Annotated in this window: 87 protein-coding genes, 10 tRNA genes, 12 rRNA genes and 1 riboswitch (1 of these 110 only partly in view); of the genes, 31 read left to right on the top strand and 78 right to left on the bottom strand. The window is 45.5% G+C overall.

What is annotated here, in order from left to right; genetic code table 11:
- The first annotated feature begins 217 nt into the window (after positions 1-217).
- The 7 genes from acs (at position 218) to fis (ending at position 7,328) form a co-directional block, all read left to right on the top strand.
- Entirely contained in the window at positions 218-2,167 is a 1,950-nt protein-coding gene (acs, locus tag M4S28_RS00270; protein ID WP_017108601.1) for an acetate--CoA ligase, read from the top strand.
- 323 nt (positions 2,168-2,490) lie between these two features.
- Positions 2,491-2,940 (top strand): type II 3-dehydroquinate dehydratase, encoded by a 450-nt coding sequence (gene aroQ / locus M4S28_RS00275; RefSeq protein ID WP_004729735.1) that lies wholly within the window; start codon positions 2,491-2,493, stop codon positions 2,938-2,940.
- 74 nt (positions 2,941-3,014) lie between these two features.
- Complete coding sequence (gene accB / locus M4S28_RS00280; protein ID WP_249632122.1) at positions 3,015-3,464, top strand: acetyl-CoA carboxylase biotin carboxyl carrier protein; 450 nt, start codon at positions 3,015-3,017, stop codon at positions 3,462-3,464.
- A gap of 15 nt (positions 3,465-3,479) precedes the next feature.
- The gene (gene accC / locus M4S28_RS00285; RefSeq protein ID WP_004729738.1) at positions 3,480-4,823 is read left to right on the top strand and encodes an acetyl-CoA carboxylase biotin carboxylase subunit; all 1,344 of its coding nucleotides are present in this window, start codon (positions 3,480-3,482) and stop codon (positions 4,821-4,823) included.
- Between the two features lie 188 nt (positions 4,824-5,011).
- Positions 5,012-5,899, top strand: a complete 888-nt coding sequence (gene prmA, locus M4S28_RS00290) for a 50S ribosomal protein L11 methyltransferase (RefSeq protein ID WP_017083825.1) — start codon at positions 5,012-5,014, stop codon at positions 5,897-5,899.
- Between the two features lie 140 nt (positions 5,900-6,039).
- Entirely contained in the window at positions 6,040-7,008 is a 969-nt protein-coding gene (dusB, locus tag M4S28_RS00295; RefSeq protein WP_102500064.1) for a tRNA dihydrouridine synthase DusB, read from the top strand.
- A 23-nt stretch (positions 7,009-7,031) separates the two neighbouring features.
- Positions 7,032-7,328 (top strand): DNA-binding transcriptional regulator Fis, encoded by a 297-nt coding sequence (gene fis, locus M4S28_RS00300; protein ID WP_004729744.1) that lies wholly within the window; start codon positions 7,032-7,034, stop codon positions 7,326-7,328.
- A 90-nt stretch (positions 7,329-7,418) separates the two neighbouring features.
- Here fis and zntR read toward each other — a convergent pair whose 3' ends face one another.
- On the bottom strand, positions 7,419-7,859 hold the full coding sequence (gene zntR / locus M4S28_RS00305; protein ID WP_249632123.1) for a Zn(2+)-responsive transcriptional regulator: 441 nt from the start codon (positions 7,857-7,859) through the stop codon (positions 7,419-7,421).
- A gap of 325 nt (positions 7,860-8,184) precedes the next feature.
- On the opposite strand from zntR, the gene purH reads away from it, so the two are divergent.
- Positions 8,185-9,777: a bifunctional phosphoribosylaminoimidazolecarboxamide formyltransferase/IMP cyclohydrolase gene (gene purH, locus M4S28_RS00310; RefSeq protein WP_017077568.1), complete on the top strand. Its 1,593-nt coding sequence runs from the start codon at positions 8,185-8,187 to the stop codon at positions 9,775-9,777.
- Between the two features lie 283 nt (positions 9,778-10,060).
- The gene (gene purD / locus M4S28_RS00315; protein ID WP_151408209.1) at positions 10,061-11,350 is read left to right on the top strand and encodes a phosphoribosylamine--glycine ligase; all 1,290 of its coding nucleotides are present in this window, start codon (positions 10,061-10,063) and stop codon (positions 11,348-11,350) included.
- 184 nt (positions 11,351-11,534) lie between these two features.
- On the opposite strand, the gene M4S28_RS00320 is transcribed toward purD, so the two are convergent.
- Both M4S28_RS00320 and hupA read right to left on the bottom strand, forming a co-directional pair.
- Positions 11,535-12,233, bottom strand: coding sequence for a DUF1481 domain-containing protein (locus M4S28_RS00320; protein ID WP_249632124.1), 699 nt, complete (start codon positions 12,231-12,233; stop codon positions 11,535-11,537).
- Between the two features lie 47 nt (positions 12,234-12,280).
- The gene (gene hupA, locus M4S28_RS00325) at positions 12,281-12,553 is read right to left on the bottom strand and encodes a nucleoid-associated protein HU-alpha (RefSeq protein ID WP_004729753.1); all 273 of its coding nucleotides are present in this window, start codon (positions 12,551-12,553) and stop codon (positions 12,281-12,283) included.
- Between the two features lie 270 nt (positions 12,554-12,823).
- Between hupA and M4S28_RS00330 the strand changes: the two genes are divergently transcribed.
- Complete coding sequence (locus tag M4S28_RS00330) at positions 12,824-13,975, top strand: CNNM domain-containing protein (RefSeq protein WP_017077566.1); 1,152 nt, start codon at positions 12,824-12,826, stop codon at positions 13,973-13,975.
- A gap of 80 nt (positions 13,976-14,055) precedes the next feature.
- Here M4S28_RS00330 and M4S28_RS00335 read toward each other — a convergent pair whose 3' ends face one another.
- Positions 14,056-14,643 carry a YjaG family protein gene (locus M4S28_RS00335; RefSeq protein ID WP_004729756.1) on the bottom strand — a complete coding sequence of 196 codons (588 nt, stop codon included), beginning with the start codon at positions 14,641-14,643 and terminating at the stop codon, positions 14,056-14,058.
- A gap of 71 nt (positions 14,644-14,714) precedes the next feature.
- Between M4S28_RS00335 and M4S28_RS00340 the strand changes: the two genes are divergently transcribed.
- Complete coding sequence (locus tag M4S28_RS00340; RefSeq protein ID WP_249632125.1) at positions 14,715-15,641, top strand: D-2-hydroxyacid dehydrogenase; 927 nt, start codon at positions 14,715-14,717, stop codon at positions 15,639-15,641.
- The gene (locus tag M4S28_RS00345) at positions 15,641-16,234 is read left to right on the top strand and encodes a uracil-DNA glycosylase family protein (RefSeq protein WP_108152524.1); all 594 of its coding nucleotides are present in this window, start codon (positions 15,641-15,643) and stop codon (positions 16,232-16,234) included. The genes M4S28_RS00340 and M4S28_RS00345 overlap by 1 nt, the downstream gene beginning before the upstream one ends.
- A 108-nt stretch (positions 16,235-16,342) precedes the next feature.
- On the opposite strand, the gene hemE is transcribed toward M4S28_RS00345, so the two are convergent.
- Together hemE and nudC are read right to left on the bottom strand one after the other, a co-directional pair.
- Positions 16,343-17,410 carry a uroporphyrinogen decarboxylase gene (gene hemE, locus M4S28_RS00350; RefSeq protein ID WP_004729761.1) on the bottom strand — a complete coding sequence of 356 codons (1,068 nt, stop codon included), beginning with the start codon at positions 17,408-17,410 and terminating at the stop codon, positions 16,343-16,345.
- A gap of 299 nt (positions 17,411-17,709) precedes the next feature.
- Positions 17,710-18,519, bottom strand: coding sequence for an NAD(+) diphosphatase (nudC, locus tag M4S28_RS00355; protein ID WP_061023624.1), 810 nt, complete (start codon positions 18,517-18,519; stop codon positions 17,710-17,712).
- A 164-nt stretch (positions 18,520-18,683) separates the two neighbouring features.
- On the opposite strand from nudC, the gene M4S28_RS00360 reads away from it, so the two are divergent.
- Positions 18,684-19,181, top strand: coding sequence for an Rsd/AlgQ family anti-sigma factor (locus tag M4S28_RS00360; RefSeq protein WP_017083833.1), 498 nt, complete (start codon positions 18,684-18,686; stop codon positions 19,179-19,181).
- A 345-nt stretch (positions 19,182-19,526) separates the two neighbouring features.
- On the opposite strand, the gene rpoC is transcribed toward M4S28_RS00360, so the two are convergent.
- From rpoC to M4S28_RS00425, 13 genes are all read right to left on the bottom strand, one after another.
- The gene (rpoC, locus tag M4S28_RS00365; protein WP_004729767.1) at positions 19,527-23,729 is read right to left on the bottom strand and encodes a DNA-directed RNA polymerase subunit beta'; all 4,203 of its coding nucleotides are present in this window, start codon (positions 23,727-23,729) and stop codon (positions 19,527-19,529) included.
- Positions 23,730-23,819: 90 nt separating this feature from the next.
- A complete protein-coding gene (rpoB, locus tag M4S28_RS00370; protein WP_029222057.1) occupies positions 23,820-27,848 on the bottom strand; it encodes a DNA-directed RNA polymerase subunit beta in 4,029 nt (1,342 codons plus the stop codon).
- A 235-nt stretch (positions 27,849-28,083) separates the two neighbouring features.
- The gene (gene rplL, locus M4S28_RS00375) at positions 28,084-28,449 is read right to left on the bottom strand and encodes a 50S ribosomal protein L7/L12 (RefSeq protein WP_054548256.1); all 366 of its coding nucleotides are present in this window, start codon (positions 28,447-28,449) and stop codon (positions 28,084-28,086) included.
- 57 nt (positions 28,450-28,506) lie between these two features.
- The gene (gene rplJ / locus M4S28_RS00380; protein ID WP_017077558.1) at positions 28,507-29,001 is read right to left on the bottom strand and encodes a 50S ribosomal protein L10; all 495 of its coding nucleotides are present in this window, start codon (positions 28,999-29,001) and stop codon (positions 28,507-28,509) included.
- Between the two features lie 244 nt (positions 29,002-29,245).
- On the bottom strand, positions 29,246-29,950 hold the full coding sequence (gene rplA / locus M4S28_RS00385) for a 50S ribosomal protein L1 (protein ID WP_017077557.1): 705 nt from the start codon (positions 29,948-29,950) through the stop codon (positions 29,246-29,248).
- A 4-nt stretch (positions 29,951-29,954) separates the two neighbouring features.
- Positions 29,955-30,383, bottom strand: a complete 429-nt coding sequence (gene rplK, locus M4S28_RS00390) for a 50S ribosomal protein L11 (RefSeq protein ID WP_010435555.1) — start codon at positions 30,381-30,383, stop codon at positions 29,955-29,957.
- A 212-nt stretch (positions 30,384-30,595) separates the two neighbouring features.
- Positions 30,596-31,144, bottom strand: coding sequence for a transcription termination/antitermination protein NusG (gene nusG / locus M4S28_RS00395; RefSeq protein WP_012605006.1), 549 nt, complete (start codon positions 31,142-31,144; stop codon positions 30,596-30,598).
- A 13-nt stretch (positions 31,145-31,157) separates the two neighbouring features.
- Complete coding sequence (gene secE / locus M4S28_RS00400) at positions 31,158-31,535, bottom strand: preprotein translocase subunit SecE (RefSeq protein WP_017073785.1); 378 nt, start codon at positions 31,533-31,535, stop codon at positions 31,158-31,160.
- Between the two features lie 223 nt (positions 31,536-31,758).
- Entirely contained in the window at positions 31,759-32,943 is a 1,185-nt protein-coding gene (gene tuf, locus M4S28_RS00405) for an elongation factor Tu (protein ID WP_012604914.1), read from the bottom strand.
- A 95-nt stretch (positions 32,944-33,038) separates the two neighbouring features.
- Positions 33,039-33,114: transfer RNA gene (locus M4S28_RS00410), tRNA-Thr, on the bottom strand.
- 14 nt (positions 33,115-33,128) lie between these two features.
- Positions 33,129-33,203 (bottom strand) — tRNA-Gly (locus tag M4S28_RS00415).
- Positions 33,204-33,241: 38 nt separating this feature from the next.
- A tRNA-Tyr gene (locus tag M4S28_RS00420) sits at positions 33,242-33,326 on the bottom strand.
- Between the two features lie 45 nt (positions 33,327-33,371).
- A tRNA-Thr gene (locus M4S28_RS00425) sits at positions 33,372-33,447 on the bottom strand.
- Between the two features lie 210 nt (positions 33,448-33,657).
- Between M4S28_RS00425 and coaA the strand changes: the two genes are divergently transcribed.
- Entirely contained in the window at positions 33,658-34,581 is a 924-nt protein-coding gene (gene coaA / locus M4S28_RS00430) for a type I pantothenate kinase (protein WP_249632126.1), read from the top strand.
- 7 nt (positions 34,582-34,588) lie between these two features.
- Here the strand turns inward: coaA and birA are convergent, their stop codons facing one another.
- Together birA and murB are read right to left on the bottom strand one after the other, a co-directional pair.
- Entirely contained in the window at positions 34,589-35,554 is a 966-nt protein-coding gene (gene birA / locus M4S28_RS00435; protein WP_249632127.1) for a bifunctional biotin--[acetyl-CoA-carboxylase] ligase/biotin operon repressor BirA, read from the bottom strand.
- On the bottom strand, positions 35,551-36,597 hold the full coding sequence (murB, locus tag M4S28_RS00440; protein ID WP_029405772.1) for a UDP-N-acetylmuramate dehydrogenase: 1,047 nt from the start codon (positions 36,595-36,597) through the stop codon (positions 35,551-35,553). Before murB ends, birA begins: the two co-directional genes overlap by 4 nt.
- A 66-nt stretch (positions 36,598-36,663) precedes the next feature.
- Between murB and M4S28_RS00445 the strand changes: the two genes are divergently transcribed.
- Complete coding sequence (locus tag M4S28_RS00445) at positions 36,664-37,095, top strand: GNAT family N-acetyltransferase (RefSeq protein ID WP_017086923.1); 432 nt, start codon at positions 36,664-36,666, stop codon at positions 37,093-37,095.
- 91 nt (positions 37,096-37,186) lie between these two features.
- Positions 37,187-38,527, top strand: a complete 1,341-nt coding sequence (gene pssA / locus M4S28_RS00450; RefSeq protein WP_249632128.1) for a CDP-diacylglycerol--serine O-phosphatidyltransferase — start codon at positions 37,187-37,189, stop codon at positions 38,525-38,527.
- A 579-nt stretch (positions 38,528-39,106) separates the two neighbouring features.
- Here pssA and M4S28_RS00455 read toward each other — a convergent pair.
- From M4S28_RS00455 to M4S28_RS00540, 18 genes are all read right to left on the bottom strand, one after another.
- Positions 39,107-39,183: transfer RNA gene (locus M4S28_RS00455), tRNA-Asp, on the bottom strand.
- A gap of 67 nt (positions 39,184-39,250) precedes the next feature.
- Positions 39,251-39,366, bottom strand: a 5S ribosomal RNA gene (gene rrf, locus M4S28_RS00460).
- 97 nt (positions 39,367-39,463) lie between these two features.
- Positions 39,464-42,357 (bottom strand): 23S ribosomal RNA (locus tag M4S28_RS00465).
- Between the two features lie 391 nt (positions 42,358-42,748).
- Positions 42,749-42,824, bottom strand: a tRNA-Val gene (locus M4S28_RS00470).
- Between the two features lie 32 nt (positions 42,825-42,856).
- Positions 42,857-42,932 (bottom strand) — tRNA-Lys (locus M4S28_RS00475).
- 2 nt (positions 42,933-42,934) lie between these two features.
- Positions 42,935-43,010: transfer RNA gene (locus tag M4S28_RS00480), tRNA-Glu, on the bottom strand.
- A gap of 122 nt (positions 43,011-43,132) precedes the next feature.
- A 16S ribosomal RNA gene (locus M4S28_RS00485) occupies positions 43,133-44,687 on the bottom strand.
- 425 nt (positions 44,688-45,112) lie between these two features.
- Positions 45,113-45,228, bottom strand: a 5S ribosomal RNA gene (gene rrf, locus M4S28_RS00490).
- Positions 45,229-45,325: 97 nt separating this feature from the next.
- Positions 45,326-48,219, bottom strand: a 23S ribosomal RNA gene (locus M4S28_RS00495).
- Between the two features lie 300 nt (positions 48,220-48,519).
- Positions 48,520-48,595: transfer RNA gene (locus M4S28_RS00500), tRNA-Ala, on the bottom strand.
- Positions 48,596-48,616: 21 nt separating this feature from the next.
- A tRNA-Ile gene (locus tag M4S28_RS00505) sits at positions 48,617-48,693 on the bottom strand.
- Positions 48,694-48,760: 67 nt separating this feature from the next.
- Positions 48,761-50,315: ribosomal RNA gene (locus M4S28_RS00510) — 16S ribosomal RNA — on the bottom strand.
- Positions 50,316-50,747: 432 nt separating this feature from the next.
- Positions 50,748-50,863 (bottom strand): 5S ribosomal RNA (gene rrf, locus M4S28_RS00515).
- Positions 50,864-50,960: 97 nt separating this feature from the next.
- Positions 50,961-53,853, bottom strand: a 23S ribosomal RNA gene (locus M4S28_RS00520).
- Between the two features lie 389 nt (positions 53,854-54,242).
- A 16S ribosomal RNA gene (locus M4S28_RS00525) occupies positions 54,243-55,797 on the bottom strand.
- A gap of 412 nt (positions 55,798-56,209) precedes the next feature.
- Positions 56,210-56,325 (bottom strand): 5S ribosomal RNA (gene rrf, locus M4S28_RS00530).
- A 97-nt stretch (positions 56,326-56,422) separates the two neighbouring features.
- Positions 56,423-59,316: ribosomal RNA gene (locus tag M4S28_RS00535) — 23S ribosomal RNA — on the bottom strand.
- A 355-nt stretch (positions 59,317-59,671) separates the two neighbouring features.
- Positions 59,672-61,226 (bottom strand): 16S ribosomal RNA (locus M4S28_RS00540).
- Together the 16S, 23S and 5S rRNA genes with 6 tRNA genes alongside form the textbook arrangement of a ribosomal RNA operon.
- Before the next feature lie 639 nt (positions 61,227-61,865).
- Between M4S28_RS00540 and M4S28_RS00545 the strand changes: the two genes are divergently transcribed.
- A complete protein-coding gene (locus tag M4S28_RS00545) occupies positions 61,866-62,318 on the top strand; it encodes an RNA recognition motif domain-containing protein (protein WP_249632129.1) in 453 nt (150 codons plus the stop codon).
- Here the strand turns inward: M4S28_RS00545 and murI are convergent.
- Genes murI through M4S28_RS00560 form a run of 3 tightly spaced genes read right to left on the bottom strand, consistent with a single transcriptional unit; the run spans position 62,281 to position 65,682 of the window.
- A complete protein-coding gene (gene murI, locus M4S28_RS00550) occupies positions 62,281-63,087 on the bottom strand; it encodes a glutamate racemase (RefSeq protein WP_249632694.1) in 807 nt (268 codons plus the stop codon). The two genes, M4S28_RS00545 and murI, sit on opposite strands and share 38 nt — an antisense overlap.
- A 60-nt stretch (positions 63,088-63,147) precedes the next feature.
- Positions 63,148-63,813 carry a Dph6-related ATP pyrophosphatase gene (locus tag M4S28_RS00555; protein WP_102533702.1) on the bottom strand — a complete coding sequence of 222 codons (666 nt, stop codon included), beginning with the start codon at positions 63,811-63,813 and terminating at the stop codon, positions 63,148-63,150.
- Positions 63,814-63,861: 48 nt separating this feature from the next.
- On the bottom strand, positions 63,862-65,682 hold the full coding sequence (locus tag M4S28_RS00560) for a TonB-dependent receptor domain-containing protein (protein ID WP_102444726.1): 1,821 nt from the start codon (positions 65,680-65,682) through the stop codon (positions 63,862-63,864).
- A 40-nt stretch (positions 65,683-65,722) separates the two neighbouring features.
- A riboswitch (cobalamin riboswitch) is annotated at positions 65,723-65,926 on the bottom strand.
- Between the two features lie 155 nt (positions 65,927-66,081).
- Between M4S28_RS00560 and trmA the strand changes: the two genes are divergently transcribed.
- Entirely contained in the window at positions 66,082-67,191 is a 1,110-nt protein-coding gene (gene trmA / locus M4S28_RS00565; protein WP_004736694.1) for a tRNA (uridine(54)-C5)-methyltransferase TrmA, read from the top strand.
- Positions 67,192-67,283: 92 nt separating this feature from the next.
- Here trmA and M4S28_RS00570 read toward each other — a convergent pair whose 3' ends face one another.
- Genes M4S28_RS00570 through M4S28_RS00580 form a run of 3 tightly spaced genes read right to left on the bottom strand, consistent with a single transcriptional unit; the run spans position 67,284 to position 68,484 of the window.
- Positions 67,284-67,655: a YijD family membrane protein gene (locus tag M4S28_RS00570; protein WP_004736696.1), complete on the bottom strand. Its 372-nt coding sequence runs from the start codon at positions 67,653-67,655 to the stop codon at positions 67,284-67,286.
- The gene (gene fabR, locus M4S28_RS00575) at positions 67,655-68,296 is read right to left on the bottom strand and encodes an HTH-type transcriptional repressor FabR (RefSeq protein ID WP_004736697.1); all 642 of its coding nucleotides are present in this window, start codon (positions 68,294-68,296) and stop codon (positions 67,655-67,657) included. The genes M4S28_RS00570 and fabR overlap by 1 nt, the downstream gene beginning before the upstream one ends.
- A complete protein-coding gene (locus tag M4S28_RS00580; RefSeq protein WP_004736698.1) occupies positions 68,293-68,484 on the bottom strand; it encodes a hypothetical protein in 192 nt (63 codons plus the stop codon). The genes fabR and M4S28_RS00580 overlap by 4 nt, the downstream gene beginning before the upstream one ends.
- 139 nt (positions 68,485-68,623) lie before the next feature.
- Here M4S28_RS00580 and sthA point away from each other — a divergent pair, with 139 nt between their 5' ends.
- Complete coding sequence (sthA, locus tag M4S28_RS00585) at positions 68,624-70,024, top strand: Si-specific NAD(P)(+) transhydrogenase (protein WP_004736699.1); 1,401 nt, start codon at positions 68,624-68,626, stop codon at positions 70,022-70,024.
- 194 nt (positions 70,025-70,218) lie between these two features.
- Here sthA and dinF read toward each other — a convergent pair whose 3' ends face one another.
- From dinF to M4S28_RS00605, 4 genes are all read right to left on the bottom strand, one after another.
- Positions 70,219-71,574, bottom strand: coding sequence for an MATE family efflux transporter DinF (gene dinF, locus M4S28_RS00590; protein ID WP_249632130.1), 1,356 nt, complete (start codon positions 71,572-71,574; stop codon positions 70,219-70,221).
- A gap of 117 nt (positions 71,575-71,691) precedes the next feature.
- On the bottom strand, positions 71,692-72,570 hold the full coding sequence (locus M4S28_RS00595; RefSeq protein WP_249632131.1) for a class I SAM-dependent methyltransferase: 879 nt from the start codon (positions 72,568-72,570) through the stop codon (positions 71,692-71,694).
- Positions 72,571-72,667: 97 nt separating this feature from the next.
- A complete protein-coding gene (gene lexA / locus M4S28_RS00600; RefSeq protein WP_004736702.1) occupies positions 72,668-73,288 on the bottom strand; it encodes a transcriptional repressor LexA in 621 nt (206 codons plus the stop codon).
- Between the two features lie 94 nt (positions 73,289-73,382).
- Complete coding sequence (locus M4S28_RS00605) at positions 73,383-73,745, bottom strand: diacylglycerol kinase (RefSeq protein WP_004736703.1); 363 nt, start codon at positions 73,743-73,745, stop codon at positions 73,383-73,385.
- Between the two features lie 220 nt (positions 73,746-73,965).
- Between M4S28_RS00605 and plsB the strand changes: the two genes are divergently transcribed.
- Entirely contained in the window at positions 73,966-76,389 is a 2,424-nt protein-coding gene (gene plsB, locus M4S28_RS00610; protein ID WP_004736704.1) for a glycerol-3-phosphate 1-O-acyltransferase PlsB, read from the top strand.
- Positions 76,390-76,492: 103 nt separating this feature from the next.
- Here plsB and ubiA read toward each other — a convergent pair whose 3' ends face one another.
- Positions 76,493-77,347: a 4-hydroxybenzoate octaprenyltransferase gene (gene ubiA / locus M4S28_RS00615; protein ID WP_004736705.1), complete on the bottom strand. Its 855-nt coding sequence runs from the start codon at positions 77,345-77,347 to the stop codon at positions 76,493-76,495.
- Positions 77,348-77,890, bottom strand: a complete 543-nt coding sequence (locus tag M4S28_RS00620; protein WP_004736706.1) for a chorismate lyase — start codon at positions 77,888-77,890, stop codon at positions 77,348-77,350.
- A gap of 162 nt (positions 77,891-78,052) precedes the next feature.
- Between M4S28_RS00620 and M4S28_RS00625 the strand changes: the two genes are divergently transcribed.
- Positions 78,053-78,460, top strand: a complete 408-nt coding sequence (locus M4S28_RS00625) for a flagellar basal body-associated protein FliL (protein WP_004736708.1) — start codon at positions 78,053-78,055, stop codon at positions 78,458-78,460.
- 88 nt (positions 78,461-78,548) lie between these two features.
- Here M4S28_RS00625 and glpG read toward each other — a convergent pair whose 3' ends face one another.
- The 6 genes from glpG to ftsY form a co-directional block, all read right to left on the bottom strand.
- Entirely contained in the window at positions 78,549-79,394 is an 846-nt protein-coding gene (glpG, locus tag M4S28_RS00630; protein WP_004736710.1) for a rhomboid family intramembrane serine protease GlpG, read from the bottom strand.
- 58 nt (positions 79,395-79,452) lie between these two features.
- Complete coding sequence (gene glpE / locus M4S28_RS00635) at positions 79,453-79,773, bottom strand: thiosulfate sulfurtransferase GlpE (RefSeq protein ID WP_004736711.1); 321 nt, start codon at positions 79,771-79,773, stop codon at positions 79,453-79,455.
- 436 nt (positions 79,774-80,209) lie between these two features.
- Positions 80,210-81,067: an RNA polymerase sigma factor RpoH gene (gene rpoH, locus M4S28_RS00640; protein ID WP_048613055.1), complete on the bottom strand. Its 858-nt coding sequence runs from the start codon at positions 81,065-81,067 to the stop codon at positions 80,210-80,212.
- 177 nt (positions 81,068-81,244) lie between these two features.
- A complete protein-coding gene (gene ftsX, locus M4S28_RS00645; RefSeq protein ID WP_004736584.1) occupies positions 81,245-82,213 on the bottom strand; it encodes a permease-like cell division protein FtsX in 969 nt (322 codons plus the stop codon).
- Positions 82,200-82,877 carry a cell division ATP-binding protein FtsE gene (gene ftsE, locus M4S28_RS00650; protein ID WP_004736585.1) on the bottom strand — a complete coding sequence of 226 codons (678 nt, stop codon included), beginning with the start codon at positions 82,875-82,877 and terminating at the stop codon, positions 82,200-82,202. The genes ftsX and ftsE overlap by 14 nt, the downstream gene beginning before the upstream one ends.
- Before the next feature lie 77 nt (positions 82,878-82,954).
- Complete coding sequence (gene ftsY, locus M4S28_RS00655; protein WP_249632132.1) at positions 82,955-84,232, bottom strand: signal recognition particle-docking protein FtsY; 1,278 nt, start codon at positions 84,230-84,232, stop codon at positions 82,955-82,957.
- Positions 84,233-84,462: 230 nt separating this feature from the next.
- Here ftsY and rsmD point away from each other — a divergent pair, with 230 nt between their 5' ends.
- Both rsmD and M4S28_RS00665 read left to right on the top strand, forming a co-directional pair.
- Positions 84,463-85,065, top strand: a complete 603-nt coding sequence (rsmD, locus tag M4S28_RS00660; protein ID WP_016796095.1) for a 16S rRNA (guanine(966)-N(2))-methyltransferase RsmD — start codon at positions 84,463-84,465, stop codon at positions 85,063-85,065.
- A 10-nt stretch (positions 85,066-85,075) separates the two neighbouring features.
- The gene (locus M4S28_RS00665; protein WP_004736590.1) at positions 85,076-85,342 is read left to right on the top strand and encodes a DUF1145 domain-containing protein; all 267 of its coding nucleotides are present in this window, start codon (positions 85,076-85,078) and stop codon (positions 85,340-85,342) included.
- Between the two features lie 117 nt (positions 85,343-85,459).
- On the opposite strand, the gene M4S28_RS00670 is transcribed toward M4S28_RS00665, so the two are convergent.
- The 4 genes from M4S28_RS00670 to M4S28_RS00685 form a co-directional block, all read right to left on the bottom strand.
- Positions 85,460-86,044: a YhgN family NAAT transporter gene (locus M4S28_RS00670; RefSeq protein WP_009848232.1), complete on the bottom strand. Its 585-nt coding sequence runs from the start codon at positions 86,042-86,044 to the stop codon at positions 85,460-85,462.
- Between the two features lie 223 nt (positions 86,045-86,267).
- Positions 86,268-86,504, bottom strand: coding sequence for a YecH family metal-binding protein (locus M4S28_RS00675; RefSeq protein WP_017061034.1), 237 nt, complete (start codon positions 86,502-86,504; stop codon positions 86,268-86,270).
- A gap of 90 nt (positions 86,505-86,594) precedes the next feature.
- Positions 86,595-87,215 carry a lysoplasmalogenase gene (locus tag M4S28_RS00680; RefSeq protein ID WP_029405933.1) on the bottom strand — a complete coding sequence of 207 codons (621 nt, stop codon included), beginning with the start codon at positions 87,213-87,215 and terminating at the stop codon, positions 86,595-86,597.
- Positions 87,216-88,151: 936 nt separating this feature from the next.
- Positions 88,152-88,526, bottom strand: a complete 375-nt coding sequence (locus M4S28_RS00685; RefSeq protein ID WP_249632133.1) for a DUF4145 domain-containing protein — start codon at positions 88,524-88,526, stop codon at positions 88,152-88,154.
- A 244-nt stretch (positions 88,527-88,770) separates the two neighbouring features.
- Between M4S28_RS00685 and M4S28_RS00690 the strand changes: the two genes are divergently transcribed.
- Complete coding sequence (locus M4S28_RS00690) at positions 88,771-89,100, top strand: DUF2500 domain-containing protein (protein WP_004736596.1); 330 nt, start codon at positions 88,771-88,773, stop codon at positions 89,098-89,100.
- A gap of 60 nt (positions 89,101-89,160) precedes the next feature.
- On the opposite strand, the gene M4S28_RS00695 is transcribed toward M4S28_RS00690, so the two are convergent.
- The 7 genes from M4S28_RS00695 to rhtB all read right to left on the bottom strand — a co-directional run bounded on the left by M4S28_RS00695 (position 89,161) and on the right by rhtB (position 95,518).
- Positions 89,161-90,174, bottom strand: coding sequence for an acyltransferase (locus M4S28_RS00695; protein ID WP_249632134.1), 1,014 nt, complete (start codon positions 90,172-90,174; stop codon positions 89,161-89,163).
- Positions 90,175-90,297: 123 nt separating this feature from the next.
- Positions 90,298-91,518: an organoarsenical effux MFS transporter ArsJ gene (gene arsJ / locus M4S28_RS00700; protein ID WP_249632135.1), complete on the bottom strand. Its 1,221-nt coding sequence runs from the start codon at positions 91,516-91,518 to the stop codon at positions 90,298-90,300.
- A 101-nt stretch (positions 91,519-91,619) separates the two neighbouring features.
- Positions 91,620-92,129, bottom strand: a complete 510-nt coding sequence (locus M4S28_RS00705; RefSeq protein ID WP_249632136.1) for a cyclin-dependent kinase inhibitor 3 family protein — start codon at positions 92,127-92,129, stop codon at positions 91,620-91,622.
- Between the two features lie 23 nt (positions 92,130-92,152).
- Positions 92,153-93,154, bottom strand: a complete 1,002-nt coding sequence (locus M4S28_RS00710; protein ID WP_249632137.1) for an ArsJ-associated glyceraldehyde-3-phosphate dehydrogenase — start codon at positions 93,152-93,154, stop codon at positions 92,153-92,155.
- 41 nt (positions 93,155-93,195) lie between these two features.
- Positions 93,196-93,537 (bottom strand): metalloregulator ArsR/SmtB family transcription factor, encoded by a 342-nt coding sequence (locus M4S28_RS00715; protein ID WP_010438748.1) that lies wholly within the window; start codon positions 93,535-93,537, stop codon positions 93,196-93,198.
- 99 nt (positions 93,538-93,636) lie between these two features.
- Entirely contained in the window at positions 93,637-94,857 is a 1,221-nt protein-coding gene (locus M4S28_RS00720; RefSeq protein WP_249632138.1) for an EAL and HDOD domain-containing protein, read from the bottom strand.
- 43 nt (positions 94,858-94,900) lie between these two features.
- Complete coding sequence (gene rhtB / locus M4S28_RS00725; RefSeq protein ID WP_004736604.1) at positions 94,901-95,518, bottom strand: homoserine/homoserine lactone efflux protein; 618 nt, start codon at positions 95,516-95,518, stop codon at positions 94,901-94,903.
- A gap of 81 nt (positions 95,519-95,599) precedes the next feature.
- On the opposite strand from rhtB, the gene M4S28_RS00730 reads away from it, so the two are divergent.
- A complete protein-coding gene (locus M4S28_RS00730; RefSeq protein WP_017083178.1) occupies positions 95,600-96,580 on the top strand; it encodes an alpha/beta fold hydrolase in 981 nt (326 codons plus the stop codon).
- 191 nt (positions 96,581-96,771) lie between these two features.
- Positions 96,772-97,599 (top strand): Cof-type HAD-IIB family hydrolase, encoded by an 828-nt coding sequence (locus tag M4S28_RS00735; RefSeq protein WP_108094230.1) that lies wholly within the window; start codon positions 96,772-96,774, stop codon positions 97,597-97,599.
- Between the two features lie 87 nt (positions 97,600-97,686).
- Here M4S28_RS00735 and M4S28_RS00740 read toward each other — a convergent pair whose 3' ends face one another.
- Positions 97,687-98,154 (bottom strand): EVE domain-containing protein, encoded by a 468-nt coding sequence (locus tag M4S28_RS00740; protein WP_249632139.1) that lies wholly within the window; start codon positions 98,152-98,154, stop codon positions 97,687-97,689.
- A 39-nt stretch (positions 98,155-98,193) separates the two neighbouring features.
- On the opposite strand from M4S28_RS00740, the gene M4S28_RS00745 reads away from it, so the two are divergent.
- Positions 98,194-99,738 carry a COG3650 family protein gene (locus M4S28_RS00745; RefSeq protein WP_249632140.1) on the top strand — a complete coding sequence of 515 codons (1,545 nt, stop codon included), beginning with the start codon at positions 98,194-98,196 and terminating at the stop codon, positions 99,736-99,738.
- Between the two features lie 2 nt (positions 99,739-99,740).
- The gene (locus tag M4S28_RS00750; protein ID WP_061025678.1) at positions 99,741-100,337 is read left to right on the top strand and encodes a tRNA-uridine aminocarboxypropyltransferase; all 597 of its coding nucleotides are present in this window, start codon (positions 99,741-99,743) and stop codon (positions 100,335-100,337) included.
- Between the two features lie 155 nt (positions 100,338-100,492).
- Here M4S28_RS00750 and M4S28_RS00755 read toward each other — a convergent pair whose 3' ends face one another.
- The 8 genes from M4S28_RS00755 to lptM all read right to left on the bottom strand — a co-directional run bounded on the left by M4S28_RS00755 (position 100,493) and on the right by lptM (position 110,465).
- Entirely contained in the window at positions 100,493-102,973 is a 2,481-nt protein-coding gene (locus tag M4S28_RS00755) for a bifunctional diguanylate cyclase/phosphodiesterase (RefSeq protein ID WP_249632695.1), read from the bottom strand.
- Positions 102,974-103,165: 192 nt separating this feature from the next.
- On the bottom strand, positions 103,166-105,664 hold the full coding sequence (locus M4S28_RS00760; RefSeq protein WP_249632141.1) for a bifunctional diguanylate cyclase/phosphodiesterase: 2,499 nt from the start codon (positions 105,662-105,664) through the stop codon (positions 103,166-103,168).
- A 170-nt stretch (positions 105,665-105,834) separates the two neighbouring features.
- Positions 105,835-106,551: a 5-amino-6-(5-phospho-D-ribitylamino)uracil phosphatase YigB gene (gene yigB / locus M4S28_RS00765; RefSeq protein ID WP_102464213.1), complete on the bottom strand. Its 717-nt coding sequence runs from the start codon at positions 106,549-106,551 to the stop codon at positions 105,835-105,837.
- Between the two features lie 15 nt (positions 106,552-106,566).
- Complete coding sequence (gene xerC, locus M4S28_RS00770) at positions 106,567-107,499, bottom strand: tyrosine recombinase XerC (RefSeq protein ID WP_076678522.1); 933 nt, start codon at positions 107,497-107,499, stop codon at positions 106,567-106,569.
- Complete coding sequence (locus M4S28_RS00775) at positions 107,468-108,166, bottom strand: DUF484 family protein (RefSeq protein WP_249632142.1); 699 nt, start codon at positions 108,164-108,166, stop codon at positions 107,468-107,470. The genes xerC and M4S28_RS00775 overlap by 32 nt, the downstream gene beginning before the upstream one ends.
- Before the next feature lie 44 nt (positions 108,167-108,210).
- Positions 108,211-109,041: a diaminopimelate epimerase gene (gene dapF, locus M4S28_RS00780; protein WP_004736615.1), complete on the bottom strand. Its 831-nt coding sequence runs from the start codon at positions 109,039-109,041 to the stop codon at positions 108,211-108,213.
- Positions 109,042-109,052: 11 nt separating this feature from the next.
- Positions 109,053-110,306, bottom strand: a complete 1,254-nt coding sequence (gene lysA, locus M4S28_RS00785) for a diaminopimelate decarboxylase (protein ID WP_076678520.1) — start codon at positions 110,304-110,306, stop codon at positions 109,053-109,055.
- A gap of 42 nt (positions 110,307-110,348) precedes the next feature.
- The gene (gene lptM / locus M4S28_RS26580) at positions 110,349-110,465 is read right to left on the bottom strand and encodes an LPS translocon maturation chaperone LptM (protein ID WP_407830041.1); all 117 of its coding nucleotides are present in this window, start codon (positions 110,463-110,465) and stop codon (positions 110,349-110,351) included.
- A 75-nt stretch (positions 110,466-110,540) separates the two neighbouring features.
- On the opposite strand from lptM, the gene cyaY reads away from it, so the two are divergent.
- A complete protein-coding gene (cyaY, locus tag M4S28_RS00795; RefSeq protein WP_249632144.1) occupies positions 110,541-110,855 on the top strand; it encodes an iron donor protein CyaY in 315 nt (104 codons plus the stop codon).
- A 68-nt stretch (positions 110,856-110,923) separates the two neighbouring features.
- Here cyaY and M4S28_RS00800 read toward each other — a convergent pair whose 3' ends face one another.
- On the bottom strand, positions 110,924-113,452 hold the full coding sequence (locus M4S28_RS00800) for a class I adenylate cyclase (protein WP_076678517.1): 2,529 nt from the start codon (positions 113,450-113,452) through the stop codon (positions 110,924-110,926).
- A 344-nt stretch (positions 113,453-113,796) separates the two neighbouring features.
- On the opposite strand from M4S28_RS00800, the gene hemC reads away from it, so the two are divergent.
- Positions 113,797-114,732, top strand: coding sequence for a hydroxymethylbilane synthase (gene hemC, locus M4S28_RS00805; RefSeq protein WP_249632145.1), 936 nt, complete (start codon positions 113,797-113,799; stop codon positions 114,730-114,732).
- Between the two features lie 5 nt (positions 114,733-114,737).
- Positions 114,738-115,343: the 5' portion of a uroporphyrinogen-III synthase gene (locus M4S28_RS00810; protein ID WP_054542664.1), read on the top strand. Its footprint extends 123 nt past the window's final position; 606 of the gene's 729 nt are visible here — the first part of the coding sequence; it begins with the start codon at positions 114,738-114,740; its stop codon lies beyond the right edge, outside the window.

The raw sequence follows: 115,343 nt of genomic DNA on the forward strand, positions 1-115,343 counted from the left end.
TCAACCTTTGCCTCTCGACATAGAGAGCAACATCGCAAAAATGAACTTAACTCGCTATTTTGTAAGTGAAAAGCGGCGTCTCATCCTAAAGTCTAATTGTGGAAATCACCGTCCTAGCCGAGAGTGATAGCACAACGACGGTCCTGTAAAAGACTTAGAAACTGAACACAAAGGAAGTTGCCAGTTCATTAAGAATGTTGGCACAAGGAGAGATGCAATGAGTGAAGCCCACGTTTATCCGGTAAAAGAAAATATTAAATCAACCACGCACGCGGATAATGACACTTACCTAGCCATGTACCAGCAATCTGTTTCTGACCCTGAAGGCTTTTGGGGTGAACACGGAAAAATCGTTGATTGGATTAAACCTTTCACACAGGTAAAAAACACCTCTTTCGACCCTGGCCACATTGATATTCGTTGGTTTGAAGATGGTACGCTTAACGTTTCGGCTAACTGTATCGACCGCCACCTTGCTGAGCGCGGTGATGAAGTCGCTATCATCTGGGAAGGCGATGACCCAGCGGATGACAAAACTCTAACTTTTAATGAACTACATAAAGAAGTGTGCCTGTTTTCAAATGCTCTAAAAGAGCAAGGTGTACGCAAAGGCGATGTGGTTTGTTTATACATGCCGATGGTGCCAGAAGCTGCTGTTGCCATGCTGGCATGTACCCGTATCGGTGCGGTTCACACTGTGGTATTTGGCGGTTTCTCACCAGAAGCACTGTCTGGTCGTATTATCGATTCAAATTCTAAAGTCGTAATCACTGCCGATGAAGGCGTGCGTGGCGGTCGTGCTGTTCCATTGAAGAAGAATGTCGATGAAGCACTGACTAACCCTGAAGTGAAGAACATCGAGAAGGTTGTGGTATTCAAACGTACTGGCGGCGATGTTGCGTGGCACGAACACCGTGATGTGTGGTGGCATGATGCTATCGCAAACGTATCGGCAGATTGCCCACCAGAAGAGATGAATGCAGAAGATCCGCTATTCATCCTTTATACGTCAGGCTCAACAGGTAAACCTAAGGGTGTTATGCACACCACAGGTGGCTACCTAGTTTATGCAGCCATGACCTTCAAATACGTATTCGATTACCAAGAAGGGGAAACCTTCTGGTGTACTGCGGATGTGGGCTGGATTACCGGTCACACTTACCTTGTTTACGGTCCGCTTGCCAATGGTGCGAAAACCATCCTGTTTGAAGGCGTGCCGAATTACCCGAATACAAGCCGCATGAGTGAAGTAGTCGATAAGCATCAAGTGAATATTCTTTATACTGCACCAACAGCGATTCGTGCTTTGATGGCGAAAGGCAATGAAGCGGTTGAAGGGACTTCTCGTGATAGCCTAAGAGTCATGGGCTCTGTAGGCGAACCAATTAACCCTGAGGCGTGGGAGTGGTACTACAAAACAATTGGTAATGAGCAGTCTCCGATTGTAGATACATGGTGGCAAACAGAAACGGGCGGTATCTTAATCGCACCACTACCGGGCGCAACAGACCTAAAACCGGGCTCAGCGACACGTCCATTCTTCGGTGTGCAACCCGCACTTGTCGACAACATGGGCAACATCATTGAGGGTGCAACAGACGGCAACCTTGTAATTCTTGACTCTTGGCCGGGACAAATGCGTACCGTTCACGGCGATCATGACCGTTTTGAGCAGACTTACTTCTCAACCTTTAAAGGCATGTACTTTACTAGTGATGGTGCTCGCCGTGATGAAGACGGTTACTACTGGATTACTGGTCGTGTCGATGATGTGTTGAACGTATCAGGTCACCGTATGGGTACCGCTGAGATTGAATCGGCTCTAGTGGCGTTCGATAAGATTGCTGAGGCAGCGATTGTCGGTATTCCTCATGATATTAAAGGCCAAGCCATTTACGCTTACATCACGTTGAATGATGGTGAATTCCCAACCGCAGAACTTCATAAAGAAGTGAAAGACTGGGTACGTAAAGAGATTGGTCCAATCGCAACACCAGACGTGCTGCATTGGACAGATTCTTTACCGAAAACTCGTTCAGGTAAAATCATGCGTCGTATCCTACGTAAGATTGCCACAGGCGATACTGGCAACCTAGGCGATACGTCGACACTGGCCGACCCAAGTGTGGTTGATAAGCTGATTGCAGAGAAAGCTGAACTGGCATAAGCAACCCGTCACATTAGCTAATCACTGTTTAAAACAGACCATAACGAAACCGTCACCTATGTGGCGGTTTTTTTATGGCCGATCTTGATCTCAAATATCTTCGATAAAATTAAAGCAATCGTGTTTTTTTGTTAAGTTGATAACAATTCCATGCTGCACTTATAGGAGATTAGACCAGTAAATTGCTGCGATTTGCGCTGAATTAGCTATAATCTGGTTCTAATTTTTAAATTTGGGTTTTTCTTACTGGAAATTAACCCCAAATTTTCAATAAAATGGCAACATTCACATTCGTAAACACGATAAAGGAAGATAGCCCCACAATGTCTACAAAGTTTCGCATTCTAGTTTTAAATGGCCCAAACCTTAACCTGTTAGGCCTTAGAGAGCCTGCACACTACGGTTCTCAAACACTTGACCAGATTATTAGCTCATTGACCGAGCAAGCGAAAACACAAGATGTTGAGCTGTCTCACTTACAGTCAAATCGTGAGTATGAACTGATTGAAGCTATCCATAGTGCTTATCAAAATGTTGATTTCATTATTATCAACCCAGCGGCCTTTACACATACCAGTGTGGCGTTGCGTGATGCACTACTTGGTGTTGCTATCCCATTTATTGAGGTTCACCTATCGAATGTTCACGCACGTGAACCATTCCGTCACCACTCTTACCTATCTGATAAAGCAGAAGGTGTGATTTGTGGCTTAGGTGCCCAAGGTTATCAATTTGCTTTGACGGCTGCGCTCAACAAGCTCAACGCAAAGTAAATAAAAACAACGAACTATTACTAACCTACTCAGTCAAAGAGTAAGTTCAATCAACAGATAAAGAGAAAGAAACAATGGATATTCGCAAAATCAAAAAGCTAATCGAATTGGTTGAAGAGTCTGGTATTTCTGAGCTAGAAATCTCTGAAGGTGAAGAGTCAGTACGAATCAGTCGTAACAGCCCTATATCTGCAGCACCGATTCAATATGCAGCGGCTCCAGCTCCTGTAGCGGCAGCACCTGCGGCGGCACCTGTAGCAGCAGAAGCAGCAGCTCCTGCAGTTCCAGCTGGTCACCAAGTTCTTTCTCCAATGGTTGGTACTTTCTACGGCGCTCCAAGCCCAGATGCAAAACCATTCGTTAAGGTTGGTCAATCTGTAACTGCTGGCGAAACGCTATGTATCGTTGAAGCAATGAAAATGATGAACCAAATCGAAGCTGATAAATCTGGTGTTGTAACGGCTATCCTAGTTGAAGACGGTCAACCAGTAGAATTCGACCAAGCTCTAGTAATTATCGAATAATAGAGAGCACTCATTATGTTAGATAAATTAGTAATCGCGAACCGTGGTGAAATTGCACTGCGTATTCTGCGAGCATGTAAAGAGCTTGGCATCAAAACGGTAGCGGTTCACTCAACAGCTGACCGCGATCTTAAGCACGTACTGCTTGCTGACGAAACCATTTGTATCGGTCCAGCTCGTGGTATCGATAGCTACCTAAACATCCCTCGTATCATCAGCGCAGCTGAAGTTACAGGTGCAGTAGCTGTTCACCCTGGCTACGGCTTCCTATCTGAAAATGCAGATTTTGCAGAACAGGTAGAGCGCAGTGGTTTTATCTTCGTTGGCCCTAAAGCTGAAACCATTCGCATGATGGGTGACAAAGTGTCAGCTATCACGTCAATGAAGAAAGCTGGCGTACCTTGTGTACCGGGTTCTGACGGCCCTCTTGATGATGATGAAGTGAAAAACAAAGCGCACGCTAAGCGCATTGGTTTCCCTGTAATCATCAAGGCATCTGGCGGCGGCGGCGGTCGTGGTATGCGTGTTGTTCGTACTGAAAAAGAACTAACAGAAGCTATCGCAATGACTCGTGCTGAAGCAAAAGCATGTTTCAATAACGACATGGTTTACATGGAAAAATTCCTAGAAAACCCACGTCACATTGAAGTACAAGTGCTTGCAGATGGTCAAGGCAATGCTATCCACCTAGGTGAGCGTGACTGTTCAATGCAGCGTCGTCACCAGAAAGTTGTGGAAGAAGCGCCAGCACCGGGTATCACTGAAGAGATGCGTAAGTACATCGGTGACCGTTGTACTCGTGCATGTCTTGAGATTGGTTACCGCGGCGCAGGTACATTTGAATTCCTATACGAGAACGGTGAGTTCTACTTCATCGAAATGAACACTCGTATCCAGGTTGAGCACACGATTACTGAAATGGTAACGGGTATCGACCTAGTGAAAGAGCAACTTCGCATTGCTGCTGGTCAGCCTCTATCATTCACACAGGATGATATTAAGCTGCGCGGCCACTCAATCGAATGTCGTATCAACGCGGAAGATCCAGTTCGTTTCTTACCATCTCCAGGTAAGATCACGCGCTTCCATGCTCCAGGTGGTATGGGTGTTCGTTGGGAATCTCACATCTATACTGGCTACACAGTACCACCACACTACGATTCAATGATCGGCAAGCTGATCACTTACGGTGAGAACCGTGACGTAGCGATTGCACGTATGAAGAACGCACTAGCAGAAATGATTGTTGAAGGTATCAACGTCAATACTGAGCTGCAATTAGCGATTATGAACGACGAAAACTTCCAACACGGTGGTGCAAACATCCACTATCTTGAGAAGAAGCTTGGTCTACAATAGAAGCTAGCCTTCCGTAATGAGTTCTCTATAGAACACTAAAAAATGCTCACTTCGGTGAGCATTTTTGTTTTTAGTGCTCCGGAAAAGGCAAGCTAAAATCCCCATGATAATGCGTGGGGTTTTGATGAATTTGCTCATATTTTCTGCTAGACTCCCCATCCAATTTTTCTCATATAGAAGATGCAGCCATGCCTTGGATTCAAATCAAGCTTAATGCGACCAATGAAAATGCCGAACAAATCGGCGACATGTTAATGGAAGAGACTGGTGCTCTTTCCGTAACTTTCCTGGATGCACAAGATACTCCTGTATTTGAGCCTCTGCCGGGTGAAACTCGCCTTTGGGGTGATACTGACATTCTCGCGCTTTACGACGCTGAGACTGATACTGGTGTCGTTCTAGCGCAGATTAAAGCAAGCAACATGTTCCCTGCAGACTTTGCTCATAAAGTAGAGCAAATTGAAGACAAGGATTGGGAACGTGAATGGATGGACAACTTCCACCCAATGAAGTTTGGTGAGCGTTTATGGATCTGCCCTAGCTGGCGCGATATCCCTGAACCTGACGCTGTAAACGTAATGCTGGATCCCGGTCTTGCATTTGGTACAGGTACTCACCCGACAACGGCATTGTGTCTTGAGTGGCTTGAAGGCTTAGACCTTACAGGCAAAACCGTGATCGATTTCGGTTGTGGTTCAGGCATCCTAGCGATCGCTGCGATCAAACTTGGCGCGGCAAAAGTTATCGGGATCGACATTGATCCTCAAGCCCTGCTTGCATCAAAAGACAACGCACAACGCAATGGCGTGGCAGAGCAACTAGAAGTCTTCTTACCACAAGATCAACCGGAAGGTTTACTTGCTGACGTTGTTGTTGCCAACATCCTTGCAGGCCCATTACGCGACCTTTCTGGCATCATTAAAGGCCTAGTTAAGCCAAATGGTGTACTTGCGATGTCGGGTGTTTTAGATACACAAGCGGAAGATGTTGCGACTTATTATCGTGATGAGCTTCACATTGATCCGATCATTGAACAACAAGAATGGTGTCGAATCTCAGGTCAGAAGCAAGGCTAGGTAAGACTTTGAGCGCTAATTGACTGAAATTTAAACAAATTACAAAAACAAATTGTAAATGCTCAAATATTAGTCTTTTCACGCAGCGAAAAAATGCGTAAAATGCGCGCCCTTGCTGGTACAGAACTGTGATGACATTTTTGAAAATCGGAAATTATCAACTTAAGAACAATCTAATCGTCGCTCCTATGGCTGGCGTAACGGATAGACCATTCCGTGAGTTGTGTCTTCGTTACGGTGCGGGGATGGCAGTCAGTGAAATGATGTCCTCCAATCCTAAAGTTTGGAAAACGTCAAAATCTCAGCAGCGTATGGTACATGAAGGCGAATCGGGCATTCGTTCAGTACAAATCGCTGGTGCAGATCCACAGCTTATGGCCGAGGCTGCTCAATTCAATGTTGCTAACGGTGCGCAAATCATCGATATCAATATGGGTTGCCCAGCCAAAAAAGTGAATAAGAAGCTTGCGGGCTCAGCCCTACTTCAGCATCCAGAACTCATTGAAGATATTCTGAAGGCTGTGGTAAATGCTGTCGACGTTCCAGTAACGTTGAAAACGCGCACAGGCTGGGATACAGACAATAGAAACTGTGTCCAAATCGCGAAAATAGCCGAAGACTGCGGCATACAAGCTCTTGCCCTTCACGGGAGAACTCGCGCTTGTATGTACAAAGGTGAGGCAGAATACAAACACATTAAAGCAGCGAAACAAGCAGTATCTATTCCGGTTATCGCTAACGGTGATATCGATAGTCCGGAAAAAGCGAAGTTTGTGCTGGAGTACACCGGTGCTGATGCTTTAATGATAGGTCGACCTGCCCAAGGACGCCCTTGGATTTTTAACGAAATCCTACACTATTTGGAAAACGGCACCACGATGGACCCGCTCCCGATTTCGGAAGTGAAAGACATCATGCTTGGTCATGTGAACGCTCTACATGAGTTTTATGGCGAGTTTTTAGGCCCCCGAATTGCTCGTAAGCATGTGGGTTGGTACCTAAAAGAACATGAACAAGCGAGTGAGTTTCGCCGTACCTTCAACGCATTCGAAGCAGGTGATCTGCAGCTTGAAGCGCTAGAAGGTTTTTTTGATAACGTTGCACCATAATTACGAGAAGAGCTAGACCGAATATGTTCGAACAAAATCTGACTTCAGAAGCATTGACAGTAACTACAGTTACATCACAAGACCAAATCACGCAGAAACCACTACGTGACTCAGTTAAAGCATCATTGAAAAATTACCTTGCTCAATTAAACGGTCAAGAAGTCAGCGAGTTATACGAATTAGTATTAGCTGAAGTTGAACAGCCACTACTAGACACTATCATGCAGTACACTCGCGGTAACCAAACTCGCGCAGCAACCATGATGGGTATTAACCGCGGTACTCTTCGCAAGAAACTTAAAAAATACGGCATGAACTAATCGTTCTTTCGTAATTTATTGAATGGAAAGCCAAGCTCATTTTTTGAGTTTGGCTTTTTTTTGGCTTGTCGAACCGTAATAGATGGCTGATTACTCTCCAGTGCGACAGCAGCGCTCTTTATCAACGTTTGCTGAATCCAAGGCTGCCAGAATAGAACAATGGCTTGCATCGTCGTCTACGTGGCCACAACACGCATCATTGATCTTTTTAAGTGCAGTGCGAATCTTGGTTAACTCGGTAATCTTCTCATCGATCATCTCTAGTTTTGCTGAGGTAATTGATTTCACTTCGGCGCAACTGTGCTGTGTGGCTTCGAGACGAATCTCAAGCAATTCTTTAATCTCGTCCAGACTCAGTCCCAACGCTTTAGATTTGAGAATAAACGTCACCTGTTTCTGGTTATTTTCATCATATAGGCGATAACCCGACTCACTGCGACTGGCTGGCGCGATCAGGTTATTCTTCTCATAAAATCGTAAGGTATCGGTTGTCACACCGCATCGTTTCGCTAATTCACCGATCTGAAACATGTTTTTTCCTACTGTTCCGTCCATTCCACAATTAACCTTATCGTTACTTTTTAGGCTGAAATGGCACTTTTCATAATTAATTTTGAGATGCCAAACGATTGCGCGAGCTTTTTTGTAATAAATTAGTTAGAATCTGCGCCATCAAATTTGGAGTTGGTTATCTTATAGCTTAATCATAAGACTAACCCAAAAGGTCTTTACCAAAACTGGCCAATATTTTATCTCTTACTGGTATCTAAGATAATCCACGCTAAGAAGATAGAAACAAGTTCTTTTTTGGCAAATATCTTTATTTTAACCCCATGAATTTGAGGAAGATGGAAGCATGAATAACGCTCGTCCAATTCGCCGCGCTCTCATCAGCGTATCAGACAAAACTGGTATCGTTGAATTTGCACAAGCTCTTGCTAACCGTGGTGTAGATATCCTATCTACCGGTGGCACTGCTCGCCTGCTTGCTGAAAAAGGCATCTCTGTTACAGAAGTATCTGACTACACTGGTTTCCCAGAAATGATGGATGGCCGTGTTAAGACTCTGCACCCAAAAGTTCATGGTGGTGTTCTAGGCCGTCGTGGCCAAGATGATGACGTGATGGAAACTCACGGTATCAACCCTATCGATATGGTTGTTGTAAACCTATACCCATTCGCAGAAACCGTTGCTAAAGAAGGTTGTACCCTTGCTGACGCTGTTGAGAATATCGACATCGGTGGTCCTACAATGGTTCGCTCTGCAGCGAAAAACCACAAAGACGTAACGATCGTTGTAAACGCACACGACTACGAGCGCGTTGTCACTGAAATGGACGCTAACGAGCAATCTCTAACTCTAGAGACTCGCTTCGACCTCGCTATTGCGGCATTTGAGCACACGGCTTCTTACGACGGCATGATCGCTAACTACTTCGGCACTATGGTTCCTAGCTACGGCGCGAACAAGGAAGGCGATGAAGAGAGCAAATTCCCTCGCACGTTCAACCAGCAGTTCGAGAAGAAGCAAGACATGCGCTACGGTGAAAACAGCCACCAAGCAGCAGCTTTCTACGTTGAAGCAAACCCTGAAGAGGCATCAGTTTCTACAGCTCGCCAAATCCAAGGCAAAGCGCTTTCTTACAACAACATCGCTGACACTGACGCAGCACTTGAATGTGTGAAAGAGTTCGACCAGCCAGCATGTGTAATTGTTAAGCACGCTAACCCATGTGGTGTTGCACTGGGTGAAGACATCCTAGAAGCCTACGACCGTGCATTCAAAACAGACCCAACGTCTGCATTTGGCGGCATCATTGCTTTCAACCGTGAGCTAGACGCTGCAACAGCAACAGCTATCACTGAGCGTCAATTTGTTGAGGTTATCATTGCACCGTCTGTTTCTGCTGAAGCAGTAGCAATCGTAGCAGCTAAGAAAAACCTTCGCCTACTTGAGTGTGGTGAGTGGACAACGAAGACAACTGGTTTTGACGTGAAACGCGTTAACGGCGGCCTGCTAGTTCAAGACCGCGACCAAGGCATGGTTTCTGAAGACGACCTAAAAGTAGTTTCTAAGCGTCAACCAACGGCTGAAGAGCTAAAAGATGCTCTATTCTGCTGGAAAGTAGCGAAGTACGTTAAATCTAACGCGATCGTTTACTCTAAGGGTGACATGACGGTTGGTGTGGGCGCTGGCCAAATGAGCCGCGTTTACTCTGCGAAAATCGCAGGCATCAAAGCTGCAGACGAAGGTCTACAGGTTGAAGGTTGTGTGATGGCATCAGATGCATTCTTCCCATTCCGTGACGGTATCGACGCGGCAGCAGAAGCTGGCATCAAGTGTGTTATCCAACCGGGCGGCTCTATGCGTGATGACGAAGTTATCGCTGCAGCAGACGAACACGGCATGGCGATGATCTTTACGGGCATGCGTCACTTCCGCCACTAATTTCCTCCTCGTATTTGGCACTGTGGCGTCGTTAGCTGCTTTCGCCCACCCCGGTCACATAGCGGACTATGCTCCCGGGGATGGGCTCAATTGCTGCCTAGCCACATCACCAACTACTTTGAGCAAAACTTATAATTTTGTTTTTTTAAATATTCCGATATTTGAAATACGTAGAGCAAGTCAGTGACTTTAGTTCAAGGAAAACACGCGGAGCTTATGACCATAAGTGAGCATGTTTGACACAGAAATAAAGGCTCTGAAGCAGCTATAAGGATTTTAAAACATGAATGTATTGATTATCGGTGCCGGCGGTCGTGAGCATGCACTTGGTTGGAAAGCGGCACAAAACCCAAACGTTGAAACAGTATTCATTGCTCCAGGCAACGCAGGCACTGCACTTGAGCCGAAACTAGAGAACGTAAACATCGGCGTTGAAGACATCGCTGGTTTAGTCACGTTTGCTCAAGATAAAAAAATCGAACTGACTATCGTGGGCCCTGAAGCACCATTGGTTATCGGTGTGGTTGATGCATTCCGTGAAGTTGGCCTACCAATCTTTGGCCCAACTCAAGCGGCAGCACAGCTTGAAGGCTCTAAAGCATTCACCAAAGACTTCCTAGCTCGTCATGATATCCCAACAGGTTACTACTCAAACTTCACTGAGATTGAGCCCGCTATCGCTTACGTTCGCGAGCAAGGTGCTCCAATCGTAGTGAAAGCTGACGGTCTTGCCGCGGGTAAAGGCGTTATCGTTGCGATGACCCTTGAAGAAGCAGAAGACGCAATCAAAGACATGCTAGCGGGCAACGCCTTTGGCGAAGCAGGCAGCCGCGTTGTTATCGAAGAGTTCCTCGAAGGCGAAGAAGCAAGCTTCATCGTAATGGTTGACGGCTCTAGCGTGCTTCCTATGGCCACCAGCCAAGATCACAAACGTGTGGGCGACAAAGACACTGGTCCTAACACCGGTGGCATGGGTGCTTACTCTCCTGCGCCGGTTGTAACTCCAGAAATCCACAACCGTATCCTTGAGGAAGTTATCTACCCAACGGTACGTGGTATGGACGCAGAAGGCGCACCTTACACAGGTTTCCTTTACGCTGGCCTAATGATCGATGCTGACGGCACACCTAAAGTTATCGAATACAACTGCCGCTTCGGCGACCCTGAAACGCAACCTATCATGATGCGTATGGAGTCAGACCTTGTTGAACTTTGCCTAATGGCTATCGACGAGAAGCTCGACGAAGCAGAATCGAAGTGGGATCCACGCGCTTCTATCGGTGTTGTTCTTGCGGCTGGCGGTTACCCTGCTGACTACGCAAAAGGTGACGTTATTTCACTACCAACAAGCGAAGTTGAAGGCCAAAAGGTTTTCCACGCGGGTACGACAAATAATGAAGCTGGCGACGTTGTGACAAACGGCGGTCGTGTACTTTGTGCAACAGCACTGGGTAATACGGTTTCTGAGGCTCAAGAGCGTGCTTACGCGTTGACGAAGCAAGTTAGCTGGAATGGTATGTTCCACCGCAATGACATTGGTTACCGTGCGATTGCGCGCGAACAAGAGCAGTAAACAATCTTGTTGCTCGCTTACTTTCCAATAACAGTAAGCAAATGACAGCAAGTGAATAACAGAAAAAGGCGCCTCAATAGGCGCCTTTTTATTATCACTCATCTATACAAGAAACTGTATTTGTACAGGCAAATAAGCACTTAGCCTACAGTAGGCCAAATACTCTTAATTCTTTGATTGCTTTCTATTCTTTCAGCAACGATGGCCTTACGACACAATCATGACTGTCTTCAGCCAGCATCAGTAACTCTTCTACGCTCATCTTACCGAGTAAGTCACTGCCAAGAAACGCCGCATAGCTTTCCACAGACGCCAATCGGTCAATCACGAAGCCTGGCAAGGTCTGGTTAAATTCAATGCGTTCAAACTCACCACCAGCGCACGTTTTAAAAGAGCTGCCATTCCAGTAACCCTGAATCAGCCTAAGCCCTTCATCATGCTGCTTCGTTGTGGTCTCTAGAACCGACGTCGCTTCTTTCTGATAGTTTTCAAGCTGCTTGGCTTGGATAGGTAAGATTTTGCTGTCAATACGATACTGCTGATACACAGCCTCGCCTGACTTGTTGAAACGCACATGAACACGATAAGGCACCAGCTTATTCGATGAATTACGCTGTTCGCCTTCACGAACGAATTCACGAAGTATACCTTCCGACCAAGCATAGTCAGTTTGGTACCAGCCGTAATCGCCGACAGCGACATAGTCAGCTGAAGAATGAGGTTGTGTTAGTTTATTAGTAACCCAGTAAAAACTTGTCGCGTCGCCCATGACTTGGCCGCCGGTGTGAGTTTCAAATTGCTCTAGGTTTTTGCTGGGGCTGGTCGATGAACAGCCAATGAGGAATGTAGATAATAGTGAAACGAGAAGAAATGCTTTTTTCATAAAAACCTGTACCGAGGTGGAATACGACTACCTCGGTACAGTTTAGATTATTTCACTGAATCTTTCAGCGCTTTACCTGCAACAAATGCTGGAACATTTGCAGCAGCGATTTGGATCTCATCACCAGTTTTTGGGTTACGACCAGTGCGAGCTGCACGGTGGTTTACTTTAAAAGTACCAAAACCAATTAGCTGAACTTGATCGCCATCTTTAAGAGCATCTGTAACACCACCAAGAGTCGCTTCTAGAGCAGCTTTAGCTTGTGCTTTAGAAAGGTCCGCTTTTTCAGCAATAAAGTCGATTAATTGAGTCTTGTTCATTTTAGGTTTCCCTTCTTTGTATTTTTGAATTCAATTTACTCTAAAACATAAATGCCCCATCTGGCAAAGGTTTGTCGTCGATCTTTAGCTCTAATGCCGTAGTTTTAGCCATAATATGAGTAATAACTCACAATTTGTTACTGATTTTATTGAGCAAGCCCTTGTTTAAAAGGGGCTGAGAGGCAAATTAATGATGACCTAGCCACTACTTTATCTCTATAATCCACGCTGAATCGCTGCTAAAGCGTACAATTTAATTTAAGGGCAAACATGCTGCTGCTAACTATTTACGTCTCCATTGCTATTGGAGTTTCTTTCATTTGTTCTGTTTTAGAAGCTGTACTTTTGAGTATTAGTCCGAGCTATATTGCTCAACTAAAACAAAATGGGCACCCGGCAGCAGAGTCTTTAGACAAACTGAAAACAGACATTGACCGCCCGCTCGCGTCAATTTTAACGCTCAACACCATCGCGCACACAATCGGTGCTGCGACGGCAGGTGCACAAGCGGCTGTGGTTTTTGGTAGCCAATGGTTAGGTGTATTCTCTGCCGTACTGACTTTGGGTATTTTGGTTTTGTCTGAGATTGTTCCAAAAACCATTGGTGCAACCTACTGGCGTCAACTTGCTCCAGCATCATCAAACGTACTTCGCTGGATGGTTTTCTTTCTAACACCGTTTGTCTGGTTCTCAGAACAGATCACCAAACGTCTTGCTCGTGGCCACCAAGCACCAAAAATGCGTGATGAGCTGTCTGCAATGGCTATTTTGGCAAAAGAAAGTGGTGAGTTTGCTGAAGGCGAATCAAAAATTCTGAGCAATCTATTAGGCATTCAAGATGTGCCCGTGACGCAAGTGATGACACCGCGCCCTGTTGTATTCCGCGTCGATGCCGAAATGAGCGTGAATACGTTCCTAGAGCAGCACAAAGACACACCATTCTCGCGCCCATTAGTTTACAGCGAGCAAACTGACAACATCATTGGTTTTGTACACCGTCTGGAGCTGTTTAGATTGCAACAGGCGGGTTGTGGCGAGAAAGCTCTGGGTGAAGTAATGCGCCCTATCCACGTGTTGCTGAACAACATGGGCTTGGCTAAAGCCTTTGACCAAATGATGGCAAACCGCCTGCAGCTTTCCTTAGTAGTTGACGAGTACGGTACGATTCAGGGCATCATCACCCTAGAAGATATCTTTGAGCACCTAGTGGGCGAAGAGATTGTCGACGAGGCAGATAAGACGACTGACATGCAAGAACTGGCATTTCAGCGTTGGGAACAGTGGAAAGAAACACACGGTGTTATCGAAAACCGCGATGAAGAGGACGAGCTAGAGGAAAAAACTCTAACAGACAACGACACCTCAGACTCAAAGTCAGCGGATGAAGACAAGGTTCAAAAAGAAGACAAAAAAGACGCTTAATCTCAATTTGATACCGTCAGATACAACAAAGGCTCCCTAGGGAGCCTTTGTTTTTATTCGTACTTTGATGCGATAGCGAATTATAACGCTACACCAATGTTACTTACTGGGTCTTCACGCAGTTCGTGGCGTAGATCTTTGATCAGCTCTAGGTCACGCTCAGTCGTTTCACGTAGAGGTCGGAAGATGGCCCACTGAACGTCCCACTCTTCACACACCGCTTCGTTTTCTTTCTGGTTTTCGTTTGTCACTTCTTCAGCGCCTTGAGCAAACTCAAGCTCAGCAACCGTCTTCACCGATTGTTGACTCACTTTAATGACAGTTTCAAGCAGATGCTCACGGTCAAGTAAGCCATGGATTAACGTTGCTAAGCCTTGGCACGCGTCCATCGCAGGGTAAACACCGTAGAAATCAAAATCATCTCCACTTGGGAATAGCTCTTCGACTTTCTCAAGCTGACGCTCAAAATTCACCTTTGCCGTTTTAACGGTTAAGATTTCCCAAATGCTATCCAAAACATCACGATAGATTCGAGCTTCCGCAAATTCTGTATTCTCACAAAACATGGCATAGTTAGGGTACATACGCTCACATAGACACGCCATAAAGGTAATTTGTTGCCAAGGTTCTAACTTTTCTAGACGAACCTGCAGTGGATTCTGAAGCATAGTCACTCAATAATTGCAGAAAAAGACAGCGAAAGTGTACTTGATAAACCTAGGATGGAAAAGGTAGGCCGATGAACAATTTTACGAATAAGCTCTATATTCTTACTGAGCATGACGATACTTATACGCAACTGATTCTAAACCAAGGGTTACCTGACCTCGAAATCACTCAAAACCCCGAATTGGCTGAGATCGTGCTGGCTTCTCCTCCTTTAATCGCAGAGCGACTTAATGAGTTTAAACATCTAGACTGGGTGCAAAGTACCTACGCAGGAATCAATAAACTCACTCAGCCGGATCTTCGTCAAGATTATACGCTGACCAACATCAAAGGCATCTTCGGCCCTGCGATTGCTGAATACGTGTTAGGTTACACGATCAGCCACTGTAGACACTTCCCTCACTACCACCAACAACAAGCACAACGAAGCTGGCAGCCACAGCTATATACTAGCCTAACTGACAAAACCATGGTGATTTTAGGAACAGGTTCAATCGGAAGTCATTTAGCGAAAACCGCAGCTGCCTTTGGTATTCATACCATTGGAGTCAACCGTACCGGCATCCCATCAAAGCAAGAGACCTTTAAAGACACTTTCCACATCAATGAGATAGAGGCAGCCCTTAAGCAAGCGGATATTGTGGTCAACACCTTGCCATCAACAGCTGAAACCTATCAATTACTCAATCAAACGACCTTAAGTTACTGCTCGAGTGTACTGCTGTTTAATGTTGGCAGAGGAGAGAGCTTAGATAAAAAAGCCTTGCTGCTTGCGATTAAGAATAAGTGGGTTGAGCATGCTTTCTTGGATGTGTTTGAAAGTGAGCCCCTCTCGCAGGAGCACCCTTTCTGGACACTGCCGCAAGTGACCATCACCCCGCACATTGCAGCGCTAAGTGAACCAAGGCAGGTGGTAGAGATCTTCGCCGAGAATTACCAACAATGGCGAGATGGCTTTAAACTGAACCATGTCATCGATTTTGATAAAGGCTACTGATGTCCTCATCGTTACTCAAAGAGATTCGACAATGCCGAGCTTGTGAGCCTCACCTATCACACGGTGCTAACCCGGTGATTCAAGCGCACCCAAACGCGCGCTTGCTTATTATTGGGCAGGCACCCGGCATCAAGGTTCATGAGTCATCGATCCCTTGGAACGACGCCAGTGGCGAACGATTAAGAGAATGGTTAGGGATAGATAGCGATACGTTTTATGACGAACAAAAAGTCGCGATTGTTCCTATGGGGTTTTGTTATCCGGGAAAGGGAAAGAGTGGCGATCTCCCACCACGTAAAGAGTGTGCGGAGCTTTGGCATAACAAAGTGCTGCAATCGCTACCAAACATTCAAATGACACTGCTGATTGGCCAATACGCGCAAAACTATTACCTAACACATAAAACCACCAGCACACTAACCGAAACCGTGCGTAATTGGCAAAGATGGGCGCCTGAGTTTTTGCCGCTACCTCACCCTTCGCCACGCAATAATATCTGGCTCAAGAAGAACCCTTGGTTTGAAAGTGAAGTCATTCCTTACATCCAAAAGCACATCTCGGAGCATTTGGCCTACCATGATCCAAATACCTAATTAGCTGCACATCCACGATGATGAAGCCGATGTTGGATGCGGATAAAAAGGTAATAAAAAAGCGCTGCCGATTTCTCGACAGCGCTTTTTCTAAAAACACATACTTAATTACTTATGGTATGGCTTAGATAGGTCATGAACTGCGTCCACAAATACACCAGCATTCTCTGGTGGCACATCTAGGTGAATACCATGGCCAAGGTTAAATACGTGACCAGTACCGCCGTCACCAAAACCTTCAAGGATAGTGCCGACTTCTTCACGAATACGCTCAGGTTGTGCGTAAAGCACTGATGGGTCCATGTTGCCTTGTAGAGCCACTTTATCGCCAATACGCGCTTTTGCATCCGCAATATTGATTGTCCAGTCTAGGCCCACCGCATCACAGCCAGTCGCTGCGATAGATTCTAGCCACATGCCACCGTTCTTAGTGAACAGAGTAACCGGTACACGGCGACCTTCGTTTTCACGGATTAGGCCATCTACAATTTTGTGCATGTACTGTAGTGAGAACAGGTTGTAGTCACGCGGAGTAAGTACACCACCCCATGTGTCGAATACCATTACCGATTGTGCACCCGCTTTAATTTGCGCGTTCAGGTATTCAATAACGGTGTCAGCCAGCTTATCTAGAAGTAAATGCAGTGTTTGTGGCTCTGCGTACATCATCTTCTTGATCTTAGTAAACGCCTTCGAGCTGCTGCCTTCAACCATATAAGTTGCCAGTGTCCAAGGGCTACCAGAGAAACCAATCAATGGCACTTCGCCTTTCAGATCTTTACGGATCTGACGAACAGCATTCATTACGTATTGAAGCTCGCCTTCTGGATCAGGTAGGCCAATCTTCTCTACGTCAGCTTTACATGTGATAGGACGTTCAAACTTAGGACCTTCACCAGTTTCAAAGTACAAGCCTAAGCCCATTGCATCAGGGATAGTTAGGATGTCAGAGAACAAGATTGCCGCATCAAGCGGGAAACGACGTAAAGGTTGAAGTGTTACTTCTGATGCCAGTTCAGCGTTTTTGCACAAAGACATGAAATCGCCCGCTTCAGCGCGCGTTGCTTTGTACTCTGGAAGATAGCGGCCAGCTTGGCGCATCATCCATACTGGTGTGTAATCAACAGGCTGTTTTAAAAGTGCGCGTAAATAGCGATCGTTTTTTAATTCGGTCATTCCGTTAAATTCCAATTCAATCTTGTCTAGTTTTGATGGCAAGCATTCTAACACTGATTGAAGGGTAAAAGCTGTGTGCTTTGCAACCTAGATCAAGTTATTAACTTTTAAATCAATGCTTAGTTTGCACCCAATTACGGGAGCATGTTAAAAATTTGTTCGCTAGCGAAAATTACAATTATAACATCTGAGTAGTCACTACTCAGCATCTCATAACGACATCTTACTTACCCCCTCCACTTGTGGAGGGTTTTTTTTAGCTTTTGACCACCTATAGGCCAAATACTATCATAGGTAAATTAGTACTCTATCGTCTGCTCCGTCACACCATCATTCATCACGTCACCCACAGTTTTATCAATCAATTGTCTCGCAATCGTTCCAACAGGAGCAACATCAGGCAGGCTTGTTACATCAAACCATTGGGCATCCGACAGTTCACTGTAATCTGGTTTAAGCGTTCCACCAGCATAGTCAGCCAGAAAGGCCACCATCATACTCGACGGAAACGCCCATGGCTGGCTGCCAAAGTAACGAATATTACTGACATCGATGCCTGTCTCTTCTTTGACTTCTCTTGCCACGCACTGCTCTAAGGTCTCTCCAACCTCTAGGAAGCCCGCTATCACGGTATACATACCTGTTTTATGTCTTGGATGCTGTGCAAGCAATATCTTGTTGTCGTTTCGTACAGCGACAATGATGCACGGGAAGATGCGAGGATAATGAAGTGTTCGACAGTCTCCGCATTGCATCGCCACCTGATTATGGTTGAGGTGATTACGACCGCCACACTGAGGACAAAAACGCATACTTTGCGTCATGTGCCCATACTGGATGGCTTTGCTTGCTGTCAGAAAACTCGATTCAGGCCAGTGCAATAACTCACGTAGGTTCATCATGGTCAGCTCACTCTCAACATCACAGTCGTTGAGCCAATACACCTTACGACCTTGATGCTGACCAATACAGATTGCATGCTCGACGCTCAGCCCTAGCTCTTCAGCTGAGCCATAAGGAAACTGATCATTATTAACCCAAATATCACTACCTGAAACGACGCACCAATAAGCTTGCTCTGTCATTTTGTTATCACTTTTTTTTAACATCCCTATGCCTCATTGCTTGCAGTTCGTTCATTTTACTGGCAATCTAATTTCATACTAGAGTTGTAGCAGAGAATAATTCAAACTATTACTTTTAGTAGATACCAATAAATGGACCTTACTTAGGCAATTACTTGATCACAAGGTTGTGATCAGATCATGAGGACATGGTCATGCTAAATAAATTCAAACAAATACAAGAACAATGGGGTGGCTCTAATGAGGTCATCGATCATTGGCTCGAAACTCGACAGTCTCTAATCGTTGAGTATTGTAAGCTTGCCGCTCTACAGCCTTCATCGTCGAAAGCAACTGCAATCACCGAACTGCCTTCTCCAGAAGAACTCCAAAAATTCAGCCAACATCTTGTTGATTACATCTCCGAAGGTCATTTCAAAATCTATGACATGGTGATGGACAAATGGCAGTCTACTGGCTTCAAAGCAACAGACGAAATCAACCAGTCTTATGGTCATATCGTCCTTACCACGGACCCTCTGCTCAACTTCACCGACAAGTATGCCGCCATTGAAGCTAGTGATACATTAGAAAGCTTTGATAGTGAACTGTCACTCGTAGGTGAGATTCTTGAGGCTAGGTTTGCGGTTGAAGACCAGCTGATCCAACAAATTGCCGACAGCCTAGCGGTTCCACCAGGAGCTTAATGGCTTAACATCTTCTAAGCTTGCCTCTGTGCAAGCTTTTTGTTTTGTCTGTAGCGTTACCTAACACACCCAATTCTTCTACCAGAGCCTATTGGTTCGTCCCTACCCTGATGTTTTGCGATAACCCGACGTAACACTTCTCACTGGTTTCATCCTCAGCGCCTCCCTGTAAACACGCAAGCTGCCTTCGAGAAAGTACTATCGACTAAGTCCACCAGCCAAGCAATCGACAAGCATACTTATCAACTTCTAATCTATACACCTCTCATTAAACACCTATACGCCAGATACAAAAAAGGCACCCGAAGGTGCCTTTTCTTACCTCTTAGAGACTACTCGTAGAGCTTACTCTTCTGAAGAGAAACCAGCGTTTAGAAGTGCTGCTAGATTGTCAGTAGCTTGTTCAGCTGAAGGACCTTCTTGCTCTTCTTCACGTTGCTTTTGACGCTCTTGGTGGTATGCGAAACCAGTACCAGCTGGGATCAGACGACCAACAATTACGTTCTCTTTCAGACCGCGAAGGTCATCACGCTTACCAGAAACCGCAGCTTCTGTTAGTACGCGAGTCGTTTCTTGGAACGATGCAGCTGAGATGAATGACTCAGTTGCAAGAGATGCTTTAGTAATACCTAGTAGATCACGCTCAAAACGTACTAGTTCTTTACCTTCAGCTTCTAGCTTACGGTTAGCAATCTTAACATTGTGGTACTCAACTTGTTCGCCAGGTAGGAACGGAGAGTCACCAGAATGAGTGATTGTACACTTACGTAGCATTTGACGAACGATAGTCTCAATGTGCTTATCGTTAATCTTTACGCCTTGTAAGCGGTAAACTTCTTGAACTTCGTTCGCGATGTACTGAGTTACTGCGTGGATACCACGTAGACGCAGGATATCGTGTGGAGTTTCAGGACCGTCGGCGATTACATCACCACGTTCAATCTTCTCACCTTCGAACACGTTCAATTGACGATGCTTAGGAATCATCTCTTCGTAAGCGTCACCGCCTTCACGAGTGATTACTAGACGACGCTTACCTTTCGTTTCTTTACCGAAAGACACAGTACCTGTGTGCTCAGCAAGGATCGCAGGCTCTTTAGGCTTACGAGCTTCGAATAGGTCAGCTACGCGTGGTAGACCACCGGTGATATCTTTGTTTCCGCTCGATTTTTGAGGGATACGAGATAGTGTGTCACCAATGCCAACTTCAGCGCCATCTTCGATGTTTACAATCGCTTTGCCAGGTAGGAAGTAGTGAGCTGGCATATCAGTACCAGGGATCATTACGTCGTTACCTTGCTCATCAACAAGTTTGATAGCTGGACGCATATCTTTACCTGCTGCTGGGCGAGCTGCTGCGTCTGTAACTTCACTTGAAGAAAGACCCGTTAGATCGTCAGTGTTACGAGAAACTGTAATACCATCGATCATATCTACGAATTGGATACGACCTGCCACTTCAGTGATGATTGGCATGGTATGCGCTTCCCAGTTAGCTACAACTTCACCAGCAGTAACTGCTGCGTTGTCGCCTTTGGTTAGCATCGAACCGTAAGGAAGTTTGTGCTTCTCTTTAGTACGGCCGAACTCATCAATAATCGTCATCTCAGATGCACGAGAAGTGATAACCAGTTTCTTATCTTTGTTAGTTACGAACTTAGCATTGTGAAGCTTCACAGTACCAGTTGTCTTAGCTTGGATGCTGTTCTCTGCTGCTGCAGTAGATGCCGCACCACCGATGTGGAACGTACGCATCGTTAGCTGTGTACCCGGTTCACCGATAGATTGTGCAGCGATAACACCAACTGCTTCACCTTGGTTCACTAGGTGACCACGTGCTAGGTCACGACCGTAACACTGTGCACAACAACCGAAGTCTGCATCACAGGTAACAACAGAGCGCACTTTCATGCTATCTACTGAGTTGTCTTCCATGATTTGACACCACTTCTCATCAATCAGAGTATTACGTGGAATCAGTACATCTTCAGTACCAGGCTTAAGAACATCTTCAGCAACAACACGACCAAGAGCAAGCTCAGAAAGTGCAACTTTAACGTCACCACCTTCGATGTGAGGCATCATGTCGATACCTTCATGCGTGCCACAGTCATGTTCGTGTACTACAACGTCTTGAGCAACGTCTACTAGACGACGAGTTAGGTAACCCGAGTTTGCTGTTTTCAGTGCTGTATCCGCAAGACCCTTACGAGCACCGTGCGTTGAGATAAAGTACTGAAGGACGTTTAGACCTTCTTTAAAGTTCGCTGTGATCGGCGTTTCGATGATTGAACCATCTGGACGCGCCATCAGACCACGCATACCTGCTAGCTGACGAATCTGAGCTGCAGAACCACGTGCGCCCGAGTCGGCCATCATGTAGATGCTGTTGAACGATTCTTGCTGTTCTTCTTCGCCGTCACGGTTAATAACTGTTTCAGAAGATAGGTTATCCATCATTGCTTTCGCAACGCGGTCATTCGTAGATGCCCAGATATCGATAACTTTGTTGTAACGCTCACCCGCAGTAACAAGACCAGATTGGAATTGCTCTTGGATTTCACGAACTTCTTCTTCAGCAGATTCAATCTCGTCGTATTTCGCTTGAGGAACAACCATATCGTTGATACCTACAGAAACACCAGAAAGAGCCGCGTATGCGAAACCTGCGTACATGATTTGGTCAGCAAATACTACTGTATCTTTTAGACCAAGCTTACGGTAACACTCGTTAAGAAGAGTAGAGATCTGCTTCTTACCTAACTTTTGGTTAACGATGCTGTACGGAAGGCCTTTAGGAACGATCTGCCATAGCATTGCACGACCTACAGTCGTATCTACTAGGCCAGTATTCGTTGTGCTATTGCCGTCTTCGTCTACTACTGTTTCAGTGATACGTACTTTAACGCGAGCATGTAGCTCAGCAGTCTTAGTACGGTATGCCTTTTCAGCCTCAGCAGGGCCAGCAAGGTACATACCTTCACCTTTCACGTTGATCTTGTCACGTGTCATGTAGTAAAGACCCAATACAACGTCCTGAGAAGGTACGATGATCGGATCACCTGATGCTGGCGACAGAATGTTATTCGTCGACATCATTAGGGTACGAGCTTCAAGCTGTGCTTCTAGAGTTAGAGGCACGTGTACAGCCATTTGGTCACCATCGAAGTCGGCGTTGTATGCCGCACACACTAGTGGGTGAAGCTGAATCGCTTTACCTTCGATTAGTACTGGTTCAAACGCTTGGATACCTAGACGGTGAAGTGTAGGCGCACGGTTAAGCAGTACTGGGTGTTCACGGATAACTTCGTCTAGGATATCCCAAACAATCGCTTCTTCACGCTCTACCATTTTCTTAGCAGCTTTGATTGTCGTAGCCATGCCACGAGTCTCTAGCTTGCTGTAGATGAACGGCTTAAATAGCTCAAGTGCCATCTTCTTAGGAAGACCACACTGATGTAGACGAAGGTATGGACCTACTGTGATTACAGAACGGCCAGAGTAGTCTACACGTTTACCTAGAAGGTTCTGACGGAAACGACCTTGTTTACCCTTGATCATATCAGCAAGAGATTTCAGAGGACGCTTGTTAGAACCCGTGATCGCACGACCGCGACGACCGTTATCTAGAAGGGCATCAACAGACTCTTGCAACATACGCTTTTCGTTACGTACGATGATGTCTGGAGCCGCTAGCTCTAGAAGACGCTTCAAACGGTTGTTACGGTTGATCACACGACGGTAAAGGTCGTTCAGATCTGAAGTCGCAAAACGACCGCCATCTAGAGGTACTAGAGGACGAAGATCTGGCGGTAGCACTGGAAGTACAGTTAGGATCATCCACTCAGGCTTGTTGCCTGACGAGATAAACGCTTCAACTAGCTTCAAACGCTTAGTAACTTTCTTACGCTTAGTTTCAGAGTTAGTTGTTTCCAACTCTTCGCGCATTTCTTCCACTTCTTGATGAAGGTCCATTGTTGAAAGCAGATCTTTGATCGCTTCAGCACCCATCTTAGCAGTGAATTCGTCACCCCACTCTTCTAGACGATCCAGATACTCTTCTTCAGTAAGCATCTGAGATTTTTCTAGATCAGTCATACCCGGTTCAGTTACTACGTACATTTCGAAGTAAAGAACACGTTCGATATCACGCAGAGGGATATCCATTAGTAGACCGATACGAGACGGTAGTGATTTTAGGAACCAGATGTGAGCAACTGGTGAAGCAAGCTCGATGTGGCCCATACGGTCACGACGAACTTTAGTTTGTGTAACTTCAACGCCACACTTCTCACAGATAACACCACGGTGCTTCAGGCGCTTGTATTTGCCACAAAGACATTCGTAGTCTTTAACTGGACCAAAAATACGTGCACAGAACAGACCATCACGTTCAGGTTTGAACGTACGATAGTTAATTGTTTCTGGCTTTTTAACTTCACCAAAAGACCACGAACGGATCGTGTCTGGTGAAGATAGACCGATTTTGATTGCATCAAATTCTTCGGTCTTATGCTGTGCTTTTAGAAAGTTTAATAAGTCTTTCACGTTCAGCTCCTGTAAGGAGTTAAAGGAGCTCACCGACTAAAGTGAGCCCCCTTTACCAAGTAATCCAATCTTCTTTATAAAAAAGAGGGATTACTCTTCGTCTTCTAGCTCGATGTTGATACCTAGCGAGCGAATCTCTTTCAACAGTACGTTGAACGACTCTGGCATGCCAGGTTCCATGCTATGGTTGCCATCTACGATGTTCTTATACATCTTAGTACGGCCGTTAACGTCATCCGACTTAACTGTTAGCATTTCTTGTAGAGTATATGCAGCACCGTATGCTTCTAGTGCCCATACTTCCATCTCACCGAAACGCTGACCACCGAACTGAGCTTTACCACCAAGTGGTTGCTGAGTTACTAGGCTGTAAGAACCCGTTGAACGAGCATGCATCTTGTCATCAACCAAGTGGTTCAGTTTCAGCATGTACATGTAACCAACAGTTACAGGACGCTCAAACGAATCACCAGTACGACCATCAAACAGTTTAAGCTGACCAGATTCTGGCAGATCACCCAGTTTAAGTAGTTCTTTGATTAGAGACTCAGAAGCACCGTCGAACACAGGAGTAGCAATCGGTAGACCGCCACGTAGGTTCTTAATCAGTGTACGAACTTGATCATCAGACAGTTCAGCAATATCAACTTTCTGACGAGTATCACCAAGATCATAAACCTTCTGTAGGAACTCACGGAACTTATGCAGTTCTTGTTGTTCCTTAACCATTTGGTTGATCTTGTCACCGATACCTTTCGCAGCCAAACCTAAGTGAACTTCTAGGATCTGACCGATGTTCATACGCGATGGTACACCCAGCGGGTTAAGTACGATGTCTACAGGCTGACCTTTCTCATCGTATGGCATGTCTTCAACAGGGTTAATCTTAGAGATTACACCTTTGTTACCGTGACGACCGGCCATCTTATCACCAGGCTGGATACGACGTTTAACCGCTAGGTAAACTTTAACAATCTTAAGAACGCCAGGCGCTAGATCATCACCTTGAGTGATTTTACGACGCTTAGTTTCAAACTTCTTATCGAAGTCTGCTTTTAGCTCATCCCACTGCTCAGCAAGTTGCTCAAGCTGTGTTTGTAGCGCATCGTCTTCTAGAACTTGCTCTAGCCATTGCTTACGACCAATAGTATCAAGCTTAGCTTCAGAGTAACCACCAGACAGAAGTACAGCTTTAACACGGTTAAGAAGGCCACCCTCAAGAATTTGGAACTCTTCAGTTAGATCTTTCTTAGCTTCTTTAAGCTGCATCTGTTCGATTTCAAGTGCACGTTTGTCTTTCTCTACGCCATCGCGAGTGAAGACTTGTACATCGATGATAGTACCCGAAACAGAGTTTGGTACACGTAGAGAAGTATCTTTAACATCAGATGCTTTCTCACCGAAGATAGCACGTAGTAGCTTCTCTTCAGGAGTCAGTTGAGTTTCACCTTTAGGGGTTACTTTACCAACTAGGATGTCGCCACCCTTAACTTCAGCACCAATGTAAACGATACCTGACTCGTCTAGTTTAGACAGAGCAGACTCACCTACGTTTGGAATATCAGCTGTGATCTCTTCAGAACCCAACTTAGTATCACGAGCCACACAAGATAGTTCTTGAATGTGGATTGTCGTGAAACGATCTTCTTGAACTACGCGCTCAGATACTAAGATCGAGTCTTCGAAGTTGTAACCGTTCCAAGGCATGAATGCGATACGCATGTTTTGGCCAAGAGCAAGTTCACCAAGGTCAGTTGAAGGACCATCAGCAAGAACATCACCGCGTGCAACTGGTTCACCAGGAAGTACAGTTGGACGTTGGTTAATACATGTGTTTTGGTTCGAACGCGTGTACTTAGTTAGGTTGTAGATATCGATACCAGCTTCGCCAGGTACCAATTCATCTTCGTTAACCTTAACTACGATACGAGAAGCGTCTACAGACTGAACTTGACCACCACGTTTAGCAACCGCTGTAACACCAGAGTCAACTGCGATGTTACGTTCAATACCAGTACCGACTAGAGGCTTATCAGCTCTAAGTGTTGGTACCGCTTGACGTTGCATGTTGGCACCCATCAATGCACGGTTCGCATCATCGTGTTCTAGGAACGGGATAAGCGAAGCAGCGATAGATACTACTTGGTTTGTCGCAACGTCCATGTAGTCAACGTGCTCGCGTGGGTGAAGACCAGATTCACCTTTTTGACGAGCTGTGATTAGCTCATCTGCAAACGTACCTTCTTCTGTAAGAATAGTGTTTGCTTGCGCGATTACGAATTGACCTTCCTGGATTGCAGACAGGTAATCAACTTCTTCTGTTACTACACCATCTACTACACGACGGTACGGAGTTTCTAGGAAACCGTAATCGTTACAACGTGCAAACGCAGATAGCGAGTTAATTAGACCGATGTTTGGACCTTCAGGCGTTTCGATCGGACATAGACGACCGTAGTGAGTTACGTGAACGTCACGTACTTCGAAGCCTGCGCGCTCACGAGTAAGACCACCAGGACCTAAAGCAGAGATACGACGTTTGTGCGTAACTTCTGACAATGGGTTGTTTTGGTCCATAAACTGTGAAAGCTGTGAAGAGCCAAAGAATTCTTTAACTGCAGCAGAGATCGGCTTAGCATTGATAAGATCTTGAGGCATGATTGCATCAAGGTCACCAAGGCTTAGGCGCTCTTTAACGGCACGTTCTACACGAACTAGACCAACACGGAATTGGTTTTCTGCCATTTCACCTACAGAACGGATACGACGGTTGCCAAGGTGGTCGATATCGTCCACTTCACCAATACCGTTACGGATGCCGATCAGTTTCTTCATCACTTCGATGATGTCTGATTCATCCAGAGTACCGCGCTCTTCTTCTTCTTCACGCTCGATAGAGCTGTTGAATTTCATACGGCCTACAGTTGATAGGTCGTAACGATCTTCAGAGAAGAATAGGCTTTCGAACAATGATTCTGCAGCTTCTTTCGTTGGTGGCTCGCCAGGGCGCATCATGCGGTAGATTTCTACCAATGCAGAGATGCGATCTACTGTGCTATCCGCACGTAGAGTGTCTGACATGAATGGACCATGGTCTAGGTCATTCGTGAACAGCACTTCTAGAGTCTTGTGACCTGCTTGAGACAGGTTAGCAAGTGCTTCTAGGCTAATCTCTTGGTTTGCGCCAACGATGATCTCGCCAGTTGCTTCGTTGATGTAATCTTTCGCAGCAATCTTTTCAACGATGTACTCTACTGGTACTTCGATGTGCTCAACGCCATCTTTTTCAAGTTGACGGATATGGCGAGCAGTAACACGACGACCAGTCTCAACGTAAGTTTTACCGTTTGATTCGATGTCGAATGACGCAGTTTCACCACGTAGACGATCAGGAACCAACTCCATAAGTAGAGTTTGGTCTTTAACTTCGAAGTTCACCTTGTCGAAGAACAGATCTAGGATCTCTTCAGTCGATTTACCAAGTGCACGAAGAATAATCGATGCTGGTAGCTTACGACGACGGTCGATACGTACGAATAAGTTATCCTTAGGATCGAACTCAAAGTCTAACCATGAGCCACGGTAAGGAATTACACGTGCGTTATAAAGAACTTTACCTGATGAGTGGGTCTTACCCTTATCACTGTCGAAGAACACGCCTGGGCTTCGGTGCAGCTGGGATACGATAACCCTCTCGGTACCATTAATTACGAAAGTACCATTGTCTGTCATAAGCGGAATTTCGCCCATGTAGACTTCTTGTTCTTTAATGTCTTTTACAGTGCCTGCTGGTGCGTCTCGATCAAAGATAACTAGACGTAGTTTTACGCGTAGTGGCTTTGAGTAAGTTACACCGCGGATTTGACATTCTTTAACGTCAAAAACTGGCTCACCAAGACGGTAGCTAACGTATTGCAGCTCAGAATTGCCGTTGTAGCTCTGAATTGGAAATACAGAACGGAAAGCAGCTTCAAGACCGTATTGACCTTCAGGATCCTGTTCGATGAATTTATCGAAAGAATCAAGCTGGATCGATAACAGGTATGGAATGTCCAAAACTTGTGGACGAGTACCAAAATCCTTACGGATGCGCTTTTTCTCGGTATAAGAGTAAACCATGGGGTTCCTCAGCTCGCTGATAAGTGACCCAAACCACCCAAAACACTCTTCAGAGGGGGCGGTGACAAACAGCTGTTTACTGTAGTTGAACAGTCATTTCGAAAAAATGACCGTTTTTTTGCTCGGATTATGACGGTTAAACAGCGGGAAATTCGTCATAGCCCTACAGCGCAAAAAGGCCGGTGGTTAATAAACCACCAGCCAATAGCCTTGCGGCTAGGAAATTAAGTAATAATTACTTGATTTCAACAGAAGCGCCAACTTCTTCTAGCTGTGCTTTAAGAGCTTCAGCTTCAGCTTTGTCAACGCCTTCTTTAAGCGCTGCAGGAGCTGAGTCTACAAGACCTTTAGCTTCTTTAAGACCTAGGCCAGTTGCGCCACGTACAGCTTTGATAACTTGTACTTTGTTAGCGCCAGCAGCAGTAAGGATAACGTCGAATTCAGTTTGCTCAGCAGCAGCTTCAGCAGAAGCACCACCAGCTACAACTGCAGCAGCAGCAGTAACACCGAATTTTTCTTCCATAGCTTCGATAAGCTCAACAACTTGCATTACAGACATTTCTGCAACTGCGTCTAGGATTTGCTCGTTAGTAATAGACATAACAATTCTCTTTTAAGTCAACAATAAGTTTAAATAGCAACCAGTGAAAAGCAAGGCTTATGCCGCAGCTTCTTCTTTTTGGTCGCGAACAGCAGCGATAGTACGAACCAGCTTGCCAGCAGAAGCTTCTTTCATGCACATCATTAGGCGTGCGATAGCTTCGTCGTAAGTTGGTAGTGTCGCTAGTACATCAGCATCAGTAACTGCGCCTTCAAATGCAGCAGCTTTGATCTCGAATGTTTTGTTCTCTTTAGCGAAGTCTTTGAAAAGACGTGCTGCAGCACCAGGGTGCTCGTTAGAGAACGCAAGTAGGCTAGGACCAGTAAATGTGTCTTGTAGACACTCATACTCAGTACCTTCTACTGCACGGCGTGCTAGTGTGTTACGAACAACTCTCATGTAAACACCCGCTTCGCGAGCTTGTTTACGTAGAGAAGTCATCGCGCCAACAGTAACGCCACGAGAGTCAGCTACAACTGCAGAAAGTGCACCACTGGCTGCTTCGTTGACTTCAGCAACAATTGCTTTTTTGTCTTGAAGATTTAAAGCCATTTGGATTAACCTCTGGTTGTGATTACAGCACTCAATATAAAATACATTGAGCGTTTACGATGTTATTCAAAAATGAATAAATTCATTTCAAACGACAACATCGCCTACGTAGGTTTTATTAAGCTTCACCTTAAAAAGGTTTAGCGCCTACGGTCTTGGGATAGACGGTTATGAATTGCTTCAAAAACCACCCAACCACAAATATTAGGCGCAGAAGTATACACTAAATCTGCGCCAAAGCAAATTAGTTTGCTTGAGTGTCAAGACTAGCTTGATCAACAGTAACACCAGCACCCATCGTAGTAGAGATGCTTACTTTCTTCAGGAAAGTACCTTTCGCTGAAGAAGGCTTAGCTTTCTTAAGAGCAACTAGAAGTGCTTCTAGGTTCTCTTGAAGCTGGTTAGCTTCGAAAGATGCTTTGCCGATAGTAGTGTGGATGATACCGTTCTTGTCGTTACGGTAACGAACCTGACCAGCTTTAGCGTTCTTAACCGCTTCAGCAACGTTAGGAGTTACAGTACCAACTTTAGGGTTTGGCATTAGACCGCGTGGACCTAGGATTGTACCTAGTTGACCAACAACGCGCATTGCATCAGGAGAAGCAACAACAACGTCAAAGTCCATTACGCCTTTTTTCACTTGCTCAGCAAGATCTTCCATACCAACGATATCTGCGCCAGCTGCTTTAGCTGCTTCTGCGTTTGCACCTTGAGTGAACACAGCAACGCGGATTTCACGGCCAGTACCGTGAGGTAGCACAGTTGCGCCACGTACGTTTTGGTCAGATTTACGAGCATCGATGCCTAGGTTAACAGCAACATCTACAGACTCAACGAATTTAGCAGTCGCTAGTTCTTTAAGAAGAGCAACAGCTTCGTTGATTTCGTATTCTTTAGTTACTTCAACTTTGTCGCGGATTACGCGCATACGCTTAGTAAGTTTTGCCATGATCTTATCCCTCTACCACTAGGCCCATTGAACGAGCAGTACCAGCAATAGAACGCTTCATTGCTTCGATGTCAGCACCAGTCATATCAGCAGCTTTAGTTTCTGCGATTTCCTGAACTTGAGCGTCAGTTACAGTACCAACTTTCTCAGTGTTTGGACGACCTGAACCAGACTTAACGCCAGCAGCTTTCTTAAGAAGAACAGCAGCAGGTGGAGTCTTAGTTACGAACGTGAAAGAACGGTCGTTGTAAACAGTAATTACTACTGGAGTAGGTAGACCTTTCTCAACAGATTCTGTTTTTGCGTTGAACGCTTTACAGAATTCCATGATGTTCACGCCGTGTTGACCTAGAGCAGGACCAACCGGTGGACTTGGGTTTGCCATACCAGCTGCAACTTGCAGTTTGATATAAGCTTCAACTTTCTTAGCCATGATATTTCCTAATTTTTGGGTACATGCGCTAGCCCTAAGGCAAGCTCCCCTTAATTTCAATTAACTCTTTCTTACTTCGATAGAAGCAAAAAGGCGCGAAATTATAATCATAATTCGCGCCTTTAACAACCCTAAAAAGGTGGTTTTTTATACTCTTTTATTTTGAACAACTTATGAAGCATTTATCCACAGCTTGTTCAAAAGTTAGAGTTTTAGTCTAGCTTTTCAACTTGACCAAATTCAAGCTCAACCGGTGTTGCACGACCAAAGATCGATACAGATACCTTAATGCGGCTTTTCTCGTAATCTACTTCTTCAACTGTACCGTTGAAATCAGCAAACGGACCATCGTTCACACGAACCACTTCACCCGCTTCGAACATTGTCTTAGGACGTGGAGACTCGCTCGCTTTCTCTAGACGGTTCAAGATAGCATCAGCTTCTTTGTCAGTGATTGGTGCAGGACGATCAGAGGTACCACCAATGAAGCCCATAACACGAGGGATACTGCGCACTAAGTGCCATGATTCATCATTCATGATCATTTGCACTAATACGTAGCCAGGGAAGAACTTACGTTCGCTTTTACGGCGTTGACCTGCACGCATTTCCACTACTTCTTCAGTAGGTACTAAAACGTCACCAAAGAACTCTTCCATGTCGTGCATTTTAATATGTTCGCGTAGCGATTGAGATACACGACCTTCATAGCCAGAAAAGGCTTGAACTACATACCAACGTTTTTTTGGAGCTTCACTCATGAATCAGAACCCTCTACACCCCAGTCGCTAGAGAAACTAAACGGACCATAATGCCGTCAATTCCCCAAAGCACTAGAGACATAACAATACATACAGCTAAAACGATCAATGTAGTTTGCATAGTTTCTTGGCGAGTAGGCCAAACAACTTTACGAATCTCCATACGAGATTCTTTTGCAAAATCGATCGCAGCTTTACCTTTAACTGTTGTTGCTGCAACGCCTAGTGCGGCAGCAATCAGCACAACTACACCTGCAGCGCGAATTACAACAGACAATTCACCATACAGGTAATTACCCACAACAGCAGCAGCCAACAGTACAAAAGCGACTACCCACTTCATTGTATCTGCTGCACCTGAGCTATCAGGAGTTTCAGCGTTTGCTTTCATAAAACCAACCTGTGATAAGTCTTAAATATAGACGACAATAACCCCGCTGTTGCAGGGCACATTCCTTTGCGTTGCAAAACAACACATCTAACAGTCATTTTAGTCAAAAAGACCGTTTAATTCTTTGCTAAGAGCTAAAATTGATGCCAAAACATCCAACTCTTTTTTCAGCGAAGAAAAAGGGCATCAAATGATGCCCTTTTTACTAGTGGTTCGTCAAATCTTATGCAAAGATTTTAGCTACAACACCAGCACCAACTGTACGGCCACCTTCGCGGATTGCGAAACGTAGACCTTCGTCCATTGCGATTGGAGCGATTAGCTCAACAGTCATTTGAACGTTGTCACCTGGCATTACCATTTCTACGCCTTCTGGTAGAGTGATGTCGCCTGTTACGTCAGTTGTACGGAAGTAGAACTGTGGACGGTAACCCTTGAAGAAAGGAGTGTGACGGCCGCCTTCGTCTTTAGAAAGTACGTATACTTCAGACTCAAACTTAGTGTGTGGGTTGATTGAACCTTTAGCAGAAAGTACTTGGCCACGTTCAACGTCATCACGCTTAGTACCACGTAGAAGTGCACCAACGTTCTCACCTGCACGACCTTCGTCAAGCAGTTTACGGAACATTTCAACACCAGTACAAGTAGTAAGAGTAGTTTCTTTGATACCAACGATTTCTACTTCGTCACCTACACGTAGGATACCGCGCTCGATACGACCAGTAACTACTGTACCACGACCTTGGATTGAGAATACATCTTCAATAGGAAGTAGGAACGGTAGATCAACAGCACGCTCTGGAAGTGGAATGTAAGAATCTAGTGCTTCTGCAAGCTCAACGATCTTGTCTTCCCACTGCTTTTCGCCGTTTAGAGCGCCAAGTGCAGAACCTTGAATTACTGGAAGGTCGTCTCCTGGGTACTCGTACTCAGAAAGAAGTTCACGTACTTCCATTTCTACTAGCTCAAGTAGCTCTTCGTCATCAACCATGTCACATTTGTTCATGAATACGATGATGTAAGGGATACCAACTTGACGACCAAGTAGGATGTGCTCACGTGTTTGTGGCATAGGGCCATCTGTAGCAGCAACAACTAGGATACCGCCGTCCATTTGAGCAGCACCAGTGATCATGTTTTTAACATAATCGGCGTGTCCAGGACAGTCTACGTGTGCGTAGTGACGTTCAGGAGTATCGTACTCAACGTGAGAAGTTGCGATTGTGATACCGCGCTCGCGCTCTTCTGGAGCGTTATCGATAGATGCGAAATCTTTAGCAACACCGCCGTACACTTTTGCAAGTGTAGTACAGATAGCAGCAGTTAGAGTTGTTTTACCGTGGTCAACGTGGCCGATAGTACCAACGTTTACGTGCGGTTTCGTACGTTCAAATTTTTCTTTAGACATGGGGTGTCCCTCTAGGTACGGATTAGGTGGCTTAAAATAAGACCACGCAACCAAAAAAAATGGTTTTCTTTATTAAAGGAGAAGAAGCTTTAGACTGGTGCTAATACCCAGAGTCGAACTGGGGGCCTCACCCTTACCAAGGGTGCGCTCTACCGACTGAGCTATATCAGCACACAAAAATGAGTTGGAGCGTGCAGCGGGAATCGAACCCGCATCATCAGCTTGGAAGGCTGAGGTAATAGCCATTATACGATGCACGCAACACGTAACTCTTTTGAGCTATTTAACCTTTAGAATATGGTGGAGGGAGACGGATTCGAACCATCGAAGGCAGTGCCGGCAGATTTACAGTCTGCTCCCTTTGGCCACTCGGGAACCCCTCCAAATTTTGATCTTTCTCTCGCTCTCTATAAATAGAAGGGAGAAAGTGGTGCCGACTACCGGAGTCGAACTGGTGACCTACTGATTACAAGTCAGTTGCTCTACCTACTGAGCTAAGTCGGCACAAGTGGGGCGCATTTTATTGAATGATTTTCCACCTTGCAATAGTAAATTGCAAAAAAGTGCAAAATTCTCTTATCAAATTCCTATATACGGTTATTTAGCTCAAGGTTTCTGCCTTTAATCCGCATCTAGTAAAGGAAGATATTTAATTTATCTATCGCTTGATGTATTTTCCATGCACTTGTTTTGTTATCCACTATAGAGTTTTGTATGAGCCCATTTATGTCATTTGACCGCGCGCAGTGGTCTGAACTAAGGAATTTAGTTCCAATGACACTTTCTGAGAGCGATTTGAAAGAGCTTCAAGGCATCAATGAAAAGCTGACAATGGAAGAAGCAGTAGAGATTTATCTACCGTTATCGCGCCTGTTAAACCTCTATGTGGCCGCTCGACAAAATAGAAACTCAGTGCTTCATCAATTTCTGGATAAGAAAGAAACTGCGCCACCATTCATCATTGGTATTGCTGGCAGTGTAGCAGTAGGGAAAAGTACAACAGCTCGTCTATTGAAAGCTTTGCTATCTCGTTGGGAAAACCACCCTAAAGTTGAGTTAGTTACGACAGATGGCTTCTTATATCCAAATCAAATATTAGAAGAAAAAGGATTAATGAGTAAGAAAGGGTTCCCTGAGTCCTATGATATCAAAGCTCTAGTCAATTTTGTTTCAGACGTAAAGGCATGTAAGCGTAATGTGACTGCACCTGTGTACTCTCATCTCACCTACAACATTACCAAGGAAGTAAAAGAGGTCGACTTACCCGATGTGCTCATTATCGAAGGGCTCAACGTTTTACAAAGCGGTATGAATTACCCACATGAGCCTCATAGAGTCTTCATTTCAGACTTCCTCGACTTCTCATTGTATGTCGATGCTGAAAGCGCTCAAATTCAACAATGGTATGTAAATCGTTTTATGAAGTTCCGTGAAGGTGCCTTCGCTAAACCTGGTTCATATTTCGGGCACTACACTAAATTATCAGATCTTGCCGCTAAGGAAAAAGCAGAAGGTATTTGGCAATCAATCAATGGTTTAAACCTAGAGCAGAATATCCTTCCGACCAGAGAAAGGGCTCACCTGATTTTACGCAAAGGCGCAGATCATATGGTTGAGGAAGTGTTACTAAGAAAATAATAACCTCTTAGTCCCCTTTTCTTAGAGATATCTCTCCACCGATATAGCTCTCAACACCGTTCTCAGTTTTGAGTAACACGGCACCTTGTTCATCGATACCCTGTACAACACCTTCAATTTCTCTAGGTCCAATGATCAGTCTAACGTTGCGACCTAAGAAGTTATCTAAACGATTCCACCGTTCGACAAAATTAGACATTCCTTTCAACTCATAGTCGGCAAGTGACTTGTCCCAAGCATTGATCAGAGCCTGTGCTAACTGGTTACGGTCGGGCACTTTTCCATCACAGACCTCTTTGAGAGACGTCCACGGCTGACCAATACCTGATGTTGTCGGGTCCATGGACAGGTTTAGTCCCAAACCAATAACAATATGAGCAGCGCCACCAGACTGTCCTGACAACTCGACTAAAATACCCGCGAGTTTCTTATCATTATGGTAAAGATCATTCGGCCATTTCAGTTTAACACCTTCAACACCCATCTCTTCCAAGGCTTCAACAACAGCAACGCCAACGACAAGGCTTAACCCCATAGCGGCAGCCATACCTGCATCGAGCCTCCAATACATTGAAAGGTAGAGATTTGCACCAAATGGCGATACCCACTCTCTTCCACGACGTCCGCGACCTGCAGCTTGATATTCAGCAATACAGACCGAACCCGATTCGAGGGTATTAGTACGCTCTAATAGGTGCTGGTTTGTTGAACCTATGATTGGAATGAGTTCAAGAGAAGCATCACGACTGACAGAAGACAATTTTTCTTGGTCAAGCATATCTAAACGACTGGCTAGCTTATAACCTTTGCCTTGTACTCGGTAGATATCTAACCCCCACTCTTGGATACCTTTAATGTGCTTACTGATAGCCGCTCGTGATACACCGATCATTTCACCTAAGTATTCACCAGAATGAAACTCACCATCGGCAAGACATCTCAATAGTGCAAGCTTAGTACTGTGCTCTCTCATGCCAATGACTCCAAAGCTTTATCAAGGTTTGTCTCGCAGTCTCGTCCCATAAAACGCACTTCATGTTCCAATCGAATATCGAATTTATTCAAGACTGATTGGCGCACTCGCTCTGCAAGCTTAAGGATATCCACAGCAGAAGCCTCATCATAATTGATGATAACTAATGCTTGGTTTGGGTGAACTTGAGCCCCACCTTCAGTCACGCCTTTGAACTGGCATTGATCAATCAGCCAACCTGCAGCTACTTTGATCATGCCATTACTCTCATAGCCGACAATGTTGGGATATAGAGCTAACAGGCGATCAAAATGATCTTTGATGATCACAGGGTTTTTGAAGAAGCTACCCGCATTGCCTTGGACTCTAGGATCTGGCAACTTACTTGAACGGATAGCGCATACTTCATCAAATATAGTACGAGGTGAGAGAGTTTCAGCTGGTAGGCTTTTTAACGGACCATAGTGATTACATGGTTTCCACTCTTTAGGTAGGGTCAAACCAATCGCAACAACAATCGCTTTGCCATAGAGAGCGTGCTTAAAAATAGAATCTCGGTAGCCAAAGAGACATTCCTCTTTGCTTAACCGCTTAACTGTATATGTATCCAGATACAGAATATCAACATATTCGCATACGTCTTGCAGTTCAACACCATACGCACCAATATTCTGAATCGGAGCAGAACCTGAACAACCCGGTATCATTGCGAGGTTTTCTAGACCACCCAGACCTTTATCAACACTCCACTCAACCAAGCTTGGCCAATCCTCACCACCACTCACATGCAGAAGGTGATGACGGTCCGTCTCGGTCAGCTCAATCCCAGCTAATTTATTCACAATGATCAAACCAGCGAAATGCTTGGTAAAAAGCATATTGCTGCCCTTACCCAGAATTAACTTAGGTGAAGTTGACCATTTAGGATTCCTATAAACCGAAATCAGTTCGTCGATCGTAGTTACTTCAACCAACGCATCACAGGTCTGATCGATAGAAAAAGTATGAACATTTTTTAAACTAGCATTGAGATGGAATTGCATGGCGATATTCAATTAACTTACACTGCCATCATTCTACAGCAGATAAACCAATGGCGCAGTGACTGAATGAACAATGTCATCATTACTCAATTAGACCCAGTAAAGGTTCCCCTAGTTAAACGTTTCTATAAGGAACATTATCCAACGGGAAAAGCGAACAAGAGTGAACTGATCTATTCGTTATTACTAGATAACGAGCTTTGTGGTGTCGTGCGTTTTCGCACCATTGAAGATAATCGCTTACTTACTGGTATGGCGATATCAAAACAACATCGTGGTAAGCAATTAGGCTCTCTGCTTATGGCCTATTGTGCGAAACATACGTTAACAGCAAGCGATTATTGCTTTGCTTATGCTCATCTCACCAACTTTTACTCTCGACACAAGTTCATGCAAGTAGACCCAAAAGATCTTCCTAATGGCCTAAGAGTTTTGTACGAGCGCTATTCAAATAGCGGAAAAGATCTCATTCCTATGCATTATCAGCAAAATTGTTAGAGAATGCCTCGATTATCTAGTATTTGATGCTATCCCTTTGGTAAAATTAAAGGTTCGTAATTTTGCATATTTTTAAGGTAAAACAGTCAATATGATTGCCAGTAGGAATCCATTCATACAGTTGCCAACCATAGCGCAGAATCCTGACAAGTTTGAAGCACTACTATCAGCGCAAGAGTTTAGAGCTCGCTTACTTGATGAGATATCTCGCGCAACAACTCGTATTAGTTTAGTCGCTTTGTATCTTGAAGATGATGAGGCTGGCCGTGAGATCCTAACTGCCTTATATGAAGCAAAGCAAAAGAATCCAGAATTAGATGTGAGTGTGTGTGTCGATTGGCACAGAGCTCAACGTGGATTGATTGGCGCAGAGTCTTCTGAAGGCAATGCAGCCATGTATAAAGAGTTTGCGGTAAAATATCAGCACTCTGTACCCGTCTATGGCATTCCAGTTCGCGGCAAAGAAGTCTTTGGCGTATTGCACTTAAAAGGCTTTATCGTCGATGACAGCGTGATATACAGCGGTGCAAGCCTTAACAATATCTACCTGAACTACCATGACCGCTATCGCTTTGATCGTTACCACGTTTTAAACAACGCAACGCTTGCTGATACGATGTTTACATACGTACACGAACAGATGGTTTCAGACATTGCTGTTTATGATTTGGCTGATAAGAACAAACCAGCTACCAAAGAACTGAAACCTGCAATTCGTCAGTTCCGAGCATCGTTAGCAAGATCTCAATATCAATTCGATGGTCAAGATGTTTCTCCCGAACAAGTCGCTGTGACACCATTGGTAGGTATCGGCAAGAGACGTAACCGTCTGAATCAGGGAATCAATCAACTTGTCGCTCAGGCTAAAGACGAGATCTTCATCTGCACACCTTACTTCAACTTCCCACCTAGCCTAGCTAAAGAAGTGAAGAAAGCACTTAAGCGTGGTGTAAAGGTCAGCATTGTTGTTGGTGATAAGACAGCCAATGACTTCTTTATCTCCCCAGAAGAAGAGTTTAAAACGATTGGTGGTTTACCATACCTTTATGAGCTGAACCTACGTCGTTTCGCTAAAGCCAACGAAGCTCATATTGCTAGTCGTAACCTTTCGATTCGACTTTGGCAACACGATTCAAATAGCTTCCATCTAAAGGGTATTTGGGTCGATAAGCGCTACATGCTTCTAACAGGTAATAACCTAAATCCTCGAGCATGGAAACTGGATCTAGAAAACGGTATCTTTATCCAAGATAACTACCATCATCTAACAGACAAGTTCCAGGCTGAAGTAGATAATATTCTTCAACATACTCAGCTAATCTGCACTTATAAGCAATTGGACAAGGTTGAGAGCTATCCGATGGAGGTTCAGAAGTTGATTCGTAAGATCACTCGTGTCAAAGCCGATAGAGTCCTTAAGCAAATACTGTAGTAGATGTATTAAAGTACTAATTATCAACGCCTAGCAAACGCTAGGCGTTTTTGTATCTGCGAGATAAGTTTGTCTGATGTAATTTCGCTATTTACTCAATACTAGTACCAACACCTAAATCTCCAAGTATCTACCTTTATTAGTCAGCCTAATAATTAAGATGCGGCTATCAGATACAAATAACAACCAAGTCAGATACCAACTCAATCGACAATTACTTTCTATATCCTACGCCACTCACTACAGCGAGGAACTAGCGTGATAGATCCCCCCCTTATGCTCAGTTGTGCTTAGATTAGTCTAATTTGAGACTCCGTTATCTTTAGGGGCTGTAGCAAAAAGAGTTAGAAGTAACCACCTCAATATGTAGCGATAAGGTCTGTAACCAAAATCCAAAAACTCATACCCCAGAAACGACGAAAGCCTAGTCGTCAGACTAGGCTTTCTAATAAGTACCGGAATGGACGGGGTTGCGGACTTCAGGCAACCTCTATGTGGGAGTCATTCGAGCGAAGGGCAAAACACTTTTCTTGAAATGTAAAAAAGCCCTGCTATTTCTAGCAGGGCTTTTCTAATAAGTGGCGGAGTGGACGGGACTCGAACCCGCGACCCCCGGCGTGACAGGCCGGTATTCTAACCAACTGAACTACCACTCCGCAGTGGTCAACTCACTAAGTGAGCGTCCATATCCCCAGGTTGGTCAACCTAAAGATTTAATTTAAAGCCTGGCGATGTCCTACTCTCACATGGGGAAACCCCACACTACCATCGGCGCTATTGTGTTTCACTTCTGAGTTCGGCATGGAATCAGGTGGGTCCACAATGCTATGGTCGCCAAGCAAATTTTAAAATTCGGAAAGCTTATCTAAAAGTATTTCTCTTCAAACGCATTCAAGGTCTGGTACATCTGAGTCCACAAAACCCCTTGGGTGTTGTATGGTTAAGCCTCACGGGCAATTAGTACAGGTTAGCTCAATGCCTCGCAGCACTTACACACCCTGCCTATCAACGTCGTAGTCTACGACAACCCTTTAGGACACTTATAGTGCCAGGGAAAACTCATCTCAAGGCTCGCTTCCCGCTTAGATGCTTTCAGCGGTTATCGATTCCGAACTTAGCTACCGGGCAATGCCATTGGCATGACAACCCGAACACCAGAGGTTCGTCCACTCCGGTCCTCTCGTACTAGGAGCAGCCCCTTTCAATTTTCCAACGCCCACGGCAGATAGGGACCGAACTGTCTCACGACGTTCTAAACCCAGCTCGCGTACCACTTTAAATGGCGAACAGCCATACCCTTGGGACCGACTTCAGCCCCAGGATGTGATGAGCCGACATCGAGGTGCCAAACACCGCCGTCGATATGAACTCTTGGGCGGTATCAGCCTGTTATCCCCGGAGTACCTTTTATCCGTTGAGCGATGGCCCTTCCATTCAGAACCACCGGATCACTATGACCTGCTTTCGCACCTGCTCGAATTGTCATTCTCGCAGTCAAGCGGGCTTATGCCATTGCACTAACCACACGATGTCCAACCGTGTTTAGCCCACCTTCGTGCTCCTCCGTTACTCTTTGGGAGGAGACCGCCCCAGTCAAACTACCCACCAGGCACTGTCCGTAATCCCGATTCAGGGACCAACGTTAGAACATCAAAACTACAAGGGTGGTATTTCAAGGACGACTCCATCACATCTAGCGACGCAATTTCATAGTCTCCCACCTATCCTACACATGTAGGTTCAATGTTCAGTGCCAAGCTGTAGTAAAGGTTCACGGGGTCTTTCCGTCTAGCCGCGGGTACACTGCATCTTCACAGCGATTTCAATTTCACTGAGTCTCGGGTGGAGACAGCGTGGCCATCATTACGCCATTCGTGCAGGTCGGAACTTACCCGACAAGGAATTTCGCTACCTTAGGACCGTTATAGTTACGGCCGCCGTTTACCGGGGCTTCGATCAAGAGCTTCGTCCGAAGACTAACCCCATCAATTAACCTTCCGGCACCGGGCAGGCGTCACACCGTATACGTCATCTTACGATTTTGCACAGTGCTGTGTTTTTAATAAACAGTTGCAGCCACCTGGTATCTGCGACTCTCGTCTGCTCCATCCGCAAGGGACTTCACTGATAAGAGCGTACCTTCTCCCGAAGTTACGGTACCATTTTGCCTAGTTCCTTCACCCGAGTTCTCTCAAGCGCCTTGGTATTCTCTACCCGACCACCTGTGTCGGTTTGGGGTACGATTCCTTACAATCTGAAGCTTAGAGGCTTTTCCTGGAAGCATGGCATCAATGACTTCACTACCGTAGTAGCTCGACATCGTATCTCAGCGTTAATGAAAGTCCGGATTTACCTAAACTTTCCGCCTACGTACTTGAACCTGGACAACCGTCGCCAGGCCCACCTAGCCTTCTCCGTCCCCCCATCGCAATTGTAAGAAGTACGGGAATATTAACCCGTTTCCCATCGACTACGCCTTTCGGCCTCGCCTTAGGAGTCGACTTACCCTGCCCCGATTAACGTTGGACAGGAACCCTTGGTCTTCCGGCGAGGGAGTTTTTCACTCCCTTTATCGTTACTCATGTCAGCATTCGCACTTCTGATACCTCCAGCAGCCCTTACAGACCACCTTCAACGGCTTACAGAACGCTCCCCTACCCCACATACCCTAAGGTACGTAGCCGCAGCTTCGGTGTATAGCTTAGCCCCGTTACATCTTCCGCGCAGGCCGACTCGACCAGTGAGCTATTACGCTTTCTTTAAATGATGGCTGCTTCTAAGCCAACATCCTGGCTGTCTGAGCCTTCCCACATCGTTTCCCACTTAGCTATACTTTGGGACCTTAGCTGGCGGTCTGGGTTGTTTCCCTCTCCACGACGGACGTTAGCACCCGCCGTGTGTCTCCCGGATAGTACTTACTGGTATTCGGAGTTTGCAAAGGGTTGGTAAGTCGGGATGACCCCCTAGCCTTAACAGTGCTCTACCCCCAGTAGTATTCGTCCGAGGCGCTACCTAAATAGCTTTCGGGGAGAACCAGCTATCTCCAGGTTTGATTGGCCTTTCACCCCTAGCCACAAGTCATCCGCTAATTTTTCAACATTAGTCGGTTCGGTCCTCCAGTTGATGTTACTCAACCTTCAACCTGCCCATGGCTAGATCACCTGGTTTCGGGTCTAATCCTAGCAACTGTACGCCCAGTTAAGACTCGGTTTCCCTACGGCTCCCCTAAACGGTTAACCTTGCTACTAAAATTAAGTCGCTGACCCATTATACAAAAGGTACGCAGTCACACCACGAAGGTGCTCCTACTGCTTGTACGTACACGGTTTCAGGTTCTATTTCACTCCCCTCACAGGGGTTCTTTTCGCCTTTCCCTCACGGTACTGGTTCACTATCGGTCAGTCAGTAGTATTTAGCCTTGGAGGATGGTCCCCCCATATTCAGACAGGATATCACGTGTCCCGCCCTACTCGTTTTCACTGATTATGAGATGTCGATTACGGGGCTATCACCCTTTGTTGCGGCACTTTCCAGAGCCTTCATCTATCTCATTAAAAGCTTAAGGGCTAATCCAATTTCGCTCGCCGCTACTTTCGGAATCTCGGTTGATTTCTCTTCCTCGGGGTACTTAGATGTTTCAGTTCCCCCGGTTTGCCTCCTGTTGCTATGTATTCACAACAGGATACTTGCTTATGCAAGTGGGTTTCCCCATTCAGGAATCCCAGACTCAAAAGGTTATTACTACCTAATCTGGGCTTATCGCAAGTTATTACGCCTTTCATCGCCTCTGACTGCCAAGGCATCCACCGTGTACGCTTAGTCACTTAACCATACAACCCGAAAGGGTTTCTATTTGCTTTCACTTTAAAAAGTGAAGACAAATAAGCGTATGGCAACTAACCAAGGTTTTTGGTTGTCATTAAGAAGGGTTAATTCTCAATGACTGTTTGCCGGACTCAATTGTGAATCAATGTAAACATTGATTCGAATACAAGACACTTGAATGTGTTTGTTGTGTTTATCTAATGAAAGATAAACATTGAGAACTTTTAAATTTGATTGAATTACTCGTAAGTAATCAATCAGTCAGCTTTCCAAATTGTTAAAGAGCAATGAGACTTCTTGTGAAGTTCATTTTCTAAAGACTCTCAGGGTCAAACATACCAACCAACGACAAAAGAAGTGGTTTGGATATGAAGATAACCAAGAATTTTTAGAGAATGGTGGGCGATACCGGGCTCGAACCAGTGACCCCCTGCTTGTAAGGCAGGTGCTCTCCCAACTGAGCTAATCGCCCACGATAGTTTTAATTCCTTCGCGGAGAAAGAATGGTGGGTCGTGCAGGATTCGAACCTGCGACCAATTGATTAAAAGTCAACTGCTCTACCAACTGAGCTAACGACCCAATGGTATCCCGTAGGGGAGTCGAACCCCTGTTACCGCCGTGAAAGGGCGGTGTCCTAGGCCTCTAGACGAACGGGACACTGCAATTTATCTCCACTTTAAAAAGTAGAAACAAACTTCGAAGAACTTGGGAGTTCTTCATCTCTTTGCTTTTCTAAACCTAATCAATCTGTGTGGACACTCATCGTAAGTATCTTCGTATAAGGAGGTGATCCAGCCCCAGGTTCCCCTAGGGCTACCTTGTTACGACTTCACCCCAGTCATGAACCACAAAGTGGTGAGCGTCCTCCCCGAAAGGTTAAACTACCCACTTCTTTTGCAGCCCACTCCCATGGTGTGACGGGCGGTGTGTACAAGGCCCGGGAACGTATTCACCGTGACATTCTGATTCACGATTACTAGCGATTCCGACTTCATGGAGTCGAGTTGCAGACTCCAATCCGGACTACGACGCACTTTTTGGGATTCGCTCACTATCGCTAGCTTGCTGCCCTCTGTATGCGCCATTGTAGCACGTGTGTAGCCCTACTCGTAAGGGCCATGATGACTTGACGTCGTCCCCACCTTCCTCCGGTTTATCACCGGCAGTCTCCCTGGAGTTCCCGACATTACTCGCTGGCAAACAAGGATAAGGGTTGCGCTCGTTGCGGGACTTAACCCAACATTTCACAACACGAGCTGACGACAGCCATGCAGCACCTGTCTCAGAGCTCCCGAAGGCACACCTGCGTCTCCGCTGGCTTCTCTGGATGTCAAGAGTAGGTAAGGTTCTTCGCGTTGCATCGAATTAAACCACATGCTCCACCGCTTGTGCGGGCCCCCGTCAATTCATTTGAGTTTTAATCTTGCGACCGTACTCCCCAGGCGGTCTACTTAACGCGTTAGCTCCGAAAGCCACGGCTCAAGGCCACAACCTCCAAGTAGACATCGTTTACGGCGTGGACTACCAGGGTATCTAATCCTGTTTGCTCCCCACGCTTTCGCATCTGAGTGTCAGTGTCTGTCCAGGGGGCCGCCTTCGCCACTGGTATTCCTTCAGATCTCTACGCATTTCACCGCTACACCTGAAATTCTACCCCCCTCTACAGCACTCTAGTTCACCAGTTTCAAATGCAGTTCCGAGGTTGAGCCCCGGGCTTTCACATCTGACTTAATGAACCACCTGCATGCGCTTTACGCCCAGTAATTCCGATTAACGCTCGCACCCTCCGTATTACCGCGGCTGCTGGCACGGAGTTAGCCGGTGCTTCTTCTGTTGCTAACGTCAAGATGCGCAGCTATTAACTACACACCCTTCCTCACAACTGAAAGTACTTTACAACCCGAAGGCCTTCTTCATACACGCGGCATGGCTGCATCAGGCTTTCGCCCATTGTGCAATATTCCCCACTGCTGCCTCCCGTAGGAGTCTGGACCGTGTCTCAGTTCCAGTGTGGCTGATCATCCTCTCAGACCAGCTAGGGATCGTCGCCTTGGTGAGCCATTACCTCACCAACTAGCTAATCCCACCTAGGCATATCTTGACGCGAGAGGTCCGAAGATCCCCCTCTTTGGCCCGTAGGCATTATGCGGTATTAGCCATCGTTTCCAATGGTTATCCCCCACATCAAGGCAATTTCCTAGGCATTACTCACCCGTCCGCCGCTCGACGCCCATTAAATCCTCCGAAGAATCAATAATGTCGTTTCCGCTCGACTTGCATGTGTTAGGCCTGCCGCCAGCGTTCAATCTGAGCCATGATCAAACTCTTCAATTTAAGATTTTGTGACTCAACGAATACTGACTTCAAAACTAATATTTACCGCTCTTTCGAAAAAGAACAGAAACATGTAATTCTAAAGCTATTACCATTCCAACAGAATGGTAATGAATTGACTGTGCCAAAATTAAGTAAACTTAATTTTGTATTGGTCACTCAGTTCATTGAAATCAATTTTGATTCCGAAGAATCTGTTTTATCTAACGATAAAACGTTTTGATATTCATCAACGAGTGCCCACACAGATTGATAGGTTTAAATTGTTAAAGAGCGTGTTCTCTAAAAAGAGAACGCTTTCAGTGCCTTAGCACTTAAGCAGGACGCGTATAATACGCTTTCCACTTTGAAAGTCAACATAAAACTCTAAGAAACTTAGAACTCTATGGTGACTTGTCTATTAAATAGACAAAGTCGAAATTAAAGCCTGGCGATGTCCTACTCTCACATGGGGAAACCCCACACTACCATCGGCGCTATTGTGTTTCACTTCTGAGTTCGGCATGGAATCAGGTGGGTCCACAATGCTATGGTCGCCAAGCAAATTTTAAAATTCGGAAAGCTTATCTAAAAGTATTTCTCTTCAAACGCATTCAAGGTCTGGTACATCTGAGTCCACAAAACCCCTTGGGTGTTGTATGGTTAAGCCTCACGGGCAATTAGTACAGGTTAGCTCAATGCCTCGCAGCACTTACACACCCTGCCTATCAACGTCGTAGTCTACGACAACCCTTTAGGACACTTATAGTGCCAGGGAAAACTCATCTCAAGGCTCGCTTCCCGCTTAGATGCTTTCAGCGGTTATCGATTCCGAACTTAGCTACCGGGCAATGCCATTGGCATGACAACCCGAACACCAGAGGTTCGTCCACTCCGGTCCTCTCGTACTAGGAGCAGCCCCTTTCAATTTTCCAACGCCCACGGCAGATAGGGACCGAACTGTCTCACGACGTTCTAAACCCAGCTCGCGTACCACTTTAAATGGCGAACAGCCATACCCTTGGGACCGACTTCAGCCCCAGGATGTGATGAGCCGACATCGAGGTGCCAAACACCGCCGTCGATATGAACTCTTGGGCGGTATCAGCCTGTTATCCCCGGAGTACCTTTTATCCGTTGAGCGATGGCCCTTCCATTCAGAACCACCGGATCACTATGACCTGCTTTCGCACCTGCTCGAATTGTCATTCTCGCAGTCAAGCGGGCTTATGCCATTGCACTAACCACACGATGTCCAACCGTGTTTAGCCCACCTTCGTGCTCCTCCGTTACTCTTTGGGAGGAGACCGCCCCAGTCAAACTACCCACCAGGCACTGTCCGTAATCCCGATTCAGGGACCAACGTTAGAACATCAAAACTACAAGGGTGGTATTTCAAGGACGACTCCATCACATCTAGCGACGCAATTTCATAGTCTCCCACCTATCCTACACATGTAGGTTCAATGTTCAGTGCCAAGCTGTAGTAAAGGTTCACGGGGTCTTTCCGTCTAGCCGCGGGTACACTGCATCTTCACAGCGATTTCAATTTCACTGAGTCTCGGGTGGAGACAGCGTGGCCATCATTACGCCATTCGTGCAGGTCGGAACTTACCCGACAAGGAATTTCGCTACCTTAGGACCGTTATAGTTACGGCCGCCGTTTACCGGGGCTTCGATCAAGAGCTTCGTCCGAAGACTAACCCCATCAATTAACCTTCCGGCACCGGGCAGGCGTCACACCGTATACGTCATCTTACGATTTTGCACAGTGCTGTGTTTTTAATAAACAGTTGCAGCCACCTGGTATCTGCGACTCTCGTCTGCTCCATCCGCAAGGGACTTCACTGATAAGAGCGTACCTTCTCCCGAAGTTACGGTACCATTTTGCCTAGTTCCTTCACCCGAGTTCTCTCAAGCGCCTTGGTATTCTCTACCCGACCACCTGTGTCGGTTTGGGGTACGATTCCTTACAATCTGAAGCTTAGAGGCTTTTCCTGGAAGCATGGCATCAATGACTTCACTACCGTAGTAGCTCGACATCGTATCTCAGCGTTAATGAAAGTCCGGATTTACCTAAACTTTCCGCCTACGTACTTGAACCTGGACAACCGTCGCCAGGCCCACCTAGCCTTCTCCGTCCCCCCATCGCAATTGTAAGAAGTACGGGAATATTAACCCGTTTCCCATCGACTACGCCTTTCGGCCTCGCCTTAGGAGTCGACTTACCCTGCCCCGATTAACGTTGGACAGGAACCCTTGGTCTTCCGGCGAGGGAGTTTTTCACTCCCTTTATCGTTACTCATGTCAGCATTCGCACTTCTGATACCTCCAGCAGCCCTTACAGACCACCTTCAACGGCTTACAGAACGCTCCCCTACCCCACATACCCTAAGGTACGTAGCCGCAGCTTCGGTGTATAGCTTAGCCCCGTTACATCTTCCGCGCAGGCCGACTCGACCAGTGAGCTATTACGCTTTCTTTAAATGATGGCTGCTTCTAAGCCAACATCCTGGCTGTCTGAGCCTTCCCACATCGTTTCCCACTTAGCTATACTTTGGGACCTTAGCTGGCGGTCTGGGTTGTTTCCCTCTCCACGACGGACGTTAGCACCCGCCGTGTGTCTCCCGGATAGTACTTACTGGTATTCGGAGTTTGCAAAGGGTTGGTAAGTCGGGATGACCCCCTAGCCTTAACAGTGCTCTACCCCCAGTAGTATTCGTCCGAGGCGCTACCTAAATAGCTTTCGGGGAGAACCAGCTATCTCCAGGTTTGATTGGCCTTTCACCCCTAGCCACAAGTCATCCGCTAATTTTTCAACATTAGTCGGTTCGGTCCTCCAGTTGATGTTACTCAACCTTCAACCTGCCCATGGCTAGATCACCTGGTTTCGGGTCTAATCCTAGCAACTGTACGCCCAGTTAAGACTCGGTTTCCCTACGGCTCCCCTAAACGGTTAACCTTGCTACTAAAATTAAGTCGCTGACCCATTATACAAAAGGTACGCAGTCACACCACGAAGGTGCTCCTACTGCTTGTACGTACACGGTTTCAGGTTCTATTTCACTCCCCTCACAGGGGTTCTTTTCGCCTTTCCCTCACGGTACTGGTTCACTATCGGTCAGTCAGTAGTATTTAGCCTTGGAGGATGGTCCCCCCATATTCAGACAGGATATCACGTGTCCCGCCCTACTCGTTTTCACTGATTATGAGATGTCGATTACGGGGCTATCACCCTTTGTTGCGGCACTTTCCAGAGCCTTCATCTATCTCATTAAAAGCTTAAGGGCTAATCCAATTTCGCTCGCCGCTACTTTCGGAATCTCGGTTGATTTCTCTTCCTCGGGGTACTTAGATGTTTCAGTTCCCCCGGTTTGCCTCCTGTTGCTATGTATTCACAACAGGATACTTGCTTATGCAAGTGGGTTTCCCCATTCAGGAATCCCAGACTCAAAAGGTTATTACTACCTAATCTGGGCTTATCGCAAGTTATTACGCCTTTCATCGCCTCTGACTGCCAAGGCATCCACCGTGTACGCTTAGTCACTTAACCATACAACCCGAAAGGGTCTTAGCGTATGGCAACTAACCAAGGTTTTTGGTTGTCATCAAGAAGGGTTAATTCTTGATGACTGTTTGCCGGACTCAATTGTGAATCAAACTAAAGTTTGATTCGAATACAAGACACTTGAATGTGTTTGTTGTGTTTATCTAATGAAAGATAAACATTGAGAACTTTTAAATTTGATTGAATTACTCGTAAGTAATCAATCAGTCAGCTTTCCAAATTGTTAAAGAGCTAGATTTCTTTCGAAACCATTTTTAAATATTTTCAAACAAAAACACTTAAAGATGGTGGAGCTATGCGGGATCGAACCGCAGACCTCCTGCGTGCAAGGCAGGCGCTCTCCCAGCTGAGCTATAGCCCCATCTTTGTTTCTAGTCGATATTGGTGGGTCTGAGTGGACTCGAACCACCGACCTCCCGCTTATCAGGCGAGCGCTCTAACCAGCTGAGCTACAGACCCAATATCGTCTCTTTTACTTTCTAAACCTAATCAATCTGTGTGGACACTCATCGTAAGTATCTTCGTATAAGGAGGTGATCCAGCCCCAGGTTCCCCTAGGGCTACCTTGTTACGACTTCACCCCAGTCATGAACCACAAAGTGGTGAGCGTCCTCCCCGAAAGGTTAAACTACCCACTTCTTTTGCAGCCCACTCCCATGGTGTGACGGGCGGTGTGTACAAGGCCCGGGAACGTATTCACCGTGACATTCTGATTCACGATTACTAGCGATTCCGACTTCATGGAGTCGAGTTGCAGACTCCAATCCGGACTACGACGCACTTTTTGGGATTCGCTCACTATCGCTAGCTTGCTGCCCTCTGTATGCGCCATTGTAGCACGTGTGTAGCCCTACTCGTAAGGGCCATGATGACTTGACGTCGTCCCCACCTTCCTCCGGTTTATCACCGGCAGTCTCCCTGGAGTTCCCGACATTACTCGCTGGCAAACAAGGATAAGGGTTGCGCTCGTTGCGGGACTTAACCCAACATTTCACAACACGAGCTGACGACAGCCATGCAGCACCTGTCTCAGAGCTCCCGAAGGCACACCTGCGTCTCCGCTGGCTTCTCTGGATGTCAAGAGTAGGTAAGGTTCTTCGCGTTGCATCGAATTAAACCACATGCTCCACCGCTTGTGCGGGCCCCCGTCAATTCATTTGAGTTTTAATCTTGCGACCGTACTCCCCAGGCGGTCTACTTAACGCGTTAGCTCCGAAAGCCACGGCTCAAGGCCACAACCTCCAAGTAGACATCGTTTACGGCGTGGACTACCAGGGTATCTAATCCTGTTTGCTCCCCACGCTTTCGCATCTGAGTGTCAGTGTCTGTCCAGGGGGCCGCCTTCGCCACTGGTATTCCTTCAGATCTCTACGCATTTCACCGCTACACCTGAAATTCTACCCCCCTCTACAGCACTCTAGTTCACCAGTTTCAAATGCAGTTCCGAGGTTGAGCCCCGGGCTTTCACATCTGACTTAATGAACCACCTGCATGCGCTTTACGCCCAGTAATTCCGATTAACGCTCGCACCCTCCGTATTACCGCGGCTGCTGGCACGGAGTTAGCCGGTGCTTCTTCTGTTGCTAACGTCAAGATGCGCAGCTATTAACTACACACCCTTCCTCACAACTGAAAGTACTTTACAACCCGAAGGCCTTCTTCATACACGCGGCATGGCTGCATCAGGCTTTCGCCCATTGTGCAATATTCCCCACTGCTGCCTCCCGTAGGAGTCTGGACCGTGTCTCAGTTCCAGTGTGGCTGATCATCCTCTCAGACCAGCTAGGGATCGTCGCCTTGGTGAGCCATTACCTCACCAACTAGCTAATCCCACCTAGGCATATCTTGACGCGAGAGGTCCGAAGATCCCCCTCTTTGGCCCGTAGGCATTATGCGGTATTAGCCATCGTTTCCAATGGTTATCCCCCACATCAAGGCAATTTCCTAGGCATTACTCACCCGTCCGCCGCTCGACGCCCATTAACGCACCCGAAGGATTGTTAGTGTCGTTTCCGCTCGACTTGCATGTGTTAGGCCTGCCGCCAGCGTTCAATCTGAGCCATGATCAAACTCTTCAATTTAAAGTTTTGATTACCTAAATTAATAGGTGTGACTCAACGAATACTGACTTCAAAACTAATATTCATTCGAAAATGAACATGTAATTCTAAAGCTATTACCATTCCAACAGAATGGTAATGAATTGACTGTGCCAAAATTAAGTAAACTTAATTTTGTATTGGTCACTCAGTTCATTGAAATCAATTTTGATTCCGAAGAATCTGTTTTATCTAACGATAAAACGTTTTGATATTCATCAACGAGTGCCCACACAGATTGATAGGTTTAAATTGTTAAAGAGCGTGTTCTCTAAAAAGAGAACGCTTTCAGTGCCTTAGCACTTAAGCAGGACGCGTATAATACGCTTTCCACTTTGAAAGTCAACATAAAACTCTAAGAAACTTAGAACTCTATGGTGACTTGTCTATTAAATAGACAAAGTCGAAATTAAAGCCTGGCGATGTCCTACTCTCACATGGGGAAGCCCCACACTACCATCGGCGCTATTGTGTTTCACTTCTGAGTTCGGCATGGAATCAGGTGGGTCCACAATGCTATGGTCGCCAAGCAAATTTTAAAATTCGGAAAGCTTATCTAAAAGTATTTCTCTTCAAACGCATTCAAGGTCTGGTACATCTGAGTCCACAAAACCCCTTGGGTGTTGTATGGTTAAGCCTCACGGGCAATTAGTACAGGTTAGCTCAATGCCTCGCAGCACTTACACACCCTGCCTATCAACGTCGTAGTCTACGACAACCCTTTAGGACACTTATAGTGCCAGGGAAAACTCATCTCAAGGCTCGCTTCCCGCTTAGATGCTTTCAGCGGTTATCGATTCCGAACTTAGCTACCGGGCAATGCCATTGGCATGACAACCCGAACACCAGAGGTTCGTCCACTCCGGTCCTCTCGTACTAGGAGCAGCCCCTTTCAATTTTCCAACGCCCACGGCAGATAGGGACCGAACTGTCTCACGACGTTCTAAACCCAGCTCGCGTACCACTTTAAATGGCGAACAGCCATACCCTTGGGACCGACTTCAGCCCCAGGATGTGATGAGCCGACATCGAGGTGCCAAACACCGCCGTCGATATGAACTCTTGGGCGGTATCAGCCTGTTATCCCCGGAGTACCTTTTATCCGTTGAGCGATGGCCCTTCCATTCAGAACCACCGGATCACTATGACCTGCTTTCGCACCTGCTCGAATTGTCATTCTCGCAGTCAAGCGGGCTTATGCCATTGCACTAACCACACGATGTCCAACCGTGTTTAGCCCACCTTCGTGCTCCTCCGTTACTCTTTGGGAGGAGACCGCCCCAGTCAAACTACCCACCAGGCACTGTCCGTAATCCCGATTCAGGGACCAACGTTAGAACATCAAAACTACAAGGGTGGTATTTCAAGGACGACTCCATCACATCTAGCGACGCAATTTCATAGTCTCCCACCTATCCTACACATGTAGGTTCAATGTTCAGTGCCAAGCTGTAGTAAAGGTTCACGGGGTCTTTCCGTCTAGCCGCGGGTACACTGCATCTTCACAGCGATTTCAATTTCACTGAGTCTCGGGTGGAGACAGCGTGGCCATCATTACGCCATTCGTGCAGGTCGGAACTTACCCGACAAGGAATTTCGCTACCTTAGGACCGTTATAGTTACGGCCGCCGTTTACCGGGGCTTCGATCAAGAGCTTCGTCCGAAGACTAACCCCATCAATTAACCTTCCGGCACCGGGCAGGCGTCACACCGTATACGTCATCTTACGATTTTGCACAGTGCTGTGTTTTTAATAAACAGTTGCAGCCACCTGGTATCTGCGACTCTCGTCTGCTCCATCCGCAAGGGACTTCACTGATAAGAGCGTACCTTCTCCCGAAGTTACGGTACCATTTTGCCTAGTTCCTTCACCCGAGTTCTCTCAAGCGCCTTGGTATTCTCTACCCGACCACCTGTGTCGGTTTGGGGTACGATTCCTTACAATCTGAAGCTTAGAGGCTTTTCCTGGAAGCATGGCATCAATGACTTCACTACCGTAGTAGCTCGACATCGTATCTCAGCGTTAAGAAAGTCCGGATTTACCTAAACTTTCCGCCTACGTACTTGAACCTGGACAACCGTCGCCAGGCCCACCTAGCCTTCTCCGTCCCCCCATCGCAATTGTAAGAAGTACGGGAATATTAACCCGTTTCCCATCGACTACGCCTTTCGGCCTCGCCTTAGGAGTCGACTTACCCTGCCCCGATTAACGTTGGACAGGAACCCTTGGTCTTCCGGCGAGGGAGTTTTTCACTCCCTTTATCGTTACTCATGTCAGCATTCGCACTTCTGATACCTCCAGCATGCCTTACAGCACACCTTCAACGGCTTACAGAACGCTCCCCTACCCCACATACCCTAAGGTACGTAGCCGCAGCTTCGGTGTATAGCTTAGCCCCGTTACATCTTCCGCGCAGGCCGACTCGACCAGTGAGCTATTACGCTTTCTTTAAATGATGGCTGCTTCTAAGCCAACATCCTGGCTGTCTGAGCCTTCCCACATCGTTTCCCACTTAGCTATACTTTGGGACCTTAGCTGGCGGTCTGGGTTGTTTCCCTCTCCACGACGGACGTTAGCACCCGCCGTGTGTCTCCCGGATAGTACTTACTGGTATTCGGAGTTTGCAAAGGGTTGGTAAGTCGGGATGACCCCCTAGCCTTAACAGTGCTCTACCCCCAGTAGTATTCGTCCGAGGCGCTACCTAAATAGCTTTCGGGGAGAACCAGCTATCTCCAGGTTTGATTGGCCTTTCACCCCTAGCCACAAGTCATCCGCTAATTTTTCAACATTAGTCGGTTCGGTCCTCCAGTTGATGTTACTCAACCTTCAACCTGCCCATGGCTAGATCACCTGGTTTCGGGTCTAATCCTAGCAACTGTACGCCCAGTTAAGACTCGGTTTCCCTACGGCTCCCCTAAACGGTTAACCTTGCTACTAAAATTAAGTCGCTGACCCATTATACAAAAGGTACGCAGTCACACCACGAAGGTGCTCCTACTGCTTGTACGTACACGGTTTCAGGTTCTATTTCACTCCCCTCACAGGGGTTCTTTTCGCCTTTCCCTCACGGTACTGGTTCACTATCGGTCAGTCAGTAGTATTTAGCCTTGGAGGATGGTCCCCCCATATTCAGACAGGATATCACGTGTCCCGCCCTACTCGTTTTCACTGATTATGAGATGTCGATTACGGGGCTATCACCCTTTATTGCGGCACTTTCCAGAGCCTTCATCTGTCTCATTAAAAGCTTAAGGGCTAATCCAATTTCGCTCGCCGCTACTTTCGGAATCTCGGTTGATTTCTCTTCCTCGGGGTACTTAGATGTTTCAGTTCCCCCGGTTTGCCTCCTGTTGCTATGTATTCACAACAGGATACTTACTTATGTAAGTGGGTTTCCCCATTCAGGAATCCCAGACTCAAAAGGTTATTACTACCTAATCTGGGCTTATCGCAAGTTATTACGCCTTTCATCGCCTCTGACTGCCAAGGCATCCACCGTGTACGCTTAGTCACTTAACCATACAACCCGAAAGGGTTTCTATTTGCTTTCACTTTAAAAAATGAAGACAAATAAGCGTATGGCAACTAACCAAGGTTTTTGGTTGTCATCAAGAAGGGTTAATTCCTGATAACTGTTTGCCGGACTCAATTGTGAATCAAACTAAAGTTTGATTCGAATACAAGACACTTGAATGTGTTTGTTGTGTTTATCTAATGAAAGATAAACATTGAGAACTTTTAAATTTGATTGAATTACTCGTAAGTAATCAATCAGTCAGCTTTCCAAATTATTAAAGAGCATAAAGCAAAAAGCTTTAATCAATAACTTACGTTATTAATTAAAGCTCTGGCTTTAACTAAATCTAAACCATCAATCTGTGTGGACACTCATCGTAAGTATCTTCGTATAAGGAGGTGATCCAGCCCCAGGTTCCCCTAGGGCTACCTTGTTACGACTTCACCCCAGTCATGAACCACAAAGTGGTGAGCGTCCTCCCCGAAAGGTTAAACTACCCACTTCTTTTGCAGCCCACTCCCATGGTGTGACGGGCGGTGTGTACAAGGCCCGGGAACGTATTCACCGTGACATTCTGATTCACGATTACTAGCGATTCCGACTTCATGGAGTCGAGTTGCAGACTCCAATCCGGACTACGACGCACTTTTTGGGATTCGCTCACTATCGCTAGCTTGCTGCCCTCTGTATGCGCCATTGTAGCACGTGTGTAGCCCTACTCGTAAGGGCCATGATGACTTGACGTCGTCCCCACCTTCCTCCGGTTTATCACCGGCAGTCTCCCTGGAGTTCCCGACATTACTCGCTGGCAAACAAGGATAAGGGTTGCGCTCGTTGCGGGACTTAACCCAACATTTCACAACACGAGCTGACGACAGCCATGCAGCACCTGTCTCAGAGCTCCCGAAGGCACACCTGCGTCTCCGCTGGCTTCTCTGGATGTCAAGAGTAGGTAAGGTTCTTCGCGTTGCATCGAATTAAACCACATGCTCCACCGCTTGTGCGGGCCCCCGTCAATTCATTTGAGTTTTAATCTTGCGACCGTACTCCCCAGGCGGTCTACTTAACGCGTTAGCTCCGAAAGCCACGGCTCAAGGCCACAACCTCCAAGTAGACATCGTTTACGGCGTGGACTACCAGGGTATCTAATCCTGTTTGCTCCCCACGCTTTCGCATCTGAGTGTCAGTGTCTGTCCAGGGGGCCGCCTTCGCCACTGGTATTCCTTCAGATCTCTACGCATTTCACCGCTACACCTGAAATTCTACCCCCCTCTACAGCACTCTAGTTCACCAGTTTCAAATGCAGTTCCGAGGTTGAGCCCCGGGCTTTCACATCTGACTTAATGAACCACCTGCATGCGCTTTACGCCCAGTAATTCCGATTAACGCTCGCACCCTCCGTATTACCGCGGCTGCTGGCACGGAGTTAGCCGGTGCTTCTTCTGTTGCTAACGTCAAGATGCGCAGCTATTAACTACACACCCTTCCTCACAACTGAAAGTACTTTACAACCCGAAGGCCTTCTTCATACACGCGGCATGGCTGCATCAGGCTTTCGCCCATTGTGCAATATTCCCCACTGCTGCCTCCCGTAGGAGTCTGGACCGTGTCTCAGTTCCAGTGTGGCTGATCATCCTCTCAGACCAGCTAGGGATCGTCGCCTTGGTGAGCCATTACCTCACCAACTAGCTAATCCCACCTAGGCATATCTTGACGCGAGAGGTCCGAAGATCCCCCTCTTTGGCCCGTAGGCATTATGCGGTATTAGCCATCGTTTCCAATGGTTATCCCCCACATCAAGGCAATTTCCTAGGCATTACTCACCCGTCCGCCGCTCGACGCCCATTAAATCCTCCGAAGAATCAATAATGTCGTTTCCGCTCGACTTGCATGTGTTAGGCCTGCCGCCAGCGTTCAATCTGAGCCATGATCAAACTCTTCAATTTAAGATTTTGTGACTCAACGAATACTGACTTCAAAACTAATGTTCATGTAAACATGAACATGTAATTCTAAAGCTATTACCATTCCAACAGAATGGTAATGAATTGACTGTGCCGAATAACTACAAGTAGTTAAACGTCTTGGTCACTCAGTTCATTGAAATCAAGTTTGTTACCGAAGTAACTGTTACTACCTAAGTAATAACGTTTTGATATTCATCAACGAGTGCCCACACAGATTGATAGGTTTAAATTGTTAAAGAGCGTGTTCTCTAAAAAGAGAACGCTTTCAGTGCCTTAGCACTTAAGCAGGACGCGTATAATACGCTTTCCACTTTGAAAGTCAACATAAAACTCTAAGAAACTTAGAACTCTATGGTGACTTGTCTATTAAATAGACAAAGTCGAAATTAAAGCCTGGCGATGTCCTACTCTCACATGGGGAAGCCCCACACTACCATCGGCGCTATTGTGTTTCACTTCTGAGTTCGGCATGGAATCAGGTGGGTCCACAATGCTATGGTCGCCAAGCAAATTTTAAAATTCGGAAAGCTTATCTAAAAGTATTTCTCTTCAAACGCATTCAAGGTCTGGTACATCTGAGTCCACAAAACCCCTTGGGTGTTGTATGGTTAAGCCTCACGGGCAATTAGTACAGGTTAGCTCAATGCCTCGCAGCACTTACACACCCTGCCTATCAACGTCGTAGTCTACGACAACCCTTTAGGACACTTATAGTGCCAGGGAAAACTCATCTCAAGGCTCGCTTCCCGCTTAGATGCTTTCAGCGGTTATCGATTCCGAACTTAGCTACCGGGCAATGCCATTGGCATGACAACCCGAACACCAGAGGTTCGTCCACTCCGGTCCTCTCGTACTAGGAGCAGCCCCTTTCAATTTTCCAACGCCCACGGCAGATAGGGACCGAACTGTCTCACGACGTTCTAAACCCAGCTCGCGTACCACTTTAAATGGCGAACAGCCATACCCTTGGGACCGACTTCAGCCCCAGGATGTGATGAGCCGACATCGAGGTGCCAAACACCGCCGTCGATATGAACTCTTGGGCGGTATCAGCCTGTTATCCCCGGAGTACCTTTTATCCGTTGAGCGATGGCCCTTCCATTCAGAACCACCGGATCACTATGACCTGCTTTCGCACCTGCTCGAATTGTCATTCTCGCAGTCAAGCGGGCTTATGCCATTGCACTAACCACACGATGTCCAACCGTGTTTAGCCCACCTTCGTGCTCCTCCGTTACTCTTTGGGAGGAGACCGCCCCAGTCAAACTACCCACCAGGCACTGTCCGTAATCCCGATTCAGGGACCAACGTTAGAACATCAAAACTACAAGGGTGGTATTTCAAGGACGACTCCATCACATCTAGCGACGCAATTTCATAGTCTCCCACCTATCCTACACATGTAGGTTCAATGTTCAGTGCCAAGCTGTAGTAAAGGTTCACGGGGTCTTTCCGTCTAGCCGCGGGTACACTGCATCTTCACAGCGATTTCAATTTCACTGAGTCTCGGGTGGAGACAGCGTGGCCATCATTACGCCATTCGTGCAGGTCGGAACTTACCCGACAAGGAATTTCGCTACCTTAGGACCGTTATAGTTACGGCCGCCGTTTACCGGGGCTTCGATCAAGAGCTTCGACCGAAGTCTAACCCCATCAATTAACCTTCCGGCACCGGGCAGGCGTCACACCGTATACGTCATCTTACGATTTTGCACAGTGCTGTGTTTTTAATAAACAGTTGCAGCCACCTGGTATCTGCGACTCTCGTCTGCTCCATCCGCAAGGGACTTCACTGATAAGAGCGTACCTTCTCCCGAAGTTACGGTACCATTTTGCCTAGTTCCTTCACCCGAGTTCTCTCAAGCGCCTTGGTATTCTCTACCCGACCACCTGTGTCGGTTTGGGGTACGATTCCTTACAATCTGAAGCTTAGAGGCTTTTCCTGGAAGCATGGCATCAATGACTTCACTACCGTAGTAGCTCGACATCGTATCTCAGCGTTAATGAAAGTCCGGATTTACCTAAACTTTCCGCCTACGTACTTGAACCTGGACAACCGTCGCCAGGCCCACCTAGCCTTCTCCGTCCCCCCATCGCAATTGTAAGAAGTACGGGAATATTAACCCGTTTCCCATCGACTACGCCTTTCGGCCTCGCCTTAGGAGTCGACTTACCCTGCCCCGATTAACGTTGGACAGGAACCCTTGGTCTTCCGGCGAGGGAGTTTTTCACTCCCTTTATCGTTACTCATGTCAGCATTCGCACTTCTGATACCTCCAGCAGCCCTTACAGACCACCTTCAACGGCTTACAGAACGCTCCCCTACCCCACATACCCTAAGGTACGTAGCCGCAGCTTCGGTGTATAGCTTAGCCCCGTTACATCTTCCGCGCAGGCCGACTCGACCAGTGAGCTATTACGCTTTCTTTAAATGATGGCTGCTTCTAAGCCAACATCCTGGCTGTCTGAGCCTTCCCACATCGTTTCCCACTTAGCTATACTTTGGGACCTTAGCTGGCGGTCTGGGTTGTTTCCCTCTCCACGACGGACGTTAGCACCCGCCGTGTGTCTCCCGGATAGTACTTACTGGTATTCGGAGTTTGCAAAGGGTTGGTAAGTCGGGATGACCCCCTAGCCTTAACAGTGCTCTACCCCCAGTAGTATTCGTCCGAGGCGCTACCTAAATAGCTTTCGGGGAGAACCAGCTATCTCCAGGTTTGATTGGCCTTTCACCCCTAGCCACAAGTCATCCGCTAATTTTTCAACATTAGTCGGTTCGGTCCTCCAGTTGATGTTACTCAACCTTCAACCTGCCCATGGCTAGATCACCTGGTTTCGGGTCTAATCCTAGCAACTGTACGCCCAGTTAAGACTCGGTTTCCCTACGGCTCCCCTAAACGGTTAACCTTGCTACTAAAATTAAGTCGCTGACCCATTATACAAAAGGTACGCAGTCACACCACGAAGGTGCTCCTACTGCTTGTACGTACACGGTTTCAGGTTCTATTTCACTCCCCTCACAGGGGTTCTTTTCGCCTTTCCCTCACGGTACTGGTTCACTATCGGTCAGTCAGTAGTATTTAGCCTTGGAGGATGGTCCCCCCATATTCAGACAGGATATCACGTGTCCCGCCCTACTCGATTTCACTGATTATGATGTGTCGGTTACGGGGCTATCACCCTTTATTGCGAGACTTTCCAGACTCTTCACCTGCATCATTAAAAGCTTAAGGGCTAATCCAATTTCGCTCGCCGCTACTTTCGGAATCTCGGTTGATTTCTCTTCCTCGGGGTACTTAGATGTTTCAGTTCCCCCGGTTTGCCTCCTGTTGCTATGTATTCACAACAGGATACTTGCTTATGCAAGTGGGTTTCCCCATTCAGGAATCCCAGACTCAAAAGGTTATTACTACCTAATCTGGGCTTATCGCAAGTTATTACGCCTTTCATCGCCTCTGACTGCCAAGGCATCCACCGTGTACGCTTAGTCACTTAACCATACAACCCGAAAGGGTCTTAGCGTATGGCAACTAACCAAGGTTTTTGGTTGTCATCAAGAAGGGTTAATTCTTGATGACTGTTTGCCGGACTCAATTGTGAATCAAACTAAAGTTTGATTCGAATACAAGACACTTGAATGTGTTTGTTGTGTTTATCTAATGAAAGATAAACATTGAGAACTTTTAAATTTGATTGAATTACTCGTAAGTAATCAATCAGTCAGCTTTCCAAATTGTTAAAGAGCATAAAGCAAAAAGCTTTAATCAATAACTTACGTTATTAATTAAAGCTCTGGCTTTAACTAAATCTAAACCATCAATCTGTGTGGACACTCATCGTAAGTATCTTCGTATAAGGAGGTGATCCAGCCCCAGGTTCCCCTAGGGCTACCTTGTTACGACTTCACCCCAGTCATGAACCACAAAGTGGTGAGCGTCCTCCCCGAAAGGTTAAACTACCCACTTCTTTTGCAGCCCACTCCCATGGTGTGACGGGCGGTGTGTACAAGGCCCGGGAACGTATTCACCGTGACATTCTGATTCACGATTACTAGCGATTCCGACTTCATGGAGTCGAGTTGCAGACTCCAATCCGGACTACGACGCACTTTTTGGGATTCGCTCACTATCGCTAGCTTGCTGCCCTCTGTATGCGCCATTGTAGCACGTGTGTAGCCCTACTCGTAAGGGCCATGATGACTTGACGTCGTCCCCACCTTCCTCCGGTTTATCACCGGCAGTCTCCCTGGAGTTCCCGACATTACTCGCTGGCAAACAAGGATAAGGGTTGCGCTCGTTGCGGGACTTAACCCAACATTTCACAACACGAGCTGACGACAGCCATGCAGCACCTGTCTCAGAGCTCCCGAAGGCACACCTGCGTCTCCGCTGGCTTCTCTGGATGTCAAGAGTAGGTAAGGTTCTTCGCGTTGCATCGAATTAAACCACATGCTCCACCGCTTGTGCGGGCCCCCGTCAATTCATTTGAGTTTTAATCTTGCGACCGTACTCCCCAGGCGGTCTACTTAACGCGTTAGCTCCGAAAGCCACGGCTCAAGGCCACAACCTCCAAGTAGACATCGTTTACGGCGTGGACTACCAGGGTATCTAATCCTGTTTGCTCCCCACGCTTTCGCATCTGAGTGTCAGTGTCTGTCCAGGGGGCCGCCTTCGCCACTGGTATTCCTTCAGATCTCTACGCATTTCACCGCTACACCTGAAATTCTACCCCCCTCTACAGCACTCTAGTTCACCAGTTTCAAATGCAGTTCCGAGGTTGAGCCCCGGGCTTTCACATCTGACTTAATGAACCACCTGCATGCGCTTTACGCCCAGTAATTCCGATTAACGCTCGCACCCTCCGTATTACCGCGGCTGCTGGCACGGAGTTAGCCGGTGCTTCTTCTGTTGCTAACGTCAAGAGATAACGCTATTAACGTTACCCCCTTCCTCACAACTGAAAGTACTTTACAACCCGAAGGCCTTCTTCATACACGCGGCATGGCTGCATCAGGCTTTCGCCCATTGTGCAATATTCCCCACTGCTGCCTCCCGTAGGAGTCTGGACCGTGTCTCAGTTCCAGTGTGGCTGATCATCCTCTCAGACCAGCTAGGGATCGTCGCCTTGGTGAGCCATTACCTCACCAACTAGCTAATCCCACCTAGGCATATCTTGACGCGAGAGGTCCGAAGATCCCCCTCTTTGGCCCGTAGGCATTATGCGGTATTAGCCATCGTTTCCAATGGTTATCCCCCACATCAAGGCAATTTCCTAGGCATTACTCACCCGTCCGCCGCTCGACGCCCATTAAATCCTCCGAAGAATCAATAATGTCGTTTCCGCTCGACTTGCATGTGTTAGGCCTGCCGCCAGCGTTCAATCTGAGCCATGATCAAACTCTTCAATTTAAGATTTTGTGACTCAACGAATACTGACTTCAAAACTAATATTTACCGCTCTTTCGAAAAAGAACAGAAACATGTAATTCTAAAGCTATTACCATTCCAACAGAATGGTAATGAATTGACTGTGCCAAAATTAAGTAAACTTAATTTTGTATTGGTCACTCAGTTCATTGAAATCAATTTTGATTCCGAAGAATCTGTTTTATCTAACGATAAAACGTTTTGATATTCATCAACGAGTGCCCACACAGATTGATAGGTTTAAATTGTTAAAGAGCGCTAGCGTTTTGTGATTCACATCTCAGTCGCTAGGGGTGCGTACTATACCTGCACCACTTAGAGAGTCAAGGGTTATTTTCAACTCCTTTTTCTCTACCGATTTCGCCGTGTGACTTTCGTCTCACTCCGTGTCGGTGAGGCGGCATTATAGAGAGATCGACATAGAGCACAAGGGCTTTTTTGAATAAAAGTTTTGTTCGCCTAAAAAGCCACCAGATCCGCATTTTTCGAATAAAAACTAAACATTTGAGACGTATCACAGCAATACATTGGCAAAATGGAAACCATGAACGTAAGATTCATGTATCTATTTTGTTAAGAGTAGATGCGTCTATTTCGTTTATTAATATGTAGTATTCCGATATGAACTCAAAAAAATCGATGTTGTTAATTGTCGCACTAGCTGTTCTAGGTGGCATTGTTTTCTCTCAGGTAGATATATCGCCTGCAATTACCTTTATCCTTGGTGTCTTGGCTTCCGCTTTTGTTGTTAACTTTTCAAGCACCGACTCAAAATCAGATTCAGAACCTAAGGCATCAACAAAAACACTTTATGTAGGTAACCTTCCATACAAAGCGAATGAATCACACGTACGTGAATTATTCTCAGGGTATGGTGAAGTATTTGCAGTACGCTTAATGAAAGACAAACGTACTGGTAAAAGAAGAGGCTTTGGATTTGTCGTAATGGCTAGCAATGATGTGAATCATGCTATTTCAGAACTTAACGATAAAGATTACATGCAACGAACTTTAAAAGTGCGAGTTGCAAATGATCCTAAACATCCAGAAACGGACGAAGCTGAACTGAGCTAAATCCTAACTGCTTTAACATGCTATTTAGTGCACTTTCTTTCTTAGGAAGTGCACTACAAAAAACCTCGCGCACTCCCCTTTCTTTATTACCACTTTCCAAATCCAATAAATCTTGAACTCGCTTCGCAATCGCTTTACCGGAATCAACCAATAAAACACTCTTACCTAAGACTTGTTGAATCTCTGATTTGATCAGTGGGAAATGTGTGCATCCTAAAACGGCCACATCGATTGTATTGATCATCGGTTGAAGGATTTGCTGCAATTCTTCAAGGTCAATCGCCTCACCTCTGAGTTTATCTTCGGCCATATCCACCAGCCGAGTAGAACCTAAAAGCTCGACTCTTTTATTACTCGAGAAGTTTTTGATGAGCTCGTGTGTGTATTCACGAGTAATCGTTGCAGGTGTTGCAATAAGACCAACGGCTTTATTGGCAAGTAGGGATGCAGGCTTGATTGCCGGAACAACCCCGACAATTGGGATTGAGTTATTAGCCCGAAGAGTAGGTAACACAATTGTACTTGCTGTATTGCAGGCTATCACCACAATATCAATAGCGTGGCTAGCCACAAAACTGGTGACGATGCTTTGAACTCTGTGGATAAGGACTTGCTGGTCGAGCTCACCGTATGGGTAAGCCTCGTTATCGAATACATAAGTATAGTTATGATTCGGTAGTAACTGGCTTATCTCTTTATATACGGATAGACCACCCACCCCAGAATCAAAGACCAATATGTTTTTTTGTAGACTATCCGACACAACGATTACCTATAATAAGTTTCGCTGCAATGATACTCCTTCGCTTAGTGTTCGCCAATCCTCACTCTATATAATGCAAGCTTGATAACGTTGATGAACAAAACGCTCACCTTGCTCTACATTTTCTAGGTCTATCTTGAGCTTACCTCTAAAACATGGCGCTGACGTCACTAAGGTATGGAACTCGCCATCTTCGCCACATGGATCGACATGACTCGGTAAGCTGTCTATTAGCCCAAGCGTGTATTCTTTCCCGCAATAGCTCATGTCCAATGCATCGCTATCGACTGTGACGAGAAAGGTTTCGATTCCTCTGTCTATTATTTCACTCGCAAGTACCTGACTGCTCTCTCCCATTAGGGGAAACACACACTCCCAACCCGCTGGTTCTATATAGCTTCTTCGGTAATCGGCAATGCCATTACAGAACATGTCTCCAAACGCGACCGCATCAATTGATAAGCCAGAACCTTTAAGTGCGGAGACAATAGTACTTTGATAAATCTCATTACTAGGGAACACTTCTGGAAGCTCAATCGTAACTAATGGCAACCCGACTAACTTAGCTTGCATAGCAACCACATCAATCGGAGTCACTTGGAAAGGAACTTCATCTCCAACATACGTCGTATAGAGAGCTACAACTTCATATTCGGAGCTTTCAAGTAGACGCTCCAGGGTTAATGTCGAGTCTTTACCTGACGACCAACTTATGATGACTTTCTTTTTCATTGATATACCTAATAAGAAAAAACCGCCCGAAGGCGGTTTAGATGTAAATTAGAATTGGTAAGCTAGATTAGCAAAGTACCTGCGTTCAGGAGCGTTATATCCTAGCGTTGTTTGGTATTTCTCGTTAGTTAAGTTATCAACTCGACCACGAACAACTAGCTCAGGGGAAATCCAATACCCCACAGAAACATCCCACAAGCTCACTGATGGCAAAATATTATCTGGATCGGTTGTTTCTTTTGGATTACCCGCTCTATCACCCGTGTATGTATAAGTAAGGTTCACATCAAAATCTTCATATGAAGCATCCATCAACCACTTGTAGTTTTCATCAGCACGCTTCGCTAATTTGTTGCCCGCAGAGTCTTTATGATCTTTAAACTCAGCAACAACCGTGTGATGGATAAACCACGTGTCAAAATTACCTGTGATTTCTAAACCTTTAAGTTTTGCATCTACGTTTTGAGGATACCAAAATGGGCTACCTTCATACCAAATAATTAAGTTATCGACTTCATTATCGTATGCAGTCACATCCAGCTTGAATAAATCGAATTCACCGGTGTATCCAATTTCGCGATTTTCGGCCTCTTCAGGCTTTAGGTCTGAGTTTGTTGTTAGATCAGAATAGCTCGGAGCTTTAAATGATGTACCTGCGGCAGCTCTTAACGAGTGTTTCTCCGTTAGGTAATAGCGAGTCCCTAAAGACCAAGTCGTATGATTATCGTATGTATCGTGTTTATCGTTACGCACACTACCTACGATTTGAACATCACCAAATCTAAGTTCAGAAGAAGCGTAAACACCCGTCGTATCGCGAGACTCACCAGCTAGAGCATCAGGAGATCCATATGACAAAGCATCATCATCAAGCTTTTCTCTACGCCAATCTGCGCCAGCACCAACAGAAACGTTCTCGTTGATGTAATACTGATTTAAGAACTGTAAGTTCGTTAGGTCTATTTTCTTTTTAGTACCAGCATTATCTTTACCCTGAGCTTGAGAATAGTCTAGGTTCTCGATCGCTTGTTGATTAGCCCTAAGAGTCGAGCTTAAGTTATCACCTTTATAATCAAGAGCAGCTGTAACACTCAGATTCTCAGAGTAGCCATAGTTCTTACCACCAGAATCGTACTCAGTTAAACTATCGAACCAGCGAACTGAAGCACTACCTGAAAAGGCCTCATTAATAGGTTGAGAATACGATGCAAAAAGATTTTGGCTTTCATACCCATAATTAAGTCCAGTAGCAGGATCTTTGATATCGTAACCTTCAGTCTCATCAAAACCACCAGCGAGCTTTAATGTTCCACCATTAGACAAATTACGGGTCGTTGAAAAATTAGCTTCCTTTTGAGCGTCGCTACCAGCTCCAACGGAAATCATTGTCGATTCAGTTGAACTACCAGAGGCTGTAATAACATTAATTACACCCGCTACAGCATCAGAACCATAAAGAGCTCCGCCAGAACCACGAATCACTTCAACTCTCTCAATAATGCCTACTGGGATATGATTAAAATTAATACCGCCAGCAGCAGAGTCAATACGGACACCATCAACTAGAAACAATACTTGATCACTATTATAGCCGCGCATAAAAACAGATGCGCTATGTCCACGTCCGCCACTTTGAGAAACTTCAACGCCAGGCACTCGTTTCAATACATCCACTAGAGATTTAGCTTGGGTTTCTTCGATTTCTTGTTTAGAAACAACCGTTGTTGATGCAATAACATCACTTAAAGGCTGCTCAAAACGGTTAGCCGTAACCACCATGGTTTCGTCAGTAGATACTTCTTGTGCGTGTAAATTGGAGATAGGTGAAAGTAGCGATGCTACAGCAACCGCTAAAAGGGATTTGTTCATGTTGTGATCCTAAATCGCGTAAAGTCCTACCAAGCCACATTGTATGGCTTAGCCGCTGGCAGGTATTCGGACTCAAGAGCACAACCTTATGGTTTACCTCATATTCGACTTCCCACAAAAAGCTATTTGCAGTGTCTTTGAATACTCGTTCTCTCTTACCGCTGCGCGTCAGTTCTGGATTTACACCAGATTCCCTCTTCAGCCATCTATACATCCAAATGGCACCAGCTTGCGGGAGATAGTATTAACCTATGAATCATTTGTCTAGTCTAAGATAGTTATAAGCTATAGTTTTCATGCTCGATTTACATTGAATAGCTCTCAACACTGGACAAGCGCCTGTGATTGAATAAAATCTGCGCTCTTGATTTAAAAGCACGACAGCAAAAAGGCATAACAATGGCGAATTTAGATGTAAACCCGCAACGCTACCAAGAACAACTAGCAGAAAAGACTGAGCGTCTTACTGAAATGTTCTCACAATACGATGTGCCTGAGTTGGAAGTGTATGAATCTCCAGAACAACACTACCGCATGCGTGCTGAATTTCGCGTGTGGCATGAAGGTGACGATATGTATTACGTCATGTTCAATCAAGAGACCAAAGAAAAATACCGTGTAGACCAGTTCCCAGCGGCTAGTCGTCTTATCAACGACTTAATGCCTCTACTAACAGATGCAATGAAAGACAACCACTCTCTACGCCATAAGCTATTCCAAGTAGATTTTCTTTCTACGTTGAGTGGTGAGATTTTGGTATCACTGCTTTACCACCGTCAATTGGGTGAGCAATGGATTCAAGATGCTAAAGCACTGAAGCAGCAATTGAATGATGAAGGTTTTAACCTAAACCTGATTGGTCGTGCGCGTAAGATGAAAATCGTCCTTGATCGCGACTACGTAATTGAAAAGCTAGATGTGAATGGTGATAGCTATATATACCAGCAAGTAGAGAACAGCTTTACTCAACCAAACGGCAAAGTAGCAGAGAAAATGCTGGAATGGGCTGTCGACTGCACTCAAGACAGCAAAGGGGACTTATTAGAGCTTTACTGTGGCAACGGTAACTTCTCATTAGCTCTGGCACAAAACTTTGAGCGTGTACTTGCAACTGAGCTAGCGAAGCCATCTGTTGAGTCTGCTCAATACAACATTGCGGCGAACAAGATTGATAATGTTCAGATTATCCGTATGTCTGCGGAAGATTTTACCGTAGCAATGGAAGGTAAGCGTGAATTCCGCCGCCTACAACAAGCAAACATCGATCTGAAGAGCTACAACTGCAACACTATCTTTGTTGATCCACCGCGTTCAGGTATGGACGTTGATACTTGTAAGATGGTTCAAGGCTACGAGCGCATCATGTACATCTCTTGTAACCCTGAGACATTGAAAGAGAACCTAGACATTCTAAGCGAAACACACGACATCACTCGTTTTGCTCTATTTGATCAGTTCCCTTATACGCACCACATGGAAGCCGGTGTATTCCTAGAGCGTAAAGCGTAAGTCTCGCTATCTAGGTCGAAGTCGAAGCTAAACAGCAGATACAAAAAAACGAGCCAATTGGCTCGTTTTTTTATTTATACGTTGACGTTGGTTTAAGCGGTTTTACCGATAAAGCCTAGCTTCTTACCTACCCAAGCGAGTAGCAGCATCGCGACAATAATCGCAAAGAAGTTTGATCCTGCATCAGGGTGTTGTGCTTTCACAAAAGCCGAATGGCCAAATGCACCTACAAAGAAACAAGCTAAACCCACTAATGGAATATCTTCAGATACTGGATTCGTTAGGTATTCTTGGTAAAGCGCTTGTACAGCCAAAACTAAAGCAATCAATGGGAAAATAGAGAAGCCCACTTCGCTCATTGTTACCCAAGATAACAGTGCATCACCACACACACCTGCAACAACAGCAAGTACGAGTGTCTTTCTTTCAGAACCACGGTTTACAGTATTATTTTCATTCGACATTATTCAATCCCGCCTTTTAATCGGTTACGTTCACGTTCTTTACGATACCAAAAAGCACCTTTGGCCATCATTCGCAATTGCATGATCAAGCGATCAGCCAATTCATCTCGCTGACGTCGATCTAAATCTAATGCTTCTGCCCCTGAGTTGAAGACCAAAATGACGGAGGCTTCAGCTTGAGTAAAAGCTTCATCTCGTGTCATGCCAGTCGTTATCAAATATTCGGTTAACTCAGCAGAGAAGTGCTGTATCTCACGAGCTACCGCAGCACGAAACTCAAAAGAGGTTCCTGAGCGCTCTCGCAATAACAGTCTGAATACGTTTGGGCTGCTTTCAATGAATTCCATAAAGGTTTCAACCGAGGTACGAATCACACTGCCTTCTTTTACTATGCGTTGCCTAGCTTGACGCATTAGCTGACGCAACAGTAAGCCACCTTCATCAACCATGGTTAAGCCTAGCTCATCCATGTCTTTGAAATGACGATAAAAGGAAGTCGGCGCTATTCCAGCCTCACGAGCAACTTCTCTCAAGCTTAGGTTGGAAAAGCTACGATCGGCACTGAGCTGGCTAAATGCTGCGTCGATTAAGCTACGACGAGTTTTTTCTTTTTGCTGCGCGCGAATGCCCATTGGTTTCATACTTTATCAAACTCTTCTTTTACAGCCAAAACAGGCATGCCTAATACTCTGTTCAATATAACGCGAATCACATATTTATATAAGGCACTCTGGTTATATAAGACACTAAACACACCTCTTTGTTCACGTACCGAAGTAAATACGTTCGAAGAAAAAATTTCAATATCCACACTGTCATTTGGAGACATACAACATACCAAATATTATTTTTTCGATAACACTGCGTGATCCCACCGACTCTCTGATGCCCTTTTCATGTACCCAAGAACAGAATCAGTTAAAATCTCGCTAAAGCAATGTTAATCAAATATAACAAGGAAGATATCTATGCCGCACTCCAACCACTTTGATGTAATCGTAATTGGTAGTGGCCCCGGAGGAGAAGGGGCAGCGATGGGATTAACCAAAGCCGGGTTGAACGTTGCAATCATTGAAAAAGAGAGCAGCGTTGGTGGTGGTTGCACCCACTGGGGAACGATTCCTTCAAAAGCACTGCGTCATGCAGTAAGCCGCATCATTGAATTCAATAGCAACCCGCTGTTTTGTCAGAACAATAAAAGCATTCACTCAACCTTCTCCAACATTCTGGGTCATGCTAAATCAGTCATCGACAAACAGACTCGATTGCGTCAAGGCTTCTACGACCGTAACCAGTGCACATTGGTGTTTGGTACTGCGCGTTTTATCGATACTAACACTATCTCTGTCATGCAGAGCGATGGTACTGAAGAACATTACAGTGCAGACAAATTTGTTATCGCAACAGGTTCTCGCCCTTATCAGCCAGACAACGTCGACTTTCTGCATGAACGTATCTACGACAGCGACTCGATCCTTTCTCTTAAACACGACCCTCAACACATCATCATCTATGGTGCTGGCGTTATTGGTTGTGAGTACGCGTCGATCTTCCGTGGTTTGGGCGTTAAAACCGATCTTATTAATACTCGCGATCGCCTGTTGTCATTCTTAGACAATGAAACCTCGGATGCTCTGTCTTATCACTTCTGGAACAGCGGCGTTGTTATTCGTAACGATGAAACCTTTGAGAAAATTGAAGGTACTGACGACGGTGTAATCATTCACTTAGAGTCTGGTAAGAAAATGCGTGCCGACTGTCTACTGTATGCCAATGGCCGAACGGGTAATACTGACAAGCTGAATCTTGGTGCCGTTGGCTTAGAAGCGGACTCTCGAGGACAAGTATCAGTCAACAGCAACTACCAAACCAGTGTTGAACATGTTTACGCTGTTGGTGATGTGATTGGGTATCCTAGCCTAGCAAGTGCTGCTTATGACCAAGGTCGATTCGTGGCCCAAGCCGTGGTGAAAGGTGAAGCAGAACGACACCTTATCGAAGACATCCCAACAGGTATCTATACCATTCCTGAGATCAGCTCTGTCGGTAAAACAGAACAAGAGCTTACTGCGGCTAAAGTACCTTATGAAGTGGGACGATCTTCATTCAAACACTTAGCTCGTGCTCAAATCGCAGGTAAAGATATTGGTAGCTTGAAGATACTTTTCCATCGTGAAACTAAAGAGATTTTAGGTATCCACGTGTTTGGTGAGCGTGCTGCTGAGATCATCCACATCGGTCAGGCAATCATGGAACAGAAAGGCGAAGCAAATACCATCGAGTACTTTGTGAATACGACCTTCAACTATCCAACAATGGCCGAAGCTTATCGCGTCGCAGCGCTGAACGGACTTAACCGTTTGTTCTAAACAAAGAACCAATAGGACTATTTGACCACCTGTAGGCCAAATACATAAACAGCAAGCCATGAGCTTGCTGTTTTTATTTAAACTACTGAATTATATAGTCATGCTAGCAATTAGATCATGATGTTCCAAATGCCACTTTACCTGCACAGCTTCTCTTTTTCGCTCCCTGAACTAATCTATCTAATCTATCTAAGCTAAGCGAGAAACTCCCCTTTCTTCCACTGAGAGATAAATAGAACACCAAGACCAATGCCGCGCATTGCCATAAAGCTCAACATTGCTAGCCACAGCGCATGGTTCTCTAAACCTGATGCTAAGTAGAAAATCGCAAAGAAACTGCAGGTGGCCACAAACATACTGTTACGCATATCTTTGCCTTTGGTAGCGCCCACGAAAATCCCGTCTAGCAAGAAGCACCACATAGAAATGAGCGGCATCGCAATCAGCCATGGCAGATACACCTCAGCCTGACTCTTAACCTCTGGAATTGTAGTAATCATATTAATCAAACTAGACCCAGCAATCGCGAACGCTATGGTCAGTACCAAACAAATATTGAAGCTCCAGAAGAAAGTGCCAATCAAAGACTGATTTAATTCTTCTTTATCTTTCGCGCCAATCGCCTTTCCGACCATAGCTTCCATTGCATAAGCAAAACCATCCATCCCATAAGAGATGATCATCAAGAAGCTCATCAATACCGCATTAGCCGCCACCACATCATCACCAAAACTTGCACCTTGGAAGGTCATAAAAGTGAAAGTCGCTTGCAGACAAAGCGAGCGCAGAAAGATATCGCGATTCAGTTTTACGAAACGACTCAAACCTTGGCTGGTTTTCTTAAGCAGCTCCCATGGAGATGGCAGTTGCCTCTTCATCCAGATTCGATAAACACAAATTAAGCCAAACGTTAGACCCGCATAGTCCGCTATCACCGATGCCAATGCCGCACCTTCAACTTGCCAGCCGAGGCCAATCACAAATACGATATCTAAAACAATGTTGGTGATATTAGTGATAATCACCATCCACATTGGCGCTTTAGCATTTTGGGTTCCGAGCAACCAACCTAAAATTACAAAGTTAGTTAGCGCAGCAGGCGCACTCCAGGCACGGATAGAGAAGTACTGCAGGCCATAATGTTTGACTTGCTCGCTGGCACTGCTCAATGAGAAAACCGCATCCGAAACAAAGCTGTGTAAAAGCAAAAAGACACCAGCAAACCCTAAGGCCATAGTCACGCCTTGCACAAAGACTAAACCAAGCTGCTTACCATCATTCGCACCATAAGATTGCGCGGCCAATCCAGTCGTCGACATACGCAGGAAACCAAGCAACCAGAAGGTCACACTGATCATGGTGCCGCCTAAGGCCACACCACCTAAATACCAAGAATGCTCTAGGTGACCGATAACTGCAGCATCAACTAAGCCCAGCAGTGGAACCGTAATATTAGAGAGAACCATCGGGATCGCGAGCAATAGCACTTTTTTGTGCATCGCCTGATTGGATAGCGTTTGAAAAATAGTTTGGGGATTAAATAGCTTCACGATCACCTCTTTGATTAGAGGCGATAGTTTAACCTAGTGGGTGGGCTTTCACTATGTTGTGGGGTTTTACTTATCTTGATACTTCTATTCAGCTACCTGCAAACAAAGTCGCTAGCACTACCACTTAACAAGCACTAACTGTGGCGTTAAGCGCTTTTTGACCTGAGAAATCTTACACAGTAATCGCTGCCACAATTTCCAACGATTGCATTGTTGATCAAGTGGAGAAAACGCTTTTACCCATTGCGCCCATGGCAGCCAATTAAGAACACTGTCTACTGGGGAAGATAAGCCATGTGCATATTTCCCTGAACCAAGCTTTTGCCCCAGAGCACTAGAGCTTTTGTCTCCAGCTAACACTAAACACGCGTGTGCATGAGTAAAGTAACGACTCAATGACTGAATAAAATATGCGGTTTGTTGTTCATTGCAATCGAGCAAAGCATGTTCACACACCACCATCACCGAGGCTTGTTCTGGGATGTTGAGCTCATCTAACCAAGTCAGATCGTCAACCGAACCACACTCCAAACGGTAGCGCTCATTCTTGTGAAACAGGCGTTGGCGCCAAACTAGATTTTCAGTTACATCCAATTCAACCCAATGACAGCGGCCATTATCTAAACGGTAGAAACGCGTATCGAGCCCCGCTCCAACATTAATGATCCAAGCATCTGGGTTATGAGATAAAAACTGCTGTACCTGAGAATCGCAAAGCTGAGTCAATGTTGCGTAGAGAAGTTGTTGTTGGTCGAGTTCACCGGTAAGACATTCCGGAGCTAGTTGGCAACGCTTGCAGGCTTGAGCTGCAATAGGGTCATAAACTAAGCCATCATCGGCAAGGCTTTCGCGGCTGCGAAACCAAAGATGTTGAACGAGATCCGTCGGAACTTGGAATTCCTGATGTGCAGACCCTTGATCAAAAGGAGCCTTTTGAACAGAAGAGCGCGGCTTAGGAATAAGCGGCTTCATTTGAAGTTTGGTTGGATTTGGCATCATCATCTTCCTTGTATCTCGACAAAGAAGATGATAATGAATATCAATTACAATAACAAGTTATTGAGAATAAATATCAATAAGCTGCTTGTAATGACTACATCCAGTCCGTGTTACGAATAATACCAACCGCAAGCCCTTCAATAGACAAGTGTTGGGATTCTAGATCGACATGGATTGGAGAAAACTCTTCATTTTCAGCGTGTAACAGCACCGTTGAACCTTTACGTTCTAGGCGTTTTACCGTTACATCATCATCGACACGAGCCACGACAACCTGACCATCGCGGACATCTTGTGTTTTATGAACAGCTAATAGATCACCGTCCATAATGCCGATGTCTTTCATACTTTCGCCATTTACACGAAGTAAGAAGTCAGCTTGTGGTTTAAACATGCCTGGATCAACTTGATAATGCATTTCTACATGCTCTTGAGCCAAAATAGGCTCACCAGCGGCAACCTGACCGATTAGTGGTAAACCTTGCTCTTCATTCGCTGCATCTTCAAGCAAAATACGAATACCACGAGACGCACCCGGGATAATCTCAATCGCTTCTTTACGAGCAAGAGCTTTTAAATGTTCTTCTGCAGCATTAGCAGAACGGAAGCCAAGTTCGCGCGCGATTTCTGCACGTGTCGGTGGCATACCGAAATCTTCGATCTTACTTTTGATAAGGTCAAAAACTTGTTGCTGGCGGGGCGTTAACGGCTTCATGATTCACCTGTCTTTTTATACAGTTGACTGTGAGTATATCCAGTAACTGAACAAAAGCAAAGCAATTGGTTGTTTTTAGTTCATTTTTAGCGAATTACAAAAACAAGATCTCTAGCCACACGTAACCCGCTAATACTAAACAGATAAAAACTGCAGCTGAGCCAACATCTTTCGCCATCCCAGAAAGCTCATGATGTTCACTACCGATTCGGTCAACGACCGCTTCAATCGCGGTATTGATCAACTCGACAACCATCACCAACACGACTGCTGAAATCATCAAGATTCTCTCAACTTGGCTTACATCTAAGTAAAACGCCAACGGAATAAGCACTGCGGCCATGAATACTTCTTGTCGAAATGCCGCCTCGTTTTTAAACGAGCTCGTGATGCCTTGCCATGAGAAGCCCGCCGCTTTCACGATACGTTTGAATCCGGTGTTTGATTTTTTGGTCATTTTTAACCCTATACTCAATCAGTCGATGAATGATTTTCCACAAACTTAACGGCAATATGACTATTTCCATTAAAAGGTTAGACCAGTTTCTGGTATTCTTGCATCGATTAAATTTACGCCTAGGCTTATCCCTATTTCACTCACAGGATTTATCCTTTTCATCATAGAAATAGAGATACGCTTGAGCACATTGAAATAACTATTGAGGCAGTGAACCTATATGTCTTCTGGACAATCTTTTTCACGTTCATTAATGAAGCTACCTTTATCCGTATTGGTAAAGGGCACATCAATTCCTTCAAACCCTGTTGAGGATTTGAACATTGATTTGAGCAAACCGATTGTATACGCCTTACCGTTTCGCTCAAGTGTAGACATTCTTACATTGCAAAAACATGCACTTGAATTAGGGTTACCTGATCCGTTGAGCAAGCTTGAAATCAATGGCAAATCACTGCAACGCTACGTTTTTATCTCTTCTCGCAAAACTCTACTGCAAGACGATGATTATGTACCAAGCTCATCAATTGAAGTCTTCTCTGAGCTGCTTTCACTGCATGCTGAAGACTCTGATCTCGACGTCCAAGTTATCCCTGCCACTGTATTGTGGGGTCGTAAACCAGGTAAAGAGAATAACCAGAAACCTTACCTACAAGCAATGAACGGCTTAGAGAAATCAAAAGCGGTATTACTGGCAGGTCGTGACTGCTTGGTTCGCTTTAGTCCTGTGGTTTCTCTACGTTACATGGCTAACTCACACGGCACCGACAACACCATCGCACACAAACTGGCGCGCGTGGCACGTATTCACTTTTCTCGCCAAAAACTTGCAGCATCAGGCCCTAACCTGCCAAGCCGCCAAGCTCTGTTTGACCGCCTACTAAAATCTGAAGCGATCAAAAAAGCGATTGAAGACGAAGCACAAGCAAAGAACATCTCGATCGAGAAAGCGAGCAAAGAAGCTCAAGACATCATGGACGAGATCGCTGCGAACTTCTCTTACTCACTAATCAAGCGCGGTGAGAAGATTCTTGGTTGGTTGTGGAATAAGTTGTACCAAGGCCTGCATATCAGCAACGCTTCAACGGTTCGTAAGCTAGCTCAAGACGGTCACGAGATTGTTTACGTGCCTTGTCACCGTAGCCACATGGATTACTTACTGCTTTCTTATGTGCTTTATCATGAAGGCATGGTGCCTCCGCACATCGCTGCGGGTATCAACCTCAACTTCTTCCCTGCCGGTCCTATTTTCCGTCACGGCGGTGCGTTCTTTATTCGTCGTAGCTTCAAAGGTAACAAACTGTACTCTACGATTTTCCGTGAATACCTAGCCGAACTGTTCGCTAAAGGTTACTCAGTTGAGTACTTCAGTGAAGGTGGTCGTTCTCGTACGGGTCGTCTACTGCAAGCAAAAACGGGCATGCTAGCGATGACCATTCAAGCAATGCTGCGTGGTATGAACCGTCCTGTAACTTTGGTTCCTGTGTACATCGGTTATGAACACGTAATGGAAGTAGCTACTTACGCCAAAGAGCTGCGTGGTAAGCGCAAAGAGAAAGAAAATGCGAGCCTTGTGATTCGTACTCTGCGTAAGCTGCGCAACTTTGGTAAAGGTTATGTGAACTTCGGTGAGCCGATCCAACTAAACCAATACCTGAACGAGCACGCACCGGAGTGGACAAAAGACATCGATCCTATGGGCACCAGCAAACCACAATGGATGAACCCTGTGGTTAACGATCTGGCGACTAAGATGATGACGCACATTAACGATGCAGCAGCGACCAATGCACTGACACTTTGTGCAACGGCGTTACTGGCTTCAAGACAGCGTGCATTGTCTCGTGATTCTTTGGTTTCTCAGATCAACTGTTACCTGTCTCTGCTTAAGAACGTACCTTACTCTGATACATTTACGGTACCAAAAGACAGCGCTGAAGATCTGGTAAAACACGCTGAATCGCTGAACAAGTTCCTAATTGAATCAGACTCAATGGGCGACATCATTTCGCTAGACCGTCACCAGTCAATTCTGATGACCTACTACCGTAATAACATCATTCATTTGTTTGCTCTACCATCATTAATTGCTCAGATGACCATTCGTCAGCACGGCCTAACCATTGACACGATTCAAGAGAACGTTGCTGCTATCTACCCGTTCTTGAAGAAAGAGTTGTTCTTAAGCTACGACGAAGATCAGCTTGAAAGCGTGGTGGCGAACATCATTGAAGAGCTTGTTGGCCAAGGTATGCTTGTGGTGTCGGACAACCAAGTCACCATCAACCAATCAAACAGCCAAGCACTGATGCTGTTAGGCCGTACGATTTCAGAAACGCTACAGCGCTACTCTATTGCTTTGAACCTATTGGCAGAAAACCCAGATCTGGATAAATCTGATCTTGAGCAGAAGAGCCAAGACATCGCACAACGACTGGGGCGTCTACAAGGCATTAATGCACCAGAGTTCTTCGATAAAGGCGTGTTTGCGTCGATGTTCGCAACCTTGAAACAGCAGCAATATTTGGATAACGATGGTAACTGCGATTTAGAAAAGACTCAGCAATTCGCTAAGCTTCTTTACTCAATGCTTTACCCAGAGGTCCGTCTGACGATTCAAGAGAGTATCCACCAAGCAGAGTAATCGCTTGGTTAGCAATTGCTTTAATCACTAGACTGAACACGATCAAAAAAGGCACCCATTGGGTGCCTTTTTATTGAGCGTTCGTTTAGCAAAAAACTCATACTTACCAGAAGGTAATGAATAAGCCTGCTGTCACTGCCATTCCAACATAATTGTTGTTTAGGAAAGCTTGGAAACATAAGTCTCGATCACGGTGGCGCATCAGATGTTGTTGATACACAAACAAGCCCCCCGCAACCAGCAGTGCCCAATAAAAGGTATCTCCTAATTGGTAATGCATGCCTAACGCTATTAACATCGCCAGTGTCACTAGCTGTAAGAAGCCAACGATAAGCTTGTCGAAACGACCAAATAAAATGGCGGTCGATTTGATACCAATTTTTAAGTCGTCATCTCGGTCAACCATTGCATATTGTGTGTCGTAGGCAATCGTCCACAACGCATTGATAATGAAAATAAACCAGACCACACTAGGTAGCTCATTAGTTTGCGCCGCCCAAGCCATTGGGATAGCCCAACTAAACGCTAAGCCGAGGAACAACTGTGGAAGGTGCGTAAAACGCTTCATAAAAGGATAAATGAAGGCTAAGCCAACACCGATAACAGAAAGTTTAATCGTCAGCGGATTCATGGTTAGCACCAGTAAGAACGAAACCATGGCTAGCACTAAAAAGAGCAGAATAGCTTCCTTACTGGAAACCAAACCGGAAGGTAATGGACGCTGCTTGGTGCGTTTTACATGACCATCCACTTTACGGTCAGCAAAATCATTGATCACACAGCCAGCTGAACGCATCAATACCACGCCAAGTACGAAAACAACCAAGACATCAAAATCAGGCATGCCTTGCGCGGCGATAATCAGCGACCATAAGGTCGGCCAAAGGAGTAACAGGGTACCAATCGGGCGATTCATTCGCGTTAACTGCCAATACGCCTTCGCTTTGGTGGCAAACATTTACACACTCTCCTTAGAGTAAATGGGTGATGTTGGCAAAAACAGTTCTGCCACAAGCATCGGTTTATGGTTCATCCATAATCGAGAACGACGCGCGAGCAGTCGCTCATCGCCTGCGATAACCCAACCGACTTGCAGCGCATCTCGCTCCACGTTCTCAGCGCTGAACACGGTTAAACCAAGTGGGACATTACCTTGTTGAGAAAGGTCAGAGTGCTGATGATCTTCTAATGTGACTCGAGGAATCAAGGTTCGCCCTAACACCCACGGCTCATCATCACCCTTCAAAATCACTTTACGCAGTAAGCAATCAAACGATGATAAAAGAAGTTCCTCGTCCTGTTGTAGCATTGAGCGTTCTACAACTTGATTATGAAGCAACTCAACAGACAGGTGCTGACAGCTCTTGCCCAACTTGCGGGAAAGAGAACCTTGCTCCAAAAGCCACTCTCTGGTGATTTTATTAGGAAAATCAAATGTTTCTGTACTTTGCCAATCTACATTCATTAACGAATTAAGATACAGCGATATTGGCTGATTCATACTAGTATTCAATAGGTGACTTTACACGTACAATAAAGCTTCAACTTTCGAACAAAATTAAAGCGTTCTTCGAATTGTAAACGTATTTAGATTTAGACCGCTCATTGTAACAAGACTAATGCGTTTCGAATATCGCGAATAAACTAAAGAAAAGTCACAAATATGCACAAACGTTATGTAGCCCAAATATTTCTTGCGATTACCCTACTCTTTTCAGCATCAAGTTTCGCTGAAGAGGAATCGGCACCCAAACTAGCCTACTTCACGCTAGAGCCTGACCTGACCACCAATTTTTACACTAAAGGTAAAAAACTGGGCTACATTCAGGTTCGCCTCGATATTATGGTTGCGAATAGTAACGACTTGGCAGCCATTGAGCACCACCAACCACTGATTCGTGATGCTGTGATTGAATTGCTCGGTAAACAAAACGAAGAAACCATTAAGTCTCTATCTGGTCGTGAAGATTTAAGAAAAACCTTAGTTGAACATCTCAACAAGGTATTGCTTCCTGAAACAGGCAAAACCCTCATTGCTGACCTACTGTTTACCAAATACCTTTATCAGTAATAATGATGTAAAAACGAATCCAAATAAAAAAGCGGCTCATCTGGCCGCTTTTTTTTGTCTCTATTATTTAGCTGCTGCCAAAAAGCATCTACTCACTTCGTGCTGAACTCGGTGCTTTCATAGCATCAATCCAACCAATAATGACACCAGCGGCTAGGCCAGCCAAATGAGCGGTGTTTGCAATGGCCATGAACGGTTGCATGTACCCAAGCACTAGCCACACCAACATAAAGCCGACGATCTGTCTTGGAATGCCTAAACCAAGCTGAGGGGCTTTTGCACCCACCACCCATAGATAGCCAACCAAGGCATACACAACACCAGACAAACCACCGAAATTCGCCCCTTCAACCCAGTACTGCCCAGCCCCTGAAAGCGCAGAAGAGACAGCAAAGATCTGAAGTAGCTTGAGGCTACCTAGTTTTTTCTCAATGTCCCCACCTAACTGCCACCACCACAAAATATTAAATGCGATATGCATAACAGAGAAGTGCAGAACAGCATGGCTTAACCAACGCCACAATTGCCATTGTTGTCCGTCAACCGCAGGGAAATGTAGGGCGTTGAAAATAGCTTGACCAAAACCGACTTGCTGCAGTGCAAAAATCACCACACACACCAACATCAGGCTGAGTGTCACTGGGCCCGCTTTGGCTTTTATCATGCCCATAAAACTTGGCGTGTGATAATGAAAGTTGCTCTTTCTGGTCTCTGCCATGTCCCAAGATGCTGCTTGATAGCGCTTATGATTAGGTTCCGACAGGAAACGATTGAGCTCGGCCTCGGTTTCAACTTGATATTGACCATCAAGAAGCCAAAGAGCAAAACGCCCTTCTCCCTCAGGTGACATCTGAATAGGGATCTGACGAGAGGCCATATAATCAATAAACGCTTGAGCAAGACGTGGATTGTCTAACACCATCAATCTAATCATTGTTACTTCCTATTCATGCTATGAGAGATGCTTGAAGCGGTTCAAGTGATAAAGGCTATTAACCCGCGATCACTGGAAGTTCAGCACGATGCCAAGCTTCAAATCCACCATCAACACTATATACCTCTTCAAAGCCTTGGTTCACTAAATATTGTGCCGCACCTTGGCTACTAATACCGTGATAACACATCACTAAGATTGGCTGTTCGAACTCAACCTCATCCATGAACGACACCATGGTATCGTTAGTAAGATGGTAAGCGGTTTTTGAGTGAGCTACCGCAAAAGACTGCGGGTCACGTATATCGACAAGTCGAGCTTCGCCTTGTTCAATAAGGGCTTGAGCACCTTTAACATCGATATGTTTAAACTGGTCCATGACTTTCTCTTTTATACTGATTTACTTTGCTGCCATTGTAACCTATCCCAAGGCTAACAATCACATCCACTTAATAAGGTTATCCACCAGCGATCACTTTTACACCATTTGTGGATAAACCTGTGAATTGCGTGAATAAAGTGCTTTTTTTAAAATAGATCCACAACATGTAGTAATGATCCTGATCTAGCTGTGGGTTAACTGAAACATATCCCCACTCGAAAAACCCCTTCAAAGCCTTACTACACCCTGCTTTTAGACAGCTGACGAATAAACTTCTCACAGAGTTATCCACAAAATCACTTTGCAAATTTCGATCGCAAAAATTGAGAAATCGATCCAAAACAAAAAGGCCGAGATCTCTCGATCTCGGCCTTTTCAAAATTCAGCTATTTGTTAGCTCTACTAGAAAGTAGAAGCTAGATGCTAGATGCTATTAGAAATCGCCAACGGCTTGTTTCAATTTCTTCATCGCATTCTTTTCTAACTGGCGAACACGCTCTGCAGAAATGCTGTAGGTATCCGCTAAGTCTTGCAGTGTCGACTTATTATCATCTAACCAACGTGAGCGCACAATGTGCTGGCTGCGTTCGTCTAAGCTCTTCAATGCGAGTCCTAGGCGATTGTTGGTGTGTGATTCCCAGTTCGCCGCTTCAACCGTTTCAGCAACGTCTGATGCTTTGTCTTCTAGGTAGTAAACTGGAGCCGTGTAAGCAGAACCACCGTCATCGTCATCCATCGGAGCTTCAAACGTAGCATCTTGTGCCGCTAAGCGAGATTCCATCTCACGAACTTCTGAAGGCTCAACACCCAACTCACGTGCAACCGTCTCAACTTCGCCGTTATTGAACCAACCTAAACGCTTTTTAGACTTACGAAGGTTAAAGAACAATTTACGTTGTGCTTTCGTTGTTGCGATCTTAACGATACGCCAGTTACGCAAAACGTACTCATGAATCTCAGCTTTGATCCAGTGAACAGCAAAAGAGACTAGACGAACACCAACTTCTGGATTGAAGCGCTTAACAGCCTTCATCAAGCCGATGTTACCTTCTTGGACGAGATCAGCCATTGGTAGCCCGTAGCCAGAGTAGCCTCTTGCAACGTGCACCACGAATCTTAGGTGGGAAAGGATCAAGCCTTTCGCAGCGTCGATCTCACCTTTGTAATGTAATCGCTCTGCAAGTCCACGTTCCTCATCAGGAGTCAGCATAGGGTAGCTGTTCGCTGAGCGGATATAGCTATCTAAACTATCTTGTGTGACTAAAGCCATTTGATACGCTTGGTTTGCCATTCGGTTCCTCATCAATCTCTGATCTGGAGTAATACATCTATTAAAACCCGACAATCTTGAACCTAAAATGAACAGGTTTCAAGGAGGGGGAAGTAATTATGCATAATCAATTCGTCTATACAAGGCAAAAACTGGTTAAGAACTGCCTATTTTTCGTATAAATATGACTCTATTCACCTAAACTGGTTCAATTTCTTTTAGGTGACGCTGTGCAGAAAGCTTCGCAGCCACACTACCAAGCAGGGTTCCGACGATCAAAAGTAATAAAGACTCATCCCAACTCAGGCCAATTAAGCGGAAATGGCTATCATAAAGCTGAGCCAAATCATCCACTGCACTATTGAGCAATACGGTAATCAATGCCGTCATTACCCAAGCACTAATCGAACCTAAAACGCCAAACCACATCCCAGCATAAAGGTATGGTCGAAGAATGTAGCTGTCGGTAGCACCAATCAGCTTCATGGTTTGAATCTCGTCTTTATGCGCCAACACATTAAAGCGTAATGTATTGCCAATAATCAAAAATACCGCGCCCAACATCAATACCGTTAGGGTAATAACGATGACCGCTGCTAATGCTTTGATCGCATCTAATCGAGCTAACCAATCTTCGTCTAAACGAACATCAGTCACTAGCTCTTGTTTTTTAACGTTGCTTGCTAATTCTTTGATTAAGACATCACTGTGCACGCTTGGCGTAATCACCAACACACCTGGCAATGAATAATCATCTAGGATAGTCAGGGCATCTTCAAAACCAGAATACTGGCTTAGATCCGCAAGCCCTTGTTGCGGTGAAATATATTCCACCAGCTCGACTTGATCCCAACTTTCAATTTCATCCTTAAGCACCATTACTCTCGGCTCAGGAATACCATCCTCTACATAAGCACTTATTTGTGACGGGCTGGTGACATCTTGAGCCACTTCACCAACGTTCTTGCCCAGTAGGTACAAACAAGCTGGCATCGCTAAAGCCATTGAGATCACCGCAAGGGTCAACAAGTTGCCCAACGGACGTTGCCACATTTGCGAGAACGATGACTTAGCTTGTTTCCAATGAACAACAAAGAAGCCGTCGCTTGAAGCGCGGTTTGCTGCTCGATTGGATTGAGGTTTCTTAATGCGCTTATTCGCGGCCATAGTCTTCAACCTCACTCAAAAAGCCTTGGTTTAACTCAAGATGACGGTACTGAGGGCGAGTGTTCACTAACCCGATATCGTGCGTCGCTAGGATGATCGTGACACCTGCGCGGTTGAACTCTTCAAACAAACGTAATACACGGTTAGATAATTCAGGATCGAGGTTGCCGGTCGGCTCATCCGCTAAAAGCAGAGTTGGACGGTTAACCACAGCGCGAGCGATACCCACGCGTTGCTGCTCACCACCAGAAAGCTGGCTTGGCAAACAACGGGCTTTGTCTAGTAAGCCGGTTTTATCCAACGCAGCACTGACTCGGCGTTTTATTTCATTTTCAGAAATAGATTCAATACGCATAGGCAGTGCGACGTTATCAAAAATCGAGCGATCCATCAGTAGGCGATGGTCTTGAAAGACAATCCCGATGTTACGACGTAAGAAGGGGATGTCTTTAGCTGGAATACGAGTGATATCGTGATCGTTAAACCAAACACGTCCGTCAGTTGGACGCTCGATGGCGCAGATCAACTTCAGCAAGGTACTTTTACCAGCTCCAGAGTGCCCACCCAAAAAAGCCATCTCTCCACGTTTAAGGTGAAAGTCCACTTTTTGGAGCGCTTGTCGTCCGCCTCGGTAGGCTTTGCTCACTTGCTGAAATTTGATCACCGAAAATTCCTCTTACGATCACTCATATCAAATTTAAAACGGTAGCAGGTTAAGGATAAACCACTTTGCTACTCGCGTTACTCTTCGCGGCTAAATAGTGCTTCAATAAAGTCTTTAGACTCAAATGGACGCAGGTCATCAATGCCTTCACCCACACCAATGTAGCGGATTGGAATCTGGAACTGGTCAGCAATTGAGAAAATCACGCCGCCTTTCGCCGTACCATCTAGCTTAGTGAGCGTAATACCCGTTACTGGTGCCACGTCACTGAACAGCTTCGCTTGGCTGATAGCATTCTGACCGGTACCTGCATCTAGCGTTAACATGATTTCGTGCGGTGCAGAGTCATCAATCTTCTTCATTACACGAACAATCTTACGCAGCTCTTCCATCAAGTTGCTCTTGTTCTGCAAACGACCTGCAGTATCGGCAATCACGACATCAACACCACGCGCTTTCGCGGCTTCAATGGCATCGTAGATAACAGACGCGCTATCGGCACCTGTGTGCTGAGCGATCACAGGAACATTATTACGTTGACCCCAAACCTGAAGTTGTTCAACCGCTGCCGCACGGAAGGTATCACCCGCCGCCAACATCACTTTCTTGCCTTCACTTTGGAATTGTTTAGCCAGCTTACCGATGGTGGTTGTCTTACCGACACCGTTCACACCAACCATTAAAATAACGTAAGGTGTTTTAGTCGTATCAACAACCAGTGGCTGTTCCACTTGGCTTAAGATATCTGCCATCTCTTCTTTGAGCAGACCATATAGAGCTTCACCGTCTTTTAGGTCATTACGAGATGCTTTTTCTGTCAGATTTTCAATGATCTTAACCGTGGTATTCATACCCACGTCTGCAATCAGAAGTTGCTCTTCTAGTTCTTCAAACAGATCTTCATCGATTTGTTTACCCTTGAACAAGCCAAAGAAGCCAGCACCGATGTTTGCTTTAGTGCGGCTAAGGCTACGCTTAAGGCGCGCAAAGAAGCTTTCTGTCGGCTTATCTTGAACTTCTTCAACCTGAGCTTGAGGAACAGCAACTTCTTCCTGTTCTGCTTCTGCTTCTGCTTCTGCTTCTGCTTCTGCTTCTGCTTCTGCTTCTGCTTCTGCTAGGACAGGTTGCTGCTCTTCTTGAGTCTCTTCAAGCGCTTGATCTGATTCAGCAAGCTCAGATTCAACTGACTGAGGTTCAGTTGGCTTAGCTACTTCAGCTTCAGCCTCGACTTGTGATTCAACTTCAGTTTGATCTTCAACGTTTTCTACGTTCGCTTCATTCTGAGTTTTTGGGCTTTGTTCTTCGTCACCAAAACCAAGCCACGATAATAATCCGCGCTTCTTTTTTTCCGTCATCAGAGGAGTTTCCTAGATCTACTAATTAGCTGTATTGACTTAATACACGTCGACTCTTTGCTATTGTTATACAATACAAGCTTGTACAAACGAATAGTAAAGAAAAATGACAAAGCAGTGATAAGTTTGCTTTTAGCTTGATACACTTTGTCATTGCAAATTTATTTAATACTCGAACCCACTTAAATTGGGCTCGGTATAGTATCACTTTATTAGCGGTCAAAAAATCTATGGTAAGACGTCGCCAGCAAAACACATCACAAAAAAAGCCATCCGGAGGCTTTGTTCGAATTATTAGTGGCTCATGGAGAGGTAGAAAGCTACCTGTTCATGATTTAGAAGGATTACGCCCAACCATTGACCGAGTAAAAGAGACACTCTTTAACTGGGTGGCTCAAGATATCCCACATTCAACTTGCTTGGATGTATTTGCCGGTTCTGGCGGTCTAGGTTTTGAAGCAGCTTCTCGCCAAGCAAAAATGGTGACACTGCTCGAAATGAATCAAAAGGCAGCCAAACAGCTTTCTGATAACGCGAAAGAGCTCAAGGCAGACAACATCAGTGTCGTGAATACTGATGCTATCTCTTTCCTTAAGAAGCCAGGTACTCCTTACGATATGGTTTTCCTTGATCCACCATTTCGTAAAGGCTTACTTGCAGAAACTGTACAACTGCTTGAGAGCAATGGCTGGTTGGCAGATAACGCCATCATTTACGTCGAGACAGAAAAAGAGCTGCAGCTTGAGGCTATGCCAGAGAACTGGGAATTGCATCGCGATAAGACCACTGGCCAGTCTAGCTACCGACTGTTTAATCGAACCACTGAAGAATAGGAGTTATTGAATGAAGTTCTTACTTCCACTAGCAAAAGTAGCCATCGCCTTTGTTTGGTTTATCTTAATCGTAAATATTTTCTATCCATTCCCGGGTAATGCTGCGATTGCGCTTTATATCATGACAGCGTTCTTGTTCTTCATGCACGGCCTGCAGATGCTGATTTTTATCGGTGCATTCGGCGATAAGATCGAAATGTCACGTTGGGAGAAGTGGTCAATATTGATTTTCGGAGTCTTTGCCCTCCTCGATATCCGACGCAAGCACATGATGTAATCAAGCTTAAGCTCAGATATAAAACGCTTAGCTACAGAAAACATCATGACAGAAACAGTAGAGACAAAAACGCCGCTCATTTGAGCGGCGTTTTTTTATTCAGCAATGATAATGATGTTAGCCCATGTAGCCTTTCACACCATCTAGGAACATTTGCGTCGACAACATAACCAGCAACAAGCCCATCAAGCGTTCGATGGCTTTAAGGCCTCGCTCACCCAGTACTCGCAGGAAGAAACCATTAAACATCAGAATAAAGAAGGTCGCGCCCCAAGCCAGCATCACTGCGCCTGAAAGCTCTAACATGTTGTCAGGGTGCTGTGTCGACAACAGAATCAATGCCGCAATCACTGAAGGGCCAGCAATCATAGGGATCGCCATCGGCACGATAAACGGTTCTTCACCCGCCGCTAGGCCGGTAATACTGCCCGCACTTGGGAAAATCATCTTAATCGCGATGATGAACAGAATAATACCGCCAGAGATACTCAAGGTTTCAGGCTGCACGTGCAGGAAGTTCATAATGCTTTGGCCAGCAAACAAGAACAACAGCAGGATAATCAGTGCAAACATCAGTTCACGAACAAGAACAATACGGCGACGCTTCGGATCAATATGCTTAAGGATAGAGAGCACGATTGGTAGATTGCCGAGCGGATCCATAATAAGAAACAGCATGGTCGCTGCAGATAAAATTTCCATAAGTTTGTCTCGAAAAGCGTAAGTGCGCGGAGTATAGCAGTCTCAACATTGATTTTCGAACGCAGTAATAAAAGGATTAACCTATGTAATTAGAGGGGAATTTTTCGAGAGCAAATAGAAAGGAGAAAAGTAAAAAGATAATTTAAGAGTGAAGCCGAAACGTCGCACCCACTCTTCTTATCTATAAAAGCCAAAAGGCTCAAAAACCAGTTGTTACTCGAGATTAGTGGTTACACACACGTTCGCGATTGGTGCAAAGTTTGTCATCAATAACCACGACCTTTTCCATCTTCAGGAAAAATTTCAGCAAGCCATCCAAATCCAGACCATTTAGCTTACACGTATGGAAGCGAGCTTCTGCGCCGTAAGTCTGAGCGAGCTCTTGCGTCAACTCTTCACGAGTCAGGGGCTTTTCACTCAGTAGGTTTAAAACGTTGTGTGCATGAATTTCGGTAGTCATAACTCTATCTCATGTTTAATGAAGTAGACGTAGAGTACCTACTTTCATCTTAACTGCCTTGATGTAGCTCAGAATTAAGCTAGCTCTACCCTAAATGGTAAGGGAAGCAACAATGAGAGCGTGCGCGAGAAAGTAACTGCCCGTCACCCAAAAATAGGCACCTTTGATTGGGCTACGATAGAAATTTAGCGCATACGCCAGTGCCGAAAGTAGTAACACGCTACAGCCAGCAAAACCAACCGCATGTGACAATTGAGGATCAAGCAACCAGAGCTCACCAGAAGCCCATGCAAGCTGAATAAGCACGATACCCATGATAACCACAGGAAAGACGAGTTTGTCTAAGCGAGGCAGAAGTAAGAAGAAAGCAACGACACAAGCCGCTAATAGGAGCGCGAACAACCACCAGACCATTTCTCCTGATAGCTGTAACCAAAATGCTTTGCTGTAACAGAGCTGAGCCAATAAGAAGCACACAAAATGCAAAGGACGCTTTTGAGTAACCGTATGAAGGACATCTGCGATTGCAGAGATCGCCAACCCAGCGACTATCCAATAGGTAAAGTCAGAAACGACAGATTGAGTTAAAGCAATGGTCGCCAATAATACAAAGGTAAATACCTTATACGACAAGGCCTGACCGATATGTCCATGTTTCGTTCCTGCTATTGCTCCGATACCAGATAAGGAAACCGCCAACCAACTCCACATACCATTTGCCCCATTGCTTTAAATCGTCGCCAGTCTAGGCACACGAGTGTTGATGTAAAGCCTCAGCCCCTCAAAATTGGATCTTGATTACGCTTCCACTAAAAAGAGCCTCTTTAGATTGAAGTCGTAACAATTACTATGATGACTATGATGACTATGGCTATTCTTTTAAAACTAGAGCGATTCATCGACAAACTTATTTAAATTGGCATTAGAGCGTCCAGACTTGAATTTTAGTCACTTCTAACCTATGGACTCCTTATAAAACCCCCATATATCATCAAATACCGCACTTGAAATTTAAAAAATATCGTATTTAAGGTTAATTATAACAACAACTTAAACAAACAAATCCAGAGTTAACAGGGAAACGAAAACACCACATCACTCTAGACTTATAAAGTAAGTGGCTTGCTTTCTTAAAACCCAACTTTGTCAGGTTTTTTCAAGTCCTCTGTAAAACCCCCCACAAAAAACAACCCGAAAAATAAAAAATAGAACAAAATCAAAGCCAGAAACCACCAACCCCTATTAATACAGTTTAACAACCTTTAACAATATAAATTACACAAAATGACCATTATAAAACAACAACTTAGATCAAAAAAGTATAAACATGAAGCACAACGTATAAAATAAGAACACACCAAAAAACACAGTTAAACACACCCAAACAAGCCAAAAACCAATAGTTTTCTACTACTTTTAAAGCTTTCGAAAGTAATTCTTGATCTAAACCTATAAGTAGTGCTATTCTTTAAAACATAGCGAGAGACAACCAAATTTAGGAGTAGTGTTATGATTTCATCTTCGCAAAGACAAGGACTTGTAATGATCGCGGTAGTTGTAGGTCTAATGACACTACCGATGATGTACTAAGCAAGTTACAAATAAAAAAAGGGACGCCATGAGCGTCCCTTTTTTTGTTCAATTTTTTCACTTCGAAAACAGATGCAGTGTTAGCACATCCCAGTTCGCATAATAGAAACCCGCGGCTGCTAAAGTCATTGCCATCATCAGTAAGATCGCAACTCGCCAGATAAAACGACCACTACGTGGAGTCAGCTCCTTCTCACAGTCGTTACACATCATGATGAACTTATGTTGGTCTTCCAACTTAGCCTCATGTTCATTGACTACCTTATTACGACACGTTGCGATATAACGCAGCTTGCTCACCATATCGTGCGGTAGCCTTTCTTCACAGCTTGTTATAAGCTCATGCAATCCTTCGCCTTCGGCATGATATTGAAGCCTCAATAACTTCTCTATATTGCGAGTTCTTGTCACCACTTTTTCAATATCGGTCATCTTGGCCCTCCCACTCCACACTATAATTCTAGTCGAGCATTCCCTTATTTTTATACAAATTTACTGATATTTACGTGAGAAAGAGACAATAAATAACAATGCTTTATCCCAAACAAGCCACTAAATGTGATGTCTGCCGAAAAATAATCAGCTTGGCTTACAACAGTTCACGAATAACAGCTTTAAACACATATCCCTATTGTTTGAAAGACTAGAATAACCATCACGACTACATGGAGGTTATATGCCTAATTCACTCTTTTTTGCCATCTTTGCACTTGCTGGTCTAGCGGCTTGGGTATTTATTGGTTTCTATCGAAAACACTCGCAAGGTGAAAATGCGCCAGAAAAGAAAGTGAATGTCACGGTGTTAGACAAACAATCCATCGACCTTCCTGACGCAGAACCTGGCCAAGAAGATCAAGAGTACTGGATTTACGTTCAACGTGGTGTCGTTGGTCCAAAACGAGAATTCCAAGTCGGCATCCACTACTTCCACGCCCTTAACCCTGGCGACAAAGGAACCTTAACCTACCAAGGCGATAAGTTCTTACACTTTGCGTTGAAGCGCTAAACGTCAGCCGCTTCAACTGCCTCCCCTAAGTAATCGATCAGACAGCCTTAGCACTCACCGCTAAGGCAATAACCAACTTGTTTTCTCTGACTTAGCGACCAACCAGCTCATCCATAACGCACCAGCTCCGCTGATCACGATCCATAGGGGAATAACCCAAGCAGGGTGTCCTTGGTACCAACCGAATTCTTTCATTGGCCATAAGAAAATCGGGTGCAGCAGATAAATACCTAAGCTGTGTTTACTGATAAAACCAACCACTTGATTGCTCTTCTCAGACAACCCTTCACCATAGTAACGGCACACCATGAACACCATGCTCGCCGCTAATACGGTATTCAACGTCTTGTAAGATAACCAACGCCCTACTGTGTACTCTTCTGCTACCAAGCTTGCATCAACCACCATGTAAACCGTAGTCAGTAACGCTAACCCACCAAGTAACACACTCACGCCAACTGTCATCTTGTTAAGTGGCACAATCTTATACAGCAAGTAACCCAATGGTAAGTACCCGGTGTACAACCACAATTCGTGGCTCCAAGGGCCATCGATTTTCAGTAAGAACAGTAATGTTGTGAACAACCATACCGCCGTAAAGGCATAGACCGATTTATCACCGTACTTTCTGACCATGATCTGCAAGAACGGAATAACAAAGTAGAGTGGGATAAAGTAATAAAAGAAGCCAAGGTGATAGTAGGTATAGTGATGATAGCTATTGAGTAGCACATCCCAACTAACGTCAGCATCAAAGCCCATCGCAGACCAACCCGATAGGTAGGTATAGAAAAGCGACCAGACAATGAAAGGGATCAGCACCTTACCCAGACGACGCTTGAGGTAGTACTTGGCGTCAAACGGGCGCTGATCACTCAGCATCAGAGCACCAGTAATCAATATGAACACCGGCACCGCCCAACGACTAAAACCGTTCACCGTAATGGCGGTCAGCCATTCACCGAAAGGAATGGTGCCTAATTCATTCCGATAAGGCGCCAAAACATGAATCGCGATAACTGCTATGGCCGCGACACATCGTGCTAAATCAAAAAAGAGAATTCGCTGCTTCATGTAAATGCCTGATTAATATTCAATCATTCTACTATAGCAATAAAAAAGCTGACCGGAATAAATACCAAGTCAGCTTAGTGTTAAAGGAGAGGCTTATCGCGAATTTAGCTATTGCGAATGAGCCTATGCGGCAGAAACTTGTGTCACCTTAGGCAAGCAAAGAGAGATCACCGTAGTTATCGCTAAAAACGCGAAGGATACCCACAAACACGCAGACAAACCGGCCATTTGAAATACTAACCCTGATAGAATTGTACCAATCAAACGGCCCATTGCATTCGCCATGTAATAGAAACCGACATCAAGAGACACACCATCACCTTTCGCATAACTCACAATTAAGTATGAGTGCAATGATGAATTCACCGCGAAGATGGCACCAAACACCATCAAACCACCGATGATGACTAACTCTGGTTGCCAACCGATCTGTACCGCGTAAGCAATACCGGCAGTCACGATAGCCAACGCACCCGCCCATAATAGCGCCGCATGCCCATCTGGCACCTTGCCTTGAGCTTTACCAGTAATCTTAGGTGCGATGCCCTGTACAAAGCCATAAGCGATGGTCCAAGCCGCTAAGAAGCCACCTACCCATGAGTGGTCCCAGCCAAACACGCTACCTAGATAGATCGGCAGAGCAATCACAAACCACACGTCACGGGCACCGAATAGGAACATACGAGCCGCAGACAAGATGTTGATGGATTCAGATTTAGAGAAAATCTGCTTAAACTTGGGCTTGGTTTTCGCTTTACCCATGTCCGCTTCCAAGCTCATCAAACTTCCGATGAACACCAATGTCAGCACAGCAGACATCGCAAGCACTGCGTATTGGAAACCAATCGTCGAAAGCAGCAAACCACCAATAAAGAATCCTGCACCTTTCAATGCATTCTTAGAGCCGGTTAGAATCGCAATCCACTTATAAAGCGCACCTTGCTGTTCATCAGGGACTAAGGTTTTGATTGAGCTCTTGGCACTCATCTTATTAAGATCTTTGGCGATACCAGACAAAGCCTGCGCCGCCATTACCCAAGGAATGGTCAACATGGCTGATGGCACCGCGAGCATACCCAAGGCGACGACTTGCATCCCTAAGCCGATGTTCATGGTCTTATTGAGTCCAAGACGCGCCCCTAACCAGCCACCGATTAGGTTGGTCACCACACCAAAGAATTCATAGAAAAGGAACAGTGAGGCGATTTCTAGTGAACTGTAGCCAAGGTCGTAAAAATACAGAACCACCAGCATGCGAAGTGCACCATCAGTAATGGTGAAGTTCCAGTAGTTGAAAGTCACCAACATATATTGGCGAACGCTTTTGCTTAGGTTTGCGAACATAACATCACACCTATAAAAACGGAGAAAAGCGAAGTAAGAAGAGTAGATAGAGCTTTTGGATCATGATGTTCCAAAAGCTCTTGTAACTGCTAAGTGAGATGTTACTGAGCAGCAACACCTTGAATGTAGTCAACCTGAATTGACTTAGTAAACGCGCCCGGACGAAGTGATTGTACTTCTTGAACAATCTTACTCAGATCCCAACTCTTCTCTAACAGCAGGTGTGCAGCCAGCAAACCAGTACGGCCAGAACCGCCCATGCAGTGCATCGCTACCTTGCCGCCGTTATCCACCACTTGGTGTAGCGCTGGGCTCGCCGCCCGCCATTTCGCAGAAAAATCAGCACCCGGTGCACAGTCGTCTTCAATCTCGATTTGGAACCATTGCATGCCTAGTGCTTGCGCTTTCTCGCCTAGCTCAGATACGTTCTTGCTCGCCAGTTCTTCACTGTCTAGAGCCGTCACAATCGCTTCTACGCCTTGTGCTTTAAGTTGTGCTAGAGATGCACCTAAGTCAGCATCTTTGGTGCCTGGGCACGGAGTAAGTACTAATGCACCAGTTTCTAGATCTAGTTGCCATGTAGGGTGTACTTGAGAGTTTGTCATCGTCATCAATCTCTTAAAATTCTCGTAAATTAAGCCAAGCCGACTGTACGTACTAGTTCTGCTGTACGTGTCGCGTAACCCATCTCGTTGTCGTACCAAGCGTAGATCTTAACCATGCGCTTACCTACCAACATCGTTGATAGTGCATCCACGATGGTTGAGCGTTGGTCACCTTTGTAATCAATAGAAACCAATGGACGCTCTTCAAAACCAAGAATGCCTTTAAGTTCATTCTCAGACGCTTCTTTCAGCATCGCGTTAACTTCTTCCACTGTGGTGTCTTGCTTCACTTCAAAGATGATGTCTGTCAGAGAAGCATTCGCTAGTGGTACACGAACCGCGTGGCCGTTGATCCGGTTTTCAAGCTCTGGGAAGATCTCAACAATCGCTTTAGCGCTGCCTGTCGTTGTCGGGATAAGACTCATACCACATGCACGAGCACGACGTAGATCTTTGTGCGGCGCATCTAATATAGTTTGTGTATTGGTTAGATCGTGAATAGTGGTAAAGGCTGCGTTCTCGATGCCTAACTTCTCGTTAATCACCTTCACAACAGGCGCAAGACAGTTAGTAGTACAAGATGCCGCAGTCACAATCTTATGTACCGCTGGATCGAAGATAGCGTCATTCACACCAACTACGATGTTGGCGACACCGTCTTCTTTCACTGGAGCCGATACCACAACACGCTTCACGCCTTGCTCTAGGTATTTATTAAGGAAAGAGGTTTTACGGTGAACACCGGTCGCTTCAAGAACAACATCACAACCTGACCAATCAACAGCATCAATATCGCGTTCTTGAGTCGTCTTGATACGCTGTCCGTTGACGATCATCTCATCACCTTCCACATTCACAGCGTGATTCCAGCGACCTTGAACAGAATCGAACTCAAGCAAGTGAGCCAGTGTCGCGGTATCGCCAGCAACATCGTTAATCTGAACAAACTCTAGCTCAGCCCAATCGAATGCTGCACGAAGTGCTAGACGGCCGATACGGCCAAAACCATTAATACCTACTTTAACTGTCATTGTGTGTTCTCTCAGTCAGTGGTGAATCTAAAAATATTCAATTAAACGCAACATTGAGGGCGTGAAGTTATTGCTTCTAAACGCTCAATATCTTGCTGGTATTCCGTTTTCAAACAGTTCGATGCGATAAGGTCATCAATTAACTTGAGCATCCAACCGGGTAAATCTTGTGACAGACGATAAAACACCCACTGCCCTTGGCGAACATCCGTCAAAATACCATTTGAGCGCAACTGCGCTAGATGACGGGAAATCTTTGGCTGACTTTCTTGTAATGCTTGAGTCAACTCACCAACAGAAAGGCATTCATTGCGCACAATCAGCATTAAGCAACGCACTCGCGTTTCATCAGACAGTAATTTAAAAAATTGGTGAGGAAGCATAACTACATACTCATATATGGATATGCATATATCTTAGTTGTAAAAAAACGCACGTCAAGGCGTGCGTTTCAATTGTCATAAAAGTTTAACTAAGATAAATCAAAGCTGATTGGTGACGGTATGGCTCCAGCGTCTAGCTTCAATGAGCTCCGTTTTAACTTGTTCCACGTTCAGTCCAAGTTCAGCGCAATACTCATCAATCTGTTGCCAATCAGCATGTTCAAAGCTCTCTTCAAGAGCCAATAATATGCCATATGGCCCTTCTCTACGCAGTAAAGCAACCTTGATGCTTTTACACAAAGGCAGCTGATCGACTAAGTTCTCTAACGACAAATCGAGCAGTGCATCAAGCAACGAGAACAAACCAATCATAAAGGCTTGCTCGGCATGCCCTTCAAATGCCTGATAACGAGACATACGTTGGCAGAACTGAGCTCGCTGAAGCGATAAACCATATAGCTCTTTTGGCTTTTTATCAGAGACATAAGACGCCACCGCCAACGAGACAAACATTTTCAGCTTCTCTTGCCCCAGATAAACCAAAGCCTGGCGGAACGAAGAGATGGTGACCTCAAGACGAGGTGACATGGTATTCACAAAACGCAGTAACTTATACGACAAGGCAACATCTTTCGCGACGATGCTTTCGACACGTTGGAAATTGACTTCCGGCTTACACACTTCTTGGAACAGCTCCATAGCAATTACTTGCTCAGGGCTAATGTACTTGGTCTTGATGATTTCAGGTTTGCTGAAGAAGTACCCTTGGAAGAACTTAAAACCCGCCTCTTTCGCTTGCTTAAACTCTTGCTCAGTTTCGACTCTTTCAGCCAGAAAGCTAAACTTCTTCCCTTGATGAGCTCTTACCAAATCACACGCTTCATTCAAGCCCATTTGCATGATATCGAGCTTAACAATATGCGTGTATTTAAGGAATCGTTCCCATTCTGGCGTAGAGGTAAAATCATCTAGGGCAATCATGTACCCCGCTTGATAGAGCTCTTTGACCGCTTCTAACAGCTCATCCGTCGGTTGGCAGGTTTCAAGAATCTCGACCACCACCTTGTCTTTCGGCAAGCCTAAAGGAAGTCGACGAATCAAGCTTTGATGAGGGAAATTAATAAAACAGCGCGAAGATGGAATCGAAGGGTTATGCCCAACCGATAAGAAGTTCTCAACAATCAGACGATACGTTGCTCGATTAGACTCAATATGCGCTGGGTAGGCATTCCTTTCTCCGTCGCGAAACAACAGCTCATAACCAAGCGTGTTCTTGTTACGGTTTAAGATAGGTTGTCGAGCAACGTAGGTAGCGGTCATTTATCTATAACTCTATTGATTTATCTATAACTGTATTGCTTTACTAAGCTTTAGCGGCAGCAAGCAAGGCACCGCAACCCATGAACATACCACCAAATATTTTATTTATCTTACTCATTATACGATCAGAACGAATAAAACGTCCCATTTGTGAAGCTAATGAGGTGTAACCCAACATAACAACACTATCAATGAATACTGTTGTAACTCCTAGCACTAATAACTGCGGTGCTTGCGGTTGTGTAGGATCGATAAATTGAGGAAACAAAGCCACCAAAAACACGATAGATTTTGGGTTAGTTAGATTGATAAGCACGGCATTTCTAAGCAGCTTACCACTCGATAGCGTTGAGCTTTCTTCTGAAGCCACCAAGCTAGAATTATCACGCCATTTTTGAATACCCAACCAAACAAGGTAAACCACGCCTACCCATTTGATGATGGTGAACGCCAACGCAGATTGAGCCACCAGAGCACCAATACCTGCACCCACCAGCATGATGTGGAATGCAAGACCGAGCTGTAAGCCGGCGATCGACGCAAGTGACTTCTTGGTGCCATAACTTAGCCCATTGCTGATTGAGTTAACGGTACCTGAGCCCGGAGCCAAACTAAACAATATCGCCGTGACGACATAAGCAAGCCAAACATGAGTATCCATTTGCATTTCCTTACTAGTTCTTTAATCTAACAACATTAGTAGCGATAAAGCTCTCACATGCATCAGTTCAGGTAATTTCCCATGGAAAACCACAGTGCCGCCCCATTTTCGTACACGCAAGAACCTGAGTTCGAGCAAGCGATTAAACACCCGATCCCTGCCCTTTGGCAACAACGTAAAGATGGGTATGTCACATCATCAGGTAAAAAAAAGCTGTACTGGTGTAGCCTAACCTCACCAACGCACACCAAAGCCATTGTTATTTCAAATGGCCGCATTGAATGTTGCTTGAAATACCAAGAACTCTTTTATGATTTTTATCAGCAAGGCTATGACGTTTATTCATTTGACCACCAAGGTCAAGGCCAGTCGGAACGTATGGTCACAGACTCTGACATTGGTCACATTCATGAGTTTGATGATTACGCCTCAGATATGTCTGACGTCATTGCCAGTTTTGACCTAAGCCGATACTCCAATCGCTACCTACTGGCACACTCAATGGGCAGCACCATAGCCACTCGCTATCTACAAACTCATCCCGATCACCCGTTTGACAAAGTTACTCTGTGCGCTCCGATGTTTGGGATTAAGACTGAATGGTACTTCAAGCCCATCGCGATGGTTGTTGGACAAGTACTCACCGCTTTCTATGCTAAGCCGACTTATGCCCCAGGGCAGCAAGCGTACTACTCTAAGCCCTTCGAAAATAACTTACTCAGCCACAGCAAGGTACGCTATCACTGGTTCCGTTGCTTGTATGACGGCTCCCCTTCTTTGCAGGTTGGTGGACCAAGCACTCGCTGGGTATGGCAAGGGTTAATGGCAGCCAAGCAGGCGATACAACAAACTCGTCAAATCAAGATCCCACTGCTATTGATTCAAGCTGGAGAGGAGAAGATTGTCAGCAACAGCGCTCAAGTGAAGTTCATCAATAAACTGAAGAAAACCAACTCAGCCTGCCAGTTTAAGGCCATTGAAGGGTCTAAGCATGAGGTGTTGTTTGAGAAAGACGAATATCGCAATCAAACACTGAATGCTATCAATCAGTTTTTTGCCTAGAGCTAATAAGCGAATAAGCTGAGTAACCGACCAAGAACATAAGCGCTAAAGAGGAAGAGAAGTAAGTGAGCTTTGCCCTCTTTTCTTGCATGAAATTGGCATACAATTTCTACCTAGAGATATTGTAGTTAAAACGATTCTAGCGTTGGCTAGCGTCGATATTGGTTAAGCATTTTTGCAATGAGGGTTAAATGAGTATTCCTGCACTAAAAGATTCCGTGAAAATTGTTGCTTCTGATTTAGATGGTACGCTTTTGGCTCCCAACCATCAGCTAAGCGACTTTACCAAGCTAACACTTAAGAAATTACACGACCAAGGTTATACCTTTATCTTCGCTACGGGTCGTCACCACGTCGATGTGGCGGGTATTCGTCAGATCGCAGGTATTCCGGCGTACATGATCACTTCAAACGGTGCACGCGTGCATGACCAGAACGATCAACTGATGTATAGCCAGAACGTGCCTCAGGAACTCGTTCAACCTGTTATCGATATTGTTCGCCAAGATCCAAACCTCTTTATTCACATGTACCAGAATGAAGATTGGTTACTAGACCGTGAAGATGAAATGCTGGCAAAATTCCACAGTGAGTCTGGCTTTAGCTACAAGCGCTTTGAAGCAGAAAATGCACCAAGCAAAGGCATCGCGAAAGTCTTCTTCACACATCCAGAACAAGACCACGAATATCTCGTCACGTTTGAACAAAAGCTAAGAGATGCTTTTGGCGACAAACTGAACATCGCCTTCTCTACACCTTGGTGTCTGGAAGTGATGGCCGCTGAAGTCTCTAAAGGCCACGCCCTAGACGCTGTTGCGAAATCACTGAACCTGACACTGGATAACTGTGTTGCCTTTGGTGACGGAATGAACGATGCCGAGATGCTGGCTATGGCAGGCAAAGGCTTAGTGATGGGTACATCGCATGAGAAAGTATTTAAAGCTTTGCCAGACAATGAAGTGATTGGCAGCAGCGCAGACGACGCCGTTGCTCACTACCTAGAAAAGCACCTGCTCTAACCTCATCTCGTCGAAGAGATCTGAATAAATAAAAAGGCAGCCAATGGCTGCCTTTTTTGAACCTTACGTAAAAAGCTCTCTCTAACGCTAACGAGAACCTAGCACTTCTTTGCTTAAGATCGCCAGCCACTCTTGCTCTGTAACCGGCATGATGGATAAGCGATTGCCCCGTTTAACCAACGGCATTTCTGCTAGCTCAGGCATCGCTTTAAGCGTTGCCAAAGGAATTAAGCGCTCAGTCACTCGCACAAACTCGACATCCACCATTATCCAGCGCGGGTTGTCTTGCGAAGACTTGGCATCGTAGTAATCACTTTCTGGATCGAATTGAAAATGGTCTGGGTAGGATTCTCTGGTTACTTTAGCGATCCCCGCTACGCCAACTTTCTTACATGATGAATGGTATATCATCACCAGATCTCCAAGCTTAACGTCATCGCGCATCATGTTTCGAGCCTGATAGTTGCGTACACCCTCCCAACAAGAGGTTTTTTGTACTCTCAGAGTCTGAATAGAGAAGGTGTCAGGTTCTGTTTTAAATAACCAATATGCCATAATAAATCCAATTAACGGTTGCTCCGAGGAAGATATAACATGAAGGTAATGAAAAACCCAGTGACATGGCTAGTCGCATTCGCTCTGCAAGGCTGTGTCACAGCGCCAGATTCCCCCCAAAAGCCAGAACTACCACCTGCAACCTTGGATGAGCCACTGAGCATTCAACCGCAAACCTTCATCATGCGTGGTCAGGTGGTGGTTGGCCACGAAAGCCGAACCTTCACCCCTTGCGGTAGCCAACAACAATACTGGTTAGATTTAACACCAGAACTCGCATTAGAAGCGCAAGGGCTCTCAACGAGACCTTACCAAGCCTTATACGGCGAGCTGATTGGTCATCTAACCGTACCGAGCCAAACAGGGTATAACGCAGATTTCACGGCACGTTTCGTGGTTGATCAAGTGAATATCCTCACCGCAGAAAACCCTGATCGTTGTGACCAACCCCTGCGTTCAACACGTGTATTCGGCAATGAACCTTTCTGGTCAGCAAGCTTCGATAAAGACCAGCTCAAATACACTAAGATGGGCAAACAGCCACAGATCCTCGATATTGAATCAAGCCGCACCACACCAAGCAGTCGTGATTACCAATTAGAAGGTAAAGCAGCGCAAGGCAAACTCAACCTTACAAAAGAGAGTTGCAGCGACGGCATGAGCGATTCTATCTATGGATGGCATGCCAAGCTTAGCCTCAATGACAGTAACTATAATGGCTGTGCAACGGTCTCTAACCAAGATCCAACATTGGACTGGAGCGGACTCTACTTCGCTAGCTCAACGCAGAACACGGGATTCTCTATCAACCTTGAGCTCAACGATGACCACAGCGCCATTACGACATACTCGTACAGCAATGGAGACCCTTCTATTGTTGAGCAAGGCTTCTGGCAGCAACTGAACCAAAATCAGGTACAAGTGGTTATGACTCGCCACCAGCAACAGTATTTGATCTCTGAGCGCATCTTCACGCTCGATAACGGCAAGCTGGTCGCTGAAAAAGAAAAAGTGGGCAACGTTGTCTACCCGATTGCCAATGGCGGTCTGGTGCTATTCGAAGCTAAGAATGCACAAGCGCAAGTAAACACCACCGCTAACGTTGATCTAACCGCAAAGCAGGTGAACTCCAGCGATCAACTTGATCAAAAAGTCGACCAAGCGATCCGTGAGTATTTTAAGATCAACAACAGCTCACCTGACGATACCAAGTACCGCTGGTTAACCTACGACTTAAATGGCGATGGTAAGGAAGAACTGTTTGCCCAGCTCGATTGGTGTGGCTCTGGTGGCTGTACACTGCTTATTTTTGAAAATCATCAAGATAACTGGCGCTTCAATAGTCGAGTGACATTGGTTAAGGGCGACATACGCTTAGGTAAATCACAAAACCACGGCTGGCAGGATCTGATCTTCAATGTCAGCGGCGGCGGTGCAACACCAGCGAAACACACATTGTCATACTCTGGTGTGAGCTACCCACTCAACCCAAGTGTTGCTCCAATTGCAGATGATGCTGATATCAGCGATGTGGTTTTGTTTGCTGATGGTGTATCACCTGCACAAAGTGGAGTGAAGCTGTAAAGATGAGTAACCAACAAGCTTGCCATGGTTGTGGCTTCACTCACCAGTGCGTTTGTCATCTAATACCGACGGTTGAAAGCCAAACCGATCTTGTCCTACTGACTCATGAGAATGAACTGTCGCGAGACACCAACACCGGAAAGTTGCTTCAGCAATCCCTTGAGCAGTGTCAGTCCATTGTGTGGCAAAGGAAAACACCACCAGCTGAGCTAATGGCGCTGCTTGAAGATGAAACACGACAACCGTTTCTTTTATTCCCGAGTGATCAAAGCATCGAGTGTCAGCAAGCAGTGATGACCCAAGCCATGAGTCGAAAACCGCTATTCATTATCTTGGATGGCACCTGGCAAGAAGCGAAGAAGATGCTTAACAAGAGCTCGTGGTTACAAGCTGTCCCACAAGTTCACCTCGACATCACCAGCGAATCCTCTTACACCTTGCGCCGCAATCAAGACAGTGGCCATCTGTGTACTTGCGAAGTGGGTATTGAGTTACTCAAATCTTTAGGTGAAAGCGAACCTGCCAAGCTCATTGATGACTACTACCAACAGTATCTAAAAGTATTCCACGCCGACAAATGTGGCCACGCTCTCAAATAGATCAAGCAGGCGCGCGAGAAGGCAATAAGCACATTTCAGGGCGGGACAGATACTAAAAACAAAAAGGGTGAGCCATAAGCTCACCCTTGTTACATCGTACTTTCGTTATTTAACCAACCAGTGTTTTATGTGAAACCCACACTTAATTTACCCTATCAGAATAAGCGCTGCGGTTGACCAAAGTAATACCCTTGCAGGTAATCGACCCCCATGTCTTCAGCAATACGACACACCTGCTCGTTATGAACAAACTCAGCCACCGTCTTAGCATTCAGAATCTGGCATAAGCTCACCAGCTGTTGCGCTATCTTGCGTTGCTTTTTATCCTTATCGATATTGCGAATTAAACTGCCATCAAGCTTTATCACTTGTGGTTCCAGTTTCAATATCTCATCAATGTTCGAGTAGCCCGAACCAAAGTCATCGACAATAATATTCACACCAAGATCGCGGAAGTGATTACACACCTCGATCAAGCGGCCGTAATCCTGAATTTGTTCCGTTTCTAACACCTCTAAACCAATACGCTGTGGGTGACTGATTTTTTTGATGGCTTGCTCAAGGTGAAGAATGGTTTTCTCATTGCTGAAATCTTGTGGCGCCAAGTTAATTGAGAACGAATCGGTTCTCTGGCTCATAAAATCAAAGGTGCGCGTTATCATCTGGCGACTTAAACGCGTATAGAGATGGGTTCCTTCAATGATTGGCAAGAACTTACCCGGCGCAATCAACTGACCGTCCTCTTCAATTCGAACTAAGCACTCATAGCTTTCTACCTGATGGCTATGCGCCGATACAATAGGTTGAGAGCACGCAACAATATTTTGATTGAGCACTGCGCGGCTCACACACGATAGCCAACCGAGTTGCTCTTGGCGATGCTTCTCTAGTTGAATTAACGTCTTGGCACTCACCAGATGTTTATTCTGGCTCACCGCACTGCGTCGAGCTTCAATCGCTTTCAGTAACAAGTCATCAATCGAGGTCGCTGGAAAATCTCGACGACTCGCGACACCCGCACAGATTGAAACCGAAAGATAATCGATATCGGGTAGCCCCATCGGCTCAAAATTGACATGCTCGGTTTGGTCTGAAAATTCAGAGAAACGCTGATGAATGTGTTCTTGGCTGGCCCAACTATCAAACACCGCCGCCCACTCACCAATACCAATACTGTAGAGCTGGCAACCCTCATCAAAAAACTGCCACAGCGCTTTCTGAAAGTAATCACTCAGATCATGCAGAAGTTTGTCACCTACTCGATAACCATACTTCTCATTGATTTGACCAAATGTGGTGACCTTCAAAGCCAACAAATGACTGTCAGAGCTCATTTGTGACAGCTTCTCACGCAGTACACTTCTATTGGGTAACCCAGTGCGACGATCAATTCGGTAGCTCGCCGTCAATGCGGTCGCTTGTTGCTGAATCTTACTCGCCATGCTGTTGTTCATGTCATCAACATCAAGCAGTGCATTTCGAATCAATGAAAACAGAGGTGATATATTGGTCGCGGGTTGTGTCTCTAATGGCTGTACAGCCTTGCCTTCACCTTCTCTAAGCGCGAGATAAGTGAGGCTATGATGCAGGATTCGTTGTTGGCCACGCTCTTGATAGAGTTCTCCCATGCAGTACACACCATAGGTGTCTGCGAGCTTCTGGAAGACTTCTACTTCTTGGTTACCATCAATAAAATCGATACGAGAGGTGCAGTTGTAGATAAAAAACTGCTCCGGTTTATGGGAGGCAATCTGTTGAACACCGAGTCGGATCTGCTCCAAGGTCAGTGAAGGATGGTCGTAACAAAACCTGACCTCATCACCAATCTGAAAATGACCACTAAATTCTATCTCTCCACAATCTCTCACCTTGAGTGGCAAGTGAATGTTTTGTTCTTTCGGGTCACCGACCATCAAGGGGAAATTATGCAGTTGCTCGAAAGGCACTTCGAGGCCATCAGCAAGGTAGCGATTATAAAGATCGCGAACAGGCATACCATCCAATTCAGCTAACCGGTTATCTTGAGCACCAGTGACACGGAAGGTGCGGCCAATAGGGTTCCACTCGGTGTAATAACCCTTGGTGGTTGCGAGCTCAACGCTGTGCAACGCCAACATCACATAGGCGTTCTCATAGCAAATGCCATCTAGCATTACCCATCGCCCATTATCTGTGATGGTCGATGCACCTCCGCAGATCGGTAATGAATATCTCGATTGTTCAAACGCTGAAAATAAGTCGCGGTTGTTTATCTGCAAGCGATCGGCGAAACAGATGATACTTTGAGTATTGGTATTGCACTCAAGCTGCTGCCACATCGATTGACTATCTAATAGTGGTTGCTTGCTGTATTCGACAACGCCACAAGTGTAAGAGGTCGCATCGAAGCGAGTGACAATAAGATAGAGACCTTGATGCAGGATGACGCCTTGGCTGATGTAATGGTTTGCACTACAGCCAATCAGCCTAGCATTAGGGAAAGTCGCTTGAATCACTTGGCAGGCAGCCAAAACCGAACCTTTCTCGAAAGAAGAAAACACCTGAATCAGTAGGTCTTCATGTTGATGAAAATCTATCTTTTGCAATTCACGCTGGGTTTGCTCTATGTCTTGTATCAGGAGAGAGGTCGATTGCATATTCACATTAATCGTTACGTTAATGATTGGTTATTGTGCTTATTATAGATAAGGCTTGCACGGAATACTTACGATCGTCTTATAAATAATGTGACGTTAGTTAGACATCATTGATTCCACCCAAAACAGTCACCAATAGCGGCAGAACACTTTTTAAAGCAAGTCACAATAGGATACGGAAAGCTTTAACAACTAAAACAGTCGCTTAGGCTCACCAAAGTAATAACCTTGCAGATAATCGACACCCATTTGCTCTGCTATCTCACAAACCTGTTGGTTATGGACAAATTCAGCGACGGTTTGCGCATTAAACACCTGACATAAGCGAACCAACTGAGAGGCGATATTTCTTTGCTTTTGGTCTTTGTCGATGTTGCGAATCAGACTACCGTCGAGTTTGATAATCTGCGGCTCAAGCTTAATGATCTCATCAATATTGGAATAGCCAGACCCAAAGTCATCAACAATGATTCTCGCCCCGAGAGCACGGAAGTGATCACACACCTCAATCATGCGACCATAATCTTTAATCTGCTCAGACTCGAGAACCTCTAGGCCAAGTCGAGTGGGATCGTTCATAGCACTGATGGCGGTCTCGAGTACCTCAAGCGTCTTGTCGCTCAACAAATCTTGTGGGGATAGGTTGATAGAAAATGGGCTTTGTTTATCCGCCATATAACCTATGGTGTTCTTAATCATGTGTCGGCTGAGGCGAGTGTAAAGGTGCGTGTCGGCAATGATAGGTAAGAACTTACCTGGTGGCACAATGGTACCGTCTGACTCCATGATTCTGACCAAGCACTCTTGGCCAATCATTTCGTGAGTACCGGACGCCACAATTGGCTGGGAATAAGTGATGATGTTCTGATCTAAAATCGCACGACTTACACAGCTCAGCCAGCCTAGTTGCTCTTTGCGATCTTCTTCACTCACCTGAATGTCTTTAGCATTGGTGATGTGAGTGTTATTCCTGACCCCATAACGTCGAGCTTCGATCGCTTTCAATAAGATCTCATCACCACTATCGGTTAGGAAATCGCAACGACTAGCGAAGCCGCCACACAGAGAAACTGACAGATAATCAATATCAGCCAAGCCATACGGCTCAAAATTGATGTGCTCAATATCGTCAGCAAACTCTACGAAACGTTGTTCTATCTTATCGCAGCCAACATTGGCATTAAAAATGATCGCCCATTCACCGACACCAATACTGAACAGCTCTACTTTCACCTGAGATTCCTTAGCCACACTAAGGTGTAATCGCTCGACAAAATGATTAGACAGATCAAGTAACAACTGGTCACCCACTTGGTAACCATACTTCTCGTTAACTTGATGGAAATTAGTCAACTTTAACGTCAGTAAGTGCTCACTGAAGAGAATCGTATTGAGGCGCTCTTTTAACACGATACGGTTGGGGAGCCCGGTACGGGAATCAATGCGGTAGCTTTCGGTTAAACGACGCGCCTGTTGATGAAGTTTTTTCTCCATCTGCGTGTTCATACTGTCGAGATCAGCCACCGCATTTCTGACGAGGTTAAGCAGTGGCGATACCGTTGAGTCACGCTGGAAATTTTCACAACGAAACTCATTGATCTCGTCCGACTCTCTCATCGCAATATAGGTGAGGCTGTGATGCAGTATCTCTTGGCGATCGTCGTTGCGGTATAGCTCACCCATGCAGTATGCGCCGCACGCATTTACTATCCCCTCAAATGGCTTAAGTTCAAGTTTACTGTCGATGAATTCAAGTCGAGAGACGCAGTTATAGATGATCACCGATTCCGGCTGATGCATGGCAAGCATCTCAGCGCCGTGACGCACTTTTTCTGCGGTCAAAGAAGGATGGTTATAACAAAACTGAGCCTCTTCGCCGACATGCCAAGGACTATCAAACTCGATACTTCCATCATCATTAATGCGCAGCGGTGTTGATATGCCCTTCTTTCTGCCAAGTTCTCGATAAAGCGGAAAGCTCATCAACTGGCTGAAAGGAAGATCTTTACCGTCAGCAAGGTAGTGTTTGAATACATCGATAGCAGGCTTATCATTCAACGCATACAAACGATTACCCACGGCATGAGTCACTCGCAGCTTCATCCCGATCGGGTTCCACTCAGAGTACGCGTCCGACCAAACCTTCAATCTTGGGTTAGTCAGAGCCACCGCCACGCAAGCGTGTTGGTAAGTCTGTTCGTTAAGCATAACCCAACGCCCGTATTCATTCTCATGACACAAGCCACCAGCAACAGGCGTTGTATAAGGTAGGCTTTCAAAGGCGCTATAGATAGGGTAATCACGACCCTCAACCTGATCGCAAAGGCTGATGACTGTTTTAGCATCTTTCGAGAGGTCTAGTTGAGAGACGAGCTCTTGACTGTCTTGGTTTGGGTTGCCTGTAAAAGGCTGAACTGCGGAGGTTAAACGGGTTTCATTAAACTCACTGATAATGATTAAGGTACAACTACTCTCAAGACAATTGTCACAGATAACATGGCGAGCACTCTGGCCAATTAAGGTGGCATTGCTTAGGCGATTGAGAGCAACACTCGCGATTCGACGAGCAGCATCAGAAGATTGGGCTGAGAAAAGTTGAATAAGATATTGCTTGCTGTCACACCACTCTCGCTGATCAAATTGAGATTTAAATAGCTCCTCAGTATTTGCGAGAAATGTAAATGTTTGCATGCCAACCCTTGATCGAAATAGAGTGAAGTGAAGAACCCGCAACCACTGCTATGACTGAAATGAATCGCTAAAAAGTAGTCGCCAATTATCCTAGCCTAAACAGGCATTTAATTGCGACTAATGTAACAATTCAATATCATAAATGCGACACAATAAGCTTACAGAGGTCTTTAAATTAGTCGCATAAGATCGCTAAGTTGCTCTATTTCAACATCAGGCAGCACACTCGCCTTCGAAGAGAGGTATAAATTGGAACCAATGTCATTAAACCAGCATGCTTGGAAGCCATTTTGCTTAGATCCGTAAACATCCGTTCTAAGATGATCGCCAACATGGAGAATGTTGATAGCATCAACACCTAAGTATTGCTGCGCTTTATCAAACATATCTGGGTAGGGTTTTGCTCTGCCGTTTGGGCCAGCTTTAAGGATTAGTTGAAAATACTGTCCTAAACCAATTTTATATGGATCGACATTGCCATTGGTAATCGCAACCAAAGGAATCCGTTGACTAAGTTCTGCCATCACTCGATGCGTTTCTTGAGGAACATCGACTTGATTGCGTAACCACAAAGCATGTTCGATCCCCTCACGAGCCGCTTGTTCAGCTTGCTGCTGAGAATAGCCCAACTGTAACAAGCCTCTCTTAATCTGTGTTTCACGCCAAACGGTAACATCATGCTTTAAATTTGGGTTTTCAGAGGCTACTTGCTGCTTAATACCCTGCCACTCTTCGAGCGATAAGGAAGCAGAAACTGGGTGCTTTTGGTAAAGCCACTGCGCCATCTCTTTTTCTACTTTCATGATCACAGGCCAGTTGTCATACAGTGTGTCATCCAAGTCAAAGGTCATGGCTTTGATGGGCTTCAACCCTCGATAAATTCGCATAGTAAAACCTTTAATCTAATCTTTATTCTTTTTACGTGCTCTAGGGTGAGCCTCATCGTACGCTTGAGCTAAGTGTTGAAAGTCCAAGTGAGTATAAATTTGGGTTGTCGAAATATTCTCATGCCCCAGCAACTCTTGGACAGCACGAAGATTCTGGCTCGACTCAAGCACATGAGTTGCAAAGGAGTGACGCAGTTTATGCGGGCTGATATGACTCGCGACGGATTGCTTCTTACCCCACTCTTCCATGCGCTTTTGCACACTGCGATGAGAGATCCGGGTCCCTAACTTGGACACAAACAGGGCTTTTTCTCCCGAAGAAGCAAGATCACCACGCACTTTGAGCCATTTATCGACCCACTCTTTCGCCAAACCGGAAAACGGCGCTTTGCGTTCTTTGTCGCCCTTACCAATCACTCGGATTTCGCCTTGCCGGCCCAACACATCTTTAAGATTGATGCCAACCAGTTCAGCGAGACGTAAACCTGCACCATACATCACCTCCATCATCGCCCGATCACGAATCGATAATGGGTCGTCTTCATTCACGTCAAGCAACTGTCCGACTTCATCGACATCGAGATTTTTAGGTAAAGGACGCTGTTTGCGAGGTGCAGAAACCCCTTTGGCTGGGTTTGCAGTCATTTCGCCACGTAATACAAGGAAATCAAAGAAGCTGCGTAGTGAAGATAAGCGCGTCGCGATACTGCTCGCTTTCATTCCTTCACGCATGCCTTTACTGGCAAGTTGTCTTACCCACGCCGCGTCTACTTGTCCCCAATCTTTCAGTCCAAGTGTGACCAAATGAGCGGCCATAGTTTCAAGTTGTTGTTTGTAATTACGTTGGGTGTGTAAGCTAAGCCCCTTCTCGCTTCTGAGATATTCATAGAAGCGAGAAAGTGGCTTTTGAAGGCTGTTAGGAAGAGGTATTTTGGGCTCTAGGCTCATTATTTATCTGCCAAGGTAAGGTGTCCGCCAAATGAGACACAACAAGTGCTAAATGGCGTAAAAAGAGCGTATCCATATGAGGTTGGAAATGTCCGCCATCTTCACTAGAAAAGGCAAGTAAACCCAATGGAGACTGCTTAGCAAGTGGTAGTACTACATAAGAGCCTAGCTCTGGAACTTGGAAATCACCAAACAAATCGTGTCTGTCGGCTTTTCTCAAGCGTCCTAGATAAGCATCTTTACCATTGAAATGGTTGAGCGAAAACTTCGAATAGCGCTCTTCACTCAGCTTATAAAAGCCAGGTTGCGAGAGAATTCGTATATGAGCCTTCAACCCTAAATCTAACGCTTTTTGTTCAACCGCTTTAATAACCTGCACAAAGTCACTGCATTTCAGCACGTGAGCTTGCAGATCCATAAATTCATAGAAGGTTTTATCGTTATTCGCTGCCAACGACATCAAGCCAGTGATTTCTTCCTCTAGCTCTTCGATTCGATGGCGTTGGCGTTTAAGCTGAACCTCCACCAGAGAAACAGCGCCCTGCTCAACATTATTGATAGCAAGGTGATCAACCAAACCTTTCCTGTCTTGGAAAAAATCTGGGGTATCACGTAAATATTCCGCGACCACTTCTGCGGTGAGTGCATCGGCTTCAACGTAAGACAAAACCTATCCTTTATTTTTATGAATCTATTGGTTATGTATGCTTATTAGCAAGAAAGTTGACCATCAAACACATGGGTAGCAGGCCCAGTCATAAACAGAGGTTTACCCGGACCTTGCCAACTAATCTGCAAATCACCACCAGGTAGACGAACTTTCACGTTCTCAGCCAGCAAGCCTTGATTGATACCAACCGCAACTGCGCCACATGCACCGCTGCCACACGCCTGAGTTTCACCCGCACCGCGTTCATAAACACGCAAGCGAACTTCTTCACGGTTAATCACTTGCATAAAGCCAGCATTAACACGCTCAGGGAAACGTTCATGTGATTCAAGAAGCGGACCTAAGGTCTCTACGTCTGCAGTATCGACATCATCAACAACGGTAACCACATGTGGGTTACCCATGCTTACGGCACCACAGAACAAGGTATGTACATCCGTTCTTAAGATATACGTCTTCTCAGGCTGCTTTGCCTTGAATGGAATTTTGCCAGGTTCAAACTCAGGAATGCCCATATTGACAGTGATCTGATCATTGTCTTCAATCTTGAGAACCATTTTACCTTTCTTGGTGCTCACGTTGATGCTGTACTTATTCGTTAAGCCTTTCATACGAACGAATCGAGCAAAACAACGCGCACCATTACCACACTGCTCCACCTCACTGCCATCCGCATTAAATATGCGGTAATGGAAGTCAGTTTCTGGATCATAGGGAGCCTCAACCACAAGTAGCTGATCAAAGCCCACACCAGTGTGACGATCCGCCAAACGACGGATCAAATCTGGAGAAAAGAAAATATTTTGAGTAATGCAGTCCACGACCATGAAATCATTGCCCAAACCATGCATTTTAGAAAAGTGGAAGTGCATAACGCTTAAAATTACTCCGGAAGAATGTTTTCAAGTTCCCACAGACTCGTAAGCTCTTCACGCTGACGAACCAAGTGAGTTTTATCGCCATCAACCATCACTTCAGCCGCACGCGAACGAGTGTTGTAGTTAGATGACATAGCAAAGCCATAAGCACCTGCAGAACGAACGGCCAGTAGATCGCCTTCTTCGAGAACAAGGTCACGATCTTTACCAAGGAAGTCACCCGTCTCACAGATAGGGCCAACCAAGTCGTAAGTTACCGCCTCGCCCTGACGCGGACTCACTGGCACAATATCTTGCCAAGCTTGGTAAAGTGCCGGACGCATCAGATCGTTCATTGCCGCATCGATGATGGCAAAGTTCTTATACTCTGTTGGCTTCAGGAACTCGACTTTCGTTAATAATACACCAGCGTTAGCAGCGATCGCTCTTCCAGGCTCGAAAATCAGCTCTAGATCAGAATGATTGTCTAGGCGAGCCAACAAGGCCTTCGCGTAATCTGATGGTTGTGGTGGTAATTCATCACGGTAAACCACGCCCAAACCACCACCGACATCAAGGTGTTTGATGTTGATATCGTTGGCACGTAGTTGGTCGATCAGTGCAAGCAAACGATCAGTGGCATCGATAAAAGGTTCAATATTCGTTAATTGGGAACCGATGTGGCAATCAATACCATGGATAGACAAGTTATCGAGTGTTTTTGCAAACGCATAAACAGCAGGAGCACGGTCGAAGGCGATGCCAAACTTATTATCACGCAGACCCGTAGAAATGTAAGGGTGAGTGTTTGCATCAACATCTGGGTTGATACGCAGTGAAATCGGCGCTTTAACACCAAGCTCACCAGCAACTTTATTCAGTCGCTCCAGTTCTGGCTCCGACTCTACGTTGAAACATTTAATGTTCAACTCAAGCGCACGCTTCATTTCAGCCGCTGTTTTTCCGACACCAGAGAACACAACTTTAGCCGGGTCGCCACCTGCAGCAACCACACGCTCTAGTTCACCACCAGAAACGATGTCGAAGCCAGAGCCCAAACGAGCCAAAGTATTCAACACGCCAAGGTTCGAGTTAGCTTTAACGGCATAACACACTAGGTGTGGGTGCTCGCCAACCGACGAATCAAACGCATTCCAATGGCGTTCTAATGTTGCACGAGAATATACATACAGCGGTGTACCATATTGCTCTGCTAGTTGTGAAAGTGCGACGTCCTCAGCCCAAAGCTGGCCATCTTCCTGATAGTTGAAGTAATCCAAAGTTCTTATCCCTTATAAATAACGATTTCTGCGTGTTTTCACTTATTCTGATTGTTCAGTTTGCTGTACTGCATCAGGATCGTACAACGGACCTGTTTGACCACAACCAGAAAGTCCTATAACGGACACTATAAACAGAGCGGTAATTAATTTTTTCATTTTGCATATCGTGATTATTGACTCAATGCCCCCTATAATCGCACCACACTCAGGAAAAGCAATAGGATAGAAAGGATGAACGAGACTGAATTTCATCAACTGGTCGATATACAGATGCAAAACATCGAAGAAGCTATCGATGAATCAGAGGCAGATATTGATTACGAAGTGACTGGTAACGTAATGACGCTGGAGTTTGAGAACCGCAGCCAAATTATCATCAACCGCCAAGAACCAATGAAAGAAATCTGGTTAGCGTCTAAATCTGGTGGCTTTCACTTCAAGCTAGTTGATGACAAATGGACATGTTCAAAGACGGGTATGGAATTGTTTGAGATGGTCAAAGAAGAATGCGTGAAGCACGCAGATGAAGAGATCAATTGGGTCTAATCATTGGTAAAAAACAAAAAGGAGTGAATCAATCACTCCTTTTTTAATATCAATTATCGAGAATAAGCCTAGATGTTAACTATCTTTGAGCTTCGAGAAGCTAAAGTCGCATCGTTACGGTAAGGCACCACGTAAGAATTACCTTCTTCTGGATGAACGATTTGGTAGTACTGAGGTAAATTGAAATTAATCAACTTAGACGACACCTTCGACTCATCTTTTACTGAAGTGTAGAAAGAATTCACGCTCGCGATCATCTCATCTTTTTCACCGCTGTATTGGTGATATACCTCAACTTGATTCGACTCGTCTAATACATAAATATTGAAGCCTTTGTCGGTATCCTCAAAGAAAAATTGAATTAAACCTTCACTCGCAAAGCCATCAACCACCTCTGGTAGTTGATACTCTTGCTCTTTATCGAGCATCAGTAAAGGTGAGCCTTTCAACTTATTTGTCGAGATACTACGATAGAAATCAACTGAGTTTTCGAGCATCTGCACCGAAACACCACGACGTTCAAAGAACAGACCAAACATCTTGTTTGCCAAACGAATAGCCTTGAAGCGGCGACGCTTCTCTGGCTCAATCGGTTTTAATCGCAAGTCGATACACTCAGCAAGCAGTTGGTACACCATGTTACGCATCACACCACGGAGGTTTTTGCTGTAACAGAACACATCGACCGATTCTGGCGGCAACGCATCCTGGTGCATTTTGCCAAGTACCGTCTTCAGCGCGTCTAGCATTGCAGTATCACCTTGGAAATGAAGCGTACGTACTTCATGCCAAGAGTTACGATAAACCAGATCAACACTTCCGACTAAACTCTTACCCTCTTCGCCAAAACTGAAAATGTCGGCATTCTTAAGATCAACCTTCAATGCACGACCACTCAATTCAGAAGTTGGGTCACTTTCAAAATTGATAAACATCGCCAGTTGGCTTATTTCACAAGGGCTTGCCAGTGCTTGCATACTCGGGCGGCGCTTACGTAAAGAAAAAGTATTGCGTAGATCGCTCACCATTTGATAGAACTTATCGATATCAATGTGAGCATCACGCACCACAGAGTGCAAACGCGTAGACTCCGTAATCAAGCCATTAAAGAATGACCAAGCAACCAGTTTACTCAAGTACTCATGGTGCTCAAGTGAGGGCTGACCAAGAATACGATGCGCTACCAGCGGCTGTTTATATAGATACCAACCAGCTTTGTTGGACTGACCCTGACGAACTTCAATAAAGCTCAAGTCTGGTTCATGTAGATCCGGTGAAATTTGCGGGTTCAGTAACGTCACTTTTCCTGGCAATACCTCAAACGCAGCGTAAAGCTTACGAGCCAAGATACTGATATCTTGTGGGCTAATTGCAGAAGTGATGTCGTTGCGACGCGCAAATTGAATCAGGTTACGATAGCTCAGCATCAAGGCATCAAGCAGTGCATGGTGCACCACTTTAACCTGCTCAACCTTCCAGTTACGGCGGTTGTCGAGCTCAGCTATGGTTTCCTGTCCCCAGTTCCAGGACTTTGTCATCTGAGTTAAGGCTTCACGACGCCATTCGACAGAGCCAATGCCCGCATCTCGTGACAATTTCTCGTGGGTCTTAAGGTAGAAACAACGTCTCACCAAGTCCAAACGAGTGTGGTCGTTAATGCGTTCTAGGTAGCGCGTTACCTTTTCTAGCATCAAATAATAGCTATCCATGCCATACAGATCAGGTTCATCCGCGAAGAAGCGACGCTTAGTATCAATACTAAGTAGCTGGGTATTTGGGTATTCCCATGAGTAAGCTTCTAACAGGATCGCCTTCAAAACCGATTTATACGGTGAGTCGATACTCTTATAGAGCTGCCATAGGTTTGAACCAAAGTACTCTTCAGCAGGGATGCGGTTCAGCTTGCCGAAATCGATCCACTGCGAGCAATCAAGATAACCATCCTGACACAGGCCTTGGACATACTCGTCGTAACACTCTTCCATTTCTGGCGGAATTATTTGCCACAACAAACGCTGGCCAGCCAAACGAACGGCAGAGCGATAGAACTCATCAAGCAGCAATAAGTGCTGTGAAGAACCACAGTTATCACCGGTCATCTCTTCAGAATGGTTTGAGCGGAAACGCTGTTCATCCATCAAGAAGAAGTTAGCTTCAACCCCTAAGGTTTCAGCCCAGTCGGTAATCAACAGACATTTGTTGGTCAGGCTGTCGCGAGATGCGCCATCCATATCCGGAGAAACACACACCCATATATCGAGATCACTTGAAGTACTTTGGCCAATAGAAGAAGTACTGCCCATGGTGTACAAGCCCAGGATTGCCGGTTCAGCAGCCTCGGTGAGTTTTCCACCCAGCGTTAATTCGGTATCAGAGACAAATTGCTTTTGGAATTCATTAGGCGTGAAGCTACGAATTCCAAAAGGAACTTGTTGGTCATAATAACCAGGCATCATGGGATGATTGAAGTGAAGTAGTGCAGGAATAAGGTTGAAAACTCGCTGGCCTTGGACATTCATCAACGCCAACGCACGATCAATGCGCTGCTGATTAAGGTTGTCTAATCGTTGAATCAAAGTCTGAGTGTAAGCCTGCAAGGTAAGTCCTTGGTTTGAGATTAAATGCACTTCTGTTTAGTTACTGAACGAAAGGAGCAACAAAACGTGATCAATTTAACACTTTTACCCTTAATGGTAAAGCAAAGGAACCTGTCATACTGGCCAATGCCTTGATGACAAAAAGTTAAACTCACGGCGCCGTAGTGTCCTCTTTATTACCTATTTCTAATAATAGCCCATGTTTCAAATGAGATACCAATCACACTATTTTGGTGAACTCATGAAAATCCCTCAGCTATCAAAGCATGGAATGATCAAACAGTAAGAATTTTCGCCTCACAATGGTAGGATTAGCCTATTACAGAACCTATATCGGAAACACCATGACAAATTCAGCACCAATCCGTATCGCGACCAGAAAAAGCCCTCTTGCCCTTTGGCAGGCATACTTTGTAAGGGATGCACTGCAAGCTGCTCACCCTGGTTTAGAGGTTGAGTTGGTAACTATGGTGACCAAAGGTGACATCATCCTAGATACCCCGCTGGCTAAAGTGGGTGGTAAAGGGCTGTTCGTTAAAGAACTCGAAGTCGCCATGCTAGAAGGTCGTGCTGATCTAGCCGTTCACTCAATGAAAGATGTACCGGTCGACTTCCCTGAAGGTCTAGGTCTAGTAACTATCTGTGAACGTGAAGACCCTCGCGATGCTTTCGTTTCAAACACTTACAACAACATCGACGAGCTACCACAAGGTGCTGTCGTGGGTACATGTAGCCTGCGTCGTCAATGTCAGTTGCTAGAATACCGCCCAGATCTCATCATCAAAGAACTTCGCGGCAATGTTGGTACTCGTCTAGGTAAACTCGATGATGGTCAATACGATGCGATCGTACTGGCTGCTGCGGGTCTTAAACGTCTAGAGCTAGAAGAGCGTATTCGTAGCTTCATCGAACCAGAGCAGTCTCTCCCTGCTGTTGGCCAAGGTGCTGTTGGTATTGAGTGTCGCCTTGATGACGAGCGTCTGATTAAACTTCTTGAACCACTGAATCATAAAGACACGGCTGATCGTGTACTGTGCGAACGTGCAATGAACCTTACCCTAGAAGGTGGTTGTCAAGTTCCTATCGGCAGCTACTCATTATTAGATGGCGATAATATCTGGCTACGTGCATTAGTAGGCGAACCAGATGGTTCTAAAATGGTTCGTGGTGAGATCTCTGGCCTTCGCAAAGATGCAGAAGCGCTTGGCGTTACTCTGGCAAATCAATTGCTGGATGATGGCGCGAGAGAAATCTTAACCAAGCTCTACGCTGACCAATAATAATTATGACAGTGTTGGTGACACGTCCCGGCTCAGAGGGACAATCGCTTTGCCAACAACTAGCGGATGAAGGGATTCAAGCAATCCATCATCCGCTTATTCGTATCGTTGATAATCCACACTCATCGGATTTAAGCACCCAGCTTAATAACAGCGATATCATTATTGCAGTCAGTCACCACGCTGTGACCGCTGCCCAAAACATCCTTTCGAAAACTTCATCTATTTGGCCAACTTCGCCGCTTTATCTTGGCGTTGGTCAAAAAACTGCGCACGTTTTAAGCAAAGTTAGTAAACAAAAAGTAAACTATCCCCAAGTGAGTGATAGTGAACATCTTCTCAAACTTACTGAACTTAATGGCGTAGATAATAAATCCATTTTGATACTGCGTGGAAATGGTGGGCGTGAGCTCATTAGAGATTCTTTACTCAATCGAGGTGCACAAGTCTCCTATTGTGAGACCTACCGTAGAGAATATATTCCCATTAACGATCACAATATCTATCAAACATGGATAAACAAAAAAACGTCCAAAGTTGTCATCACTAGTCAGGAACAATTGGAGTATCTCTGCTCAATTACCCCTGATGAGTATTTGGCTTGGCTTTCA

Origin of the sequence: Vibrio sp. J383 (assembly GCF_023503985.1) — a bacterium.
In the GTDB taxonomy this organism is placed as follows: domain Bacteria; phylum Pseudomonadota; class Gammaproteobacteria; order Enterobacterales; family Vibrionaceae; genus Vibrio; species Vibrio splendidus.

What these genes read in the sequence shown, in the direction of transcription:
- acs (WP_017108601.1), top strand. Translation starts at nt 218, where the DNA reads ATGAGTGAAGCCCACGTTTATCCGGTAAAAGAAAATATTAAATCAACC.
- aroQ (WP_004729735.1), top strand. Translation starts at nt 2,491, where the DNA reads ATGTCTACAAAGTTTCGCATTCTAGTTTTAAATGGCCCAAACCTTAAC.
- accB (WP_249632122.1), top strand. Translation starts at nt 3,015, where the DNA reads ATGGATATTCGCAAAATCAAAAAGCTAATCGAATTGGTTGAAGAGTCT.
- accC (WP_004729738.1), top strand. Translation starts at nt 3,480, where the DNA reads ATGTTAGATAAATTAGTAATCGCGAACCGTGGTGAAATTGCACTGCGT.
- prmA (WP_017083825.1), top strand. Translation starts at nt 5,012, where the DNA reads ATGCCTTGGATTCAAATCAAGCTTAATGCGACCAATGAAAATGCCGAA.
- fis (WP_004729744.1), top strand. Translation starts at nt 7,032, where the DNA reads ATGTTCGAACAAAATCTGACTTCAGAAGCATTGACAGTAACTACAGTT.
- zntR (WP_249632123.1), bottom strand. Translation starts at nt 7,859, where the DNA reads ATGTTTCAGATCGGTGAATTAGCGAAACGATGCGGTGTGACAACCGAT.
- purH (WP_017077568.1), top strand. Translation starts at nt 8,185, where the DNA reads ATGAATAACGCTCGTCCAATTCGCCGCGCTCTCATCAGCGTATCAGAC.
- purD (WP_151408209.1), top strand. Translation starts at nt 10,061, where the DNA reads ATGAATGTATTGATTATCGGTGCCGGCGGTCGTGAGCATGCACTTGGT.
- M4S28_RS00320 (WP_249632124.1), bottom strand. Translation starts at nt 12,233, where the DNA reads ATGAAAAAAGCATTTCTTCTCGTTTCACTATTATCTACATTCCTCATT.
- hupA (WP_004729753.1), bottom strand. Translation starts at nt 12,553, where the DNA reads ATGAACAAGACTCAATTAATCGACTTTATTGCTGAAAAAGCGGACCTT.
- M4S28_RS00330 (WP_017077566.1), top strand. Translation starts at nt 12,824, where the DNA reads ATGCTGCTGCTAACTATTTACGTCTCCATTGCTATTGGAGTTTCTTTC.
- M4S28_RS00335 (WP_004729756.1), bottom strand. Translation starts at nt 14,643, where the DNA reads ATGCTTCAGAATCCACTGCAGGTTCGTCTAGAAAAGTTAGAACCTTGG.
- M4S28_RS00340 (WP_249632125.1), top strand. Translation starts at nt 14,715, where the DNA reads ATGAACAATTTTACGAATAAGCTCTATATTCTTACTGAGCATGACGAT.
- M4S28_RS00345 (WP_108152524.1), top strand. Translation starts at nt 15,641, where the DNA reads ATGTCCTCATCGTTACTCAAAGAGATTCGACAATGCCGAGCTTGTGAG.
- hemE (WP_004729761.1), bottom strand. Translation starts at nt 17,410, where the DNA reads ATGACCGAATTAAAAAACGATCGCTATTTACGCGCACTTTTAAAACAG.
- nudC (WP_061023624.1), bottom strand. Translation starts at nt 18,519, where the DNA reads ATGTTAAAAAAAAGTGATAACAAAATGACAGAGCAAGCTTATTGGTGC.
- M4S28_RS00360 (WP_017083833.1), top strand. Translation starts at nt 18,684, where the DNA reads ATGGTCATGCTAAATAAATTCAAACAAATACAAGAACAATGGGGTGGC.
- rpoB (WP_029222057.1), bottom strand. Translation starts at nt 27,848, where the DNA reads ATGGTTTACTCTTATACCGAGAAAAAGCGCATCCGTAAGGATTTTGGT.
- rplL (WP_054548256.1), bottom strand. Translation starts at nt 28,449, where the DNA reads ATGTCTATTACTAACGAGCAAATCCTAGACGCAGTTGCAGAAATGTCT.
- rplJ (WP_017077558.1), bottom strand. Translation starts at nt 29,001, where the DNA reads ATGGCTTTAAATCTTCAAGACAAAAAAGCAATTGTTGCTGAAGTCAAC.
- rplA (WP_017077557.1), bottom strand. Translation starts at nt 29,950, where the DNA reads ATGGCAAAACTTACTAAGCGTATGCGCGTAATCCGCGACAAAGTTGAA.
- rplK (WP_010435555.1), bottom strand. Translation starts at nt 30,383, where the DNA reads ATGGCTAAGAAAGTTGAAGCTTATATCAAACTGCAAGTTGCAGCTGGT.
- nusG (WP_012605006.1), bottom strand. Translation starts at nt 31,144, where the DNA reads ATGAGTGAAGCTCCAAAAAAACGTTGGTATGTAGTTCAAGCCTTTTCT.
- secE (WP_017073785.1), bottom strand. Translation starts at nt 31,535, where the DNA reads ATGAAAGCAAACGCTGAAACTCCTGATAGCTCAGGTGCAGCAGATACA.
- tuf (WP_012604914.1), bottom strand. Translation starts at nt 32,943, where the DNA reads ATGTCTAAAGAAAAATTTGAACGTACGAAACCGCACGTAAACGTTGGT.
- coaA (WP_249632126.1), top strand. Translation starts at nt 33,658, where the DNA reads ATGAGCCCATTTATGTCATTTGACCGCGCGCAGTGGTCTGAACTAAGG.
- birA (WP_249632127.1), bottom strand. Translation starts at nt 35,554, where the DNA reads ATGAGAGAGCACAGTACTAAGCTTGCACTATTGAGATGTCTTGCCGAT.
- murB (WP_029405772.1), bottom strand. Translation starts at nt 36,597, where the DNA reads ATGCAATTCCATCTCAATGCTAGTTTAAAAAATGTTCATACTTTTTCT.
- M4S28_RS00445 (WP_017086923.1), top strand. Translation starts at nt 36,664, where the DNA reads ATGAACAATGTCATCATTACTCAATTAGACCCAGTAAAGGTTCCCCTA.
- pssA (WP_249632128.1), top strand. Translation starts at nt 37,187, where the DNA reads ATGATTGCCAGTAGGAATCCATTCATACAGTTGCCAACCATAGCGCAG.
- M4S28_RS00545 (WP_249632129.1), top strand. Translation starts at nt 61,866, where the DNA reads ATGAACTCAAAAAAATCGATGTTGTTAATTGTCGCACTAGCTGTTCTA.
- M4S28_RS00555 (WP_102533702.1), bottom strand. Translation starts at nt 63,813, where the DNA reads ATGAAAAAGAAAGTCATCATAAGTTGGTCGTCAGGTAAAGACTCGACA.
- M4S28_RS00560 (WP_102444726.1), bottom strand. Translation starts at nt 65,682, where the DNA reads ATGAACAAATCCCTTTTAGCGGTTGCTGTAGCATCGCTACTTTCACCT.
- trmA (WP_004736694.1), top strand. Translation starts at nt 66,082, where the DNA reads ATGGCGAATTTAGATGTAAACCCGCAACGCTACCAAGAACAACTAGCA.
- M4S28_RS00570 (WP_004736696.1), bottom strand. Translation starts at nt 67,655, where the DNA reads ATGTCGAATGAAAATAATACTGTAAACCGTGGTTCTGAAAGAAAGACA.
- fabR (WP_004736697.1), bottom strand. Translation starts at nt 68,296, where the DNA reads ATGAAACCAATGGGCATTCGCGCGCAGCAAAAAGAAAAAACTCGTCGT.
- M4S28_RS00580 (WP_004736698.1), bottom strand. Translation starts at nt 68,484, where the DNA reads ATGTCTCCAAATGACAGTGTGGATATTGAAATTTTTTCTTCGAACGTA.
- sthA (WP_004736699.1), top strand. Translation starts at nt 68,624, where the DNA reads ATGCCGCACTCCAACCACTTTGATGTAATCGTAATTGGTAGTGGCCCC.
- M4S28_RS00595 (WP_249632131.1), bottom strand. Translation starts at nt 72,570, where the DNA reads ATGCCAAATCCAACCAAACTTCAAATGAAGCCGCTTATTCCTAAGCCG.
- lexA (WP_004736702.1), bottom strand. Translation starts at nt 73,288, where the DNA reads ATGAAGCCGTTAACGCCCCGCCAGCAACAAGTTTTTGACCTTATCAAA.
- M4S28_RS00605 (WP_004736703.1), bottom strand. Translation starts at nt 73,745, where the DNA reads ATGACCAAAAAATCAAACACCGGATTCAAACGTATCGTGAAAGCGGCG.
- plsB (WP_004736704.1), top strand. Translation starts at nt 73,966, where the DNA reads ATGTCTTCTGGACAATCTTTTTCACGTTCATTAATGAAGCTACCTTTA.
- ubiA (WP_004736705.1), bottom strand. Translation starts at nt 77,347, where the DNA reads ATGTTTGCCACCAAAGCGAAGGCGTATTGGCAGTTAACGCGAATGAAT.
- M4S28_RS00620 (WP_004736706.1), bottom strand. Translation starts at nt 77,890, where the DNA reads ATGAATCAGCCAATATCGCTGTATCTTAATTCGTTAATGAATGTAGAT.
- M4S28_RS00625 (WP_004736708.1), top strand. Translation starts at nt 78,053, where the DNA reads ATGCACAAACGTTATGTAGCCCAAATATTTCTTGCGATTACCCTACTC.
- glpG (WP_004736710.1), bottom strand. Translation starts at nt 79,394, where the DNA reads ATGATTAGATTGATGGTGTTAGACAATCCACGTCTTGCTCAAGCGTTT.
- glpE (WP_004736711.1), bottom strand. Translation starts at nt 79,773, where the DNA reads ATGGACCAGTTTAAACATATCGATGTTAAAGGTGCTCAAGCCCTTATT.
- rpoH (WP_048613055.1), bottom strand. Translation starts at nt 81,067, where the DNA reads ATGGCAAACCAAGCGTATCAAATGGCTTTAGTCACACAAGATAGTTTA.
- ftsX (WP_004736584.1), bottom strand. Translation starts at nt 82,213, where the DNA reads ATGGCCGCGAATAAGCGCATTAAGAAACCTCAATCCAATCGAGCAGCA.
- ftsY (WP_249632132.1), bottom strand. Translation starts at nt 84,232, where the DNA reads ATGACGGAAAAAAAGAAGCGCGGATTATTATCGTGGCTTGGTTTTGGT.
- rsmD (WP_016796095.1), top strand. Translation starts at nt 84,463, where the DNA reads ATGGTAAGACGTCGCCAGCAAAACACATCACAAAAAAAGCCATCCGGA.
- M4S28_RS00665 (WP_004736590.1), top strand. Translation starts at nt 85,076, where the DNA reads ATGAAGTTCTTACTTCCACTAGCAAAAGTAGCCATCGCCTTTGTTTGG.
- M4S28_RS00670 (WP_009848232.1), bottom strand. Translation starts at nt 86,044, where the DNA reads ATGGAAATTTTATCTGCAGCGACCATGCTGTTTCTTATTATGGATCCG.
- M4S28_RS00675 (WP_017061034.1), bottom strand. Translation starts at nt 86,504, where the DNA reads ATGACTACCGAAATTCATGCACACAACGTTTTAAACCTACTGAGTGAA.
- M4S28_RS00680 (WP_029405933.1), bottom strand. Translation starts at nt 87,215, where the DNA reads ATGTGGAGTTGGTTGGCGGTTTCCTTATCTGGTATCGGAGCAATAGCA.
- M4S28_RS00685 (WP_249632133.1), bottom strand. Translation starts at nt 88,526, where the DNA reads ATGACCGATATTGAAAAAGTGGTGACAAGAACTCGCAATATAGAGAAG.
- M4S28_RS00690 (WP_004736596.1), top strand. Translation starts at nt 88,771, where the DNA reads ATGCCTAATTCACTCTTTTTTGCCATCTTTGCACTTGCTGGTCTAGCG.
- M4S28_RS00695 (WP_249632134.1), bottom strand. Translation starts at nt 90,174, where the DNA reads ATGAAGCAGCGAATTCTCTTTTTTGATTTAGCACGATGTGTCGCGGCC.
- arsJ (WP_249632135.1), bottom strand. Translation starts at nt 91,518, where the DNA reads ATGTTCGCAAACCTAAGCAAAAGCGTTCGCCAATATATGTTGGTGACT.
- M4S28_RS00705 (WP_249632136.1), bottom strand. Translation starts at nt 92,129, where the DNA reads ATGACGATGACAAACTCTCAAGTACACCCTACATGGCAACTAGATCTA.
- M4S28_RS00710 (WP_249632137.1), bottom strand. Translation starts at nt 93,154, where the DNA reads ATGACAGTTAAAGTAGGTATTAATGGTTTTGGCCGTATCGGCCGTCTA.
- M4S28_RS00715 (WP_010438748.1), bottom strand. Translation starts at nt 93,537, where the DNA reads ATGCTTCCTCACCAATTTTTTAAATTACTGTCTGATGAAACGCGAGTG.
- M4S28_RS00720 (WP_249632138.1), bottom strand. Translation starts at nt 94,857, where the DNA reads ATGACCGCTACCTACGTTGCTCGACAACCTATCTTAAACCGTAACAAG.
- rhtB (WP_004736604.1), bottom strand. Translation starts at nt 95,518, where the DNA reads ATGGATACTCATGTTTGGCTTGCTTATGTCGTCACGGCGATATTGTTT.
- M4S28_RS00730 (WP_017083178.1), top strand. Translation starts at nt 95,600, where the DNA reads ATGGAAAACCACAGTGCCGCCCCATTTTCGTACACGCAAGAACCTGAG.
- M4S28_RS00735 (WP_108094230.1), top strand. Translation starts at nt 96,772, where the DNA reads ATGAGTATTCCTGCACTAAAAGATTCCGTGAAAATTGTTGCTTCTGAT.
- M4S28_RS00740 (WP_249632139.1), bottom strand. Translation starts at nt 98,154, where the DNA reads ATGGCATATTGGTTATTTAAAACAGAACCTGACACCTTCTCTATTCAG.
- M4S28_RS00745 (WP_249632140.1), top strand. Translation starts at nt 98,194, where the DNA reads ATGAAGGTAATGAAAAACCCAGTGACATGGCTAGTCGCATTCGCTCTG.
- M4S28_RS00750 (WP_061025678.1), top strand. Translation starts at nt 99,741, where the DNA reads ATGAGTAACCAACAAGCTTGCCATGGTTGTGGCTTCACTCACCAGTGC.
- M4S28_RS00755 (WP_249632695.1), bottom strand. Translation starts at nt 102,973, where the DNA reads ATGCAATCGACCTCTCTCCTGATACAAGACATAGAGCAAACCCAGCGT.
- M4S28_RS00760 (WP_249632141.1), bottom strand. Translation starts at nt 105,664, where the DNA reads ATGCAAACATTTACATTTCTCGCAAATACTGAGGAGCTATTTAAATCT.
- yigB (WP_102464213.1), bottom strand. Translation starts at nt 106,551, where the DNA reads ATGCGAATTTATCGAGGGTTGAAGCCCATCAAAGCCATGACCTTTGAC.
- xerC (WP_076678522.1), bottom strand. Translation starts at nt 107,499, where the DNA reads ATGAGCCTAGAGCCCAAAATACCTCTTCCTAACAGCCTTCAAAAGCCA.
- dapF (WP_004736615.1), bottom strand. Translation starts at nt 109,041, where the DNA reads ATGCACTTCCACTTTTCTAAAATGCATGGTTTGGGCAATGATTTCATG.
- lptM (WP_407830041.1), bottom strand. Translation starts at nt 110,465, where the DNA reads ATGAAAAAATTAATTACCGCTCTGTTTATAGTGTCCGTTATAGGACTT.
- cyaY (WP_249632144.1), top strand. Translation starts at nt 110,541, where the DNA reads ATGAACGAGACTGAATTTCATCAACTGGTCGATATACAGATGCAAAAC.
- hemC (WP_249632145.1), top strand. Translation starts at nt 113,797, where the DNA reads ATGACAAATTCAGCACCAATCCGTATCGCGACCAGAAAAAGCCCTCTT.